The organism is Nitrospirillum pindoramense, from assembly GCF_007827955.1.
Lineage (GTDB): Bacteria > Pseudomonadota > Alphaproteobacteria > Azospirillales > Azospirillaceae > Nitrospirillum > Nitrospirillum amazonense_B.
On the sequence record NZ_VITR01000005.1, the window covers coordinates 1 to 115,343 of the forward strand.

The following is a 115,343-nucleotide window of genomic DNA, read 5'->3' on the forward strand; positions in this document are numbered from 1 at the left end:
CGCCTACAGCGTCTACCGCCCCGACTGGGCGGACCAGAAGCTGTCGGTCGAGGGCCAAGTGGGCTTCGGCTACAACCACTTCGACCAGCGCCGCGTCATCCAGTTCCTGGGCGCCCGCGCCAACGCCAACTACGGCGGCGAGCAGTACCTGGGCAAGGTCACCGTCGGGTATGAACTACCCAAGCAGGGCGCCTTCACCCTGACGCCGCAGTACAGCCTGCGGGCCGTGCGCCTGGTCAACCATGGCTATGAGGAGCGGGACGCCGGGGCGGCCAACCTGAAGGTGGACACCCTGGGCACCAACGCCCTGACGCAGGAAGTGGGGGTGAAGGTGGACACGGCGTGGGAAACGGGCATCGGCACGCTGCTGCCCGACCTGCGGGTGGCCTGGGTGCACGACTTCAAGGACGCCCCCATCCCGACCACCGGCGTGCTGGCCGGCGTCGCCTTCGCCAGCACCACCGGCCGGGTCAACACCGACGGCCTGGCCGTCAACCTGGGCACCACCCTGCAGCGGAGCGACAGCTTCAGCCTGCGCCTGGAATACAACGGCGAATACCGCCGCGACTACCAGAGCCACGGTGGCGTCCTGCGCGCCAGCTGGAACTTCTGAGCCCGGTCATCCTGATCGGAACCAAGCCCCGCCGGATCGCTCCGGCGGGGCTTTTTTCTGTGACTTCCAGAGATTTCGCAGCCCCCAGGGACCCCCGCGCCCCCCTCGGGTGTTCCTCCCCCGCCACAGCAGCAGGAGGAGGCAATGAGCGCAACCGTCGCCGACATCATCGTCGAAACCCTGGCCGCCGCCGGCGCCCGGCGTTGCTATGGCGTACCGGGTGACACCCTGAACCACGTCACCGACGCCATCCGCCGCAGCGACATGCGCTGGATCCATGTGCGGCATGAGGAGGCGGGCGCCATGGCGGCCGGGGCCGACGCCCTGCTGACGGGCCAGTTGGCCTTGTGCGCCGGGTCCTGCGGGCCCGGCGGCCTGCATTTCATCAACGGACTGTACGAAAGCCACCGCAACCGCGCCCCCGTGGTGCTGATCGCCAGCCAGATCACCCGCGACGAGCTAGGTTTCGACTTCCCGCAGGAGGTGGACTTCAAGGCCGTGTACAGCGTGGCCAGCGTCTTTTGCGAGGAAATCCGCACCCCCACCCAGGCGCGGCGCATGACGGCGATGGCGGCGCAGGCTGCGCTGACCAAGCGCGGCGTCGCCGTGCTGATCGTACCGGTGGACGTCTCCAGCGCCGACGCGCCCGATGAACCTGCCTTCGCCGCCCATCACCCCCGGCCCGTGGTCCGCCCCAGCGACGCCGAACTGGATCGCATGGCTGAGCTTCTAAACGCCGGCGGCAAGATCGCCATCTATGGCGGTGTTGGGTGTGAGGTCGCGCACGACCAGGTCGTTGCGTTGGCGGAACGGTTACGGGCACCGGTGGCACGCACCTCCCGCGCCAAGGATTTCCTGGAGCCGGCCAACCCTTATGACGTGGGCATGACCGGAATCTTCGGCACGGCCGGCGGCTATCAGGCGCTGATGGACTGCGACACCCTGTTGCTGCTGGGCTGCGACTTCGCCTGGCGGCAATACTATCCGCACAAGGCCACCATCATCCAGGTGGACATCGACGGAACCCATCTGGGCCGCCGCCACCCGGTGGACCTGGGTGTGGTGGGTGACGTGGCGCCGACGCTGGAGGCCCTGCTGCCGCGCCTGACCCCACGGGAGGACAGCACCTTCCTGAACAGGGCGCTGGAGCATGCCGCCAGGGCCGATGCCAAGCTGGAAAAGCGTGCCGTGGCCGGCGAGGGCGACACCATCCACCCGCAATACCTGACGGAGACGGTGGCCCGCCACGCCGCCACAGACGCCGTCTACACCGCCGATGGCGGGTCGCCCATGGTGTGGTGCCTGCGCCATGTGCCGGCCACGGGCCAAAACCGCACCGTCGTCAGCCTCAGCCACGGCACCATGGCCAACGCCATGCCTCAAGCCCTGGGCGTCCAGGCCGCCTTCCCCGGCCGGCAGGTCATCTCACTGTCCGGCGACGGCGGCCTGTCCATGCTGATGGGCGACCTGCTGACCACGGTGCAGGAGAACCTGCCCGTCAAGGTGGTGGTCTACAACAACGGCTCGCTCGGGTTCGTGGAGCTGGAACAGAAGGTGGAGGGTCTGCTGGACACCTACACCGACCTGAAGAATCCCGACTTCGCCCGGGTGGCGGAAGCCATGGGCCTCTGGGGCCGGCGCGTGGAGCGGTCCCAGGATCTGGACGACGCCGTGCGCGATTGGCTGGCGACCCCCGGCCCCGCCCTGCTGGATGTGAAGGTCGACCGCTATGAACTGGTGATGCCGCCCAAGGTGGAAATGACCCAGGTGGTGGGCACCGCCCTTTATTCCGCCAAGGGCATCCTGGCCGGCCGGGGAAGCGAGGTCTTCGAACTGCTGGAGGGGGCGGTGCGTCCCTGATCTCGGACCACATCCAGAGGTTGATTGTCACCGGTTGGTCACAGGCCGGCCGGTGGCGTCCCGCCTACAATCGCAGGCAGGGAGCCACGCCGTAAAAAGGCCACCGCCGCCAGCCACGCCCCCCCCGCGCCTACTTTGAAAAGCGAGCCGATTTCCGACCACGCTGGTTCTGGTGTCCTCATGCGCCGCGTGGGCGCGGTACATCCTGACCAGGGCGTCCATGGCGCGCGCCATCGGTTCGCGGTCGGCTGTCCCGACCATCCCATGGACGGTCGCGCCCAGGATGTAGTCCGTGATCTCCCGGCCCCGCTCATGCTGGGCCGTCAGCACGTCTGGATAGACCGCCGCCGGCCCCGGCAGCGTGCGCACCACCGGAAAGATGTGCGCCTCCTCCAGCGCGCGCTCGTGATAATCCTCGCCAAAGGTGCGGAACAACATTGCCGCGCGATGAAGCGCCCCGGCATCCACCGGCGCCGTGTCGCCCCGTAGCCGCAGGACGGCCTCGGTATAAGCGAACAGGGCGCGGCGCAGGATGCCATGCTCCCGCATCAAATCCTCGACAGCGCCAACATCCTTATCGCCCGCGCATCCGGCCAAGGCCTGGCCCGTGGCGGCGGCCATGCCGGCGGAACCGAGGTGCAGGAACGTGCGGCGGCTTTGACGGGAGGGGCCCATGGCACTTTTCCTTTGCTGGAAGCACGGCACCCATAGCGCCATCCGATTTGCCGCGTTGCATTCTGATCACGCGCGGCTTACCTCTAACGCCATGCCGCGCCGCCCGTTCCCCTCTTCGCGGAAAACGCCCACCCTCCCGGCCCTCGGCTTGGAAGGTGCGGCTTGTCTGCGCGGCCTGCTAACCATTCTTTTCCTGCTGTCCTTCCTGGGTGCCGCCACGGTTCAGGCCATGCCTCTGGATATACCGACGGCCGCCGCTACCATGCCGGACGATTGCCCCATGGCCCATGCCATGAGCATCCCGGCCAAGGACGCGCCGTGCCACGGCCTGAATGCCGCCTGCCTCAAGCAGATGGGCTGCCTGGGCGTCTCGCTGCTCCCGGAGCGATCGGGCCAGCCGGGCGCGCCCACCGTCTTCGGCATGGTGGCGTTCTGGCGCCCATCGGCCTTGGAAACCGGCCTCTCCATCGCACCGGAGCCTTTCCCTCCCATCGTCGGATGACGCGCACGCCTTGAAGCGTGCAGGCCGCCGGGACCAGCACCGTCCCGGCGCCGTTCCGTGCTGCCGGTATGATCCGCCGGCCCGACACCCTTTCGGTAGGGAACCCCCATGACCCGATTCCATTTTGCGCGCACGGCAACCGCCGTGTCGGCGCTATCCCTGTTGCTCGCCGTCAACGCCGGGGCGGCCGACCTGCCGGCCCCGGATACGCCCTCGCCCAACGCATCCTCGCCCAACGCATCCTCGATGGGGGCCACCCTCGACGGTCTGCTGGACGCCGGCCGGCGCCTTAACCCGTCCGTGCAGGCCGCCGCGCTGCAGACGGCGGCAGCGGACGCCGAGGCCTCCGTCGCCGACGCGCTGGACGACCCCACCCTCCGCATCAACTCTGACGAAGTGGACCGCACCAGCGGTCCCCGCATCAACAAGACCTACATCATGGTGGAGCAGGACTTCCCCCTGTGGGGCAAGCGCGAGCTGCGCCGGCGCGCCGCCCAGGCGGCGATCGATGGCGCCCGGGGCCGGGAACGGGCCACGGGCCTGGAGCTGGAGGAGCGCCTCAAGAACGCCTACGCCCAGTACGTGGCCGCATCGACGGCCCTGGCCATCAATGGCGACGTCCAGCGACTGGACCGCCAGATGGCCAAAAACGCCGCCGATCGCTACGCGCAGGGGCTGGGCAGCCAGGGCGACGCCCTGCTGGCCGCGGCCGATGCAGCGCGCACGGAGGTGGAGGCCACCCGCCTGACCGCCGACCGCACCGCCGCCATGGCCCGGCTGAACGTCCTGCTGGCGCGGCCCGCCGACACCCCCCTGGCTCCACCCGCCGGCGCCCGCCCCCTGCCTAAGGCCACACCATCGCTGACAGTGCTGGTCGATCGGGCCCAGGCGGACAATCCGCTGCTGGCCGCCGGCGCCGCCGAGGTGCGGGGTGCGGAGCAGGAACGGCACCTGGCCGCCAGGGCCTGGTACCCCGACCTGACGCTGAGTGTCGGCGCCATCCAGCGGGACAACGGCCCCACCGGCTACACCGCCACCATTGGCTTCAAGATCCCCCTGCAGGCCGAACCCAAGCGGGCCAAGGAGCGTGAGGCCGTGGCCAAGGCCAATGCCAGCCGGCAGAGCCTGGCCGCGACCGCGGCCGACATCGAGGGCGACCTGGCCCAATCCTTGGCGGACCTGACCGCCATCCGCCAGCAGCTCGGCATCTACCGGGCGCAGTTGCTACCGGACCTGGGCACGGCTCACGAGGCCGCCCTGGCCGCCTATGGCCGTGGTCAAGGCAGCCTGGCCGCCGTGCTGGAGGCGGAACACCGCCTGCATCAGGCGCGGCTGGACCTGCTGCGCATCGAGGTCCAGGGGCAAAGAGCCCTGGCCGCACTGGAACGCCTGGTGGGAGGACCGCTATGAAACGCACTCGTCTCGCGCTGGGCGTCAGCTTGGCACTTCTCCTCATGCCCGTGGCCATCCCTTCCGCCCAGGGCCAGGCGGCATCCAGGCCAAAGCCCCCCGATGGGAAGGACAAGATCCTCTATTACCGCAACCCCATGGGGCTGCCCGACACCTCGCCCGTCCCCAAGAAGGACGGCATGGGAATGGACTATTTGCCGGTCTATGCCGATGAGGCCGAGCCGCCGGGCACGGTGAGGGTGGCGGCCGGCAAATTGCAGACCCTGGGCGTGCGCACGGCCCTGGTGGAGGAAACCCCCACCCTGGCCAGCACTGTCCACGCCACCGGCACCATCGCCTTGGATGAGCGACGCCAGGTGGTGGTGACCACCCGCGCCGAAGGCTGGGTGGAGACACTGACCGTGGCCGCCACCGGCGACACCGTGCACCGGGGGCAAGTGATGGCCCGGTTGTATTCGCCCGACCTCCTGACGGCAGAGAAGGAATATCTCCTGGCCCGGTCGCTGGCGTCGGACCGCCATGCCGACATGGGCCACGGCCAGCCCGCCGATCTGGTGGCGGCCGCCCTGTCGCGCCTGCGGGCCCTGGACGTGCCGGCGGAGGAGATCGCGCGCCTGCAGCGCGGCGGGGATGCCGCCCGCCAGATCCCCGTCATCGCCCCGGCCGATGGCGTGGTCATCGACAAGCCGGTGGTGCAGGGCATGCGCGTGGCGGCCGAAGAGCCGCTGTACCGTCTGGCCGACCTGTCCAACGTCTGGCTGGTGGCCGAAGTGGCGGAGCGGGAGGTGGGGCTGGTCCGGCCGGGCCAGGCCGCCCATGCCACCCTGGCGGCCTATCCCGGCCGCCGGTTCGACGGGGTGGTGGACTTCATCTATCCCACCCTGTCGCGGGAGACGCGGACGGCCCGGGTGCGCATCGTCCTGCCCAACCGCGACCGCGCCCTGCTGGCCGACATGTTTGCCAGCGTGACCATCGACACGCCGCCCTTCCGCGGCGACGGTGGGCCCCCGCCGTTGGTGATCCCGGAGTCCGCCGTCCTGGACGGTGGTGCCCGGCAGACGGTGCTGCTGGATCTGGGCGACGGCCGCTTCCAGCCGCGCGCCGTCCATCTGGGCGCAAGGGGCGATGGCAAGGTCGAGGTGCGCGACGGCCTGCGCAAAGGTGATCGCGTGGTGGTCGGCGCCAATTTCCTGATCGACGCGGAAAGCAACCTGAAGGCGGCCCTGGAGGCCTTCACGACCGGCCCAAGCCCCACCCCGAAAAATGGCATGTCCAACGGGGGCATGTCCAACGGGGGGGCCAAGCCATGATCGCCCGCCTCATCGACTGGTCGGCCGCCAACAAGGTGCTGGTGCTGGCGGCCACTCTGTCCATCGCCGCGCTGGGCGCCTGGTCCTTGCGGCACACGCCGCTGGACGCCCTGCCCGACCTGTCCGACACCCAGGTCATCGTCTACACCGATTATCCCGGCCAGGCGCCGCAGGTGGTGGAGGATCAGGTGACCTATCCCCTGTCCACCGCCCTGCTGGCGGTGCCCCGCTCCAAGGTGGTGCGCGGCTTTTCCAACTTCGGCGTCTCCTTCGTCTATGTGGTGTTCGAGGAGGGGACCGATCTCTACTGGGCGCGCTCCCGCGTGCTGGAGTATCTGAACGTCGCGCAAAAGCGGCTACCGGCCGGCGCCACACCCTCGCTGGGGCCGGACGCCACCGGCGTGGGCTGGGTCTATCAGTACGTGGTCCAGGGTGCGGACCGCACGCTGGCCGAATTGCGCAGCATCCAGGATTGGCTGGTCCGCTACCAACTGGCCAAGGCCGATGGCGTGGCGGAGGTGGCCGCCCTGGGCGGGTTCGAGCGCCAGTACCAGGTGGTGGTCGATCCCCGCAAGCTGCAGGCCTACGGCATCCCCCTGTCAACGGTGTCGGACGCCGTTCGCGCCTCCAACCGGGATGTCGGCGGCCGCACGCTGGAAATGGCGGAAACCGAGTACATGGTGCGCGGGCGCGGCTATCTCCGCGACGCCGGCGACCTGGAACGGGTGGTGCTGAAGGCGGACGCCGCCGGGGCCGCCCCGGTGCTGTTGCGCGACGTGGCCCGAGTGGAACTGGGACCCGATGAGCGGCGCGGCATCGGCGAGCTGGACGGCCAGGGTGAGGCCGTGGGCGGCATCGTGATCAAGCGGGACGGCGCCGACGCGCTGACCACCATCGCCAGCGTCAAGCAGCGGCTGGCGGAGCTGTTGCCGGCACTGCCCGAGGGCGTGACCCTCAAGGCGGTTTACGACCGTTCCGACCTCATCAACCGGGCCATCGAGACGCTTAAGCATACCCTGCTGGAGGAAAGCCTGATCGTGGCGGCGGTCTGCGTCGTCTTCCTGTTCCATGTGCGCAGCGCCCTGGTGGCCATCATCACCCTGCCCGTCGGCATCCTGGCGGCCTTCGCGATCATGCGACCGCTGGGCATCGGCGCCAACATCATGAGCCTGGGCGGCATCGCCATCGCCCTGGGCGCCATGGTGGACGCCGCCATCGTCATGATCGAGAACGCGCATAAGCATGTGGAACGGCTGGCCCCGGGCGAGCCCCGGGGCCCCGCCCTGCTGGCGGCGGCGCGGGAAGTGGGGCCGTCGCTGTTCTTCAGCCTGCTGGTCATCGTCGCGTCCTTCCTGCCGGTGTTCGCGCTGGAGGCGCAGGAGGGGCGGCTGTTCAAGCCCCTGGCCTATACCAAGACCTTCGCCATGGCCGGCGGCGCCCTGCTGTCCGTCACCCTGGTGCCGGTGCTGATGCTGTTCTTCGTGCGCGGCCGCATCGTGCCGGAGGCGCGCAATCCCCTGAACCGGGCCCTGATCGCGGCCTATCGTCCACTGATCACGCTGGTGCTGCGCTGGCCCAAGGCGACGGTGGTGGTGGCCGTCCTGGCCCTGGCGGTGACGGCCTGGCCGGTGTCGCGCCTGGGCTCGGAGTTCATGCCGGACTTGAACGAGGGCACGCTGCTGTTCATGCCGGTCACCCTGCCCGGCATCTCGGTCACCAAGGCGGCGGAACTGCTGCAGACGCAGGACCGCATCCTGAAGTCGTTCCCCGAGGTCGCGTCGGTCTATGGCAAGGCGGGACGAGCGGCCACCGCCACCGATCCCGCCCCGCTGGAGATGAGCGAGACGGTGGTGACCCTGAAGCCGCGGGCCGACTGGCGGCCCGGCCTGACCCTGGACGGCCTGGTGCGGGAAATGGACCAGGCCCTGCAATTGCCCGGGGTCAGCAACGCCTGGACCATGCCCATCAAGGCCCGTATCGACATGCTGTCCACCGGCATCCGCACGCCGGTGGGCGTCAAGGTCTTCGGTCCCGACCTGACGATGTTGGAACGGCTGACAACGGCGGTGGAGACGGCCGTGCGCGGCGTGCCCGGCACCACCAGCGCCTATGCCGAGCGCCTGGGTGGCGGTCACTACCTGGAGATCACGCCGGACCGCGACCGCATCGCCCGCTATGGGCTGACCAGCGACGCCGTGCAGCAGGTGGTTGCCACGGCCCTGGGCGGGGAGACGGTGACCACGACGGTGGAAGGGCGGGAGCGCTATGGCGTCATCATCCGCTACCCCCGCGACCTGCGGGACAATCCGCAGACCATCGCCACCCAGCTGCTGGTGCCCGTGCCCAGTGGCGCCATGGTGCCGTTGGGCGATCTGGCCAGCGTGGCCATCACCCAAGGCCCCCCCTCCATCCGCACCGAGAACGCGCAGCTGGTCGGCTACGTCTATGTCGACATGCATGGCCGCGACGTGGGCGGCTATGTGGCGGAGGCGGCGCGGGCCGTGGCGGCCCAGGTCACCCTGCCCCCGGGCTATCGCCTGGAATGGAGCGGGCAGTTCGAATATCTGCAGCGGGCCAAGGCCAAGCTGGCCCTGGTCATCCCGGCCACGCTGGGCGTCATCTTCATGCTGCTGTACCTGAACTTCGGACGCCTGGCGGAAACCCTGATCGTCATGCTGTCGGTGCCCTTCGCCCTGGTGGGGGGCGCCTGGCTGGTGTGGGGGCTGGGCTACAACCTCAGCGTCGCCGTCGCCGTGGGCTTCATAGCACTGGCCGGCGTGGCAGCGGAGACCGGCGTGGTGATGCTGATCTACCTGGACCACGCGTGGGCGGCCACCCTGGACCGGCGGGCGCGGGAGGGCGCCCCGGCGTCCCCGGCCGACCTGCGCGCCGCCATCCTGGAGGGGGCGGTGGAGCGGGTGCGGCCCAAGATGATGACGGTGGTGGCCATCATGGCCGGCCTGCTGCCCATCCTGTGGAGTAGCGGCACGGGCTCCGAGGTCATGCGCCGCATCGCCGTACCCATGGTGGGGGGCATGGTTTCCTCCACCGTCCTGACCCTGCTGGTGATCCCCGCGCTGTATGCCCTGGTGAAGCGGCGCGTGGCCCGGTGATGGCGTCACGGGCGCGCGGGAGATCCGCGCGCCCGGATCGCTACCTGGAGGGTGGACTTTCCCCTCGAAAACTGGCCATCACCTTAAGCGATCGCGCAATATTTAAGGACGCGCGCGCCTGCATGCGGAATGAAAGGGGGCGAGGCTTTCGTTGTTACGGGGCGGGATTCCACATGATGGGCATCAGTCGATAACCATCGTCTTCGCGCGTCAGATGCCCCAGCGAGGGGAAAGGAAAATGGAAGCCGTGCACCAGGATCCGTTCCGCCACAATCCGATCATACAGCATGCGCCGTGACTGTTCCGCCATGACCGGGTCCACGTCCGTGAATCCATGCCAGTCAGGATGGCGGATGAACAAGGCGGGATGCGTGGTCACATCCCCCTGAATGATCACCTTGTCGCTACCGGACGTGACGATGAAGGACGTATGGCCTGGCGTATGCCCGTGAGTAGCTATCGACGTGACACCGGGAGCGACCTCCATTTCAGGAGCGAACTTCTTCACGCTGTCACCGAGAATTCCGAATATGCGGCGGGCGCGTTCGAAATTCGCCACCATGGCCTCCGATGCGTCCGGTGCCATATTCCCGCTGTTCATCCAGAAAGCATATTCGGCGGCCGGTACCCAAATCTCGGATTTCGGAAAGGCTGGCTTGCCATCCGCGGTCACCAAACCGCCGATATGATCGGCATGGAAATGCGTGATGAGGACCCGATCCACAGAACCCGCATCGTAGCCGGCAACCGCCAGATTGGAATGAAACTGACCCCCGATCCCATTGCTCTGCTTGAACGCCGCTTCCCCAAGTCCCGTATCGATCACGATCAGCTTTCCGCTGCTTTTAAGGACAACGGGCGTGAAGGTGAGCGTGATCGGATCGGTCGGGAAAAAAGCCTGCTGCAAGGCCTGGGCGACATCCTCCGGGGATCTGTTCGTAACGAAATCCTGACGGCGTGGAAAGCTGGTCGCACCATCGGTGATCGACAGTAATTCGATCTCGCCAATATTCTGACGGTAGATGCTGGTCCGGGTTCTTCTTGCTCCGGAAGGCGATCCATCGCTTGCCCCCGCATAACTCGTTGTCCCCGATGCGACGGCTGCGGCAGTGGCGGTTCCAGCGAGGAACGTGCGGCGTGAGAAATCGCTCATGTGGTTAGGTCCGTCTGTTGTGCGCTCCGGACCATGGGTCCAGAGCATCGCGCTTCATTCGGCATCTGCCGAGAAACGGATTTTGCAGACTTCTTTTTGTAAGAATTAGATATAAAAAGCATAAAACAATTATATCTATATATTATGAATAAGGGGGTGTGGCCGGTGAATCGCGATGACCTGACCGATCTGAACGCCTTCGTCGCGGTTGCGGAGGAAAAAAGCTTCACGCGGGCCGCAACGCGGCTCGGCACGTCACAGCCAGCGTTGAGCAACACGGTGCGACGACTTGAAGCGAGATTGGGCGTTCGTCTACTGACCCGCACCACGCGAAGTGTCACCCTGACCCCGGCGGGTGAAGAGTTCCTAAAGGGATTGAAGCCCGCGTTCGAAGCGATCAATCTCAGCCTTGAGACCATCGGGTCCTTGCGGGAAAGCCCAAAAGGCAAGATCAGGATCACCGCCCCCCGGCACGCCGCCATCAGCCTGCTATGGCCGATGCTCGGCAGTTTCGTGAAGGATTACCCGGACATCGAAGTGGACGTTAACATCGACGCGGCGGCGCGCGATTTGACAGGCGACAGGTTCGATGCCGGCATCAGGTTGGGCGAGTTGGTTGCCCAAAATATGGTTGCGGTAAGAATTGGCCCAGATCTGCGCTTGGCGATCGTGGCATCCCCTGGCTACGTCGCCCAACGTGGTGTCCCCATTACGCCCCATGATCTGCTGCAGCATACCTGCATCAACTTTCGTCTGCCCGCGTCTGGCGAATTATACGCATGGCAATTTAAAAGGGCAGAGCAAGAGGTAAAGATTCGCGTACCAGGACAATTGTCCTTTAATGATCCTGACATGACGCTTGCCGCAGCACTGGGTGGACACGGCATCGCCTGTCTCATCGAAGATCATGCGCACGCCATGATACGCGATGGCCGCCTGGTCCGCTTTCTGGAGGACTGGTGCCCATTATTTCCTGGTTACCATATTTACTACCCAACACAAAAAAACAACTCGGCCGCTTTTCGGATTCTCATCGATCGATTGCGTTTTCGCAGCCGATAGATCGAGAGGAAACCGCATCGATCAGGGTCGTCTGCAGATGAAACGCCCTCGTCCCGTCCGCGCCCTGTGAATCGACTTGGACGTAGGCGGCAGTCCGTCGGCACCAAGAGCGGAACCGTCCAACGCATCACCGCCCCTGTCGCCGAACCATGAAGCCACCCTGCGGTTTTCGTGCAACAGATTTTGATAATTACTCTCAACCGCCGTTGACAGGCCCCTGATCAGCAAATAAGAGTCGCTCGCAATCTTAACGAACGATATAACCGCGGGGCCCCGAAACGGGTGCCGCGCGGGAGCCAATCATAAGCGTGGCATAAGGTGGGGACCGTAATGTCGAGCAAGCGTACCATCATCATCGCCAGCCGGGCCAAGGCGCCCCGCACGCTGGCGCGCACCGCCCTGGGCCTGGCCAGCGTCGGCCTGGCGGGCGGCACCCTTCTTTCGCTGGACGCGCAGGCGCAGACCGCCGCCGCCACCCAGGCGTCCCAGGCCACCCCGGCGCAACAGCAGCAGGGCGGCACCGTCCAGTTGCCCACCCTGTCGGTGCAGGACCAGGACGCCGCCGCGGCGCCGGATTACCGCACGGAACGGTCGGCCAACGTGAAGCTGACGGAAAAGCTGCTGGATACCCCGCAGTCGGTCAGCGTCATCTCCAGCCAGGAGATGAAGGACCAGGGCGTCACCACCCTGCGCGACGCCCTGCGCAACGTCGCCGGCATCAGCCTGGCGGCCGGTGAAGGCGGCGCCCAGGGCGACAGCCTAACCCTGCGCGGCTTCAGCGCCCGGTCCGACATCTTCCTGGACGGCCTGCGCGATTTCGGCAGCTATTACCGCGACAGCTTCAACTACCAGTCGGCCGAGGTGCTGAAGGGCCCGGACAGCGCCATGTTCGGCCGCGGTTCCACCGGCGGCACCATCAACCAGGTGAGCAAGACGCCCACGCTGGAGGCCATCACCGCCGGCACCGCCACCCTGGGCACCGACGGCATGAAGCGCCTGACGGCCGACGTGGACCGGGCGCTGGACGCCACCACGGCCGTGCGCATGAACGCCATGGGCACCAGCAGCTTCGTCACCGGCCGCGACGGCGCCAAGAACGAGCGCTATGGCTTCGCCCCCTCCGTCGCCTTCGGCATCGGCACGCCCACCCGGGTGACCATCAGCTATCTGCACCAGTCCGAGAACGACCGGCCGGACTATGGCATCCCCTTCCTGCTGGGCAAGCCGGCGCCGGTGGACTATCGCACCTATTACGGTTTCCAGAGCGATTACCTGAAGACCGACGCCAATGTCGTGACCGCCGACGTGCAGCACGACCTGACGTCCGGCATCACTCTGGAAAACCAGTTCCGCTACGGCAATTACTACCGCAACGTCCGCATCACCGAGCCGCAGCTGGTGAACGCCAACGTGACGCCGGCAACGGTCGGCCCGCTGTCGGGCGTGGCCATCAAGCGCAACGCCATCACGGCGCGCAGCGTGGAAACCACCCTCGACGACCAGGCCACGGCCTCGGCCCGGTTCAGCACCGGCTTCCTGGAGCACCACCTGGTGGCGGGCGTCGAGCTGTCGCGCGAGACGTCGGACCCGACGCGCACCGCGTGGAGCGGCGTGCCCACCACCACCCTGCTGAACCCGAACGAGTACCAGGCCTTCGCCGGCACGGGCGCCATCTCGTCCCGGGTCAGCACCACGGTGGACACGGTGGCGGTGTTCGCCGTCGACACCATGAAGTTCAACGAGCAATGGTCCCTGGTCGGCGGCATCCGCTACGACCACCTGGACACGGACTACAAGCAGACCGTGGCCCCGGCCGCCGCCTTCTCCCGCACCGACAGCCTGCCGTCCGGCCGCGCCGCCCTGGTGTTCAAGCCCACGCCGGAAAGCAGCGTCTACGCCAGCTTCGGCACCTCGTTCAACCCGTCGGCCGAGCAGCTGTCGCTGTCCGCCGCCACGGCCAACCTGGACCCGGAAAGCAACAAGACCTATGAGGTCGGCGGCAAGGTCGACCTGCTGCATGACGCGCTGAGCGTCCGCGCCGCCCTGTTCCAGACGGAAAAGGACAACGCCCGCGTCACCGCCCCCAACAACTCCACCCTGAACGTGCTGGGCGGCGACCAGAAGGTGAAGGGTGCCGAGATCGAGGTGACCGGCCGCATCACCGACGCCTGGCAGATCAGCAGCAGCTACGCCTACATGGACGGCCGGGTCATCAAGTCGACCACGTACAGCCAGGTGGGCCGCGCCCTGGCCAACGTGCCGCACCACACCTTCAACCTGTGGACCACCTACCAGCTGACCCATGACCTGCAGATCGGCGGCGGCGCCAACGCCGTGTCGCAGCGCGTCGGCAGCTCCAGCCCGGTGGCGGCCACCAACCTGATCAACACCGTGCCCGGCTATTGGACCTTCAGCGCCATGGCCAAGTACGACATCACGGAAAAGATCAGCATCCAGGCCAACATCACCAACCTGCTGGACCGGGACTACATCGACCAGATCCACCCCGCCCACCTGATCCCGGGCGAGGGCCGGACGGCGCAGTTCACCCTGAACGTCGCTTTCTGATCAACCTCTTAGCTCAAGAACCCTTCAAGGCGGCACCATGCTTCTTCATATCCCCGGCGTCCTGACTGTGGAGCAAGTGGCCTGGTGCCGCCGGCAGATGGAAACCGCCGACTGGGTGGACGGCCGCGTGACGGCCGGCCACCAGTCGGCCATGACCAAGAACAACGCCCAGATCCCGGCCGAGCATCCGGCGGCCCGGGCCATGGGCGACATGATCCTGGCGGCGCTGGAAAAGAACGCCCTGTTCCTGTCGGCGGCCCTGCCGCTGAAGGTGTTCCCGCCGCTGTTCAACCGCTATGCCGGCGGCCAGTCCTTCGGCATCCATGTGGACAACGCCATCCGCCAAATCCCCGGCACGCCGCACCGCGTGCGCACCGACCTGTCCGCCACCCTGTTCCTGGCCGATCCCGAGGAGTACGACGGCGGGGAGCTGCTGGTGGAGGACACCTATGGTGAGCATGAGGTGAAGCTGCCCGCCGGGGACATGGTGCTGTACCCATCCACCAGCCTGCACCGGGTCGCCCCGGTGACACGGGGCGCCCGCATCGCCTCGTTCTTCTGGATGCAGAGCATGGTGCGCGACGATGGCGAACGCACCCTGCTGTTCGACCTGGACACGACCATCCAGGATCTGAACCGCGACGCCGCCGGCCAGCCGGCGGTGGTGCGCCTGACCGGCATCTATCACAACCTGCTGCGCCGCTGGGCGGAGGCCTGACGCCATGATGAGGACGCTGCGTTTCCTGCACCTGTGGGTGGGCCTGATCCTGGGCCTGCCCCTTTTGGCTTTGGGGCTATCGGGCACCGTGCTGGTGCTGGAGCCTGAATTGCGCGGCCTGTTCACCCCGTCGCCGACGGCCGCCGCCGACACCGGCGCCGCCGCGCACAGCGTGGCCGAGGTGGTCGCCGCCGCAACGGCCGCGGCCCCGCCGGGCGCCAAGCCGGCCAACTACGCCGCCCCCACCGAACCGGGCGGCACTGCCACCGTGCGCTTCCAGGCCCCCCGCCGCGCGCCCCCGGGCGACGCCGGCGCGCGGCCCGCCGGTGAGGCGCGCGGCCCCTCCCCGGGCGGTCCCGGCGGTGCACAGCGGGGACCGCAAGGCCCCGGCGGCGGCATGCCGGGCATCAGCGTCCACATCGACCCCGTCACCCTGGCCGTGGTGCGCACCCCCGGCCTGGACGCCACCATCGGCTGGTTCCACCGCCTGCACGGCAACCTGCTGATCCAGGACCGCAGCGGCCGCGACCTGGTGGGCTATCTGGGCATCGTCATGTCGGCGCTGGGCATCACCGGCCTGGTGCTGTGGTGGCCCCGGCCGGGCCAGTGGCGCCAGGCCTTCATCGTGCGCAAGGCGGCCAAGGGCGCCCGCTTCCACCGCGAGTTGCACGGCGCCGCGGGCATCTGGGGGCTGGTGGTCTTCCTGGTGGTCAGCGTCACCGGCGTGGCCATCGCCTTCCCCCAGACCATCGCCGCCGGCGTGGGATCGGCGCTGCCCATGGCGGCGCAGACCCAGGGCTTCGCCGTGCCCAAGGTCACGCCGCTGGAGGGTGGGGAGCCCGCCGGCGTGGATGAGGCCGTGGCCATCGCCCTGGCGGCTTCTCCCCGCCCCGGCCTGGCGCTGCGCGCCGCCAGCCTGCCGCAAAGCCCGGACCAGGCCATCCGCGTGGTGCTGGCCCCACACGGCGGCGCCATGACCAGCGCCATCACCCTGATGGTCGACCCCTGGGCCCGTCAGGTGGTGGAGGTGCGCGACCCGTCCGCTCAGCCCGCCGGCAACAAGGTCACCGGCTGGATGCGCCCCCTGCACGAGGGGGAGGGGCTGGGCCCGGTCTACCGCGTCCTGGTGGCGCTGAGCGGGCTGCTGCCCCTGCTGTTCGCCATCACCGGCACCTCCATGTGGTGGATCAAGCGGCAGAACCGCAAGGCCGGCGCGGCCCGGGCCGCCGCCATCCTGCAGTCCGCCGCGGAATGAGCATGACCAACCGACACGCGACACGCGCGGCCAGGGGCGCCGCGTCATTGACAAGGGGCACGATCATCATGGCAAACACCTTGCTGAAGCGGATGGCCGCCGGGCTGAAGCGGACGGCCGCCGGCCTGACAGCGGGCCTAGGCATCCTCGGCGGCGCCACGGGCGCCAGCGCACAGGACGGGGCCGCCCGCGTGGCGGCGGCGGTGCCGCATGACCTGTCGGCCATGGGCATGTTCATGAACGCCGACGGCGTGGTGAAGGCCGTCATCCTGGGCCTACTGGCCGCGTCCGTCGTCACCTGGACCATCCTGCTGGCCAAGGGCCTGGAGCTGCGCGCCGCGCGCGGCCGCCTGCAAGGCTCGCTGGACAAGCTAGACGATGCCGTCAGCCTGGACGTGGCGGCCAGCCAGTTGACCGGCGCCGGCGACACCCTGGCCCTAGCCTTCGCCCGCGCGGCGACGGCGGAGCGCGCGCTGTCCGACGGCCTGCCGGCCGAAGGCGTGAAGGAGCGCGTGATCCTGCGGATGGAACGGCTGGAGGCCAAGGCCCGCCGCGCCATCGTGCGCGGCACCGGCATCCTGGCCACCATCGGCGCCACCGCGCCCTTCGTGGGCCTGTTCGGCACGGTGTGGGGCATCATGAACAGCTTCATCGGCATTTCGAAGACCCAGACCACCAGCCTGGCGGTGGTGGCCCCCGGCATCGCCGAGGCGCTGCTGGCCACGGCCACCGGCCTGGTGGCGGCCATCCCGGCGGTGGTGGTCTACAACGTCTTCGCCCGCAAGGTGGATGGGTACCGCGTGCTGCTGGCCGACGTGTCGGCGGGCGTGCTGCGCCTGGTCAGCCGCGATCTGGACCGGGAACAGGCCGGCGTCCAGAACGCCCTGCCCCGCGTCCGCAGCCGCGCGGCGGAGTGAGCCATGGCCGCCCGTCTGTCCCACGGCGGCGATGAGCTGGCCGAAACCCACGAGATCAACGTCACGCCCTTCATCGACGTGATGCTGGTGCTGCTGATCATCTTCATGGTGGCCGCCCCGCTGGCCACGGTGGACGTGCCGGTGGACCTGCCCTCCTCCAACGCGCCGCCCCGGCCGCATCCGGAAAAGCCGGTGACCCTGACCATCCGCGCCGACCTGACCCTGGCGCTGGATGGCGGCGACGTCACGCGCGAGGCCCTGGGCGCCGCCCTGGACCAGGCCACCGGCGGCGACAAGGAGGAGCGCATCACCCTCAGCGCCGACCGCGCCGTATCCTATGGCGACCTGACGGCGGTGATGAACAGCCTGCGCAGCGCCGGATACCTGAAGGTGTCGCTGGTCGGCCTGGATGGCGGCGGGGCGCCCTGAGCCATGGCGATGGCGCCCCCCTATCCCGACAAAGTGGCCCCCGAACCCCTGGCCCCCCATGACCCAGTGGAGACGGACCGGGCGGTGACGGACCCGGCCAGCGGCAACCGCCGCCTGGTCTGGGGCGGCAGCCTGGCCGTGGTGCTGGCCGCCCACGCCCTGGCCCTGCCCTGGCTGATGGCCCGGTCGACGCAGGAGGTGCCGCCCCCGCCGCCGGCGATGCAGATCGACCTGCCGCCGCCGCCGGCCCCGCCCCCACCGGAACCGCCCAAGCCAGAACCGCCCAAGCCCGAGCCGCCGAAGCCGGCGCCCCCCAAGCCGACACCGCCCAAGCCGGTGGCGGTGAAGCCCATCGCCCTGCCGCCGACGCCGCCCCAGCCCCAGCCCGCTGAGGTTGCGACGCCGCAACCCGAGCCGCCGCCCAGCACGGCGGTGCAGACCGCCGCGCCGCCGGCCCCGCCGGCGCCCCCCGCACCGCCCTCCAAAGGGCCGGATACGTATGAGGGCCGGGTGATGGCGCAGCTCTACCGCTTCAGGCGCTATCCGGCGCAGGCGCGCCAGCGCCACCAGACGGGCACCGCCCTGCTGCGCTTCACCATCGACCGCTCCGGCCACGTGCTGGCCGCGTCGCTGGAGCGCAGCGCCGGCGCCCCCCTGCTGGATGAGGAGACGCTGGCCCTGGTGCGCCGCGCCGATCCCCTGCCCCCCATGCCTGACGACCGCCCGGGGGCCACCCTGGAACTGGTGGTGCCGGTGGAGTTCTCGCTGAACTGACGCGCACGGCGCCGGCGTTCCGCCGCCGGACGGACTCCCCATAAAACACAAGCGGTTGAATCGGCACGGCCGCCCCGCCCCAACCAGGGGCGGCGGCGGCGTCATTTCCGTTGCGCGCCGCCGGGGCGCTGGTCAATTATTTTGACCGGAGAGCCCGCCGCCGGCCGGCGGGCGCCGGAGGACCATGGCGGACGGGGCCATGGCAGATGGGACCAGGCATACGGGACATGAAAGACAGCATCCGCCCAGCCAAGCTGGCCGACACCATCGCCGAGCATCTGGAACAGTTGATCGTGGAGGGCAGCCTGCGCCCCGGTGAGAAGCTGCTGCCCGAGCGGGAACTGGCCGTGCGCTTCAACGTCTCCCGCCCCTCCCTGCGCGAGGCGCTGGAGAAACTGGAACAGCGCGGGCTGCTGCAAAGCGGCCGGGGCGGCGCCACCTTCGTCGCCCCCCTGCTGGGCCCCACCTTCACCGAGCCGCTGCACGCCGTGCTGGCCGCCCGGCCCGAAACCACCCTGGATTACCTGGAGTTCCGCACGGAGGTGGAGGGGGCCGCCGCCTACTACGCCGCCCTGCGCGCCACCGACGTGGACCGCGCCCAGATCCAGAGCCGCTTCGAGGCCATGGAGGCCGCCCACGGCCAGGATGTCGCGAAGGAGGAGGCGGACGCCGACGCCGATTTCCACCTGGCGGTCTACGAGGCCACCCACAACGTCGTCATCCTGCACATTATGCGCGCCCTGTCCGAGATGCTGCGCCAGGACGTCTTCTTCAACCGCGCCAAGCTGTACCAGCGCACAGGCGTGCGCCAACTGCTGCTGAGCCAGCACCGCGCCCTCTATGAGGCCATCATGAAGGGCGACCCGGCCTCGGCCCGCGCGGCGGCGGAGGCGCACATCAACTTTATCCGTGACGCATTGGTTGAAATTTCTCGGGCGGATGCTAGGCTGGAAGCGTCGCTGAGGAGAATTGCGGGGGGAGACATTGTGTCGGAGAAGTAAATCCAGCGTAAAATTATTGCTATTGGTAAATAATAGCATAAATAATATTTATACACCAAAGGCACTGCCATTTATGGAGTTTATTAACAAAAATGATTAGAGAAAACGCGCAGAGCGCCTTTTTTAAAAGTCATGCTGACCAGCAAAAATTGGCGAACTCATTAGATGAAGGATTCGATATTACCTTTGGCGCTCCTCATGGAGATAAATATTTTTGGATTGCCGAGCCGAAGGAACATATGAATCAGAGATTTGGTCTTCAGCAGGAAGTTCTCATCTTATATTCCCCGCAGAATAAGTCAGATGCTAGAATATTGACGGCGATAGAGCAAATTTCACGCTCTCCTGACTTTAAACACAGAATTGATAAAGTTCTCTTTCTTCTTATTCATAATGGAGACCAGAATGACACCAATACGCTCACTGAGTCTGATTCAGATAGGGTGATTATTAACTTAACACCCCATGAAATTCTTGATCCTCATCGTGGGAGCTTTTTTTTAAGATCAAAAATATCGACTCGTTTTGGGAAAATAGACCTGTTCGGAATGTCTTCTCCGATTGGGAATGATCAATATTTTTTCGGAAGAGATACATTAGTTCAGGATATAATTCAGAATTGCACAGTGAAAAATCAAAGTGCTGGATTATTCGGCCTAAGAAAAACCGGAAAAACTTCCGTTCTTCAGGCTATATTGAGAAGATTAGAAGCTCAGGGCATATTGTGCGATTACATCGACTGCCAAAGCCCCGGAATACATGCAGCTCGGTGGTGGCAAGCATTACAAAATATTGTTGAAAGACTCAATTCGAAGCTCAGTGAACGCCACAAGAGATCAGCAAAATTAAATCTTGACTATAACCAGGCAAATTGCGGTACACGGTTTTCCTCGGATATTTCTATTATTCTCAAACAGAATCCCGGAACCATCGTATTACTTTTAGACGAAATAGAATGGATAACGCCACTTCTCAGTGGAAGACTAGGAAAACATTGGGACGAAGATTTTATTCCTTTCTGGCAGACGATACGCGCCGCACACCAAGAGCTGTCTGGGAGACTTACATTCGCTGTCGCAGGAGTGAATCCAGCGGCAGTTGAAAGTCCGTCTTTCCAAGGCATGCCTAACCCAATCTTTCAATTAGCGCAACCTAGATATTTAGCCCCATTTTCGACAGAAGATGTTAGAAAAATGCTTAGATTCTTTGGAAGATACTCGGGTGTTTCCTTCGACGAAAGTGCAATAAATTATTTAACCACGCAATTTGGCGGCCACCCTTTTTTGATCCGCTTGGCAGCAAGTGAAATATGGAGGAGAAATTATAAAAATGACCCACAAATGTTGACGAAGCTCCATAAAGAAAATTTCTCATCCCTTATTTCTGAAATTAATGACAGAATACACCAGCCAATTAAGGATATTTTACTGTCACTTGTTTGGTGGTACCCAGAGGAATACCAACTTCTTCAGATGATTGCCTCGGGAGAGGCGGAATTTGTAAAAGACTACTTGCAATATGAGCCTCAAAGCTTGGTGCGGTTTGCCAATTATGGGTTATTGCGCCCTGGCAGTAGTGACTTTGCAATTGACAACGTTAGACACTTCCTTCGGGTAGAAGGGGAGAAATATAAAAACGAAATTTCTCCATTTTCTCGTTCCGAAGTTTCTCCAGAACTTCTCCCAGAAGTTCCTGATTTGGAAGCGCTTGGGAAATTATTCGAAAAGCGCTGCGACCTAGAAATCTCACTGCGCCGAGCAATTATATTGTATTTAGGAATACACAATAAGTGGAATGAAATAAATATTTCAAAAGATATCTCAAGGGCACTTAAGCGACGCACTGATCGACCTGAACCTGATGCACTTTTTGTCGGGAGAAATGCCAAGGATGTCATGCAGGATTTATATACTTTAGATCTTAAGAATATCGTCATTGAGAACTGGAAGGTGATGGGCGCCCTTTTTGATGGGAACCGGCAAAGATTCGAAATGAATATGGATACTATTAATGTGGCCAGAAGACATGATGGACATACAAAGCCGGTGAAGACAGGAGAAATGGAGGATTTTATGAATAGCTATGAGTGGCTAATGCGGCATTTGGAAAAAGTTCCATGAAATACGGGCAATATCTTTTGCTCGATCATCTTTAAATATTTTTTGGGCGCTTGTAGGCATTCTCCAGCGAAGAGAGCACCATGAGCAAACTGACCCTCTACTTCATCCGCCACGCTGAAAAGCCCGAGGGCGAGTGGCCCGGTCCTGGCCTTACCCTGGACGGCAAGAAGGACAAGGAGTCCCTGGTCATCCGCGGGTGGCAGCGGGCGGGGGCCTGGGCGGCGCTGTTCGGGGCGGGGCTGGATGCGGGGGACTACGCCACGCCGCAGGCGGTCTATGCCGCCACGCCCGGTACGGTTGCGAACAAGGGGCCGAGCAAGCGGCCGTTCGAGACGGCCACCCCCCTGGCGGCGCGGCTGGGGCTGGCGGGGCCCAACACCACCTATGGCAAGGGGCAGGAGGCCGAGCTGGTCCAGGAGCTGCTGACCCTGTCCGGCGTGGTGCTGGTGTGCTGGGAGCATGAGGCCATCGTGCAGAGCATCATCCCGCTGCTGCCCCTGCGCCGGGGCAAGCCGCCCACTGTCTGGCCGGAGGACCGCTTCGACGTCGTGCTGCGCTTCAAGCGCAAGGAGGGCGGCAAGAGTGACGGCTTCGCCTTCAAGGAGATGTACCCCCGCCTGCTGGCCGGCGACAGCGACACGCCGCTGTGACGGCGGGCGCCCTTTGTGACAGGCGCCCTTTGGCCCGCGCCCGCCGGGGACAGGGCGGGTAGGCCCGGGGCGTCTTTCCCGCCCCGGGCCACCAGGGCCGATCAGCCGATCGCCTTGAAACCGATGAAGCCGTTCTGGGCGTCGAACAGATAGCTCCAGGCGTTCAGGGGGCAGCGCCCGACATTGACGCGGGGGAAGTTGTTGTTCTGCAACGGCTGCGCGGTGGCGGCGTGGTGCTCCGGCGCCGGCTTGGCGCCGGGGGGCAGCAACTCGGGCGAAAGGTTCCCGGAAAGCGGCGGCAGCTTGGTCGGCCCCTGGGGTTGCTGGATGGTGGAGGTGTAGGTCGGCGGGCCCATGTATAGGGTCGGCCCGGTGGGTCCCGCCTCCCCCGCCGTCGGCGCCACGCCCACCGTCCAGCTATAGCTGATACCATCGTCCGACGTGGCCCCCGGGGGGAAGGTGACCGTCAGCGTGGTCTTGGGCGCGAAAAACCATTGGCCGGCGCCGGCGTTGTATTGGCCCAGGGCGGTCGGCGGCAGCGGGTTGCCGGTCGTGTCGGCGAAGTCATAGGGCATGGCGATCAACACCTGGTTGATGCCGGTGTCCAACTCGAAACACAGCGGATAGGAGGGGGCGGGCGTGTCCTGCCCCGGCGCGGTGATCTGCAGGGTGACGGGCGGCACCGTCCAGCACGCCGTGTCCTGCGGCTGCCCATCCTTGCTGGCAGGGTTGGAGGGGAAGGGCGGGGTGAACTTCACATCGTTGGTCTGCGTCGGCAACGGGGGCGGCGACACCATGGTCAGGGAGGAGCCGACATACCCCTTCATGTTGGAAGTCGTCGTCCCCAGCAGCACGCGTTCGCGGAAAAGCGTATAGCCCGGGTCCAGGGGAACCGTCTCACAGTATGGGGCCGACATCGACGCCTGGAGGAACACGTTGAAGGCCGGGTTCTCCCCCTTGGCGGAAACCCCCATCATGCCGACCGACCCAGGGCACACCAGCACCATGGCATGGGACTGGATGGTGACGGCGATCGGCGGGTTTGAGGAATCCGTGCCGGCGAAGCACACGGGCATATAATACCATTTGCCCGTATGGGAAATGGTGCTGGGATAATAATGCATCGTATAAACGCCGAAGCACGGATACTTCTTATCCAGCTCCTCATAGCCGATCAGGCCGAAGTTCTCCAGTCCAGCCACAATACCGGATGACCCGGTGTCCACCTGGAAATTCGTGTTATTGCAGATGGTGTCCCCGTCACCGATGGTCGGCGTCACATGGATGCCGCTTTTGTTAAAATCGTCCATCTTGACTATATTGTGGATGACGGCGGGTGTTTTAAGCGGGCTTTTCATTTCGATTCCCCTTTCCCTGATAAGTGGCATGACAACGGGTTGCGGCGTCACGGGGACGGCGCGCTGAAAACCGGATGCAGGGGGCCGGGCCAACGGCCCGATCCTGTTGAATGGCAATGGCGATGGTGCCGGCGCAAACCGGTCCGGGCGTTCCGGAGGCGTCGCGATAATGGGTGGTTATATACACCCTTCACGGGATAAAGTATTTAGCATTTGCTATTTATCACAATAGATCAGAATAGGGCGCCGCCGGTGGGGAACCGGCAAAAACAAATGAAATCTGCGATTTTGGAAATGGCGAGGGGACGCCCCGGGGCCAGGATCGCCCCTCCCCATGCTGGCGCCGGTACCGCATAAGAAAGGCCCCGGCGCGCACCCGCCGGGGCCTTTCAAACCGTGAACCGCTGACGGCGATGCCGTCGCGGCTTACTGCGGGATCATGCCGGTGAAGACATAGGCCTGCAGCAGGGTGATGATGCCGACGATGCAGACGAAGAAGATGCTGTGCTTCAGGGTGAAGCGCAGCAGGTTGGCCTCCCGCCCCACCAGGCCCACGGCGGCGCAGGCCACCGCGATGCTTTGCGGGGAGATCATCTTGCCGGTGACGCCGCCGCTGCTGTTGGCGGCAACCAGCAGCAGGTCGGACACGCCGATCTGCTGCGCTGTCGTGGCCTGCAGGGCGCCGAACAGGGCGTTGCTCGACGTGTCGGACCCGGTGAGGAACACGCCCAGCCAGCCCAGGATGGGGGAGAAGAAGGGGAAGCCCTTGCCCGCCTCCGCCAGCAGGAGCGCCAGGGTGGCGGACAGGCCGGAATAGTTGGCGATGTAGGCGAAGGCCAGGACGGAGCCGATGGTGTACATGGGCCATTTCAGCTCCACCACCGTTTCGCCGAAGGTGGCCAGCGCCCGGCCGGGGCCGTAGCGCAGCACGATCATGCTGAGCAGGGCGGAAACCAGGATGGCGGTGCCGGTGGCGGCCACCAGGTCCAGCTTGTACTGCGCGGCGTAGGGGGTGGCCTTGGCGACGATGGGCGCCACCTTGGTCACCATGTTGTGCAGGCTGGGCACGTCCAGCAGAAACACCGTGTCCACCAGGGCGCCGCCCTTGGCGAACAGGGCCTTGAACGGCTTCAGGCTCCAGACCGTCACGACGGCGGTGAGGATGAGGAAGGGCGACCAGGCCTTGACCACCTGGCCGGCGGTGTAGGCGTGGGCGCCCCGCTCCACTGCCGTTTCCTGGTCCTTGAAGCGGAACACGGTCTTGGGCTTCCAGAACTTCAGGAACACGGTCAGGCAGACCAGGCTGATGAGGGCGGAGATGATGTCCGGCAGTTCCGCCCCGATGTGGTTGGAGGTGAAGTACTGCCCCACGGCGAAGCTGACGCCCGTCACCAGGATGGCGGGCCAGGTTTCCTTCACGCCCTTGAACCCGTCCATGATGAAGACCAGCCAGAAGGGCACGAACACCGACAGGGCCGGCAACTGCCGCCCGGTCATGGCCGCCACCTTGTAGACGTCCAGGCCGGACACCTGGGCGCCGACGATGATGGGCGTGCCCATGGCGCCGAAGGCCACGGGGGCGGTGTTGGCGATGAGGCAGAGGCCGGCGGCGTACAGCGGGTTGAAGCCCAGCCCGGCCAGGATGGCGGCGGTGATGGCCACCGGGGCGCCAAAGCCGGCCGCCCCCTCCAGGAAGGCACCGAAGGCGAAGCCCACCATCAGCATCTGCAGGCGCTGGTCCTCGGTGATGGAGATGACGCTGGCGCGGATGACGTCGAACTGCCCCGTCTTCACCGTGATCTTGTACAGGAAGACGGCGGCCACGATGATCCAGGCGATGGGCCACAGGCCGTAGAAAAAGCCGTAGACCACGGCGGCGATGGCCGATGAGGCCGGCATGCCATAGGCCGCGATGGCGATCACCAGGGCGATCAGCACGGTCAGCGTGCCGGCGACATAGCCCTTCAGCCGCAGCACCGCCAGCGCCACCAAGAAGAAAACGATGGGCAGCACCGCGACCAGCGCGGACACCACCATGTTCCCGAACGGGTCATAGACCTGGACCCAAGGCTGCATAGCCTTCCCCCCTGTTGTTTGTCTAAGCGGCCGGCCGCCCGGGTGGGGCGGCGCGCCGCATGGGCACGACCGGGCGGGCATGGGGCGGACCGTCAGGGCCGGGGGTGGCATCATCCCGTGCCGGTACGTCCCCGCCCCGCTCATGGACGGTGATGGCCCGGCACGGGCGCCCCGGCGCCCAGGATCGCAAGCCGCCGGCGCCCGCCGGCTTCCTCACATCTTCCTCAGGCGCTCTTGTCTTCAGGCGTGCCCTGCATCGGGCGGGTTCACCCGGACCGATGCCTCCGTGGTCAAATTACTGTACCATGGATGTCATGATGGATAACCCGTGCGGCGGGCGCCGCGCAAACGGAAAAGTGGTGGGCGCCCGCGCCTCGCCAAATGCGCGAAATCGACCCAGGAAATGAGGCGCTTGAATGGTTTGGCCCACCACGCATGAGGGCGCACGGGGCACCGGCGGGCGGCCTGACGGGGCCAGCGGGAATGCGCCGCCCTGCTGGTAAAATGATTTGACCAAACATGACGCCTGGTAAAATATGACGCCGACAATTTCCCCGGCACCCGGCCCGCACACCGGAACGCGCCAGGGGCGAAACCCCGGGAGGGATGGCCTTTTGACCGCCGCCACGCCACCGACCGTCACAGCGCCGGCCAAGCCGGACACGGTCTATTTCTTCGGCACCTGCCTGGTGGACATGCTGTATCCGGAGGCCGGGCTGGCCGGCATGGATCTGCTGCGCCATGCCGGCGTGCGCGTCATCTTCCCCGAGGGGCAGAGCTGCTGCGGCCAGCCGGCGCGCAACTCCGGCTATATGGAGGAGGCACGCGCGGTGGCGCGGGCGCAGCTGGACGCCTTCCCCGGCGACATCCCCATCGTCGTGCCCTCCGGCTCCTGCGCCGGCATGATGAAGACCCACTACCCCCATCTGTTCGAGGGCGACCCCGACCAGCCGCGCGCCATCGCCTTCGCCGCCCGCGTGCATGAGCTGACCGCCTTCCTGGTCAACGTCCTGGGTGTGACGCTGGAGGACAAGGGCGCGCCGGTCACCGTCACCTGGCACCCCTCCTGCCACTCCCTGCGTGAGATGGGCGTGGTGGAGGAGCCCAAGGCCCTGCTGCGCCAGTTGGCCAACGTCACCCTGGTGGAAAACAAGAGGGAGCGGGAGTGCTGCGGCTTCGGCGGCACCTTCGCCGTACGCCAGGCGGCCGTGTCCACCGCCATGGTGTCGGACAAGCTGGCCAGCGTGCGCGAGACGGGCGCCGGCACCCTGCTGTCGGGCGACTGCGGCTGCCTGATGAACATCGGCGGCCATGCCGAGAAGGTGGGCGACGGCACCCGCTGCCGCCACATCGCCGAATTCCTGATGGAGCGCTGTCATGGCGGCTGATGGCGGACACCACCCGGAACACGCCCCTCGGTTCGCTGAGCGCGCGCCGGACGCGCTGAACAACCCGCAACTGCGCCGCAACTTCCGCCGGGCCATGGACGGCCTGATGGCCAAGCGCGCCGCCCAGTTCCCCGACCCCGCCTATTGGGCGGAGCTGCGGGCGCGCGGGGCGGCGGTGAAGGCCCGCGCCCTGGCCAAGCTGCCGGACCTGCTGGAACGCCTCGAAACCAACCTGACCGCCAACGGCGTCCAGGTGCATTGGGCGGAGACGACGGAGGAGGCCAACGCCATCGTCCTGGGCATCCTGCAGCAGGCGGGCGCCCGCACCGTCATCAAGGGCAAGTCCATGGTGTCGGAGGAGATGCACCTGAACGCCCATCTGGAGCGGCACGGCATCACGGCGGTGGAATCCGACCTGGGCGAATACATCATCCAACTGGCGGGGGAGACGCCGTCCCACATCGTCATGCCCTGCATCCACAAGAACAAGGCCGAGATTTCGGACCTGTTCGCGGAGAAGATCCCGGACCAGCCGCGCACCGACGACGTGGATGAGCTCACCGCCGCCGCCCGCCGTGTGCTGCGTGAGCGTTTCGCCAACGCCGACGCCGGCATTTCCGGCGTCAATTTCGCGGTGGCGGAGACGGGCACCCTGGTGCTGATCGAGAATGAGGGCAACGGCCGCCTGTCCACCACCCTGCCGCCGCTGCACATCGCCGTGACCGGCATCGAGAAGGTGGTGGAGTTCCTGGACGACGTCCCGCCCCTGCTGGCCCTGCTGACCCGATCCGCCACCGGCCAGCCCATCACCACCTATGTCAACATGATCAGCGGCCCCCGGAAAGCCGGGGAGAAGGACGGCCCCACCGCCGTGCATCTGGTGCTGCTGGATGCCGGGCGCAGCCGCGTCTACCAGGATGTGGAGCTGGCGGACACGCTGCGCTGCATCCGCTGTGCGGCCTGCATGAACCATTGCCCGGTCTACACCCGCGTCGGCGGCCACACCTACAACGCCATCTACCCCGGCCCCATCGGCAAGATCCTGACGCCGCAGCTGCAGGGCCTGGACGCCGCCGGCGACCAGCCCCACGCCTCCACCCTGTGCAACGCCTGCGCCGAGGTCTGCCCGGTCAAGATCCCCATCCCCGACCTGCTGGTGCGCCTGCGCCGGGAGGCGGTGCGGCCGACCGAGACGCCAGCCACGCACCTTCCCGTGGTGAAAGATGGCGGGGCGGAGCGGTCGTGGAAGGAAAGCCTGGTCTGGGCCGGCTGGCGCCTGGTCTATACCCGGCCGCTGCTGTACCGCATGGTGACCCGCGCCCTGGCCTGGGGCGGCAACTGGGTGCCGGCCAGCGCCCCATTGATGCGCGACTGGACCAAGGCGCGGGCGAGGCCCCGCTTCAAGCCCCGCACCCTGCACGACCTGGCGCGGGAGCGCGGCTACCTGAACGAGGTGCCGAAATGAGCACCGCCTCAAACACGGCAAGGGCCAATATCCTGGGCCGCCTGAAGGCTGCCCCCGGCCGGCCGGGCCCCGACCTGCCGCCCTGGACGCCGCCCACCTACGCGGACAAGCTGGCCCGCTTCCGCCAGATGGCGGAGGCCAACCACGCCGAGATCCATGATGTCACCGCGTCCAACTGGCCGCAGCGGCTGGCCACCCTCCTGAACAACCGCGGCCTGCGCAATCTCATGATCGCGCCCGGCACGCCCCGGGGCGACGCGCTGGTGCAGGCGGCGGCCCAGGGCGTACCGCTGCCGCCGCTGGTGCCCTATGACCAGTCGGTGGAGGCGCTGAAGGACGCGCTGGTGCACCAGGTGGATGCCGGCCTGACCGGCACGCGCGGCGCCATCGCCGAGACGGGCACCCTGATCCTGTGGCCCACGGCGCAGGAGCCGCGCCTGCTGTCGCTGCTGCCGCCCCTGCACATCGCCGTGCTGGAGGAGGACACGCTGCACGACACGCTGGCGGCGGCGGTGCGGGACCAGGGCTGGGCGGCGGCGGGCATGCCCACCAATGCCCTGTTGATTTCCGGGCCGTCCAAGACCTCCGATATTGAGCAGACGCTGGCCTACGGGGTCCATGGCCCCAAGGAACTGATCATCCTGTTGGTGAAAAAAGGGGAGTGAGCGGCCATGCCAGACAGCATCGTGAACCCAGCCGTCATGCCTGATTACGACGCCCTGCGGGCCGAGCTGGCGGGCGTGGTGCCGGCGGACCGGCTGATCACCGACCCGCTGCGCCGCCTGGCCTATGGCACGGACGCCAGCTTCTACCGCCTGGTCCCTAAGCTGGTGGTGCGGGTGGACAGCGAGGGGGAGGTGAGCCAGGTGCTGGCCGCCTGCCGCCGGCACAACACCCCCGTCACCTTCCGCGCCGCCGGCACCTCCCTCTCCGGCCAGGCCATCACCGACAGCCTGCTGATGGTGCTGGGCGACGGCTGGCACCGCTCCGTCATCAACGACGACGGCAGCGTCATCAAGGTGCAGCCCGGCATCATCGGGGCGGAGGTCAACCGCCGCCTGGCGCCCTATGGCCGCAAGATCGGGCCGGACCCCGCCTCCATCGAGAGCTGCAAGATCGGCGGCATCGCCGCCAACAACTCCTCGGGCATGTGCTGCGGCACGCACGAGAACACCTACAAGACCATGCTGTCGCTGCGCTTCATGCTGGCGGACGGCACCCTGGTCGACACCGGCGATCCGGCCAGCGTGGCGTCCTTCCGCGTCAGCCATGCCGACCTCTTGGCCACGCTGGACGCCATGGGCCAGAGGGTGCGGGGGGATGAGGCGCTGGCCAACCGCATCCGGCGCAAGTTCGCCATCAAGAACACCACCGGCTACAGTCTGAACGCCCTGGTGGATTACCAGGACCCGGTCGACATCCTGGCCCACCTGCTGATCGGGTCGGAGGGGACGCTGGGCTTCATCGCGGAGGTCACCTACCGCACCGTGCCGGAACTGGCGGACAAGGCCAGCGCCCTGCTGCTGTTCCCCGACATCGTCGAGGCCGGGCGCGCCGCCTGCCTGCTGAACGGCGGGCCGGTGGCGGCGGTGGAGCTGATGGACCGCGCCAGCCTGCGCAGCGCCAAGGGCCAGCCGGGATTGCCGCCCGAGATCGACGGCATGGGGGAGGACGTCGCCTCCCTGCTGGTGGAAACCCGCGCCGTCAGCCCAGAGGCCTTGCAGGAGAACATCGCCGCCATCGGGCGGTTGCTGGGCGGTGTCACCCTGCTGCAGCCGCCGGCCTTCACCACCGACCCGGCGGAATACGCCAAGCTGTGGAAGATCCGGAAGGGCCTGATCCCCACCATCGGCGCCATGCGCCAGACCGGCACCAGCGTCATCATCGAGGACGTGGCCTTCCGCATCGAGGACCTGGCCGACGCCTGCCGCGACATGCGGGTGCTGTTCGACAAGCACGGCTATCCCGACGCCATCCTCATGGGCCACGCCCTGGCCGGCAATTTGCACTTCGTCTTCGCCCAGGATTTCAGCACCGACGCGGAGATCGAGCGGCACGCCCGCTTCATGGATGAGTTGGTCCATATCGTGGTGGAGAAGTACGACGGCTCGCTGAAGGCGGAACACGGCACCGGCCGCAACATGGCCCCCTTCGTCGAGCTGGAATGGGGCCAGGCGGCCACGGCGCTGATGTGGGAGATCAAGCGCCTGCTGGACCCGGGCAACCTGCTGAACCCCGGCGTGCTGCTGAACACCAACCCGCGCCTGCACCTGGAGAACCTGAAGCCCCTGCCCCCGGCGCACACCATCGTCGACACCTGCATGGAATGCGGCTTTTGTGAGAAGATGTGCCCGTCCCACGGCATGACGCTAAGCCCGCGCCAGCGCATCACCGGCCTGCGGGAGATCGCGCGCCTCACGGCCCTGGGGGACCCGGCGACGGAGCTGCGGGATCTCTACGACCATCACGCCATCGACACCTGTGCCGCCTGCGGCCTGTGCGCCACCGCCTGCCCCGTGGGCATCGAGACCGGGCAGTTGACCAAGGCCCTGCGCGCCCGCCGCCACGGGAAAACCGCCCGCACCGTGGCCGGGGTGATGGCCCGCCATTTCGGCATGGTGCTGGCCGGCATGCGCGGCGCCCTGAACCTGGCGGCCTTCGCCGGACAAGCGGTGGGGCCGAGGAAGGTGGCCAGCCTGGCCGCCCATGCCCGCAAGCTGTCGGGCGACCGCCTGCCCCATGTCGGCCCCAACCTGCCGGAGGGGGCCAGCACGGCCTGGCTGAAGGACGTGCCGCCCTCCACCGCTGTGGGCGAGCCGGTGGTCTACCTCGCCGCCTGCGCCGGCCGCACCTTTGGCCCGGCGGTGGAGGATGGGGAGAGCGACCCCTTGCCCGCCGTCACCCTGCGCGTGCTGGAGCGCGCGGGCTTCCGCGCCATCGTGCCGGACAACCTGCCCAACCTGTGCTGCGGCCTGGCCTTCGAGTCCGAAGGCATGACCGAGGCGGCGGACGCCAAGGCGGCGGAGATGGAGGCGGCGCTGAAGGCCGCCAGCGACAATGGCCGCATCCCCATCGTCATGGACGCCAGCGCCTGCACCCAGCGCATGAAGACCTGGCTGGCCGGCCGCCTTCCAGTGAAGGATCTGGTGGAGTTCCTGGCGCAGGACGCCCTGCCCCGCCTGACGCCCACGCCACAGGCGGAGCCGGTGCTGCTGCACCTCAACTGTGCGGCCCGCAAGATGGGCATAGACCCGCAGGCGGCGGCCGTGGCCAAGGCCTGCGCCACCCAGGTGGTGGTGCCGGAGCGGGTGGGCTGCTGCGGTTTCGCCGGCGACAAGGGCTTTCATGAGCCGGAGCTGAACGACCACGCCCTGCGCTTCCTGGCACCCCAGGTGCCGACGGGCTGCGTCGCCGGCTATTCCAGCAACCGAACCTGTGAGATCGGCCTGGCCGACCATGCCGGCGTGCCCTATCGCCATCTGGTCTACCTGGTCGACCGGGCCACGCGCTGACGGGCCTATTCCCGACCAGACCTTACAGGCCCCATACGCGCCGTTGACGGCGCCCGCCGCTGCCCCTACCCATATCGGGCGTCGGCAACACAGTGCGTCACAAATCCACGCGCGGGCCGGTCAACGGCCGCGCATGATACGAGAGAACTCAGGGGAGATTGACCATGACGGCACGGGTTACGGCCGGGCATCTTCAGGTGGCGCAGGAACTGTTCGACTTTGTGGAGAACGAGGTCCTGCCCGGCACCGGATTGTCGGTGGAAACGTTCTGGCAGGGGGTGGACACCCTGGCGCATGAGCTGACGCCGGTGAACCGCGACCTGCTGGCCAAGCGCGACGCGATCCAGCAGCAGATCGATGAGTGGCATCGCGGCCAGAAGGGCCGGCCCTTCGACGGCGCCGCCTACCGCGCCTTCCTGTCGGCCATCGGCTATATCCAGCCCGAGGGGCCGGACTTCAGCGTCAGCACCGCCAATGTGGATGCGGAGATCGCCACCATCGCCGGCCCGCAGCTGGTGGTGCCGGTGATGAACGCCCGCTATGCCCTGAACGCCGCCAACGCCCGCTGGGGCAGCCTGTACGATGCCCTCTACGGCACCGACGCCCTGCCCGAGGAGGATGGGGCGGAGCGTGGCCGCGGCTACAACCCCATCCGCGGCGCCAAGGTCATCGCCTTCGGCCGCACCTTCCTGGACCAGTCCTTCCCCCTGGCCCAGGGTTCCCACCGCGACGCCACCGGCTACGCCATCGTGGACGGCGCCCTGGCCGTGACGCTGGAGGGCGGGGCCACCACCGGCCTGGCCGACCCCAGCCGCCTGTCCGGCTGGCAGGGCGACGCCGCCGCCCCGGTTGTGATCCTGCTGTGCCGCCACGGCCTGCATGCCGAGATCCACATCGACGCCGGCCACCGCATCGGGCGCGAGGACAAGGCCCACGTGGCCGACATCGTGCTGGAATCCGCCATCACCGCCATCATGGATTGCGAGGATTCGGTGGCCGCCGTGGACGCCGCCGACAAGGTGCTGGCCTACCGCAACTGGCTGGGCCTGATGAACGGCACCCTGACCGCCCAGTTCGAGAAGGGCGGCCAGACGGTGGACCGCCACCTGAACCCGGACCGCGTCTACACCGCCCCGGGGGGCAAGACCCTGACCCTGCCGGGCCGCAGCCTGATGCTGGTGCGTAACGTCGGCCACCTGATGACCTCGGACGCCGTGCTGCTGGCCGACGGCAGCAACATCCCCGAGGGCATCCTGGATGCCATCATGACCAGCACCATCGCCCTGCATGACCTGCGGCGCGACGGCGTGGGCGACACCCCGGCCGTGCGCAACAGCCGCGCCGGCAGCGTCTATATCGTGAAGCCCAAGATGCACGGGCCGGAGGAGGTGGCGTTCGCCAACCGCCTGTTCGGCGCGGTGGAGCAGATGCTGGGCCTGGCGCCCAACACCCTGAAGATGGGCATCATGGATGAGGAGCGGCGCACCACCGTCAACCTCAAGGAATGCATCCGCGCCGCCCAGCACCGGGTGGTGTTCATCAACACCGGCTTCCTGGACCGCACCGGCGACGAGATCCACACCTCGATGGAAGCCGGCCCCATGGTGCGCAAGAACGACATCAAGGGCACGGCCTGGATCAAGGCGTATGAGGACTGGAACGTCGACACCGGCCTGGCCTGCGGCCTGAAGGGCCGGGCGCAAATCGGCAAGGGCATGTGGGCCATGCCCGACCGGATGGCGGACATGCTGGCCACCAAGATCGCCCACCCCCAGGCCGGCGCCAACACCGCCTGGGTGCCCTCCCCCACCGCCGCCACCCTGCACGCCCTGCACTACCACACCGTGGACGTGGCCGCCCGCCAGGCCGTGCTGGCCGGCCACCGCCGCGCCAAGCTGGAGGACATCCTCACCCCCCCGCTGGCGAACGGCGCCAATTGGTCGGAGGAGGAAATCCAGCAGGAACTGGACAACAACGCCCAGGGCATCCTGGGCTATGTCGTCCGCTGGGTGGACCAGGGTGTCGGCTGCTCCAAGGTGCCGGACATCAACAACATCGGCCTGATGGAAGACCGCGCCACCCTGCGCATCAGCAGCCAGCACATCGCCAACTGGCTGCACCACGGCATCTGCACCAAGGAACAGGTGCGGGCGACCCTGGAGCGCATGGCCGCCGTGGTCGACCAGCAGAACGCCGGCGACCCCGCCTACACCCCCATGGCCCCGCACTTCGGCCACAGCATCGCCTTCCAGGCCGCCTGCGACCTGGTGTTCGACGGGGTGCGCCAGCCCAACGGCTACACCGAACCGGTGCTGCACCGCCGCCGGGCGGAGGCCAAGGCGCGGCAGGCGGGGGCGTAGGCGCGGGGGCTGGGTTTGGAGTGAGGGTTGAGAAGGGGCGGGACCGTGGGGGCGCCCCTTCTCCTATTTTATTCAGGGCGCGAGCAAACAGAAATTACGTAACAGAAGGCGCCTCAATTCCCAAACGCATCCGAATTGCGTTCACTTTTGGACGAAGTATGTCCGAGTTTTTTTCAACATAAATCGATATTAATCCCCTTCTCATAATAATCTCGGAAATGAATCCAAGTTTTTCGCCAAGCTTAGAAAAATATAAATGAGGATCAGTTGTGTCAATTTTGACAGCTTTAATTGTCGAGATAATTATATCTTGCTTCACTGAGGGGCATTGGCATCGCTGCTGCACAAGCGCAGACATTTCTTCCGCATTGTCATGGACAAATCCAAATACAATCGAATCTGGTGTTCCATCGGGCAATTCAATTACCCCGTCATTTGGCTCCGCAAGAGGCGGATTGTCGCCGTCAATGACAGCAACCGCTGGCGCTTTAACGGTGGGATTTGCTTTATGATGCTTGAGGACTTCAATAACAAACGGATATCCACCCGCCTTATGCACCTGTACTTGGTCAAAAATGTCGCGTGCATACTGCCTTAACATTTCCTCTACGAGGTCTTTAGCGAAATCATCCTCTACAAAGATAACCGCATTTTTTGATACCGTGCCCGTAAGGGCACGAAGGCTTTCAATGGTCAACTTAACCTGATAAGCAGTCCCATCGATACACGCCCAGATAGCCTTTTGCGGCAGAACCTCTAACGCATATTCCGAGTGAGTCGTAAAAACAATTTGAGCCCTTTTACGCTTCGCAACATCTAATAAATATTCTACCATTTTGTGTGTTGCCAGAGGATGTAATCCATTTTCAATTTCCTCAACTAGTATGAGAGAATTATCGATTGCGTCTTCAATACGTGACACCATCTCTATAATAGACGCCTCACCTGCACCAAAATGAAATTGAGAGTAATCATTTTTCTGATGCATGCCTACGAGAATACTCTTAGATGGATCAGATTTAAGAGATACACGCTCATAATGTTTTGCGTCTTTCCCTAAAATTCGACTAACACATTGAATTATTGCCTCAGGAATGGGCGTCTTAACAATTTCTTTGTTTTGATTAATTCCGATGAACTGCTTGAATTTTGTCTGTTCGTTAGCTGGAACCGTGCGCTGAATCGGAATCACAACCACATTGCGCTCGGCAACCGTGTCCCGTCTCCACTTCGCCGCAACGAAACGCGCATTCCGCTGTATCGGCCCAGTTTTACTAGCTTTTCGATCGACAATTTCATATTCGATGCGCCAGTTCGCCATACTGGTGTCACCAATATTCGACTTTGGGAAGAAGTCACCAGGCCTTACGTCTTTGTAAGCAAGGGCAACCGCACCAAGTATAGTGGATTTTCCGCCACCGTTAGTACCTATTATTGCAGTTACTGGAAAATCAAAATTAATCTTTTGGTTCGTAAAGCTTCTAACGTTTACAAGCCTCAAGCTATGTAAATATTTATCATAAGAAAGCTTCTTTACTTTCTCTTCCAAGCTCTCAATATCACTATGCCGCACGTCCATTTTATGATTAACCTTCATGAGGAGGAAAAAATTGGCAAGTTTTCAACAACTTGCTGCGCAATTTGGACATCTAATAGTTAAATTATTTCATGGTTATGATCCAAGAGAGTTTGATCACTGCAGTTTGAATTATCGATCGTCGATAAATGTGACCTAGATTCGCGCTTAATTCAACTCCTGATAAAATCTATCAAAAGCACACAACTCCCCCAAACCTTGTCCCCCAGACAATCCCGCCCTTGCCCTGCCCGCCCGCCGCTCGTATCGAACCAGGAGCCCCTTGCCTGCGGAGAGCGCCCATGGCCGAGATCGACACCCGCCCCATGACCGTCAGCCCCATCACCCTGACGGGGGCCGTGGTGCGGTTGGAGCCGTTGAGCCAGGATCATCTGCCGGGGCTGATCGCCGTGGGGCTGGACCCGGTGCTGTGGCGCTGGGTGCCGACGCAGGTGACGACGCCCGATGAGATGCGGGCCTATGTCCACACGGCGCTGGAGGAGCGGGACCGGCATGTCAGCCTGCCCTTCGCCATCGTGCACAAGGCCAGCGGGCTGGTCATCGGCAGCACGCGCTATGGCAACATCGACCGCGCCAACCGGCGGGTGGAGATCGGGTGGACCTGGGTGGCGCGGTCGCACCAGCGCACCGGCGCCAACACCGATGCCAAGCGCCTGCTGCTGACCCACGCCTTCGAGGTCTTGGGCGCCCACCGGGTGGAGTTGAAGACCGACGCGCTGAACCAGCAGTCCCGCGCCGCCATCGCCCGCATCGGCGCCACGCAGGAAGGCATCTTCCGGTCCCACGTCGTGGTGCCGGCCCGCGTGGGGCCGGGGGGCGAGGCCATCCCCGCCCGGCTGCGCGACAGCGTCTATTTCTCCATCATCGCCGCCGAGTGGCCGGCGGTGAAGGAGCGGCTGGCGCACCTGGCCCGGCCCTGAGCCTTCCCCCCTTGGGCGGCCCTGCCCGGCGCCAACACCCCACCAACACCGCCGCGCGCCCTTGACAGGGAAGGCCGCCGGGACGCCGCGCGCCATCGCACCCGTCGCAATAGTCGGGCGCCGCCTGTTCGCGGCCTGTATGACTCGCGATCGTCCAGGGCGGCGCGCGCGACAGAGAAATGCATGGTAAATATTTCCCGGACTTGCGCGTATTAAGCGAGATGCGAATACAGCATTTCCCTTCCCTACGCGAGTATACCATTAACCAATGATGAACAGCGCGAATTAATAGGCCGTGCGGCCTTTGCTGGCCAAGACAACCGACCGGCGCCCGGCCAATACCAAACGCTGGAAACAACCGCCGGCCAGGGACTTAGCGGGCCGGCCCCCGAAATTACTCATGCACGCGGCCGTGAGATTGTGATAAATTCTGATGTCATCGCCGAAACTTTTTCATATTTCGGCGCGGTGTTCTCATAAAGTAAATAATCCACGGTCTTGGCAGACGGATAATGACAGGGTAAGCGAACCCGGTAGCAGCGACGCAGCGTGACGTACCCTTACCCCCTTGGCTTATCCTGGCGCCACTGGTGCCGCGGAACGACGACCCGACGATGACCGACCTGCTCTCGCTCATTCTCATCCTGACCATGCTGAACGGGGTCGCGTCCGCCCTGATCTGGAACGCCTACCGCCATCTGGCGGGGGTGCGCACCATCGCGTCCAGCTTCATGATGGGCGGGTGCGCGGCGGTGCTGGGGCTGTTCTATCATCCGGGGCCCGGTTTCCTGAACGGCATGACCGGCTATGTCCCCAACACGCTGGTGTTCACGTCGCTGGGCCTGTGCCTGAACGGCGTCATGATCTTCCTGGGGGAACGGCCGCGCAAATGGCTGTTGGGGTTCTGCCTCGGCTTCCCCCTGCTGTACTGGCCGCTGTCCCTGTACCTGTGGCCGGACTCGGGCGCCCCCCGGTCCGCCATCAACGCCTTCACCACCCTGATCGCCTTCGCCTCGGTGATGCCGGCGCTGTGGCGCGCGCGCGGGGATTGCGCCTGGCTGCGCTGGACGCTGCTGCCCGTGCTGGTCCTGCATGTGGTGATCCAGGGGGGCTGGTCCATCCACCGCCTGGATCAATGGCTGTCGGGCACCGCCGACCCCATCATGTTCTATCCCTGGACGGTGGTGGAGACCGCCGTCGCCCACCATCTGTGGTTCGTCTGCTTCCTGATCATGCTGGGCGCACGGCTGCAGAGCAACGTGACGCAGCGCAACCGGGAACTGGCGCACGAGGTCGACACCCGCCGCCACCTGGAGCAGCAGTTGGCGGCGACGCTGGCGGCGGAGCGCCAGATCCATGCCGAGCACCGGCAGTTGCTGGACGTAGTGGTGCATGAGATCCGCACCCCCCTGGCCGGCATCGACCGCGCGGCGGAAATGCTGCAGGTCCTGCCCGGCAGCGTGCCGGAACCGGCGCGCCGGCGGCTGGGCGCCATCCGCGACGGCGTGCGCCGCGTGACCGGCCTGGTGGAACGCATCATGGCCAGCGAGCGCGAGGGCCACATGGCGGCCCAGCCGCAGCCCATAGAATGGATGCACAGCGTGCAGACCGTGATCCAGGGCCTGAGCCACCTGAACGCCGGGCGGGTGACGGTGGTGGCACCGGACAGCCCTATCCTGTTCATGGCCGATCCCGGCATGCTGATCGCCGTGCTGCGCAACCTGATCGAAAACGCCCTGAAATATTCGCCGGAGGGGGCGCCCGTGACGGTGGCGGCCAGCGAGGACACGGCCCATGTGGTCATCCGCGTCACCGACCAGGGCATCGGCATCCCGGAAATGGAGCGCCAGTCCATCGGCCGCCGCTTCTACCGGGCGTCCAACGCCAACAACCACCCCGGCAATGGCCTGGGGCTGTTCATCGTCCGCCGCTTCCTGACGGAGATGGGCGGAACCTTGAGCCACAGCGGCGGCCCCAACGGCGTCGGCACCGTGGCGACGGTCGTGCTGCCCCTGCGGCCGGCCCAATGGGAAGACCCGGATTACGGGCGGGAGAAGCATCATGCATAGCGTTCTGGTCATCGAGGATGATGAGGGCCCGCGCACCGACCTGGTCGATTACCTGGCGCTGAAGGATTTCCAGGTCACGGGCGCCGGCACCACCGCTGCGGCCTGGGCCGTGCTGGACCAGGCCGAACGGGACGGCGCCCTGCCCGCGGTCATCGTGCTGGACCTGAGCCTGCCGGACGGCCACGGCTTCGACTTCGCGCGGGAGGTGCGGCGGCGCCACGGGCTGGCCTGCGGCATCATCATGCTGACCGGATTCAGCAGCGTGGACGATAAGGTGGAGGGGCTGGCCAGCGGCGCGGACATCTATCTGGTCAAGCATGCCAGCCTGCGCGAGATCGAGGCCAACATCCGCAGCCTGCTGCGCCGCGTCGATGAGTCCGCCCCCGGCGGCGTCCCCGCCGCCGTTCCCCCACCCCCGCCGCCCGCCCCCGACTGGCACCTGGACACCACGACCTGGCGCCTGACCAGCCCGCAGGGTGCCACGACGCTGCTGACTGCGACGGAATACGCCTGCGTGGCCAAGCTGATGGGCAACCGTGGCGCGGTGACGTCCCGCGCCGACCTGATCGCCGCCCTGGACCGGCCGTCCATGCGCTATAACGACCGCAACCTGGACGGGCTGATCAGCCGCCTGCGGCGCAAGGTCGTGCAATCCCTGGGGGAGGAGTTGCCGGTCAGCGTCATCTACGGCGTCGGCTACACCTTCCGGCCGGCCACGGGCGCCGCCGCGGGGGCCCCCACGGGCACCGCCACTGGGGACGCAACGGCGGCGCCCTGAAAGGCGTGCGCAAGTCCATCGCACCCCCATCCACAACCAAGGTGATGCTTGCGCTGACGCGCCGTCGCGCCTAAGGGTGTCGGGGTGTGAGCACATGCAGCATGACAGCCATGCGTCGCCATTGCGGCGGTCGCGCGGCCGCCGGCAATTTACGCGATTGACCGGAGCGTTATTCCCCTTGTTTACTGCTGTTACAGTGTTGTTAATAAAATAACACACCGAAATAACGTGTAATTCGGCATCCCGAAAAGAGCCCACAAGGGCCGCGCCGGAAATAATGGGGGAGTTGCGAAGGATGAAGGCTTCGTTCGTCCGCGCCGTCATCGGGCGCATCATGACCGGCGGCATCATGATCGGTGGCGCGCTGCCGGGAGGCATGGCCCTGGCCGAGGGGCAGGAGGGCGGCGCCGGCGGCATTCCCGAGATCATCGTCACCGCCCAGCGCCGCGAACAGTCGGTGCAGGATGTGGGCCTGTCCGTGTCCGTGCTGTCGGCGGCGGACCTGGCCGCCCACCATGTCACCTCGGTCAACGATCTGCAGAATGTGACACCGGGGCTGGAGGTCACCAACGCCTTCGGCGGCGGCCAGCCGCAATTCCGCATCCGGGGCGTCGGCTTCAACGACTATGCCTCCAACAACACCCCCACCGTGGGCGTCTATGTCGATGAGGTCGCCTATCCCCTGCCCATCATGACCCAGGGCCTGGTCTATGACGTGGACCGGGTGGAGGTGCTGCGCGGGCCGCAGGGCGTGCTGTACGGCCGCAACACCACGGGCGGCGCCATCAACATCCTGACCGCCAACCCCACGGACACGGCCAGTGCCGGCATCACCGGCGACTATGGCAGCTACGGCGCCGCCAAGGTCGAGGCCTATGTCTCCGGCCCCGTCAGCGACACGGTGAAGGTGCGCCTGTCGGCCATGACACAGCAGGGCGGCGCCTGGCAGACCAACCGCGTGACGGGCCAGGACCTGGGCAATGCCAACCGCACCGCCGCGCGGGCCAAGATCGCCTGGGCGGCCACGCCGGACACGGATGCGACGCTGAACCTGCATTACGGCCGCGACCTGTCGGATGGCAGCGGCGGCTATCTCTTCAACCCCGTCGTCCAGCCGGGCGTGGGCACGCTGCCGGCCGACACCGACCCGTCGAAGACGGGGTGGAGCCTGTCGCCCGCCTTCGCCAAGCTCATCGGCGCCGACCCCACCGCCAAGCCCTTCCGCAACAACACCAGCGGCGGCGCCGACCTGACGGTGACGCATCGCTTCGAGGATGTGACGCTGACCAGCATCACGGCGTGGGAGGCGTTGAACCGCAAGGAGTTCAACGATTGGGACGCCACCGCCTACCGCGACGCGGATGAGTATTTCAACAGCCGCGCCCAGGACGTGTCGCAGGAGGTGCGCCTGGCCTCCAGCGGGCCGGGCCGGCTGCAATGGGTGGGCGGCCTCTATTACGCCCACGAAACGCTACGCGAGGCCTTCCTGTCCGACTTCACGGACGTCTATGGTTTCATCGCCAACACCCGCTATGCCCAGACGGCGGAATCCATCAGCGGCTTCGGCCAGGCCGACTATGCCGTCACCGACCGGCTGAAGCTGATCCTGGGCCTGCGGGAGGAGCATGAGGACCGCACCTTGCGGACCTTCAGCACCAGCACCATCCCGGACACCGGCATCGGCGTGTCGACGGACAAGGTGCCCACCGGCTTCACCCAGACCACGGGCAAGGCGGGGGTGGAATTCAAGCTGGACGACGCGGCGCTGCTCTATGCCAATGTCAGCCGGGGGGTGAAGTCCGGCGGCTTCACCGCCTACAACACCCTGGCGCTCAGCGGCCTGGCCCCCTTCCGGCCCGAGGTGCTGTGGGCCTATGAGGCGGGCGTGAAGTCCGACCTGGCCGACCACACCCTGCGCCTGAACGCGTCGGCCTATTACTACGACTATCATAACCAGCAGGTGCAGTCGGTCATCATCGACCCCACCTTCGGCGCCATCGGCAAGATCGTGAACGCCCCCCGGTCGGAGATTTACGGCGCGGAGTTGGAGGTGCAATGGGCCCCCGCCCATACCGGCCTGCGCGTCACCCAGGCGCTGGGCCTGTCGCATGGCGAGTTCACGGAATTCAACGCGGTGAACACGGCGGCCTCGCTGGCCACCTGCTATCCCTGCCGCGCCATCTACACCGACCAGGCGGGCGGGGATTTGGGCTTCCCCCGCATCACCTATAACGGTGGCGCCAGTTATGACTGGGCCTTGTCGGGCTATACAGTGAAGGCCGAGGCGGATTACAGCTATCGCAGCAGCGAACGCTCGCTGCTGGGCAGCCGGTACAACGTCGCGGGCTATTGGCTGGTGAACGCCGCCGTCACCCTGGCGCCGGAGCGGGGGCCGTGGACGGCCACCGTTTACGGCCAGAACATCCTGGACCGCCGCTATGACCTGCTGCGCAACTTCTTCACCAACGCCGACATCGCCATTCCCGGCCGCCCGGCCACCTGGGGCGTCCGCCTGAGCTACCAGTACTGAACCGCCCCCCAGCCGGGACCGAGGCCGCCATGGACGAAGATTTCCTGGGCAACCCCATGACGACGGACGGCGCACACAGCGCCGGCCTGATCGACGATTTCGTCGGCGGCCTGCTGTCCTATGAGATGCGGGCCGTGAACCTGCTGGCCGTGGCGGATGAGGCGGTGGACCTGCCCCTGGTGCAGACCTATGCCGGCATGCTGTGGATGTTCCTGGAATCCATCGATGGCCCCGGCCGCGCCGCCCCCTATGTCGGCCGCGCCCTGGCCGCCGCCCGCCACGGCACGCGGCGGGAGCGGCTGAACGCGGCCATGCTGGAGGCCTGGTGGCGGGACGACATCCCCAGCGCCCTGGCGCTGGGCGACCAGATCGCGGAGGAGTTTCCCCGCGACCTGGCGGCGGTGAAGGTCCACCAATACCTGAACTTCAACCGCGGCCAGTCGCCGGACATGGTGCGCATCGGGTTGAAGGTCCTGCCCCGCGCCGGCGACGTCGCCTATCTGCATGGCATGCTGGCGTTTGGCTATGAGCAATGCCACCTGCTGGATGAGGCGGAGGCGGCGGCCCGCCGGGCCATCACCCTGAAGCGCAAGGAGCCCTGGGCCCACCACGCCCTGGCCCATGTGATGCTGACGCGGGGTGAGATCGACCAGGGGGCGGCCTTCCTGCGCGGCGTCCACGACAGCTGGACCGACCTCAACTCCTTCATGTCCACGCACCTGTGGTGGCACTACGCCCTGTTCCTGCTGAGCCAGGGGCGGGAGGCGGAGGCGCTGGCCACCTATGACACCCGGGTCTGGGGCGTCGACAAGGGCTATTCCCAGGACCAGGCGGGGGCGGTGCAACTGCTGAGCCGGCTGGAACTGGCCGGCGTGGACGTGGGCGGCCGCTGGAGCGACCTGGCCGATCACCTAGCCGCCCGCGCCACCGACACGGCCCAGCCCTTCCTGGCGCTGTTGTACCTGATGGGCCTGGCGCGGGCCGGGCGGGCGGAGGCCGACACCCTGCTGGCCGCCATCCGCGTCCAGGCCGACAGCGCCCCCGATCACAGCCGCGAGACCTGGGCGGACGTCGCCGTTCCCGCCGCCGAAGGGCTGATGGCCTATTACCGGGGTGATGGGCGCACGACGGTGCGGCGCCTGGGTCCCGTGCTGCCCCGCCTGGTGGAGATCGGTGGCAGCCACGCCCAGCGCGACCTGTTCGAGCAGGTGGTGCTGGACGCCTACCTCAAGGACCGCCGCTGGACGCCGGTGCAGCAGATGCTGGAACTGCGCCGGGGCCATGACCCCGACGGCGTGCCCCTGAACCGCGCCCTGGCCCAGGTCTATGACGCGCTGGGCTTGCCCAGCCTGGCGCAGCAGGCGGCGGCACGGGCGCGCGGGACGGCCGACGCGCACCGCCACGACACCCCTCTCTTTTCCGCGTAATACAATGGCTTGGCCGACCATCCTCAAGCATCTGATCAGGTCCGTGGTGATGCTGGCCGCCCTGGCCGGGGCGCCCCTGGCCGCCGCGCGCGACAGCGTGACCCTGGGCCTGCAGCTGGAGCCGCCGGGCCTGGACCCAACGGCGGAGGCGTCCGCCGCCATTCCCGCCGTGGTCTTCCCCACCGTGTTCGAGGGCCTGGTGCACCTGGGCGTGGGCGGCACGGTGGCGCCGCTGCTGGCCACCGACTGGACGGTGGCGCCGGACGGCCTGACCTACACCTTCCACCTGCGTGCCGGCGTGCGCTTCCAGGACGGGGCTGATTTCGATGCCGAAACGGTCAAGTTCTCGCTGGAGCGCGCCATCACCCCCGCCAGCACCAACCCGCAAAAGGTGGCGCTGTCGCACATCGACCATGTGGAGGTGGTCGATGCGCTGACCGCCGCCATCCACCTGAAGGCGCCGTACAGCAACCTGTTGCAGGTGCTGGGCTGGCCGGCCGCCGTCATGGTCTCCCCCGCCAGCGCCGCCGGCAACGTCACCCACCCGGTGGGCACCGGCCCCTATGCCGTGGCGGCGTGGCAGCGGGGCAATGCCGTCACGCTGGCGCGCAATCCCGCCTACTGGGGGCCGGCGCCCCATCTGGCCAGCATCACCTATCGCTTCATCGCCGACCCGGCGGCGGCTACGGCGGCGCTGAAGGCCGGCGACATCCAGGGCTTCCCCGCCTTCCCCGCGCCGGAAGCCATCACCGCGCTGAAGGCCGATCCCCGCTTCACCGTCGATGTCGCCCCGTCGGAGGGGGAGACGCTGCTGGCGCTGAACAACAAGCGCCCGCCTTTCGACAATGTGCTGGTGCGCCGCGCCCTGTCGCACGCCATCGACCGGCAGGCCGTCATCCAGGGCGCCATGTTCGGCTATGGCGCCGCCATCGGCAGCCATTACCCGCCGCAGAACCCCGGCTATGTCGACCTGACGGGCCTTTACCCCCACGACGTGGCCAAAGCCAAGGCCCTGCTGGCGGAGGCGGGCTACCCCCACGGCTTCACCACCACCCTGCGCGTCCTGCCCCTGCCCTACGCCAAGCGCGCGGCGGAGATCATCGCCGCCCAACTGGCGGAGGCGGGGGTGACGGTGGTGCTGGAGGATGTGGAATGGGCCACCTGGATTTCCCAAGTCTATGGCCGCCACGACTATGACATGACCATCGTCGCCCATGTCGAGCCCATGGATTACGACATCTACGGCCGCGACGATTACTATTTCGGCTATTCCAATCCCGCCTACAAGGCGCTGCTGGCCACGCTGGACGCCACGGTGGATGAGACGCGGCGCCTGGCCGTGCTGGGCGACATCCAGCGCACCCTGGCCCGGGACGCGGTGAACGTCTTCCTGTTCGAATACCCCTATTTCGGGGTGTGGGACGCCCGCCTGCGGGACATCTGGCTGCCCACCCCGGTGCAGTTGGTGGACCTGGCGACGGCGCGGTTCGACCAGGCCGGACCGGGGGCCGCCACCGCCGGCGGCCTGTCCGGCGCGGGCGGCGTGGCCTGGCTGCTGGGCCTGGCGGTAGCGGGCGCAGCCGCCCTGGCCGCCGTCAAGGCGGGGCCGCGCTATGTCGCCGGTCGCCTGGCCGTGCTGCTGCTGACGGTGCTGGCCGCCAGCCTGACCATCTTCCTGGTGCTGCAGGTCATCCCCGGCGATCCCGCCCGGGTGATGATGGGCATGAGCGCCGACCCCGCGGCCCTGGCAGCATTGCGCCATCAGATGGGGTTGGACCTGCCGGCGCCGCAACGCTACCTGGCCTGGCTGGCCGGCCTGGCGCGGGGCGACTTCGGCCTCAGCTACACCTACCGGGTCGATGTCGGCACGCTGATGGCGGAGCGCCTGGCCGTGACCCTGCCCCTGACGCTGTACGCCGTGACGCTGTCCACCGGGCTGGCCGTCGTCCTGGGTGTGACGGCGGCCTTGGGCGCCGTGCGGGGGCGGACGGGCCGCATGGTGGACAGCCTGCTGAACGGCATCGCGCAATTGCTGATCGCCGTGCCCAACTTCTGGGCCGGCACGGTGCTGGCCCTGGTGTTCGCCGCCGGCCTGCACTGGTTCGCCGCCGGGGGCTTCCCCGGCTGGGACATCGGGTTCTGGCCGGCGCTGAAGGCCCTGACCCTGCCGGCGGTGGCCCTGGCCGCGCCCCAGGCCGGCATCCTGGCCCGGGTGCTGCGGGGCGAGCTGGTGGACCAGATGGGCCAGGACTACATCCGCACCGCCCGCGCCAAGGGCCTGAGCCTGCGCCAGGCCCTGCTGCGCCATGCCCTGCCCAACGCCCTGGTACCGGCGCTGACCATCCTGGGCATGCAGTTCTCCTTCCTGCTGGCGGGGGGCGTGATCATCGAGAATGTCTTCTTTCTGCCGGGCCTGGGCCGTCTGGTGTTCCAGGCGGTGGCCCAGCGCGACCTGATCGTGGTGCAGGGCGTCACCGTCAGCCTGGTGTTCGCCGTCGTCATCGTCACCTTCCTGGTCGATCTCGCCAATGCCGCAGTGGACCCGCGCCTGACCGGGGGGCGCCGCCCATGACCGTCATGATCACGGTTGAGGCCGCGACCGACGGCCGCCGGCATAGCGCGGCGCTGGTCGCCGGCCTGGTACTGAGCGGCCTGGTGGTGGGCGCCGCCCTGCTGTCCCTGGCCTGGACGCCCTACGATCCCACGGCGATCAATGTCGCCGGCCGGCTGGCGGCGCCAACGGGCGCGCACTGGTTCGGCACCGACGCCTATGGCCGCGACGTCTTCTCCCAGGTGCTGGCCGGCGCGCAGAGCGCCCTGGCGGTCGCCCTGGCCGCCGTCGGTGTTGGCCTGGGGTGCGGCGTGCCGCTGGGCCTGCTGGCGGCCGGGCGCCGGGGATGGGTGGAAGAGGTGGCGATGCGCGGCAGCGACATCGTCTTCGCCTTCCCCGCCCTGATCACCGCCGTGCTGATCGCCGCCCTGTGCGGCCCGGGGGCGATCGACGCCATCGCCGCCATCGGCCTGTTCAACATTCCCATCTTCGCCAAGGTCACCCGGGCGGCGGCGCTGAGCGTCTGGGCACGCGACTACACCCTGGCCGCACGCCTGGCCGGGAAGGGTGCCGGCCGCATCTCGCTGGATCATGTGCTGCCCAACATCGCCGGGCTGCTGCTGGTGCAGGCGACCATCCAGTTGTCGCTGGGCATCATCGCCGATGCCGGACTGTCCTTCGTCGGGCTGGGCACCCAGGCGCCCCGGCCCAGTTGGGGGCGCATGCTGGCGGACAGCCAGACCCTGGCGGACCTGGCCCCCTGGCTGGTGCTGTTTCCCGGCCTGGGCGTGGTGGCCGCCGTCCTGGGCTTCAACCTGCTGGGCGAAGGCCTGCGGGCCCACCTCAATCCCAGGCGGGGGGCCTGAGCCATGCCCCTGCTGGATATCCGCGATTTCAGCCTGTCGGTCGATGGCCGCGCCCTCCTGAATGCCGTGTCGCTGACGGTGGACCCGGGCCAGATCGTGGCCCTGGTGGGGGGGTCGGGCTCCGGCAAGTCCATGACCGCCCTGTCGGTCCTGGGCCTGACGCCACCCGGCGCCCGCGCCCAGGGCAGCATCCGCCTGGACGGGCAGGAACTGACGGCGCTGACCGACCGGGGGATGGACGCCGTGCGCGGCCGCGACGTCGGCCTGGTGTTCCAGGAGCCCATGACGGCGCTGAACCCCGTCCTGTCCATCGGCGCCCAGGTGGCGGAAACGGTACGGGTGCACGGCATGGCCCGCCGGGCGGAGGCCGCGCGCGTCGCCGACGCCATGTTGGCCCGCGTGGGCCTGCCCGCCGACCGCTTTCCCCGTAGCCGGCGCCCCCATGAACTGTCCGGCGGGCAGCGTCAGCGCGTCGCCATCGCCGCCGCCCTGGCAGCCAAGCCCAAGCTGTTGATCGCCGATGAACCCACCACCGCCCTGGACGTGACCACCCAGGCCCGCATCCTGGACCTGCTGGTCGATCTGGTCCGTCAGGATGGCCTGGGCCTGCTGCTGATCAGCCACGATCTGGCCCTAGTGTCCGGCGTGGCGGATCGGGTGGTGGTCCTGCAAGAGGGCGCGGTGGTGGAATCGGGCCCGCCCGCCATCGTCCTGCAGTCGCCGGAGCATCCCTACACCCGCCGCCTGCTGGCGGGGGCAGTGCCGCCACGGCAACGGCCAGACACGCCTCCCGCCCCGGTTCAGCCGCCCTTGCTCGCCGCCCAGGAGATCGTCCGCGACTACGCCCTGCCCCGCCCCACCCTGTGGGCCAAGCCGGGCACGCTGCGCGCGGTCGACCGGGTCAGCCTGGCCGTGCACCGGGGCGAAAGCGTCGGCATCGTGGGCGAGTCCGGATCCGGCAAGTCCACACTGCTGCGCACCCTGCTGGCCGCCGACCGGCCCCAGGCTGGTACGGTGCGCCTACTGGACCAGGATTGGTCGGCTGTCAGCGAGGGGGCCCGCCGCCGCCTGCGCCGCCATGTGCAGATGGTTTTCCAAGACCCGGTGGGCAGCTTCGACCCGCGCTGGCGGGTGGAACGGCTGGTGGCCGAGCCCTTGGCCCTGCTGGACGCGCCTCTGTCGCCCGCCCTGCGGCGGCGGCGCGTGGAGGAACTGTTGGGCCAAGTGGGGTTGGCGCCGGAAGATGCCGACCGTTTTCCCCATGAATTCTCCGGGGGCCAGCGCCAGCGCATCGCCATCGCCCGCGCCCTGGCGGTACAGCCCGACCTGATCGCCCTGGATGAGGCGACGTCAGCCCTGGACATGCTGACCCGGGCCCAGATCCTGGATCTGCTGGCCGACCTGTCGCGGCGTCTGGGCCTGGCCTATCTGGTGGTGTCCCACGACCTGGCGGTGGTGGAGGCCCTGACCGACCGCCTGCTGGTCATGCAGGACGGCCACGTCGTCGAGGAAGGGCCCACCGTCCAAGTCCTGAGCCAGCCGCGCCACCCCTATACCGCCAGCCTGGTGGCGGCCACGCCCACCCTGCCGGTTCAGGGCGCCTGATGGCCGTCCTCACCCGTTTGACCATCCCCGGCCCTGTTACCATCCCCGGCATGGAACACCGCGCGGGCGATGGCGCGGGCCAGGCAGTCGGCGGCGGCGGAGCCGATGCGCGCCACCTGGGCCCAGCGGCTGCCCGCGTCGGTCGACAAGGCGGGCCCCCGCGCCACGGCGAACACGGTGTCGCCGTCGAAGGGGGTATGGGCAGGACGCGCGGCACGGGCGATGCCGTCCTGCGCCATCATCGCCACCCGCTTGCACTCCGCCGTGCCGAGGTCGGCGGAGGCGGCCACCACGGCGATGGTGGTGTTGGCGCCGGCCGTGGGCTGGCGATGCACCCCCAGGCGCGACAGGTCCGGCACCGGATCGCTGGCGTCCATCGGGGCCTGGGGCGTCCGCCCGCCGAACTCGCCATCGATCTCGAAAGGCCAGGCCCAGTAGGTGCGGCCATCGGGCATGAAGACCGAGCCCAGGGGGTTGGCCGCCACCAGGGCCCCCACCACCAAGCCATCGCCCAAGTCGATGGAGGCGGTGCCGATGCCGCCGGGGATCAGCCCTGCCATGGCGCCCCGCCCAGCACCGACCGGCCCCTGGGCCACATCCAGACCCGCGGCCGCCACCGCGTGCATCCCCAGGTCGCGGTAGGGTGGGGTCAGGCCCCAGTCCTTGTCGCCGCCATTGGCCAGGTCATAGAGCACGGCGGCGGGCACCAGGGGCACCGCGGGCGTGCCGGGCCGCAAGGTCAGGCCCATCCCGCGCCGCGACAGCACGGCCGCCACCCCGTCCGCCGCCGCCAAGCCGAAGACGGATCCGCCGGTCAGCACCACGGCATGGGCGCGCCCCACCAGGTTCTCCGCCGCCAACATCTCGGTCTCGCGGGTGCCGGGGCCGCCGCCGCGCACGTCCACGCCGCCGGCCCAGCCAGCCGCCCCCTTGGCCCCGCCGCACAGCAGGACGGTGACGCCGCTGCGCACCCGTTCATCCGTGGCGTGGCCGACCGTCAGGCCAGGGACATCGGTGATGGCGTTGCGCAAACCGGGGCGCGGTCCAGGGGCGGGCATGGTACGGTTTTCCAGCACATCGTTAACGCGGTCGCGGATAGTCCCCCTTCGCCCCTGCGCCTTCAACGGTAAACGCCACAAGGGGTAGTCCCCAAAGGAAAGCACCATGCCCGACGCCCCTGGTCTGCCGCTCGCCACCACCCGCCTGGTGGTCACGCCCGACACGGTGGCGGTGCGCGATGGCCGCCCGCCCCTGAGTCTGCTGGTGCATGAGGGCGGGGCCCGTGCCGACACCACCGTGTTCCTATGTCATGGCAGCGGCGGCAACAAGAACCAGTGGCGCCACCAATGGGCCGCCCTGGTGGCAGAGGGCGTGCGCATCGTCGCCTGGGATTTCGTCGGCCATGGGCAGAGCCCACAGCCGCGCGACTGGGCGGCGTACGACGGCAACCACCTGGTATCCGACTATCGTCAGATCCTGGACACATACGGCCCGCCGCCCGGCCAGGGCCGCGTCATCCTGGCGGGCCATTCCTACGGCTGCCGTCTGAGCTTGAGCCTGCTGCAGGGCCTCGCGGCGGAGGGGAGGTTGGACCGCGTGGCGGCGGCCCTGCTGCTGGGCCCGCCCAGCCCGGTCGCCCAGCTGGGAGCCAACCCGCTGGGTTGGCTGCCGCCCTTCATCCTGGAATGGATCCGCCCCATCATCTCCGCCAAGTTCCGCTCGCTCGCCTGGCATCCGGACACCGACGCCGCCCTGATCGCGTTCGAGGAGCAGGCGACCAAGGGCAACAGCCTGTTCATGATGAAGGCGCTGATGAGCCAGGCGGCCCACCCCGATCCGGCGGCGTTGTCCGCCCTGACCCTGCCCATCACCGTGGTGGCCGGGGCCAATGACGGCCTGACGCCCCCGGCCGGTGCCCGAGACCTGGCCCGCCGCCTGCCCACCGCCACCTATGTCGAGCTGGAGCGCTGCGGCCACCAGATCATGCTGGAGCGGCCGGCCGAGACCAACGCCCTGCTACTGGACCTGGTAAGGGGCTGACGGGCTCCCAGGGCGCGCCGTCACTCGTACCGCAGCGCCCCCACGGGCGGAGCGCTGGCCACGCGGATGACGTGGACGGCCACGGTGGCCAGCGCCACGGCCAAGGCCAGGGCACCGGCCGCCATGAAGGTCAGCGGCGCCTGGTCCACCCGCACCGTGAACTGCATCAGCCACTGGTGCAGGCCCCACCATGTCACCGGCCAAGCCACCAGATTGGCCAGCAGGACAGGCCGGGTGAACTGCCAGGCCAGCAAACGCAGGATGTCGCCCACGCGGGCGCCGACGACGCGGCGCATGCCGATTTCCTTGGTGCGCCGCGCAGCGGTCAAAGCGGTCAGGCCGAACAGGCCCAGGTTGGCCAACACGATGGCCAGGCCGCCGAAGGCCGCGAACACCCAGGCCTGGCGCTCTTCCGATTGGTAGAGGCTCTCGATCCGCTCATCCACAAAGGCGCGGCGCAGATACTCGGCATCGGGATAGAGCCGATCGACCACGGCGTTCAGCGCCTTGACCGTGGCGCGTTGATCGCCAGCGGCCAGGCGCACCGTCAGGTGCCGGCCGCTGGGCTTGATCAGGAACATCAGCGGACGGTCGGATTCCCGGGCGGAGCTGAAGCGCATGTCCGCCACCACGCCCGCGACCTCGGTGGGGGTCTCACCGTTCACCAGCAGGCGTTCGCCCACGGCATCCTCGGGCTTTTTGTAGCCCATGCGCCGCGCCGCCGTCTCCGTCAGGATGGCATAGCGCGGCGCCTTCTGGTCGCCTTCGGCCGGCTTCCAGCCCTGGGGCAGGCCTTTGCCCGCCACCAGCTGGGCGCCATAGGTGGCGAAAAAATCCTCATCCGCGGCGAAGGAGTGGATGCCTTCCGCCCGGCGCAAGGTGCTGCGGGTGTCCGCCGGCAAATCAAAGACGGATATGCTGCCTGAGGGATCGGCCGGCACCAGGGTGGACAGGCTGGCGGCCACGACCCCGCGCAGGTGCGCCACCTCCGCCTTCAAGGTGGCGGCCCTGGCGGTGTCGGTCGGCAGGTTGCTGAACAGATAAAGGTTCGCGGGCTGATAGCCCAGGCCGACCGCCTGCACATGCGCCACCTGACGCTGCACGGTCAGGGTCGCCACCATCAACGCGATGGACACGGCGAACTGCGCCACCACCAGCACCGCCCGCACCCGCCCAGCACCGGGCGCCTGCGCCCTGCCCTTCAATATCTCTCCCGGACGGTACCCTGACAGCACCAGCGCGGGATAAAAGCCCCCCAGGACACCCACGACCAGCGGCGTGGCCAGCAGCAGGGGCAGCAGGTTTCCGTGGGTAAGGAGCGCCAGTGACAATTCCCGCCCCACCAGGTTCTGAAACGCCGGCAAGGCCAATTCCATAAGGGCCACCGCCGCCAGGGTGGCGAGGGTGGCCAACAGCACCGCCTCCCCCGTGAACAGCAGGACCAGTTGCCGGCGCCGGGCGCCCACCAGCTTGCGGATACCAACCTCCCGCGCCCGGCTGATGGCCTGGGCCGTGGCCATGTTGGTGTAGTTGGCGATGGCGACGCCCAGGATCAGGAGCGCGACGCCGGCCAGAATCCGCAATGTGTCCACATCGCCACCGGGTCCGTTACTGCCAATCGCCTTGGTCCCCATATAAATGTCCCTCACCGCATCCAGCCTCAGGCTGAGGACAATTTCGTTGCCGCCGCCTTCGTTGGTTTTGGGCGCGGTGTGGCGCTTCACATAGGCGGGCAGGCCAGCGGCGACCGTGGCGGCGGATACCCCCGGGGCTAGGCGAACATAGGTGAGAACGCCCTCTACATCGTTCCAAGGCCGCGCCTTGGCCTTTGACCAGGATTGGTCGCCCCGCGCCGCGTCAGCGGCGATGGCCGCGAACACCAGGTGGCTACGCGGGATGGGCGCCAGCACGCCGGTGACGGTCAGCACCGGCCCATGGCGTACCTGTATGGTGCGCCCGATAGGATCAGCGTCGCCAAACAGGGTGCGGGCCAAGGACCTCGTCACCACCACCGCGTCCGGCCGCGCCAGCGCCGTCGCGGCATCCCCCCGCTCCAGCGGATAATCCAGCACTTGCAGGAAATTCGGATCGGCCCACAACAGGTGCTGTTCAAAAAAACGGCTGCCCTCCCCCAGCATCACCCGGTCGGGTTCCTCCCGGGTGACGGCCTCGACCTCCGGCAGTTCCTGCCTGACCGTCAACGCCAAATCCGTGGGGCCCGAATCCATGACGATCGACTGTCCGCCGATGTCGAAGGCGCCGCCCAGGCGATAAAGCCGATCGGCATGGGTGAACCCCCGGTCCACGCCCACTTCCTCCGCGACATAAAGGCTGACCAGCAGAAAGGCGGCGATGCCCAAGGCCAAGCCCACCCCGTTCAGCAGGGTGGTCAGGGCCTGGCGGCGCAGGACGTGGAACAAGGCGAACATGGGCATCGATTACCCCCCTTATTCGTACCGCAGCGCGCCGGCCGGGGGCGCCAAGGTCAGGCGGAGAACATGGACGGCGACCGTGGCCGCAGCGATAGCCAGCGCCAGGGCGCCGGCGGCCAGGAAGGTCCCCGGCCCCTGGTCCACCCGCACGGCGAATTGTGCCAGCCAGCGGTGCAGCCCCCACCAGGCCAGAGGCCACGCCAGCAGGTTGGCAACCAGTACCGGCCGCGCGAACTGCCAGGTCATCAGCCAGGCGATGTCCCAGGCCCGGGCACCCGCCACCCGGCGGATGCCGATTTCCTTGGTGCGCCGGGCCGCCGTCAGTGCCGTCAGGCCGAACAGGCCCAGGTTGGCCAACACGATGGCCAGCGCGCTGAACAGGGCAAAGACCTTGGCCTGCCGCTCCTCCCCCGCGTAGAGCGCCGCGATCTGGTCCTGGGCGAAGCCGCGCCGCCAATGCTCGACCTCCGGATACAGGCGCCGCACCACGGCATCGATGGCGGCCACGGCGCCCCCCTGGTCGCCGGGTGTCAGCCGGGCGCTCAGGAACGACGCCTCCCCACCCACGGTGAACAGCAGCGCCTCCGGCCGTTCGCGGGCGGAGCGGAAGCGCATATCCGCCAGCACCCCCACGATGCGCGTCGGCGGATCGCTGTCCAGGAAGCGGAAGCTGCGGCCCACCGCGTCCTGTGGGTGCGCGTAACCCATGCGCCGGGTGGCCTCCACGGTGGCCAGGGCGTACTCGGTGGCACCATCGGGACGGGCCGCTTCCGGCTTCCATCCCGTCGGCGTGCCCGACCCCGCCATCAGGGTGGCGCCATAGGTGGTGATGAAATCCTCATCCACCATGAACCAGGCCAGCGGCACCCGCTGGTCCCCGCCCGCCCCGGCTGCTCCTTCCGGCGGCCGGATGGAAAGGGTGGCGCGCGATTGGTTGGCCGGGACCAGGCTGGTCAGGCTGACGGACCGGACGCCGGGGATGCGCGCCACCTCCGCCTTCAGCGTCGCCGCCCGCGCGTCACCCAGGGGCAGGCGGCCCAGGGTGTAGAGTTCACCGGCGCGATATCCCAAATCCGCCGCCCGGGCGTGCTCCACCTGGCGATGCACCGTCAGGGTGACGATCATCAGGGCGATGGATACGGCGAATTGGGTCACCACCAGCACGGCGCGCATACGGCCGGCGCCGGGTGGCTGGGCCCTACCCTTCAGCACCTCCCCCGGGCGGTAACCTGAAAGCACGAGGGCGGGATAGAAGCCACCCAGGCCGCCCACGACCACGGGGGTCAGCGCGACCAAGAGGGGCAGCGGTGCCTGGCGCAATACATCCGGGGGCAAGGGCCGGCCCAGCAGATCCTGAAAGAAGGGTAACGCCAGCTCCACCAAGGCCAACGCCAAGAGCGTCGCCACCGACGACAGCAGCATCGCCTCGCCCATGAACAGCGCCACCAACTGGCGGCGGCGCGCCCCCACCAGCTTGCGCACGCCCACCTCGCGCGCCCGGTTGATGGCCTGGGCCGTGGCCAGATTGGTGTAGTTGGCGACGGCCACGCCCAGGATCATCAGCGCCACGCCGGCCAGGATGCGCAGCATGGCCATGTCACCGCCCGGCTTGTGGTCGCCCAGCGCCGACACGTGCAGATGAATGTCACCCACCGGGTCCAGGCGCAGGGCCAGCTTGACCAACCGGGGTGACAAGGTGTTGTGACGGTCGAGGAAGTCCGGCAGGCGCGCCCGCACGGCATCGACCGACACGCCTGGGCGCAGCCGGACGTAGGTGTTGATCGTCGGCTGGCTCCAATCCTCCACCGTCTGGCGCGCCCAGGATTTCGGCCCCCGCGCGGCGTCCGCGGCGATGGCGGTGAAATCCAGGTGGGTTTCCGCCATAGGCGCCAGCACCCCCGTCACCGTGAGCGGGGTGCCATCGCGGGTCTGCACGACGCGCCCCATGGCATCGGCATCCCCGAACAGGCGCCGGGCGAGCTCCGGACTGACGACCAGGCCGTCGGGGCGGGACAGAGCCGTGGCGGCGTCACCCCGCGCCAGGGGATAGTCCAGCACCTGAAGCAGGTTGGCGTCGGCCCACAGCAGCGGCACCTCGAAGGGTCTGTCCCCTACCTTCAACACCACTTGGTCCTGGTGAATGCGGGTCGCGGCCTCCACCTCTGGGAACTCGGCCATCAAGGGAGCCGCCATCTGCGGGGCGGAGCCCGCCGCCAGCATGGCGCCTTGCCCAGGCACGGTCAGCGTGGTGGCGATCCTGTATAGCCGGTCGGCGGCGGTGAACCCCCGATCGACCCGCAGTTCGGCGACCACATACGCCAGCATGAGGAGGACAGCGGCGATGCCCACGGCCAGGCCGGCGATGTTGAGCAGGGTGATCAGCGCATGGCGGCGCAGGAAGGCTGGCAGAAGGTGATGCACGTGGGCCTCCTTACTCATACCGCAGCGCACCGGCGGGCGGCGTTTGGGTCACGCGGACGACGTGCAGGGTGATGGTGGCCAGCGCCACGGCCAGCGCGATGGCACCGGCGGCCAGAAAGGTTCCCGGTCCCTGGTCCACCCGCACGGCGAACTGGGCCAGCCAGCGGTGCAAGCCCCACCACGCCAGGGGCCAGGCGATGGCATTGGCGATCAGCACTGGCCGCGCGAACTGCCAGGCCAGCAGCCAGGCGATGTCCAGCACCCGGGCGCCCACCACCCGGCGCAAGCCGATTTCCTTGGTGCGGCGGGCCGCCGCCAGCGCCGTCAGGCCAAACAGGCCCAGGTTGGCCAGCACGATGGCCAGCGCGCTGAACAAGGCGAAGACCTTGGCCTGCCGCTCCTCCGTCCGGTACTGGGACTCCAGCTTTTCATCGGCGAAGCCGCGCGGCGCGCGGCGCACTTCGGGATACAGGGTGTCCACCAGGGCGTTGACGGCCGCCAGGGCGGGCCGGGGATCGCCAGCCGCCAGGCGCACGGTCAGCGTGCCGCCGGTGGCGCCGATGCCGAACATCAGCGCCTCATCCGCGTCGCGGGCGGTGCGGAAACGGACATCGCCCAGGATGCCCGCGACCTCCACCGTCCTGTTTTCCTCATCGGTGTAGCGGTCGCCCACCGCGTCGGCGGGATGGCCGTAGCCCAGGCGGCGGGCCCCCGCCTCCGTCAGCCAGACATAGCGCCGCCCCCCCTCCGCTGGGGGGCGCCAACCGGGTGGCAGGGCGGCACCGGCCTTCAGCTCCAACCCATAGGTGGCGATGAAATCCGGGTCGGCCGAAAATTCGGCGATATAGGTCTGGCCCGGCGTGGCCCCATGGGCGTCGGCGGGCACGGTCATCAGGGACATGCTCTGGTCGATGGACCCGGGGGCCAAGCCGCTGAAAGTGGCGCCCAGGATGCCGGGCAGCTTGGCCAGCTCCGCCTTCATCGTGGCCGCGCGGTGGACGTCACCCGGCAGCTCGCTGACCATGTAGAGGTTCTCAGGCAGGAAGCCCAGCTTGGCGGTACGGGCATGGTCCACCTGGCGCAGCACCGTCGCCGTGGCGATGATGAGGGCGATGGAGATGGCGAACTGCGCCACCACCAGCACGCCGCGCAGCCGGCCGGCCGCGGGTGCCACGCTTCCCTTCAGCACCTCCGCCGGGCGATAGCCCGACAGGACCAGGGCAGGATAAAGCCCGCCCAACCCGCCAACCGCCAGGGGCGTGCCCAGCACCACGGCCAACAGGCCGCCATGGAGCAAGGGGGCGATGCCGAAGGACCGGTCCACCAGCGCCTGAAAGGCGGGTAGCGACACCTCCACCATCGCCAGGGCGGCCAGCGTCGCGGCCATGGCCAGCCCCACGGACTCCCCCGTGAACAACGCCACCAGTTGCCAGCGCCGGGCACCCGCCAGCTTGCGGATGCCGACCTCACGGGCGCGATTGATGGCCTGCGCCGTCGCCAGGTTGGTGTAGTTGGCGATGGCGACGCCCAGGATCAGCAGGGCGGCCACCGACAGGATGCCCAGGGTGCCCACGTCGCCACCCATCTTGCGCTGGTTGAAGGTCTTGACGTGCAGGTGAATGGCCGGCACCGGGTCCAGGCGCAAGGTCAGGAAGCCGGCCCGCACATCCTCCGGCAACTGCGTCAGGACGGCGCGCCGGCGCACGAAATCCGCCAGCCGCGCCTCCACCGCCGATGCCGAAGCGCCGGGGCGCAAGCGCGCATACACGGCGGTTTCACCCACATGGGACCATTGTTCCCCCACCATGTGGGCCCAGTTCTTCTCCCCCCGGCCGCTGTCCGCGGCGATGCCGGTGAATTTCAGGTGGGTTTCAGCCAGGGGCTTCAGCACGCCGGTGATCGTCAGGATCTGACCGCCCGCCACCGACACGGCGCGCCCCATGGGATCGGCGTCACCGAACAGGGTGCGGGCCAGTTCCGGCGTCACCACCAGCCCATCGGGACGGGACAGCGCCGTCGTGGCATCCCCCCGCGCCAGGGGATAGTCCAGCACCTGAAGCAGGTTGGCGTCCGCCCAAAGCAGGGGCACGGTCAGCGTCCGATCCCCCTCCCGCAGGTCGATGTCCTCCTCCGAGGCCCGGGTGACCGCCTCCACCTCCGGAAAGTCCTGGGCCAGCGGTTCCGCCAACAGCGGGGTGGACGCCCCCAGCACCACCGTGTTGCCTCCCAGGGACAGGGTGCTGGCCACCCGGTAAAGCCGGTCGGCACCGGTGAACCCCCGATCGACCATCAACTCCCCCGCCACATACAGGCTGACCACCAGGAAGCCGGCGATCCCCACCGCCAGGCCGAAAAGATTGAGCAGGGTGACCAGCGCATGACGGCGGAAGAAGGGTGGCAAGACGGTCATTCAGCATTTCCCCCGTGGCAGAATGAAGCCTATCGCCAAAGCAAAAGGCGTGCCCCGAGGGGAACGGCCTTCAACTTATTGTTTTTATTACAGAGTGTGCTGGGCCGGCGCTGTCCGCCCACGAACAGTGTCCGCAGGCGGACACCTGGAGCGTACCCGTTGCCGGACACCTGCTGTGTGCATCACAAGCCCAAAGCCGCTTTGGTCACCGCCGTGACCGCTCAGAGCGTGTCGCCGTTGTCTCCAGCCCGGATTATCTGCTTTTCACATACGTCGTCTCGAGCAACGCATCGGCCAGATCGCCGAGTTTCTGATAGTCCCAACTGGCGTTGTTGAGTGTTACGACCGTATGCTCATCCGCCAGCACCCGGCGCGCGACCATCCGAAAGCCGCCATTGCTGCCATCTTCCCATGCGAGTTCGCGCATCGCGCCACCGACTTGGGCGGACCGGATCCGACCGCCCAAAGCATAATGCTGGTCGGGCATTTGAATCGTCGTCAGTTCGCTGCGACTTCGCGCGGTGAGAAGGTCTCCGCTCAGCACCGCGTTCATCAGGGTCAGCAGATCGGGGGCGCTGGTATAGAAGCCGCCCGTCATGGCCATATAGCCGGGGATGGGATTGGGTTTCGGCTGCGGCGAGGGCGTCAGCGCCGCATAGCCGACCGCCATGCCGTCCGTCTTTGCGGAATCGCCGGAATAGATGCCACTGTCCTTGAGCCCCAGAGGGCGCACCAGCAGCCGGTCGACAAGTGCTGGGTAGGTCATGCCGCCGATACGCTCGACAATGGCCTGGACGAGGATCCAGTTGGACTGCGAATAGTCCCACTGCGTCCCCGGTGTGAACGCCAGGTCGCCGCTCGCGTAGCGACGCACCGCCTCAGGCATCGGCAGTTCGACGCCGCGGCTCGCGGGATCCGCCTGACGCGCTTTCAGCACGTCGTTGGGCAGACCGCTGGAATGGCACATCAGCCGCCGCAGCGTCAGCCGAGCGCCATTATCGGCGCGATAGTCGGGCAAGTACCGCCCGATCGGCGCATCAAGATCGAGCATGCCCTGATCTACCAGCTTCAGCACGACGACTGACGCAACCCATTTTGACATCGAGCCGATCTCGAACCGCGTGCGGGTGGTTACAGGGACGCCATTGGCAGCGTCGGCGATACCGATCGCAGCGATGCCATCGATGGTCCCACCGTGACCGACCAGCGCGACGCCGTTGAACCCGTCGTCCCGCGCCTTATCGATGAGCTCCCGCCAGCTTTGCGCCGACGCGGACGGCCAGGTGGTGTCTGCGGACGCCGGCATGGATGGGATCCGGCTGTGCGAGGATGGCGTGACACCGGGCAATGGCTCCACCGCACAGTCCACGGTGGTCAGACAGACGACGAGCGCGGCCACAGACGATATACGGCGGTATGGCAAGACCAACCGCGGCGATGGTGCCCGCAGGCTCATTTCCAACCCCTTTCCACGGATCAGGCTCCGGCCACGCGGCTTGGCCGCCACGTCCTTCATCCACCACGGTCGCAGTACAATGAACAAGGGGTGCCGGGCGTCAATCCCCGTAGGCATCCGGCCCGAAGGAGGGCGGCCCCGGTTTGGCCACCACGGTCGGCGGCATCTGGTCCGTGTCAGGCACCACCCGGACCAGGGTGCAAGGGTGGCCTTGGGCGTCGGCCGCCAGCAACGGCGGCGGACGGCGCATCAACAGGACGATGAGGGTAAGCATCAGCAACGCCAGCAGCGCGCGGGAAAACACGGCGCCGACGCCGCCGTGAGGGCGGCCGGTCATGACGACAGTCCTTGGTCGTGGGTCTGGTTCCAGGGTGCGGCCCTGGCGGAGAAGCGCCCGCTTGGCGGGATCGCTCCGTCATCCGCGAAGTATCGGTCGCCGAACCCTTGGCAACAATGCGTATTACGCGCAGTCTGCCTTCGCTAATGGCGAAGGCAGTTCTGGGAGCGAACCATAATGCAATTCGACCTGACCGACCTGGCCCTGTTCCGCGACGTGGTGGAGGCGGGCAGCATCACCTGGGGCGCCGAACGGGCCCACTTGGCGTTGGCCGCGGCCAGCACGCGCATCCGCAACATGGAAGTGTCGCTGGGCGCGACCCTGCTGGACCGTGGCCGGCACGGCGTGACCCCGACTGCGGCCGGCCGCGCCCTGCTGGCGCATGCCCGCACCATCCTGGGCCAGGCGGACCGACTGCGGGAGGATTTGAGCGTTTATGCCGGCGGGGCGGCGGGCAATGTCCGCATCCTGTCCAACACCAACGCGCTGACCGAGTTCCTGCCCGAATTGCTGGGCAGCTTCCTCACCGCCCACCCGCTGGTGACCGTGGATGTGGAGGAGCGCTTAAGCGATGAAATCGTGGCCGCCATCGCCGATGGCACCGGCGACATCGGCATCGTCGCCGGCACCGTGGAAACGGGCGACCTGGAAACCTTCCCCTTTCGTCAGGACCGCTTCGTGCTGGTGGCGTCCCCCACCCATCCCCTGGGTGCGCGCGACAGCGTGACCTTCGCCGAGGTGTTGGACCACGACTTGGTGGGCCTGGACCGGGCGGCGGCCCTGCAGCGCTTCCTGTCCGACCGGGCCGCCCGGGCCGGCCGCCGCCTGCGCCTGCGTGTGCAGTTGCGCAGCTTCGACGCCATCTGCCGCCTGGTGGAGGGAAACGTCGGCATCGGCATCGTGCCGGAAACGACGGCCCGCCGCGCCGCCCGCACGGCCGACATCCACTGCATCGCGCTGAGCGATGCCTGGGCGGTGCGGGACCTGAAGGTTTGCACCCGTGGCCGCTCACGCCTGCCCCGCTTCGCCAAGCTGCTGGCTGATCACCTGCTGGCCCAACACCCGTTAGGCGGAACGCCCGCGGTGTCGATCGACGATAGCGACCCGACGCCGGGGGCATGACGGAAGACGCCCGGCAGCGACGGCGGGGGCAACCGACGGTTTCACAACATCGCCGAACCCGGCTGCCGCCCGCCGTCGATCCAGCATCGAATGCGGCTGCGGCCCCACCGCCTTTCGCACCGCCCGACCCCAGCCAAAAGGCATATGGCAAGCCTGCCAAACGTTGGTTCTAAAGGATAGGTTACAGATGCGTTACTAACAGCTTGTTAGGTTTATAACTTCATGGCCGGTTTCGACAAATCACCGCAATAAGTTGATTAGTTTATGCAATATCCAGACAACAAATGAGTCTCACGCCATGCCGTCGGGCGTTAACCTTAACCCCCCGGCCAGATGCGACAACACGTCACGGAATATGCCTTAGGCAATAAGATTTCAAATTTTGACGCATTTGCATTTCTGCTGTTAGCAAAAATGTGACAAAATTCGCACACTATCCGGTTGATACAGATCGTTACAAAATCGGCCGTTTACTCAATCGCGCTTCTGCAAAAGAAATTGGTCGCAATCCTGCCCCGAGATGGGCGCGGGGCTGGCCGGGAGCCCCGAGATGGGACCGGCCAACGATCAAGATAGAAGAGAGATTGAGGAGAGGCATGAGGGAGATTTCCGTCGCCGCCCGCCGCAAGGTGTGGCGCCATGGCATCGCAGCGGGCGCCCTGATGGCGCTGGCCGCGACCACCGCCCAGGCCCAGCAGCAGGCCGCTGCCGATGATTCCCTGGAGGAGATCGTCGTCACCGGATCGCGCATCGCGCGTCCCAACCTGACGCAGCCCACCCCCGTCCAGGTCATCAACGCCGAGGCCATCCAGGCGTCCGGCCTGACCTCGACCGTCGACGTGCTGAGCCAGCTGCCCCAGACCCAGAACGACATGGGTCCGTCGAACAACGCCCGTTTCATCAATGGCGCCGGCGTGAACTTCGCCAACCTGCGCGGCCTGGGCGAATACCGTACCCTGACCCTGGTGGACGGCAAGCGCCACGTCGGGTCGCTGTCCGGCCGTAACGGTTCCGGCGGCACCTCGCTGGTCGATCTGAACAGCATCCCGCCAGCGCTGATCGAGCGCATGGAGATCGTCACCGGCGGCACCTCGGCCGTGTACGGCGCCGACGCCGTGGCCGGTGTGGTCAACGTCATCCTGAAGAAGAATTACGAAGGCGCCGAAGCGACCATCCAGCACAACTGGTCGCAGGGTGACGGCTTCCAGTCCACCGACGTCAGCGCCATCATCGGCCACAACTTCGACGGCGGTAAGGGCAACATCACCTTCGCCTTCGACTACAACCATGACCTGGGCCTGTACGGCCGCGACCGGCCGGAAGCGCTGTACAACTACTCCCTGGTGGCCAACCCGGCCAGCAAGGGCGCCAGCGACGGCATTCCCGACCGCATCACCATCTCCCCGACCCTGTCGTCGGTGCTGGCGGCCAGCGGCGCGCCCGTCATCCGCACCTGGCTGGATGCGGCGCACCCGCAGTACAGCTACACCTTCAAGCCCGATGGCTCGGGCCTGATCCCGTTCAACCGTGGCACGCTGATCAACGGCATTCCGGCCGGCAACAAGACCAGCGCCGGTGACACGGTGTCCATCGGCGGCGACGGCTACAACTCGTCCAAGTACCTGACGCTGCGCACGCCCAACCTGCGCCAGGTGGCCGATACCCTCGTCAACTATCGCCTGGCCCAGGACCTGGGCCCGATCGACACGCTGAACTTCTTCAGCGACCTGAAGTATTCCAACAGCCGTGGCACCAGCCGGTCCACGCCGATGGCCAATGGCACGGGCACGCCCTCCACGGGGTCGAACGGCGTTTCCGCCACCGGCGCGATCACCATCCAGGCCGACAACGCCTACCTGCCGTCCGACCTGAAGAGCCTGCTGGCGACCGACAAGATCTCCAGCTTCACCATGACCCGTCTGAACGACGACTGGTACGGCCCGCGCGAGTATTCTTATGAATACGAGGTGATGCGCGGCGTGTTCGGCCTGAACGGCGACCTGACCAACGGGTGGCACTACGAGGCCTATTACGACTACGGCCGCAACCGCACCACCTTCGTGAACACGGACCGGGTCACCAGCCTGTTCAACCAGCAGCTGGACGCCGTGAACGTGGGCGGCAAGATCGTCTGCCGCGATGCCACCGCCCAGGCCAACGGCTGCCTGCCCATCAACCCGTTCGTCGTCGGCCCGCTGAGCGACGCGCAGAAGGCCTACGCCTACACCTACACCAAGGAAATGGCGACGCTGCAGCAGCACGACGCCGCCTTCAACCTGAACGGCGACCTGTTCAAGTTCCCGGCGCTGTTCAGCGGCACCATGGCCCCGGTCAGCTTCGCCGCCGGCTTCGAGTACCGCAAGGAAGAGTCGGTGGACAAGACCGACTTCCTGCAGAACCAGCCCACCGGCACCATCTACGGCAACCAGAACGGTTCCGTGGCCGGCAGCTACGATACCAAGGAATGGTATGGTGAGCTGAGCATCCCCGTCCTGCGCGACATCCCGTTCGCCAAGGCCGTGGACCTGGACCTGGCCTACCGCTATTCCGACTACAGCCTGGCCGGTCCCGCCAGCACCTGGAACATCCAGGCCGGTTGGGCCGTCAACGACGACGTGAAGCTGCGCGGCGGCATCGCCCGCGCGGTGCGCGCGCCCAACATCGACGACCTGTTCACCCCGGCCGGCGACAACTTCCTGGGCGTCAGCGATCCCTGCACCATCCAGAACATCAACGCCAACGCCACCCGCGCCGCCAACTGCGCCAAGGTCGTGCCGGCGGGCTACAACTCCAACGACTTCAGCAACCCGTCCACCCGTACGGGCGGCAACATCAACCTGAAGCCGGAAATCGGCCGCACCCTGACGGCCGGCGCCGTGTTCACCCCGACCTTCGTGCCGGGCCTGAACGTGACCGCCGACTACTGGCTGGTGAAGATCACCCAGGGCCAGGCGGCGCTGACCTCCAACTCCATCCTGACCAACTGCTACGATCTGAGCGCCACCGCCCAGTGCAACCTGATCACCCGCCGTACGGACGGTTCCATCGCCACCATCTACGGCAACACCGTCAACATCGGTAAGGAAGTGGTGCGCGGTCTGGACTTCCAGGTCGACTACGCGTTCGAGCTGGACAAGGTGGGCCTGCAGAACATGGGCGGCCTGAACCTGGGCTTCACCGGCACCTGGATGCCGGAAAGCATCATCATCCAGGACCCGGCCCACGCCGAGAACAAGTTGTACCGCGCCGGGACCATCGGTTATCCGCACCTGAAGGGCCGTTTCACCGGCACCTGGGATTGGAACAACCTGACGGTCACCTGGTCCAGCCGCTTCATCGGCGAGTCCGAGACCTTCCCGAACTCCACGGCCGAAATCGCGGATTTCAACAAGATCCCGACCTACTGGTACCACGACATCTCCGCCCGCTACCGCTGGAAGAACATCACGGTGTTCGGCGGTATCAACAACCTGGCGGACAAGATGCCTCCGGCCGTGCCCTACCTGTACCAGGGCTCGTACCAGGGTGGTTCGTACGCCACGTTCCCGGTCACCACGGGTGGCGGCGGTTCGTACGACATCGTCGGTCGTACCTTCTTCGTCGGCACGACGGTGAAGTTCTGATGAGGTTGGGGGCCAGGCGGCAACGCCGGGCCCCCGTTCTCAAAGCGTCCGGGCCGCGATCGGGAAACCGGTCCGGCCCTTTTTCGCGTTAAGCCCTGCGCCCGATCACGGCCGCCGAGCCCTTGGGAGAGATGGATGAGGCCCGCCCACAGCACCGCCCCCCTCGCAGCCGCCTTCCTGGCCCTAACCCTGGCCCTGCCGGCGCATGCCGCCGTACCGAGTGCCGCCGGCGACGTGGTGGGCTGCAAGAAGATCGCCGACCGGGACCAGCGCCTGGCCTGCTTCGACAAGAGCAGCGACGAACTGGAGACGGAATTGAGGAAGGCGGTGGAAGCCACCTTCGGCGGATCGGCCGCCGGCAAGTCCGACCAGACCGAGGCCACGTTTGGCAAGCATGAGCCGCCCCCGCCCCCCGTGGCGGCGGAACTGGACAACATCAAGTCACGCATCGTGTCGGTGCGCCCCGACCCCGCCGGCCGCCCCATCTTCGTCCTGGAGAACGGCCAGGTCTGGCGGTCCCAGGAAAGCGCCCGCCTTCATCTGAAGGGCGATGAGATCGCCACCGTGTCCCATTCCATGCTGGGCATGGGCTATGAGCTGCAGGTGAGCGACATGTCCTATAGCCTGAGCGTCGTGCGCGACCGGTGAAAATGGCGGCGGCTTGAAAAATGGGCGGGAAAACAATCCCCGCCCACGCCTTTTCAGATTTCACGCCTCAGTTCTGCGCCGGGCTGCCGGCGACGATGAACTTGCGGATGTCCTGGGTCATCTTCTCGATGGCCTGGGGCTGCACGTACATCATGTGGCCGCCGGGGTAGTAGTTGAACGACACCCGGTTGGTGGGCACGCCCGCGTCGTTGAAGCTGTTCTCCGTATGGAAGAACGGTGTCGCCAAGTCGTAATAGCCCATGGCGACGAAGGCCCGCATGCCCTTGTTCTGGCGCATGGCGTCGCCGACAAAGGGGCCGACGTCGGTGCCGCGATAGGGCTCGCCGCCGCCGCCATCCACCTGGGCGTAGTTCCAGCGACGGTAGAGGGAGCCCAGCACCTTGTACTCCCGCCCGCCCATGTCCAGGCCCAGGTCGTTGCGGAAGTAGGTGTTCACCACGGCGCTGAACGCCCCGCTCATGCCGTTCAGGGAGGGGTCGTTGTCCGGCCGGTCGCCGGAGGCGTCGTAGTCGTCGCCCAGGTAACGGCCGTCGATGCGGCCGATGCTCTTGCCCTGGTCGCGCAGCAGTTCCTTCATGAAGCGGTGGTCCTGGATCTTCAGGTGCGATTGCTCGATGAAGGCCGGGGACAACCCTGTGAAGTGGGCCAGCTTGGCCACCACCGCCTTGTGCTGGTCCGGCGGCAACCGATTGCCCAGGATGAGGGCGGAGGCATACTCCGTCGCCGCGAACTGGCGGGCATCGGCCAGGAACCTGTCGAAGCCCATGGAGGTGTCGGCCACCTTCTTGTGATACCAGGCCGTGGCGGCATAGCTGGGCAGGAAGGACCAGTACGGCACCAGATTGCCCCGCGCGAAGGTCAGCGAGGTGTAGTCCATGGCTGGCGAGATCAGGATGATGCCGTTCAGGGAAACGGTGGAGGTGGTGCCGCTCAGTTCCGGCAGCATGGCGCCGGTGCGGATGCCGCCATAGCTTTCGCCACCCAGGAACTTGGGGCTGTTCCAGCGCTTGTTGTCGCCCAGCCAGACGCGCACGAACTGGGCGATGGATTTCGCGTCCTCCCGCACGCCCAGGAAGTCCTTCTCCTCCCCCTTGCCGATGGCGCGGCTGTAGCCGGTGGCGACCGGATCGATGAACACCAGGTCGGTCACATCCAGGATGGAATAGGCATTGTCCACCAATGGGAAGGGCGGCGGTCCGGGGTTCTCGGCATCCGCCGGGATCTGCACGCGCTTGGGCCCGAACACCCCCATGTGCAGCCATAGGCTGGCGGAGCCGGGACCGCCGTTATAGAGGAAGGTCACCGGCCGCGTGGCGGGGTTGGTGCCCTTCTTGGTGTAGGCGACGGCGAAGATGCTGGCGACGGGTTCGCCCTTGTCATCGCGCAAGTAGGTCTCACCGGCGGAAACGGTGTAGTCGATGCGCTTGCCGTTGAAGGTGCCCGAGCGGTCGACCGTCACGCGCCTGGGCGCGTCGGGCTTGGCGGCATCGGGGCCCGCCTTCGGGGCGCCGTCCTTGTGATCCTGCCTGTCGTCCTTCTTCTCCTGCGCGACACCCATCACGGCAGGAGCCATGACCGCCGGCACCGTCACGGCCAACACGGCAGCCACCAGCAGTCCCCAACGCCTGTTCTTCACTGGAACCCCCATTCTTCATTATGGCGGCCAGCGTAACAAAAGCCGCGGCAAAAAGGGGCCCGGATAAAAGTTTTAAGCGGGAGCATAGAGGGCACTGGGCGATCGCCCGGCGTGCATCACCCGCGGGGGTTCTCTCAGCAAGGGAACCTTTGGGCCGGCCGGGCGTTTTCGGCGGTGGCGCCTTGCGCGCTTCCCCGGTCCCAAAACACCCTCTCCCCTGGAGGCAAAAACAAATCATGGATAATCCCGGCGCCCCAACCCTGCGGCGGCCCGTCCGCCGCCCCGCGCTGACCGGTCTGCTCCTCAGCCTGGCGCTTTGCCTGTTCTGCCTGCTGCCCGGCAAAGCCAGGGCGCAAACACCGTCCCCCCTCAGTGAATGGCAATATTCCGCCGGCGTCCTGCTGCGGTCCAAGTTCGAGAACCCGCTGCCCACCTGGGATGTCAGTGTCGGCGCCGCGACGTCGTTGCAGCCGCGCTATGTCGGCTCTTCCGAGTACCATGTGCAGCCCGGCATCAACCTGGATGTGCGCTACAAGGACATCGCCTTCTTCTCCATGGGGGAAGGGATCGGCGTCAACCTGCTGCGCGGGGAGAATTTTCGCGCCGGCGTCGCCCTGGGCTTCGATGTCGGCCGCGACCAGGACGACAGTTCCCAGCTGCGCGGCCTGGGTGACATCTCCCCCGCGCCCGAGGCCAAGGTGTTCGCGGAGTACACCCTCTTCCCCGTGGTGCTGCGCACCGCCGTGCGGCGTGGCTTCGGCGGCAACAACGGCTGGGTCGGAGATATCAGCGCCTATCTGCCCGTCGCCGGGTCGGAACGCTTTTTCGTCTTTGTCGGCCCGACCGCGACCTATGCCGACTCCTCCTACATGCGGCGCTATTTCGGCATCAATCCCAACCAATCCATCCGCAGCGGATACCGGCAATTCACGCCCGGCAGCGGCTTCAGCAGCGCCGGCTTCGGCTCCAGCGCCGTGTGGTTCTGGACGGAGCATTGGTTCATGACGGCGGACGGCGCCTATCAACGCCTGCTGGGGGACGCCGCCGACAGCCCCATCACCCGCGCCCATTCCCAGTTCACCCTGAACTTGAGCATCGCCTACCGCTTCTGAAAGCCACCGCCTGAGCCGACCTCCAACCCCGTTGGCGGCGCCGTTCATCCACCTTAAGATGGCGCCGCCACGGGAAATACAGCCATGACGGCAGGCGGCAGGGGCCGCCCGCCCGGGTTGGGGGGATACTGGCATGCCACGCGTGATCAAGGTTTTCGATGCGACGGCGCAGGCGCTCGCGGCCCTGCCCGGCGTCCGCCTGCTGCAAAGCTATCCGGCCTTCCGCATCGTGGAGGCCGATGACGACACGGCCGCGGCCACCGTGCTGGCCACCGGCCTGACGGAGGACATCAGCGCGCTCTATACCCTGGCCATGCCGCATGGCGGCGCGGGAACCATCCACACCCATATCCCGCGCGTCGCCGCCGATGGCAGCCATGGGCCCCATCCCGCTTATGACAGCCAGGATGCCCTGCCACCGGGCACCCACCATTATATCGTCCAGTTCGTGGGGCCCATCCAGGATGCTTGGCTGGCGGCCGTCGCCACGACCGGGGCGGCGGTGGTGGAGCCGTTCCAGCATTTCGCCGTCATCGTCCGCGCCACGGCCGACCAGGCCGGCGCCGTCAGCGGGCTGGATGCCGTCCGCTGGGTCGGCCACCTGCCCTATGCGGCCCGCCTGGCCCATGAGATCGATGAATTGGCGGCCCCCCCGGCACCGGGCGACCATCATGGCCATGCCCTGGCGGACGCCTACACCGTGGAGTTCTTCCAGGCCACCCAGGCAAGCCAGGGGGCGGGGGACATCACCACGGCCGGCTTTACCGTGGTGGAGGAGGCACCGGGCAGCGCCCTGGTGGTGGTGCAGACGACGACGCCCGGCGAAGGCGACCTGCGCGACAAGCTGCGGGCGCTGGCGCAGGTGCACGGGGTGAAGCGCATCGGCCGCCAGGTGCTGCCCCTGCTGTCGACGGACCAAGCCACCCGCATCATCGCGCCCGCCAGCGCGCTGGGCGGGGTGCCGGGGCTGGACCTGTCGGGCGCGGGGGAGGTGGTGGCCCTATGCGACACCGGGCTGGACACGGGCGACCCGTCCACCATCCACCCCGATTTCGCGGGCCGCGTCCTGGCGCTGAAAAGTTATCCCATCAGCCCCAGCTATGCCGCGCGCGTCAACAATCCTGGCGCCGACGACGGCCCCGCCGACGTCAACCGGGGACACGGCACCCACACGGCCGGGGCGCTGCTGGGGGATGGAAGCGCCAGCGCCGACCTGCCCAACCGGGGGGGGCCGGTGCGCGGGCTGGCCCATCGCGCGCAGGTGATCATGCAGGCGGTGGAGCAGTTCCTGGATTGGAAGCCCGACCAAAAGACGCCGACCAGCCCCGCCTATGGCTTGGCCGGCCTGCCCAGCGACCTGAAGGTGCTGTACGGGTGGGCCTATGAGCAGGGTGCGCGCATCCATTCCAATTCCTGGGGCGGCGGCACGAAGCAGGCCTATAACTCCTACTGCACCGACATCGACACCTTCGTCTGGAACAATCCCGACTTCTGCATCGTCTTTTCCGCCGGCAACGACGGGGTCGACAATGACGGGGACGGCAAGATCGATCCCGGCAGCGTCACCCCGCCGGGCACCGCCAAGAACTGCATCACCGTCGGCGCCTGCGCCAACAGCCGCCAGGACATCGCCATCACCAACGGCAAGAAATGGGGCGCCAAGGCGGCCCCCGTCGACGCCCTGGTGGCCGGCGGCCCGGACCAGATGGCGCCGTTCAGCAGCCGGGGTCCCACCCAGGACGGACGGGTGAAACCCGACGTGGTGGCACCCGGTACCTTCATCCTGTCGACACGGTCCCAGCGGCTGACCAGCTACAACGGCCAAACGCCTTATTACGACCCCGCCACGCAATTCTACATGTATGAAAGCGGCACCAGCACGGCGGCCCCCCTGGTGGCCGGGGCGGTCACCCTGATCCGTGAATACCTGCGGACCCGCGTCGGCCTGCCCTCGCCCTCGGCCGCCCTGTTGAAGGCGGCGCTGGTCGCCGGCGCGGTGCCGTTGAGCGGTACCGAAGGCCCGCTTCCGGACATCAACCAGGGCTTCGGCCGTGTCCACCTGGACACCCTGCTGGCCCCGGCCGCCCCGGCGCGCGTCACCTTCCTGGACGGGAACAGCGCTGGGACGGGCGATCTTTACGAGTACCGCCTGGACGTCACCACCGACGGGCTGCCCCTGCGGGCAGTGCTGGCCTATAGCGACTATCCCGGCGCCAACCTGGTCAACAACCTGAACCTGGTGGTACGCGGGCCCGACGGGGCCGCCCGCACCGGCAACACCGGTCCAGATGGCCAGACACCGGATGGCAAGACCATGGACAGCGCCAACAACGTCGAGGCCATCACCGTCCCGGCGGCGGTGACCGGCACCTGGACCATCCAGGTGATCGGCGCCAATGTGCCGCAAGGGCCGCAACCCTTCGCCCTGGTCCTGCTGGCGGCAAGTTGAGCGAGAAAAAGGGCGGCGAGCCCCCCGGCTGCCGCCCTTCCCCCATCATTCACAAAACCAAAGTACCGTCTGGACAAAAGCATCCGATCCCTTTCCCCGGGGTCTGATCGCGGGGAAAGGAACATCGGGCGCCGATTGGGAACCCGGTTAACGGGTACCCGTTTGGCCGCGGCCTTACAGCGCGTCGGCGTCTGTCTCGCCCGTACGGATGCGGACGGCTTGCGCCAGTTCCAGCACGAAGATCTTGCCATCGCCGATCTTGCCGGTGTTGGCGGCGGCCTGGATGGCCTCCACCACCTTGTCGGCGAGATCATCGGGCACCGCCACTTCGATCTTCATCTTGGGCAGGAAGCTGACGGCGTATTCGGCGCCCCGGTAGATCTCGGTCTGGCCCTTTTGCCGGCCATAGCCCTTGACCTCGGTGACGGTCAGGCCCTGCACCCCCAGGCCGGTCAGGGCATCGCGCACCTCATCCAGCTTGAAGGGTTTGATCACCGCGATAATGAACTTCATCAGACCACTCCCTGATTGGATATTCGTGATCGCCGTGAGGCGGGCCGGCCGGATCGGGCTTTCCCCTTGCCGGCCGGCCCTGGACCCCACGGATCCGCTTAGACTTCAGTCCCTTGGGGATAGCTTACGGCATCCCCGGGGCACGCGCCCAACGCTTAGTGGCCAGGGCTCGGTGGCCAAGGGCTCAGTGGATGGACTCGCCGTGCAGGGCGATGTCCAGGCCGTCGCGCTCGACTTCCTCATCGACGCGCAGGCCGATCACCAGGTCGATGATCTTCAGCAGCACGAAGGTGATGACGCCGCACCACACGATGGTGAAGGCAACGCCCTCCAACTGGGTGATGACCTGGGCGGCGTTGCCCTCGATCAGGCCCAGCTTGGTGTCCGGCGCGTCCTTCAGGGCGGCGGCGAAGGCGCCCTCGCTGTTGCCGATGGATATCTTGGCGAACACGCCGGTCAGGATGGCGCCGACGATGCCGCCGATGCCGTGCACGCCGAAGGCGTCCAGACTGTCGTCATAGCCCAGGGCCTTCTTCAGCGAGGTGGCGGAGAAGAAGCAGATGATGCCGACGGCGATGCCGATGGCGAAGGCGCCAACGGTGTCGACGAAACCGGCGGCCGGGGTGATGGCCACCAGGCCGGCCACGGCGCCCGAGATGATGCCCAGGACCGAGGGCTTGCCCTTCACGGCCCATTCCACGAACACCCAGGCCAGGGCGGCGGCGGCGGTGGCCACCTGCGTGACCGTCATGGCCATGCCGGCGCGGGGGCCGGCGGTCAGGGCGGAGCCGGCGTTGAAGCCGAACCAGCCCACCCACAGGAGGGAGGCGCCGATGAGGCTCAGCACCAGGTTATGGGGGCTGAAGTCGGCGTTGGGGTAGCCCTTGCGCTTGCCGATGACCAGGCAGGCCACCAGGCCGGCGATGCCGGCGTTGATGTGCACCACCGTGCCGCCGGCGAAGTCCAGCACGCCCAGCTTGGCCAGGTAGCCGTTCGGGTGCCAAACCGTATGGGCGATGGGGGCGTAGACGACCAGCGACCACAGGGTGATGAACACCAGCATGGCCGAGAACTTCATGCGATCGGCGAAGGCGCCGGTGATCAGGGCCGGCGTGATGATCGCGAAGGTCATCTGGTACATCATGAACACCGGCTCCGGGATCGTCGGGGCCAGGGCGTGGGTGCCGGTGGGGTCCATGCCCGCCAGCAGCACGCGGCTGAAGCCGCCGATGAATTCCTTGGCGTCGGCGGCGTCGCTGGCCGCGGAGAAGGCCAGGCTGTATTCAACCAGCGCCCACAGCACGGTGACGAGGCAGGTGATGGCGAAGCTTTGCATCACCATGGCCAGCACGTTGAACTTCCGAACCATGCCGCCGTAGAACAGCGCCAGGCCGGGGATGGTCATCATCAGCACCAAGGCCGTGGACGTCAGCATCCACGCCGTATCACCACCGCTGATGGTGGGTGCGGCGGGTGCGGCCGCCGCCGCGGCCGGCGCCGCGGCGTCCTGAGCGAAGGCCAGCGCCGGCGCCATGCCGGCCAGCACCATCACCGCCAATCCAAGTAAACGGTTCCCAAGCAAACGGTTCATCTGGCTCCCCATTCCCGTTCGTTTAAGCCGGTTCCGGCACCCCCGGGTCTGCCCCCAGGAACCGGTCCGGCCATCAGCCAACCTTTTCCTCCTTTCAAAGTCCGTGCCGCAGCCCCAACAGGCATACGAACGGCGGGAATACTGGCTCCCCGCCGGGCGGATTTGTTGCCAAAAGGTTAAAAAAACCGCACGGATTCGGGACTGATGAGGCGACCAGAGCGGCGATTGCCCACTTTTTGGGCACAACCCTTCCCGCCACACGCTGCGGTTTCAGCTTATTTTTGAAGCTGTTTCAAGCGGCTGGTCGTTAAGGTTGATCATCTGCGGTCAACGACGAACGAATGATTTCGCTGAAAGCACAAAAGATGTGCATATTTTTCAAAATCGGCCACCGCGCCACAACTTATGGAAACCAGTTTCACGCCGCCGGCGGCATCTTACAACCCAACGGCGTAAAAAGGCCTTCTTCCAGCTCGGCCCCCGGCAAATCAACCTTTTGTGGCCGCCCTGCCCACCCTGCGGCCAAACGTCCCGGCCCGAACACGCCGAGGCGTTGCCCGGTTTATGGGCATCGGCTTGGAACTGGCATCGATCTTGCTGCGTCGCAATACGCAGTCATCGCTACATAACAACAAGCCTCACGGAGAATAACCAATGGCCTCAGTTCGGGAGATTGAAGTCGGCTGTCCGATTGCCAACCGCGCGCCGGCCCCGCGCGGACGCACCACCAAGGCTTTCCTGCTGTCGGCCACGGCCGCCGCCGCGGTCGGCCTGATGGTGGGCCTGTCCGCCATCGCCACGCCGGCCCTGGCGGACGAGGCGGCCCCCACCGAGCCACCGGGCATCAAATGGTCCGCCTATGCTGAAGCCGGCGCCACCTTCAACAGCAACGGCCCCACGGGCGGCACCAACTACGGCCACCTGTTCACCGACAAGACCAACCAATTGGTCCTGAACCAGTTGTCCGGCACCATTTCCAAGGATCTGGACCCGAAGGCCGAAGGTTTTGACTGGGGCTTCAAGGTCCAGGCCTTCTACGGCACCGACGCGCGCTACACCCATTTCCTGGGCATCCTCGACACGGGCATCAAGGAACGCACCCAGCTCGACCTGGTGGAAGCCAACGTCCTGCTGCACTTCCCCAGCCCCGGCGCTGGCGGCCTGGACCTGAAGGTCGGCGCCTTCTCCACCCCCTTGGGCGCGGAAGTCATCGCCGCCCCGTCGAACCTGTTCTACAGTCACAGCTACATCTTCAACTTCGGCTTGCCGCTGAAGCACACGGGCGCCTTGGCCACCCTGCACCTGACGCCGGACATCGACCTGTATGGCGGCGTTGACAGCGGCGTGAACACGACCCTGAGCGACGGCGACAACAACGGCGCCGCCGCCGGCATCTTCGGCATCGGCCTCAACAACCTGCTGGACGGCAAGCTGACCGTCCTGGCCCTGACGCACGTGGGCCCGGAAAACCCCAGCCTGAAGGCGCCGCTGGGCTACGCCGACGCCAATAATGAGAACCGCTGGATCAGCGACATCACCGCCACCTTCAAGGCGACGGATGAACTGACGCTGATCACCGAACTGAACTACATCAAGGATGATCTGTTCAACGTCGACGGCGGCGGCATCGCCCAATATGTCAGCTACACCCTGACGCCGGAGCTGACGGCCAACCTGCGCCTGGAATACTGGCGGGATGGCCATGGCTTCTTCGTGGCCGCCTTCCCCGGCAACCGCGACTTCGTCTACCTGGAAAAGGGCGAGCCGCTGGAAAAGGGCGCCATCGGCACCGGCGTGGGCACCAGCTATGGCGAGCTGACCGTGGGCCTGACCTGGAAGCCGGCGGACCTGGGCGTGCTGGATGGCCTGACCCTGCGGCCGGAAGTGCGCTACGACAAGGCCAACCACAACGCCTACGACAACCTGACCAAGGATGACCAGTTCACGTTCGGTGTTGATTTGATCCTGCCTTTTGGCGGCTGATCCGTTACCATGGTTTGGGCGGGCGGTTCCTGGAGCCGCCCGCCCTTATAATTCCAGGATGAACAGGATGCGGCGCGGGCCTGGGCCGGCGCCGGTTTCATTTGGTGCGTTTGGACTTGCCCGCGGATGCCCCTTCGCGACCGGGGCCAGGCAGTCCGGATCCTATTCTTTCCCATGGCGGCGAGAGCCCTTGCGGAGGCGTGGTTTGTTGACAGGTTCGCCGGTTTCCTCGCGCATCGAGCCCCCATCGGCCATGACCGTTCCCAGCCCGGTTCCCCTGGACACGCTGCCCGCGCGGCCGCCGGCCGAGCCCGCGTTCGCCGCGGGTGATGAGACCCATTCCGGCGACCGGTATCGCCGCCTGTTCGAGCAGGCACCCTGGGGCCTGTTCCAAACCACGATCGACGGCCGCTACCTGGATGCCAATCCCGCCCTGGCCCGGCTGTATGGCTATGACAGCCGCGAGGACATGCTGGGCGCGCTGACCGACATCGGAGCGCAGTTGTACGTCGACCCCGGCCGCCGCGAGGCCTTCGTGACGGAAATGCGGGCACGAGGCGTCATCCAGGGCTTCGAATCCCGCATCCGGCGGCGCGACGGCACCATCATCTGGATCGCCGAAACCTGCCGGGAGGTGCGCGACGCCAACGGCCAGCCCCTGTATTACGAGGGCACCGTCGAGGAGATCACCATCCGCAAGGAGGCGGAGCAGGCCCTGCGCGCCGCGAATGAGAAGGCGCAGCGCGCCAATGAGGCCAAGGAGCGCTTCCTGGCCCTGGTGACCCATGAGTTGCGCACCCCCCTGCACGCCATCCTGGGCTTCGGCGACCTGATCGCCCAGCTGGACCAGGACGAGGTGGCGGAGCGGGACGATTACCTGCGGGAGATCACCGGCGCGGGCAACCGGCTGCTGCGCACCATCAACCGCCTGCTGGACTACACCCGCCTGGCATCCGGCGCCGCGACCAGCGAGTTGCAGCTGATCGAAGTGGAGCCTTTCATCGCCCGCCTGATCCGTCAAATGGGCGGCGGGCAGATGGGGGGCGGGCGGGAGAAGCGCGTGCGCATCCAGCACGAGGCGGAAACGACGGCGCCTTGCGTGCTGGAGGTTGACGGCAACCTGCTGAACCGGGCCCTGACAGAACTGCTGACCAACGCCCTGGCCTATTCCCCGCCCGAGCAGGTGGTGGTGGTGGAAATCGGCCAGCGGCGGGAGGGCGTGACCTTGCGCGTCATCGACCAGGGCCGCGGCATGTCGGCGGAGGAATTGCAGGCCGCCGCCGTCCCCTTCGGCAGCGTCATCCTGCAGGCGCGCTCGCGCCAGCAGGGCTTGGGCCTGGGCTTGCCCATCGTGCAAAGCATCGCGGCGATGCTGGGCGGACATCTGGACCTGACCAGTTCGCTGCTGAACGGTACCGTCGCCACCCTGTACCTGCCGACGCAGCCGGCCCTAAGCCCCTGACGCGGCGGCGGCGCACAGCGCCTCCACCTTCCCGGCCAGGCGCTCCACCACCACCGGCTTCAGGAAAAAGGCGTCGGCGCCAGCGGCCAGCACCGCCTTCTCATCCGACCGTTCGCTATAGCCGGTGTAGAGCACGCAGGGCAGATCGGGCCGCCGGGTCTTCAACAGCGCGATGAGGGCAAGGCCGGTCATGCCGGGCATGGTCTGGTCGCTGACCACCGCGTCGAAGGCGTGCGGGTTTTCCTCGAACACCTCCAGCGCCTCGGCCGGGGTTTCGCAGATGGCGACCTCGTGCCCCCGCCGCGACAATCCCTCCAGCAGCATGTCGCCCATCTCCGCCGCATCGTCCACCACCAGGATGCGCAGCCGGCGGCGGGGCGCCACCTTGACGATGGGCGCCGCCGCCAGGAGGGGCGCGACGGTACCCGGCCCGCCGATCGGCAGCAGGATGCGCAGCAGGGCGCCCTCGCCCTCCGCCGACATCACCGTCATGCCGCCGCCATGGGCGCGGACGATGCCGTAGACCACGGGCATGCCCAGGCCGGTGCCCCGCCCTTTGCCCTTGGTGGTGAAGAAGGGCTCGAACAGGCGGGTCATGACCTCCATGGTCATGCCATGGCCCTCGTCCTCCACCTCCAGCACGACATGCGGGCGGCCCTTGTCGAAGGGCAGCGCCTCATGCTCGGCCCACCGCCCCTCCCGTACGCGGACGTCCACCGGCGCCGGGCCAGGAAACAGGCGGATGAGGATGCGCCCCCCTTCCCCCCGCCGGGCATCGTGGGCGTTCAGCACCAGGTTCATCAGCACCTGGACCAACTGCGCGGGATTGGCGCGCACATTGGGTACGGTCCCGGCGATCTGGAAGATCATCTCCGTGGTCGCCGGCACGGCGGAGCGCAGGATGCCCCGCGCGTCTTCCAGCACCGCCACCGGCGACACCGCCTGCAACTCCCCCTTGTCGGAGCGGGCGAAGGTCAGGATTTGGCCCACCAGCTCCTTGGCCCGCTTGCCCACGGCGCTGATGCGGGCGACGTAGCTGTGGGCCTTGTCGTTGGGGTCCAGGTCGTCCAGCAGGAATTCGACATAGCCCAGCATGGCGCCCAGCAGGTTGTTGAAATCGTGCGCGACACCGCCGGCCAGCCGGCCAATGGCCTCCATCTTGTCCTGCTGCAGGACCTGGCGCTGCAACTCCTCCCGCTCGCGGGCCGCCCTGCGGGTGGCGGTGACATCGCGCAGCACCATGACGATGTCGCCGTTGGGCCGCAGGCTCAGCGTCGTCTCATACGCCTCCATGGCGCGACCCCAGACGCTTTGCCAGCTTTCGCCGATCCAATGGGCGTAGCCGGTGGACATCAGGCCGTCACGCTGGCGCCGCTGGTCCTCCTCCACCGCGCCCCGGGTTTCCGGTGTCAGCAATGCGGCCCAGCGGTGCCCCACCACCGCCGCCTCGTCGGGCGCGCCCAACAGGGATATCGCGGCGGGGTTGGCATAGATCACGGTGTAATCCGGATCGAACAGCACGATGGCGTCCTTGGCGGCGCCGACGCCGGCCAGCATGCGTTCCAGCGCCGTGGTCCGCTCCTCCACCTGGGCGCGCAGGCGGTCGCGTTCGGCCAGCGTCCCGCGAAAGCGGACCAGCGCGCGGGCGATACCGCCGATCTGGTCCTGCCGGTCCGTGTCCGGCATGGACGCCGTCTCATCCCGCTCCAGCGTGTCGATGGCCCGCGCCATGCGCGCCAGCGGCACGCCGATGATGGCCCGTACGGCCGCCACCAGCACCAGGCTGACCAGCAGGCCCGACACCAGGGCCGCCACCATGATGGCGGTGCCGATGCCGGCGAAGGGCGCGCTCAAACCTTCCACCGGCACGTCCAGCAGCAGCAGACGGCGGTTGTCGCCCTGGAAGAAGGTCATGGGCACGGCATAGCGGCGCACACGATGGCCGGCGGTGTCCACCCGCTCCACCTCATAAGGCTGGACCTTCAGCACCCGGTCCAGTTCATCCGGGCTCAGTTGGAATTGTGGCCCATCCCCCACCGTGGCCTTGGTGGCCAGCAGGGCGTGGTCGGGATGGTAGGTCCAATTGCCCTCGCGATTGATCATATAGATACTGCCGCCCAAGGGCCGGCGGGCGTCCAACTCCCGCGCCCGCTGTTCCAGCGACAGGTCCGTGCCGGCCACGCCGATCAGCCGCCCGTCCACGATGACGGGGATGGTGTAGGAAATCATCCAGGTGGGCCGGCCCAGCACCGGATAGAGATAGGGGGGGACCGCCTGGCGCTTCCGGCTCTGGGCGGGAAGGGCGTAATAGTCGTCGCGGTAGAAATCCGGCCGGACCTCGCCCAGCTTAACGTCGGACGGGCCGTCGGGCACATAATAGACGGCGAAGCGTCCGCTCTCAGGCAGGCCCAGGGCCGGGTCGCCGTTCCTGAAGGCCTGGTCCGGCCCCATGAAGTCCGGTTCCGCCAGGAACCAGAAGCCGACCATGTTGGGGTGGGCCAGGGCGGTGCGCGCGATATAGGTGGCCACCACGCGCCGGTCGCTGGCCCCGGTGGCGACCATGCTTTCCACCTGGCGGGCGAGGCCCTCGACGAACGCGATCTTTTCCCGGGTGATGGCGGCGATCTCGCCCGCCTGCTTGTTGGCCAAATCCTGGCCGTAATCGAGCGCGAACCGCTGCACCACGGCGCGGCTGCTGCGCACCGCGACGAAGGCGGTGCCGGCCGCCGCCAGCAGGACCAGCGGCACCAGGATGAACAGCAGGCGGGTGGTGATGCTGCCCCGGATCAGGGAAACCCGTGCGGGGGCGTCAGGCGGCCGGGTCACAGGCCTCCTTCCCTGGCTGGGCCAGGAACTGAGCCAGCGCGTCGCCCAAACCACCACCGCTCTTTTCCGCGATGGCGGCGCCATAGATCAGCTGCGCCGCGCGCAGGCAGGGTCCGGTGATGACCTCCGGCCCGTCGCTGAGGATCAGCAGCGGCATGGCGGGGTGCATCGCGCGAACCTCACGGGCCATTTCCAATCCATCCATCTCCGGCATCAGCAGATCCGAAACGACGGCACGCACCGGCTGGGTCGCCAGCAGAAGAAGCCCCTCCCGGGCCGAGGCGGCCATGATGGGGACTTCACCCAAACGCCGCACCGCCTCGCACAGATAGTCGCGGAAATAGGGGTTGTCGTCGACGATCAGGATGGCGCTCATTGGGATAGGCTTTCGGGCGATGAACTGGAACGGGCGGCGCGGGGTCGCGGCCCCGCATAAAACCGCAACCGTTCGCCGGCGGCATCTGTCGTTAAGGCTATCGGTCTGGGGATTTGGGATAGTGGGGGGATAGCGCGCCGCTATCCCACGATCCGGCATGGGCGCCATGCGGGGCCGGGGTCACGCGCCCCCGATCAGGCCCAGATCGCGGGCCCGCGTCACCGCCTCCACCCGGTTCTTGGCGCCCAGCTTGCGCAGGATGCGGCGGGTGTGCAGCTTGATGGTCACCTCCTGCAAATCCAGGATGCGGCCGATCTCCTTGTTGGTGGCGCCGCTGGCCAGGTGGGCCAGCACCTGGCACTCCCGTTCCGTCAACAGGCCCCCACCATCGGGCGCGGCACCGTGGGAGACGGCGCCGTGCGGCACCGGCGCCAGGGCGCCCGCCATGCGCAGGGCCACGTCCACCGGCACCACGCTGCCCCCGGCGGCCACCACCTTCAGCATCTGCACCAGGGCGGCGCTGGGCAACGTCTTGGGCAGGAAGGCGCAGGCGCCCCGGGTCAGCGCCTCCCGCGCCACGGCGGCATCGTCATGGCCGGTCACCACGGCGACGGGCGCGTCGATGCCGGCGACGTCCAGCCGGTCCAGCCCCGCGCCGCCCTCGCCCCCCGGCAACTGCCAATCCATGACCACCAGGTCGAAATCCTGGTCCTCCGGCCGTTGCGCCAGGGCGTCCAGTTCCTCCAGCGAGCCGACGGAGGTCAGGCTGACCTCCGGCCAGTCGCGCATGAGGTAAAGCTCCAGCGCGTCGCGGTACATGGGATGGTCATCGGCGACCAGCACCCGCAGCGGTCTTTTCGCGGCATGTTCCACGGCATCCCCCCGTCAGCCCCACACACCAACCGGTGGCGTCCGTTGGCCGGCGCCCTTCTTGGCCGCCATCATCCGCCGATGGTCCCATCAAGACAACAGTTTCAAAACAGTACGTTGGCATAGGGTGCCCCGCCGCGCCGGCCGCCGGGGCCAAGCCATGGCGCCGCCGTTTACAGCCCTCGGCCGCATCGGATACGGTGCGGCGCAGCTTGGGTCTAAACCAGCGGCGCCGGCCTCAACGGCGCGCCGCCTTGGGAGGTCGATATGGGAATGGTGGGGCGCGCCAGCCGTGGCGGCGCGGGTATGGGGCTTTGGCGCCGGGCATTGGCCGGCACAATCCTGGCAGGCAGCTTGATGGCGATGCCGGCACTGGCCGCCGACGGCACGGGCGCCAGCCAGGGTCCGGCGGGCCCGGCCCTGACGGTGGAGCGCATGCTGGGCAGCCCCTCGCTGACCGGCCCCCGCGCGCGAGGCGTCAAGTTCTCCCCCGACGGCACCCTGGTCACCTACCTGAAGGCCAAGGCCGACGACGCCAACAAGACCGACCTGTGGGCCTATGACCTCAAGGCCGGCACCGACCGCCTGCTGGTCGACAGCAACCAGTTCAGCGCCAAGGAGAGCGAGGAGGAGCGCGGCCGTCGCGAACGCCAGCGCATCCGCGACACCGGCATCGTCGACTATGGCTGGGACGATGAGGGGCGCACCCTGCTGTTCCCCATGGCGGGCGATGTCTTCGTCATGCCCCTGGGCGGCAGCCCGAAGCGCATCACCGACAGCGCCACCACCAAGGACGCCGCCATCGACGCCCGCTTCGCCCCCGGCGGCACGCTGGTCAGCTACGTGCGCGGCAACAACCTCTATGCCTATGACCTGGCCAAGGGGCAGGAACGCGCCCTGACCCAGGATGGCGCCGGCACCCTGTCCTATGGCACGGCGGAGTTCGTGGCGCAGGAGGAGCTGAAGCGCAACACCGGCTATTGGTGGTCGCCCGGCGCCCGCTACGTCGCCTTTACCCGCGTGGACGAGTCCAACGTGCCGTTGGTCAGCCGCTATGATTACGGGGCGGAGGGCGTGACGGTGGTGCCGCAGCGCTATCCCTTCGCCGGCGGCCCCAACGCCAAGGTGACCCTGCAGGTCATGGACATGGCGACGGGCGCCGTGGCCAAGGTCAACCTGGGCGACCCCGCCGGCTATTACCTGGCGCGCGTGGACTGGCGCCGCGACAGCTCGGAGGTGCTGGTCCAGCGCCTGAGCCGGGATCAGAAGCGCCTGGACCTGCTGGCCGTGAACCCGGCCACGGGGGCCGTGCGCACCCTGCTGACCGAGCAGAGCAAGACCTTCCTGAACCTGCACGAGGATTTGCGCGTCCTGGCCAACGGCAAGATCCTGTGGGCCTCGGAGCGCACCGGGTTCAAGCACCTGTACCTGTGCGACCATGAAGCCGCCAACTGCCGCGCCCTGACCAAGGGCGACTGGATGGTGGACGCCGTCGTCGGCGTGGACGAGGCCGGCGGCCGCGTGTTCTTCACCGGCTTCCGCGAGGGGCCCCTGGACCACCATGTCTATTCCGTGGGCCTGGCCAAAGGCGACGTGAAGGCCCTGACCACCGAAGACGGCTGGCACGGCGCCGTCATGGCGGCCAAGGGCGGCAACTGGCTGCACAGCTATTCCGGCCCGCACCAGCCGCCGCAGCTGTCGGTGGAGGACGCCAAGGGCAACCGCGTGACCTGGCTGATCGAGAACAAGCTGGATGAGGCCCACCCCTTCGCCCCCTATCTGGCCGGGGAGATCGAACCGGAATTCGGCGTGCTGAAGGCCGATGACGGCAGCGACCTGCATTACATGATGCTGGTGCCGCCGGGCGCGCGGGAGGCGGCCAAGACCAGCGGCAAGAAGTACCCCGCCATCGTCAACGCCTATGGCGGCCCGGCGGCGGCGCTGGTCAGCCACGCCTGGGGCGACGCCCAGTCCGGCTTCGCCCAGGTGCTGGCCCGCAACGGCTATGTCGTCATGGTGCTGGACAACCGGGGCACGCCGCACCGGGGCCAGGCCTTCCTGTCGGCCACCTACCACCATTTCGGCTCGGTGGAGGTGGCGGACCAGGTGAAGGGCGCCAATTTCCTGAAGTCCCTGCCCTTCGTGGATGGCCAGCACCTGGGCTTCTACGGCCACAGCCACGGCGGCTTCATGACCATCATCATGCTGACCCGCGCGCCGGGCGTGTTCGCCGCCGGGGCCGCCGGCGCGCCGGTGACCGACTGGCGCCTGTACGACACCGCCTACACCGAACGCTATCTGGGCGACCCCAAGGACGGCACGGCCTATGAGGACTCCAGCGTCTTCAAGGATTTGAAGAACATCCAGGGCCGCCTGCTGGTGATCCACGGCATGGCCGACGACAACGTCTTCTTCGACAACACCACCAAGCTGCTGCGCGCCCTGCAGCAGCAGGGGACGCGGTTCGACCTGATGACCTATCCGGGCCAGCGCCACGGCTTCTACGACACCTACGCCAACATCCACCGCTACAACACCATGCTGGACTTCTTCGACCGCACCCTGCGGCCGGCCGGCAGCGCCAGCGCGGTCACGGCGGGTGGCGCCCCGCAGGCCGGGACGCCGTAAGGGCGCCATCCGGGCGAGCGCCCCCCGCCCGGAAACGACCCCCGACATGACAAAGCCACCGATCCCGCCGGGTCGGTGGCTTTTCTTATGGGCTGTGGTCAATAAAAATGCGGCAGGGAAGGCGCCGAAGGCCGGGCCCGCTTATTCCGCCGCGCGCAGCACCGGCTCGGAGGAGTTGGCCGCCTGCCCCTCCTGGATCATCTCACGCATGGTGTCGAAGCACTTGCCGCAGCGGGGCGAACATCCCTGGGCCTTGAACACCGCCCCAACACTCTGCGCCCCCGCCCCGATATGGGTGCGGACGGTACGACAGTTGATGGCGTTACAGACGCAGACATACATGGCGCGAGCACCCACCCAGAGGCTGATCTAGGGCCTAAGATAGTGAGAGGCGTTCGCATTGGCAAGGATGATTCTGCGAGGCATTCGCGGAATGCTGTGCGTTTTTAGACACCTTGTCGAGGGAATCGCATTTTTCAAACGCCTAAATTCCACGCCCAATGATAGAATATGATAGATCGATACCCCATATTGGTCTAGTTTTAGACATATTATCAAAACCGCAAACAATCACAATCCCCCAAGAGACGGTGTCAAAATATGGAAAAATTTCTCGCCCGCAGAATATCTGCATGCCTAAAGGAAATTAATGATGCAAGTCATGGTTTTTTAGGAAATAAAGATTGGACATCTTCCATTAATGAGCACCTACGAAATATTGGACAAAATGAGTTTAAATACGCCGTGGCTCACCCAGGTCACTATGGCTGGATGTTTGATGTTGCATGGCTTGATTATGAAAATTTTGAAGAAAGAATTCTCTCGAGATTGGTATTGGCTGTGGAATCGGAGTGGCAAACCGATGTCAAAAATCTCCGAATTGATCTAAATAAGCTACTCGTCTCCAAGGCATTCCTTTCTGTTTTGATTTTTCAAAGTCGCGCAACCGCAGATGTTGATCATTATTTAGAATTATTCGAAAAGTCAATTAAAAGTATCAATCCTCCTTATAATGGATCAATTCTGTTCGCCGCGTACAATTATACAAGCAAAGAATTTGATTTCCATTTCTGGGATGGAAGGCAAATTAGTGAGCTCAGCCATCAACCAGCCTAACAGAAATCACTTGACCAATATGTTTACAACATCCCTTCATCAGGCCGCCTGCCCACCCCCGTCACCGTGCCGCGCACAGCGGCAGGGGGCGGGGCGGCGGCGGGGGGTGGTCGCGGCGGTATTGGGCGATCAGGGGCGCCAGCGCCGCTTGGGGCCAGTAGACCGGGGAGCCGATGGTGTGCAGGCAGGCGGCGTTCCAGTAGGCGCCCGCCTCGCCATGGGCGACGGCGGCGATGTCGGCGGCCTCGGGATAGATGTAGAGCGTGGTGGGCGCGTCCTTCACCGCGGCGCCGATGACGGCGGCGTCGGCCGGTGACCAGCTGGTGCAGCCGTTGCTGCGGCCGCCGGTATAGTCCACCAGCGTGCCCTGGATGACATAGCCGTCCGCGTCGGCGTAGGGGCTGCGCCGGTCCGGGCGCCGGCAGAGGCCCTTGAGCGTCACGGCGGCGTGGCCGCCGATGGCGCGCTGCCGGGCGTTCGCCGTCTCCCCCTCGCCCTCGAACTGCACGAAGGGGCGCAGCAGGGGAACGTCCTGCCCCGGGGCGGCCTGGTAATAGCCCTTGAAGGACGCCTTCGTCTCCGCCGTCACGTAAGCGCCGCCGGCTGTCAGTTCAGAGTCCTGGGCGTTGCCAAAGTGGCGCGCGCACTCCCGCCCATTGGCGAAATCGGCCAGCCCCTCCAGCCGGCGTCCGGCGCCGTGCCCGGCCGGCATGGCCTGGAAGGTGCGCGCGGCCTCGCAAATCATGTAGAAGCGGCGGCCGGGCTCCCCATCCTCCTCGGTGTTGGGGCGGGTGGCGTCCATGGCGAAGTAGCATGGATTGTGCGCCACGCCCTCCGCCACCTTGCGCCGGTACAGCGCCCGCGCGCGGGCCAGCACCGGCGGGGCGATCTGGCCCGCCCCCTCGCCGATGTGGGGGGCCAGCCAGTCGGGGGCCTGCCCCACGGGGGTATCCTCCGCCCTGGCCGGCGGCATCGCCAGCGCGCCCAACAGGCCCAGCGCCGCGCCCATCCTTGCCCGTCGCACCCTTCGCCTCCCGCCGTCGCCCTCATCCAGGGGGGAGTATAGCGGCATCGCGCCAAAGGGGCCTATGGGCCTACAGCCGCACGCTGGTGCGCAGGCCCAGCACCAGGCCATCGCCCACGGGCACGGTGCGGCCGGGGGCCAGGACGTTGCCGCCGGGGTGGATGACGTACTGCACGTTGGGCTGCACCGTGGCCCAGCCCGCCACCACCGCCTGGTAGCTAAGTTCCAGCAGCACCTCATGATCACGCACCGGATAGAACGGCCGGCCATAGGCGCGATAGTCCTGGTCCAGCCCGGCGGCGGCGGAGCCGATCTGGGCGAAGGCCCCGGCCAGGCCGGCGGTATCCTCCGGCCGGCCGGGCAGGATGCCCTTCCAGGTCAGGCCGCCATCGGCATAGAAGGTGATGAGGTTGCGGTCCGCCGGCGCGCCGGCCAAGCGCAGGAAGGCGGACGGGCCAGCGTCCGGCCTGTCCCCGTCGCGCCACAGGGGCACGTCCGCCACACCGTAAAGGCCCCAGTCGTTGCGCCGCCGGGCGGGCACCCCACTGGATCGGGGGTCGGCCAGGGTCAGGCCATCGCTGGCGTGGTGCTCATCATTGAAAGTGCCGCCGTGGAACCACGCGCCCAGCTTGAACACCGGCGCCATGCCACCCCCACCCCACAGGCCGGCCCGGTCGGCCACCGGCTGATACTGGGCCTCCACGATGGTGAAGACGCCGCCGGAAAAGCTGAAGGTGGTGCCGCTGGTATCCTGCGCCTGGGCATCACCCCCGGCGCCGCCGGCCGGGTCGCCGGAGAAGACCGCGCCCAGGAAGGACAGTTCCGGGGTGGCGGACACCTGAAGGCGAGCGCCGGGCGTGGCCAGGGGATAGGCGGGGCCGCCGCCGGGCAGGTCGGCGCCGGTGATGGCCTGCCAGCCGAAGGTGCCGTTGACGAACAGGGCCGCCCCCCGGCTGGTGACGAACTCGTCATCCGCCGCCAATTGGCCCAGGCGGATGGACACCCGGCCGTCCCACAGCGATTGCTGCGCCCACAGGGTGAACAGGCGCGGGCCGGGCAACGCCTCGATATTGCTGACGGTGGCGATGTTCTGCAGGCAGCAGCGGCTGAGCCCATGGCCATGGATGCCATAGGCGGTGGCGTGGAACAGCAGGCCATGCCAGTCGAACGCCGCCTGGGCGTCCAACTCCACCGTCGCCTCCAGCCGGCCCTCCCCCACCGTGTCGCGCTTCACGCCGCCCTGGGCCAGGTCGAACGCCTCCCCCACATAGACCAGGGTCAGCACCAGGCCGTCATCCTGCAAGCGGGTGCGCGCACCACCCCAGTCACCCGTCAGGGCGTCGCGGTCCCAGAAGCCGGGCGTGTCGGTAGCGACGGCCTCGTCCTGCGCCGAGGCTGGCCGGGCCGGGGCAGCGAGCAAGGCCAGGAGAAGGGGCGTGGGCGACAGCCTGGCGCGCATGGTCTTCCCGTCGCCCATCACTGCGCCGCCGCGTCCAGTAGACGACGGGTCATGTCGCTGACGAAGGTCTGCAGCTCGGCATCCCGGCGGCCGCCCTGCACCTCCGCCTGGCCGAAGACCTCCGTCTGATAGCGGCCGTCGCGGTAAAGCCGCAGCTCCACCGACAGCACGCGGTGCACACCGAACAGCCGGCTGGCGGCGGAGCGGGGCGGCCCCACGGTGCGGGACGCGCCGCCGGCGTACGGGTTGGGCCGGAAGGTCCATTCCACGCGGTCGGGCGCCGCGCCATCCGCGGCGAAGAAGGCTTGTCCGCCCCCCGGCGTATTCTTGCCGGCGGTGTTCATGACGATGGCCAGAAAGGGCGCCGCCGCCTGCGGCTGGAAGCCCGGCAGGTCGCCAATGACCGTCACGGCCAACGCCCGGTCCTGTGCCCACCCCTCAACGGCCCATCCCGGCACGACGCCCAGCGCCAGCGCGCCCACCCCAAGCAGCAGGCCCCGGCGGGAGGGCAGGTGACAGGATTGCGGGCGGCAGGCCATGGCGACATCTCGAAAACCCGGACATGCCGATGCATAGCAGAGCCGGCGACAGGGCGCCGCCACAACCTGTCATTGTCATAAAATGGCAACGAAGCCGACCACCCACGCCAAGAAAAAGGCCGGACGCGTCGGGCGGCCGGCCTTTCCTTCAGGGGCTGGACGGAATGGGGGGCTTACGACTCCGCGCCCATCTGCTCCTGCTGATAGTTCTGCAGGCCCACGCGCTGGATCAGATCCTGCTGGGTTTCCAACCAGTCGATATGCTCCTCGGTGTCCTCCAGGATTTCCCGCAGAATCTCCCTGCTCTGGAAATCGCGCACGGATTCGGCATAGGTCATGGCGTCCTGCAGGCTGGTGCGGTTATGCCGCTCGATGGACAGGTCGCCCTCGAACATCTCCGGCACGTCCTCACCGATCTTCAGCTTCAGCAGGTCCTGCAGGTTGGGCAGGCCCTCCAGGAACAGGATGCGCTCGATCAGCTTGTCGGCGTGCTTCATCTCGCCGATCGATTCCTCATAGACCTTCTTGGCCAGGCGCAGCAGGCCCCAGTTCTTCAGCATGCGGGCATGCAGGAAGTACTGGTTGATGGCGGTCAGTTCGTTGGTGAGGATCGTGTTCAGGTGAACGATGACCTGCGGATCGCCCTTCATAATATTGTCTCCTTAGGCGCGCGGCGGAGGGTGCACGCGACCGATTAAACTTCGACTTGGGTGCCCAATTCCACCACGCGATTGGGCGGAATGTCGAAAAATGTGGTTGCGGACAGGGCGGTGGCGGACAGGGCGATGAACACCTGCTCCTGCCACCGGGTGAGATCGGAGCGGGAGGACGGCACCAGAGTCTCGCGTCCCAGGAAGAACGAGGTTTCCGCCAGGTCGATGGCCAGGCCCAGCGGCCGGCATTCGGCCAGCGCGCGCGGCACGTTGGGCTGTTCCATGAAGCCGAAATGGGCGGTGACCGAGAAGAAGCCCTTGCCCAGCTTTTCCATGGAGACGCGGCGCTCCCGTGTCACCCAAGGCACCTCTTCCGTCAGCACCCGCATCAGCACCACGCGCTCATGCAGCACCTTGTTGTGCTTCAGGTTGTGCAGCAGGGCGTGGGGCACCTTGTCGACGCTGCCGGTCATGAACACGGCGGTGCCGGCCACGCGCACGGGCGTGCGGTCCGCCCGTTCCAGGAACAGCGACATGGGCAGGGCGTCGCGATAGATGCGGTCGTACAGCACCTTGCGGCCCAAGCGCCAGGTGGAGACCAGCACGAACACCGCCAGGCCCACCGTCAGGGGCAGCCAGCCGCCCTGGGGGATCTTCAGGCAGTTGGCGGTCAGGAAGCTGAAGTCGATGAACAGGAAGAAGCCGAAGACGACGGCGGCACGCGGCCGGCTCCACCCCCACACGTCGCGGGCGGTGAACAGCGCCATGATGGTGGTGATGGCCATGCTGCCCGTCACCGCCAGGCCGTAGGCGTCGGTCAGCTTGGCCGAACTGCCGAACATGATGACCAGCGCCACCACGGCAACCAGCAGGGCCCAGTTGATGCGCGGCACATAGACCTGGCCGATCTCGCTTTCCGAGGTGTGGCGGATTTCCATGCGGGGCATGTAGCCCAGTTGCACCGCCTGTCGGGTCAGGGAGAACACGCCGGAAATGACCGCCTGGCTGGCGATGATGGTCGCCGCCGTGGACAGCACCACCAGGGGCAGCAGCAGGAATTCCGGCACCAACAGGAAGAACGGGTTGTCGATGGCCTCGGGCTTGCTGAGCAGCAGGGCGCCCTGGCCGAAATAGTTCAGCACCAGCGCCGGGAAGACCACGGCCACCCAGGCGTGGCGGATGGGCTGGCGGCCGAAATGGCCCATGTCGGCATACAGCGCCTCGCCACCCGTGAAGGACAGGACGGCGGCGCCCAGGATGTAGAACACCGACCAGCCGTGATTGAACGCCAAATCCAGGGCGTAGCGGGGGTCCAGCGCCTTCAGGACGTGGGGGACCTGAAGGATGTGGACGACGCCCATGGCGCCCAGACAGGCGAACCAGAAGCACATGACTGGCCCGAACAGGCGGCCCACGGTGTTGGTGCCGCCGCTTTGGATCAGGAACAGGCCCACCAGGATGACCACGGTGATGGGCACCACCCAGTGCTGCACGTCGGGGGCAGAAATCTCCAGCCCCTCCACCGCCGACAGCACCGACACGGCGGGGGTGATCATGCCGTCGCCGTAGAACAGCGCCAGGCCCAGCATGGCCAGCACGGTCATCAGCCGGCGTTGCGAGCGGGAGCGGTCCTTGCCGCTGAGCGCCAGGGTGGAGAGGGACAGGATACCGCCCTCACCCTTGTTGTCGGCGCGCAGGATGAGGACGACGTATTTCAGCGTCACCACCAGCACCAGCGACCACACCACCATCGACAGGAAGCCGAAGATGTTGGCCTCGTTCAACGGCATGCCCGTGATGGCCGGGTCGAACGCCGTGTGCATGGTGTACAGCGGGCTGGTGCCGATGTCGCCGTAGACGACGCCCAAAGCCCCGAGGGTCAGGGCCCAGTGGCGGCGCCCAGCGTTGTGCTGGTCGCTAGAGTGGCTGGATTGCATCTGTGCGGAGGGGATCGGCGTGGACTGCGTTAGGATGGCGTGTTCGGGATTCGGTCGGGCGGTATGGCTAAAAGAGATAGAGGTCCAATAGCAACGAAACGACGGTTGAAACACGACATCGGTGGCAAAGCGGCCGGATCGACCACACCTCCACCCTGGGACGGATTGCGGCGTCAGTCAACAACGTCATCGCAGGTGCAACATGCGGGGCCCCTTCCCCGGGTCGGGAAGGGACCGGAAAAAACGACATTTCTCCTGGCTTCGGCTATGGTGCCGAAAGACTGCCAACGCCAACTGAACCAACGGTTTTTCGCCCGTGCCGCCCCATAAACGACTGGCCCGCCTGCACCAACGCCGCATCACCGTCGACGGCCGCCCCTTCGCCACGCTGAAGGGGGTTCCGGCCCTGCGCTGGCAGGACCCCTACCACTTCCTGCTCAGCATCTCATGGGGGGGATTCTTCGGTTTGGCGCTGGCGGTGTACCTGGTCGCCAACCTGGTCTTCGCCGGGCTGTACCTGGCCGATCCCGGGGGCGTGACCAACGCCCGCGTCGGGTCCTTCGCCGACGCCTTTTTCTTCAGCGTGCAGACCTTGGGCACCATGGGCTATGGCGTCATGGCGCCCAAGACCGTCTACGCCAACAGCGTGGCTGCGGCCGAATCCTTCACCGGCATGCTGGGCGTGGCCCAGATCACGGGCCTGATCTTCGCCCGCTTCTCCCGCCCCCGCGCGATGATCCTGTTCAGCCGCAACATCCTGTTCACCCAGCATGACGGCTATCCCGTGCTGATGCTGCGGGCGGGCAACACCCGCGGCAATCAGATCCTGGAGGCCCGGGCCAGCGTCTCGGTGAGCACCATGCGGATCACGGAAGAAGGGGCGCTGATGCGCGGGTTCGAGGAACTGACGCTGATGCGCGCCAAGTCGCCGCTGTTCGCGCTGTCCTGGACCATCGTCCACCGCATCGACGAAACCAGCCCGCTGTATGGCCAGACCGAATGGACGCTGCGGCAGGGCCAGGCCAACTTCATCGTGCTGCTGAGCGGCACGGACGACAGCTATTCGCAGACGGTCTATGGCCGCAAGATCTACGACATGGACGATGCCCTGTGGGGCCGCCGCTTCGTCGATATCATCAACACGCGCGACGACGGCTATCGCCTGCTGGACTTCGACCGTTTCCATGAGACGGAACCGCAGCGCCTGCCCGCGAAGACTCCGGCTGATGCCACCCTGGCCGACAAGCCCGGGTCGGGGCCCGATGGGGCCGCGCCGACGGCCTGAACCGGCGGCGCGGCCATACTCATACCGTCACTGGGCCGTGGCGGCGCAGGTGTCACCGGCCCCGCCATTCAGGTCCAGGCAGCGGCCATCGACCTCGCCGGGGGCCAGCTTGAACCCCAGCTGGGACGCCAGGGTGGGCATGATGTCCACCGTCTCGACGGACAGCGGCTGCTCAAAGCCCGTCAGGCCCTTGCGCCAGAACAGAATGGGCACGCGGCGGTCATAGTCCCAGGGGCTGCCGTGGGTGGCGATATAGGTCGCCGGCTTGGACGGGATGGCGGTGATGCGCGGCTTGAGGAACACGACCATGTCACCGGAGCGGTCGGGGTCGAACGACGCCCGCGCGCGGTCCAGCAGGCTCCACGCGTCCGGCGCGCCGGTGGGCACCGGCGCCGCCGCCACCTCGGCGGCGGTGTAGACGGCGGCCACCTGCGGATCGGCGCGGTACAGGGCCAGCGTCTCGTTCACGACCTTGGTCCGCCAGGAGCCCGCGACCGTGGGGCCCACCCAGACATCGCCGTTGCCGCCGCCGAACAGCAGTTCCGCCCCATCCACGCCCAGGGGCGCCACCTTCTTGCCCAGGTTCTCGGACACCAGGCCATCGTCCACGCGCGCCGCCATAGGCATGCCGCGCAGGCGCTCGCGCTCCGGAATGTCGTTGCCACCGTGGTCGGCCGACAGGGCCAGGACATAGTCCACGCCGGTGGCGTCCAGGGCGGCGACCAGCTTGCCCAGCGTGCGGTCCAGATTGGCCACCTGAATGCACATCTCGGACCCTTCGGTGCCGTAGCTGTGGCCGATGTAATCGGTCGCGGAGGCACCGACCGTCAGGACGTCGACGGACTTGCCATGGCCCAGCTTCATGTCCTTGATCAGGCGGACGGCGAGGTCGACGATGGCGGCGTCGAAGGCGGGGGATGCCCGCCACTGCGCTTCCGCCTTGGGCCCGGGCTGGCGGGCGAAGCGGCCATCGCCCACCGTGAGGACGTCGTCCCTCCGCTCCACCGCGACCGGCATGTCGATGGCCTTGCACCACTCCGGCTCGGCATATTCCTTGGCGGGCTTGGCGATCTCGGCCAGGGCGGCCTCGTTCACCGCCTTAACGGCCGCCGGCGCGGTCCGGCCTTCATAGGAGATGAAGCCCTGGCCATCCTTCCAGAACCACAGCTCATCCACCGCGTGACCGCCCATCATGATAGCCGCCCGGTCCTTGCCGGCGACGGAGACGGTGCGGACGTCCGGGTCGGCCGCCTTCAGCCGTTCACCAAGGGTCGGCACCTTCAGGTGGACGTCGGAGGGGACGTAGCTCTTGTAGCTGCCCTTGCTCTCATCCTCGGCACAGTAGATCTTGCCCGGCCGGGGGCCGCGGAAACTGTACCAGTCGTTGGCGATGATGCCGGTGCGGGCGGGACGGTCGCCGGTCATCAGCGTGGAATGGCCGGGGCAGGTTTCCGTCGCCGCATGGCTCTGATAGCCGTTGGGGAACACCACCCCCTCCGTCAACCGGCGCAGGCCGCCGGTGAAATGGCTGCGGTACTGCTGGAACAGGTCGGTGGAAAACTGGTCGACCGACACCAGCACCACCAGCTTGGGCGCGGGCGTCGACGGGCCGGCGTCGGCGGCGGCGGCGGCGCCCGGCAGGACGCCGAACATTGCGGCGGCGGCACATAGGGCCGTCATCTTGGAATACCAACGCGTCACAGTTTTCCTCCTGCTCTTCCGCCTTGACGGACGTGCCCGCCAGAAGCAGGGCCGTTGTTTGCCATCTATTGCGCAATCGCAAGATGTGTTTAGCGATGCCATTGAAATGTCATATGGATCTTCTGCGACAGCGCATCGCTTGCCGCCACCCTGCCCCTGACTTAAGGTGGAGAGATGGGGAAGATGCCAGCCAGCGCCACGCTGGGCGGGGCAACGGGGGACTGGCAGCGGGGGGCTGAATGACGGCGTTGGAAGTGCGCGGGCTGGCCAAGGCGTTCGACCGGCCGGCGGTGCGAAACCTGGACCTGACCATCGCGCCGGGTGAATTCTATGGCCTTCTGGGGCCAAATGGCGCGGGAAAGACCACCACGCTGCGCATGATCGTCGGCCTGCTGAAACCCGATGCCGGTAGTGTGCGCGTGTTCGGCGTCGACGCCCTGGCCGATCCCATCGCCGCCAAGCGGCAAGTGGCCTGGCTGCCGGACGAGCCGCTGATTTATGACAAGCTGACGCCACTGGAGTTCCTGGAATTCGTGGCCGGCCTCTGGGGCGTGCCCGCCGCCGCCGCCAGCGCGCAGGCGGAGGAGCTGCTGCACCGCCTTGAGTTGTGGGACCACAGGGCCGAGCGGTGCGAGGGCTTTTCCCGCGGCATGAAGCAGAAGGCGGCGCTGGCCGGCGCCCTGATCCATGATCCCCAACTGCTGATCCTGGACGAGCCGCTGACCGGGCTGGACGCCGCCATCGCCCGTGAGGTGAAGGACATCCTGGCGGAACGGGTGCGGGCGGGCGCCACCATCATCCTGACCACCCACATCCTGGACGTGGCGGAACGGCTGGTCAGCCGCATCGGCATCATCCAAGGCGGTCGGCTGCTGGCGGAGGGCACCCTGGCGGAACTGCGCGGCCGCGTGGGCCGCAGCGACAGCACCCTGGAAGAGGTGTTCCTGGACCTGGTCGCCACCCCCGCCGGCCAGGCCGTGGCCGAACAGGCGCCGGCATGACCGCCGGCACCCTGCGTCCCGTCGCCGCGCGCGCAGCCCTCCTGCGCCCCGGCACCTTGGCCTGGCTGCTGCGGCATGAGCTGCGCCTCGCCGCGCGCAACATCAAGCTGTCCTCGCCCGGCGTCTGGGGCACGCTGCTGCTGCTGGTCATCCTGTTCCATGTCCTGGGCGCCTTCATGGCCCTGGGCGCCGAACAGAGCGAGGCTGCCGGCAAGGGGGGCGCCACCACGCTGCCGGCCATCGGCGCCATGGTGGCGGCGCTGGCCTGCTGCTTCATGGCCGGTACGGCCATCTATCGCGCCATGGACACCATCTACGCGCGGGGCGATTACGACCTGCTGCTGTCGTCGCCCCTGTCGCCCTCGGTCATCCTGCCGGCGCGCGCCCTGGCGGTGGTGGCCAGCGCGCTGGTGTTCCCGGCCGCCATGATCCTGCCCATCGCCAACATGGGCGCCATTTTCGGCCACCCCAACTGGCTGGCGGCCTATCTGGTCCTGCCCGCCCTGGCGCTGTTGGTGACGAGCCTCGCGCTGCTGGTGGCGCTGTTGCTGGTGCGCTGGATCGGGGTGCGCCGCGCCCGCGGCGTTGGCCAGATGGTTGCCGCGTTCAGCGGCATGCTGATGGCCCTGGCGGGACAAATCCCCCGCCTGCTGGGCCAGCACATGGACTGGATGGCGCAAGGCCAGAACCTGGCGCACGGGGCCCTCGCGTCCGTCCTGCTGCTGCCGGGCCGCGCCATGGTGGGCGAACCCCTGCCCTTGCTGATCCTGGTCGCCGTGTGCGCCGCTGTCTTCGCCGGGGTCACGACGCGCTGGGGCGCGACCTTCATCGCCGCGGCCACGGCGGCGGCGGGCACCACCACGTCGCGCGCCAAAGCCCCGGTGAAGGCCCACCGCTTCCACGACACGCTGGGGCCGGCGCTGCGGCGCAAGGAATGGCGCCTGATGCGCCGCCACCCGCAGTTGCCGCTGCTGCTGTTCCAGCAGATGAGCGGCGCCATCATCCTGACCATCTCCATGCAGGCGCAGTGGCGGGAAGAGCCCTTGCTGCTGGCCGCCCTGGTGGTGCCCATGGCGGCATTCGCCGCCGGCATGCTGGCCAAGCTGGCACTCGCCGACGGGGTCGCCGATCTGATCAACGCCGCCCCCGTGCCGGCCAAGCGCCTGCGCCAAGCCAAGGTGGAGGCCGCCAGCGTACCGCCCCTGGCGGTGGTGGTCCTGGCCGCCGCCGCCGTCGGCAGCGTCAGCCTGTGGGGCAGCTTGACCCTGCTCAGCTGCGGCGTCGCAGCCATTTTCTGCGCCGTGGTGGCCAGCCTGTGGGTGCAGCCCGTGACGGGGGCCACGATGATCAATCAGTTGGTAAAGCCGGCCAAGGGCACGCGGGGCAAGGTGGTGGGGCGCACCGTGCTGGAAATGCTGATGGGCTATGGCTGGATGGCCGCCACCGTCATGATGCTGCACCACAACCCCTTCGCCCTGCTGGTGGCGGGCGGCCTGCTGGGGCTGGTGGCCATTCTGCGGGCGCCCCTGTGAAGACGCCTTAGACAGCCGGCGCCCAGCCCCCGCCGCGGCGCCGGTTGATGAACAGCACCAGGATGGCGGTCAGCACACAGGCCACGCCGGCAACCTGAAACGCCGGGAAGTAGCTGCCCCATTCGGTGCGGATGAGGCCCGTGCCATAGGCGGCCAAGGCCGCGCCCATCTGGTGTCCCGCCCCCACCCAGCCGAAGACCACGGGCGCGTCGCGCCGGCCGAAACGGTCGGTGACCAAACGCACCGTCGGCGGTACCGTCGCGATCCAGTCAAGACCGTAGAATGCCGCAAAGACGGACAGGCCATAGAGGCTGAACCCCGACAGGGGCAGGTAGAACAGCGACAGGCCGCGCAAGCCATAGTACCAGAACAGCAGCTTGCGGCTGTCCACCCGGTCGGACAGCCAACCGGACCCGGTGGTGCCCACCAGGTCGAACAGGCCCATGAGCGCCAGCAGGCTGGCGGCCATCACCTCGGGAATGCCCTGGTCAAAACAGGCGGAAATGAGGTGGGTGCCGATCAGGCCGTTGGTCGACAGCCCGCAGACGAAGAAACTGCCGAACAGCAGCCAGAAATCCACCGATTTCGAAGCCCGGGCAAGCGTGGTGAAGGCGATGATGATGGGGTTGCCGCTGCCCCCGTGCGCACCAAATGGCGGCAGTTCATCCTCCAGCGTGCCGCCCAAGGGCGCCAGGCCCACGGCCCGTGGGCTGTCGGGCAGCAGCAGGGCCACCAGGGGCGCCAGCAAAAGGGCGGCGGCGCCAACGGTCAGGCCCACCGCCTGCCAGCCGAAATGGGTTGCCAGGGCGGCCATGCCCGGCAGGAACACCAGTTGGCCGGTGGCCGAGCTGGCGGTCAGCAGGCCCATGACCAGGCCGCGCTGCTTGATGAACCATCGGTTCACCACCGTGGCCGCCAAGGTCATGGAGGTGAGGCCGGTGCCTAGGCCCACCAGCAGCCCCCAGGACACCATCATCTGCCAGGGTTGGGTCATCAGGGTGCTGGTGATGGTCGTCACGGCCAGCAGGCCCAGCCCTGTCAGGATGGTGCGCCGGACACCGACCGCCTGCATCAGGGCGGCCGCGAACGGGCCCATGAAGCCATAGAGGAAGATGTTCAGCGACACCGCGGCCGCGATGGTGGCGCGGTCCCAACCCAGCGCCTGTTCCAACGGCACGAACAGCACGCCCGGCGCCGCCCGCACCCCCGCCCCCACCAGCAGCGTGGTGAAGGCCAAGGCCGCCGCCACCCAGCCATAGTGCAGGCGCCCATCCACCCGCCGGGCCAGGCGCCGCGCCAGAGAGGGGGCGGATCCATAGGAACTGTTTGAGGCGGTTGCGTCGGCCATGGCGCACTTATCCGATCGGGGTACGAGGACGCTTCATAATACGGGCAATTGCCCATATTGCAAGGACCCTTGAAACATCGCGCCTTTCGGGTGTCATATGGCTGTCATCGACCCGTCATAGCCGGCCGCACAATGGCTTGGCGCGCCCCTGCCCTTCGTCTAGCACTATCCAATTTTGTTGAAGACTTCGGCCTATGAGGGGCGTAAGCTTTTGAAACGCGGCATGACCGCTTCAAGGCGACGATCGTCGCCCAGTGACGGATGCGTCAATAAAAGCAAATATATGTCCGCGCCAACTTTGTTGCGCCGACAACAAGCGGGATGGAACCACTGCCAGAACCGGACCATCGTCTAAGGCACTCAAGGCACCGTCGCCTTTATCCCTTGAACAGATAGCTGGAGGGAACTATGGCCACTGACAATTTCGTCGAAAGCCTGCGCCAAAAGCATGCCAGTCTGGAAGACCGCATTCACAGCGAACTGGCACGCCCCTATCATGACAGCGCCCTGGTGCAGCGCATGAAGTTTGAAAAGCTCAGGCTGAAAGAAAAGATCGACGAACACACGCGGCACTAAGCGCCGCGGGCCATCACCCCCCAGGCAGCGCCCCGTCGAAGACGGGCGCCGGCCCTGGAAAATGAGACGACCGGATGGGTCCCCCCATCCGGTCTTTTTTATTACTTGCGGTACAGGTCCTGGTATTCCTGGCGCAGCAGGTTCTTCTGCACTTTGCCCATGGTATTGCGCGGCAGGTCGTCCACGAACAGCACGCGCTTGGGCTGCTTGAACTTGGCCAAGCGTCCGTCCAGGGCGGCCAACACGGCGGCCTCGTCCACCGCCGCATCCTTCTTGCGCACCACCACGGCGGTCACGCCCTCACCAAAGTCCGGGTGGGGAACGCCGATCACAGCGCTTTCCACCACGCCGGCCAGGCCGTCGATCTCCGTCTCGATCTCCTTGGGATAGACGTTGTAGCCGCCGGAAATGACCAGGTCCTTGCCCCGGCCGACGATGTGGACATAGCCGCGACCATCGATCTTGCCCAGATCGCCGGTGATGAAGAAGCCATCGGGCCGGAACTCGGCCGCCGTCTTCTCCGGCATCTGCCAATAGCCCTTGAAGACGTTGGGGCCGCGCACCTCGATCATGCCGATCTCGCCCTGGGGTATGGCGGCCCCCGTCTCCGGGTCCACGATCCGCAGGGCCACGCCCGGCAGGGGGAAGCCCACGGTGCCCGCCACGCGGTCGCCGTCATAGGGGTTGGAGGTGTTCATATTGGTTTCGGTCATGCCGTACCGTTCCAGGATGGCCAGACCGGTACGGGCCCGCCAACTGTCATGGGTTTCGGCCAGCAAGGGGGCGGAGCCGGAGATGAACAGCCGCATATGGGCCGTCGCCTCGCGCGTCAGGCCGGGATGCTGCAGCAGGCGGACATAGAAGGTGGGCACGCCCATCATGGTGGTGGCGCGGGGCAGCAGCCGCAGCACCTCATCCGCATCGAAGCGGGCCAAGAAGATCATGGTGCCGCCGGCCAGCAGCAGGGTGTTGGTGGCCACGAACAGCCCATGGGTATGGAAGATGGGCAGGGCGTGCAGCAGCACGTCGCCCTCGGTGAAGCGCCAGTAATCCACCAGGGTCAGGGCGTTGGAGGCCAGGTTGTCATGGCTCAGCATAGCGCCCTTGGACCGGCCCGTGGTGCCGGAGGTGTAGAGGATGGCGGCGAGGTCATCAGCCCCCCGGGCGACATCGGCGAAGGTGCTGGACTGTTCCAGCGCCGCCGCCAGCAGGGTTCCGGCGTCCGCCGCGCCCTGCCCGCCCAACGTTTCCACGGCGGCGACACCCTTGGCCTGGGCCAACTCCGTCATGGCGGCCGCCTTGGCGGGATCGCACACCACCAGGTGGGGCGTGGCGTCCCCGATGAAATAATCCAGCTCCGCCAGCGTATAGCCGGTGTTCAGCGGCAGGTAGATGGCGCCCGCCCGCACGCAGGCGAGGTAAAGCACGATGGCCTCGGCGCTCTTTTCCACCTGGACCGCCACCCGGTCACCCGGCTTCACCCCCCGGGCCACCAGAAGGTTGGCCATGCGCGCCGACAGGTCCACCATGTCGCCATAGCTCAGGGTCCGCTCAGGCTGGCCCTTGGTTTCCGGAAGGATGATGAACGGCTTCTCCCGCGCCGGCATGCGGCCCAGGATCAGGGAAAAGAGATGGTTGGCCATGACAGTCACACTCCGGATTCTTCTTGGGCGTTTTTTATCGTTGCTGGTGAACGGTGGCAATCAAACGGCTGTTGGCCAAGCGGGGCTTGAGGCGTCGGCCGCGGCGGGGCTGGGCCGCTTGGCGACCGCGTCCGGCCGGCCGGGCTTGGACCCATCGCCCTTGGGCGGCTTGGGATCGTCGGGGGCGGCGTCTGCCCTCAGATGACGGCGGACGGCGGCCGCGGCAACCACCTCCCCCTTGTCGGCATACCGCTCGTGGTTGGTTTCGATATCATCCAGCTTATAGAGATAATTGACCATCAGGCCATGGGATTGGGCCAGGCCCTTGGACGACAGGTCGCCCAGGAAGTTCATGCGCTCCAACCGGGCGCCATTGCCCAGGTGGAAACGGGCGACCGGGTCCACCGGCTTGTTGCCCCGGGCCTTGGCCTTCAGGAAATAGTGCGCCGCCGCCTGCATGAGAACGGGCGAGACGGTGGCGGCCACCGCCGGATCCTGGTGCCAACCCGGGCGGTCCAGCGCCGCCAGGATATCCTTGTCGGCCGGCGCCAGCAGCGTGGACGCCGGGTCGGCGCGCTGCTGCCCCAGCCACTTGGCGAAGGCCGGCACGGGCGACAGGGTGACGAAAGTGCGCAGGTTGGGCAACTCGGCCCGCAAATCCTCCACCACCTGCTTGATCAGGAAGTTACCGAAGGAGACGCCGCGCAACCCCTCCTGGCAATTGGAGATAGAGTAGAAGACGGCGGTGGTCGCCGCCTCCGCCGCCATGGGCGCGCGTCCTTCGGCCAGCAGCACGTCGATGCTGGCCGGAATGTCGGGCGCCAGCGCCACCTCCACGAAGATCAGCGGATCGTCCAGCAGCTGGGGATGGAAGAAGGCGAAGCAGCGGCGGTCGGCCGGGGCCAGCCGGCGGCGCAGATCGTCCCAATCGCGGATGGTGTGCACCGCCTCGTACCGGATGATCTTTTCCAGGATGTTGGCCGGCGTGGTCCAGTCGATGTGGCGCAGCACCAGGAAGCCGCGGTTGAACCACGACGCCAGCAGGTGACTGAAGTCCGCGTCCACCGCCTCCAGCGCCGTCTTCTCCACCCCCTGGGCATCGGCCATGACCCGGAACAGCACCTCACGCATGCGCACAACGGCCTCGGTCCCGCCCGGCGCCAGATTCAGGCGGCGGAACAGCTCCTGCCGCCGCGCCTCGGCGGCGTTGTGCAGGGCCAGCGCCGTCCCGGCCCCCGGCGCCGCGCGGTAGGCGTCGATGGCCTTGTCCAGCTTGATCGGATCGGGACCGAAACGATAAGCCAGGTCCAGGAGGAAGGCCCGTTGGCCGGCGGCGTCCAGGGCCGCCCACTGGTCCAAGATTTGCTCTGCCAACGCCACGCCCGAGGCTTCGCCCCGGCCGGACAGCAAGGTGTCGCACAGGCTGGGCAGATCACGGCGCGGCGGCGCCTTGCCTGACAGCGGCATCAGCTTGGCCGCGTCCTCCAGCAAATCCTCCACCGTCGGGCCATGGCGGCGCAGCAGGGCGCGGCCACGGTCGGCGATGGTGGTCAACATGGACCGGAAGAAGGTGCTGCTGCTCATGGGCTGGGCCTCGCGGATTGCGAACCAGGGGAATGGGCCAGGGGAACGGGCCAGGAGGGAACGGATCGCGCCGTACCGTCAGCGGGCCATGGTAGGCCGGCCCAGCGCGCCCGCCAAGGCCGCCTGAGGGGGGGTCTGAGGGGCCGCCTGCGGCGTCGACATATTGGACACGAAGTCGGACAGGCTGTCGCCCTGGATGCCGATGTGACGCCGCATCAGGGTTTCCGCCCGGTCCGGATCGCCTTCCAGCAGGGCGCGCACGACGTCGTCATGCTCCTGTACTGATTTGGCGACGCGGCCCAGCTGATGCAACTGGTTGCGGCGATAGGGTGACAGGCGGTTGCGCACGCGCCGCGTCTCCTCCTCCAGCTGACGGTTGTGGCTGCCGGCGTAGATGACCTCGTGGAACCGGGTGTTCATGGCGTAGTAGACATCGGGATCGCCCGCGACGGCCAAGCGCTGGCATTCGGCGTGAACCGCCAGAAGATCGGCCCGTTCCGCCGGCGTCATGCGGCGGGCGGCCAGCCGGGCGCAGAGGCCCTCCAACACGGCCATGATCTCGAACAGCTCCAGCACCTGGCGCACGTCCAGGCCCACCACCACCGCGCCCTGGCGCGGCCGGATCTCCACGAATCCCTGTGCCGCCAGCATCTTGAGCGCCTCGCGCACCGGGGTGCGGGACGTGCCGAAGCGTTGGGCCAGCACCTGCTCGTCCAGGCGCATGCCCGGCAGGGCGCGGCCGGCGCAGATATCGTCCTCAAGCGCGCGGGCAAGTTGCTCGGATCGGGTTTCGGGCAGGGCCATGATCATCCTTATCCGGGACGGGCCGGCATCTCACGGGCCGGCGGGGTCCCACGCAATCTCCCCACCGGTTACGCATACACCAGTGAACTCCATGCATGCAAGAAGCGCCATCTTGCGTTTCAGAGATTGACGCCCATAGGTTGCTCTGACATGCTTCAGGCATCCAAGCATCTGCAAATAAAAACTTTTTCGCAATTGCAGCATTCACTGAACGATTGCGGAAGCGGGAGGATGAGCGCGCCTGATCTTCAACGGCCTTGTGCTTGATGGGCCCGCCGCGCCCGGCTCTTTCTTTAATGTTTCCTTATTGAAACCGACACTTCAGGCCAACCCCAACGCCGGACCCGAAGAAGACCGGCGCTTGCCCACGGTGAGGAACACGCCCCCATGTCGACCGATCAGACGTCCACCATCGCCTTGTCGCGCCGCACCCTGCTGGGGGGCATGGCGGCCAGCCCCGTGGCCCTGACATTGGGCGGCACGGCGCTGGCTTCGGGTAGCCTGCTCCCCACCCTGGCCCAGGCCCAGAGCACGCTGAAGATTTCCCATCAGTTCCCGGGCGGCACGCTGACGGAGGGCGACTTCCGCGACCGGCTGTGTCGCAAGTTCGCAGCCCAGGTGGAAGCGGAGACCAAGGGCGCCCTGAAGTTCGAGATCTATCCCGCCTCCTCCCTCATGAAGACGGTGGCGCAGTTGCAGGCCCTACGGAAGGGCGCGCTGGATCTCACGCTCTACCCCATGCCCTATGGCGGGGGTGAGGTCCCGGAAATGAACCTGGGCCTCATGCCCTGCCTGGTGACGACGTACGAGCAGGGCCTGGCCTGGAAGAAGAAGCCGATTGGCGAGGCGCTGACCAAGGCGCTGGAGGCCAAGGGCGTGAAAATCCTGACCTGGGTGTGGCAGGCGGGCGGCGTCGCGGCCCGTGGCACCCCGGTGCTGCACCCCGCCGACGTGAAGGGCATCAAGATCCGCGGCGGATCGCGTGAGATGGACATGATGTTCAAGGCCGCCGGCGCCGCCGTGTCGTCCATCCCGTCCAACGAGATTTATGCGGGCATGCAGACCGGCGCGCTGGATGCCGCCGTCACCAGTTCCACCAGCCTGATCTCCTTCAAGCTGGAGGAGCAGAGCAAGAGCCTGACCGCCGCCCGGCAGAAGAGCTTCTGGTACATGCTGGAACCCCTGATGATGTCCAAGATCGTGTTCGACGCCCTGCCCGCCGCGCAGCAGAAGGCGCTGCTGACGGTGGGTGAATCGCTGGAACCGTTCGGGCTGGAGGAAGCCAAGAAGGACGACCAGCGCGTGGCCGAAATCTATGCCAAGGCCGGCGTGAAGGTCGTGGACATGGACGACAAGGTGATGGACGAATGGCGCGCCATCGCCCGCGACACCGCCTGGAAGGACTTCGCCGAGCGCTTCCCCGAGGGCGCCAACCTGCTGAAGCTGGCCGAGGACGTGGCATGAGGGCTGCGGAACCGGCATTGCCCGGCCCCCTGCGCTGGGCGGGCGCGCTTTTAGCCTGGACCAACCGCGTCATCGCCACCGTGGCGGCAGTGGCGGTGGTCGCCGCCGGCATCGTCATGACGGAAGAAGCCATGGTGCGCTATTTCCTGCGCCAGGCCGCCGACTGGCAGGATGAGACCGCCATCTTCCTGCTGGTGGGAGCCACCTTCCTCTCGGCCGCCTATGTCCAGTCCCGCAGGGGCCATGTCGCCATCGAAGCCGTCGGCGGCCTGTTGCCACCGGGTGTCGAGCGGATACGGCGCCGGGTGGCGGACCTGATCTCCTTCCTGTTCTGCGGCTTCTTTTCCTGGAAATCCTGGGTGCTGTGCCACGAGGCCTGGGTGGAGGGCTATGCCACCTTTTCCTCCTGGGCGCCGCCCTTATGGATTCCCTACCTCGCCATGTCGGTGGGCATGACCCTGCTGACCCTGCAGATCGCCCTGCAACTGCTGGCCCCCCAGCCGGCGGACGCACCTATGGAAGGACGCGCCCATGGGCACGGTTGAAATCGGCCTGCTGTATGGCGGCGCCACCCTGGTGGCTCTGTTCGCCGGCCTGCCCATCGCCTTCGCGCTGGGCGCCGTCGCCGTGGTCTTCATGTACTTCTTTATGCCGGCGGCCTCGCTGGATACCGTCACCCAGAATGTCTATGAGGAGATGGCCAGCATCACCATGCTGACCATTCCCCTGTTCATCCTGAAGGGGGCCGCCATCGGCCGGTCGCGCGCCGGTTCGGACCTCTATTCCGCGTTGCATGTGTGGATGGGCCGGGTGCCGGGCGGCCTGGGCGTGGCCAACGTCTTCGCCTGCGCCCTGTTCGCCGCCATGGCCGGCAGCAGCCCCGCCACCTGTTCCGCCATCGGCAGCGCCGGTATCCCCGAGATGCGGCGCCGCGGCTATTCCCCCGGCTTCGCCGCCGGCATCATCGCGGCCGGCGGCACACTGGGCATCCTGCTGCCCCCCTCCATCACCCTGATCCTGTATGCCGTGGCGGCGGAACAGTCGCTGGGCCGCCTGTTCCTGGCCGGCATCGGCCCGGGCGTGCTGATGGTCGTCCTGTTCGCGATCTACGCCGTCGTCCGCTATCGCCAGGAAAAGGCGGCGGCGACGGCGGCCTACGCGCAAGGCGGGACGTGGTCAGAGCTTCTGCGCACCGACACCTTCACGGCGCGGGAACGTTTCGCCGCCATCCCGCGCGTGCTGCCCTTCGTCATCCTGCTGATCGGCGTCATGTTCGCCCTCTACGGCGGCATTGCCACCCCGTCGGAAACGGCCGGTTTGGGCGCGGTGCTGGCGCTGCTGATGGTGGCCGGCATCTATCGAGTCTGGCGGCCGGCGCAGGTGGGTCCGATCCTGATGTCCACCCTGCGCGAATCCACCATGCTGATGATGATCATCGGCATGTCGCTGCTCTATTCCTACGTGATGAGCTACCTGCACATCAGCCAGGGCGCGGCCGAGTGGATCGTGGGCATGCACCTTTCGAAATGGGTGCTGCTGACCGCCATCCTGCTGCTGGTGGTGGTGCTGGGCTTTTTCCTGCCGCCCGTCAGCATCATCCTGATGACCGCCCCCATCATCCTGCCGCCGCTGAAGGCCGCCGGGTTCGACCTGATCTGGTTCGGCATCATCATGTCCATCGTCATGGAGATGGGCCTGATCCATCCGCCGGTCGGCCTGAACATTTTCGTCATCAAGAACATCGCCCCGGACATCCCCCTGCGCGACGTGGTGATGGGGGTGTTGCCCTTTGTGGCCCTGATGCTGGTGTCCATCCTGGCGCTGTGCCTGATCCCCGGCCTGGCCACCTGGCTGCCCACCGCAGTCTACGCCGGGTGAGCTTATCGCCAGCCGCAGCGGCAGGTGATTCGTCCTGCCGCTGCTGAGAGTCTGGCCGTCCGCCCGAACAGCGCCGGATCAAGCCGCGTCGGTGCGGATCTGCTTCACCACGCCATCGACCACGGTCTGCAGCTTCTGCACCCGGCCAGACAGCAGCTTGGACAGGTCGGCGATGCCGTCGGCGGAGCCGTTGGTGTCGGTCCAGGCCGACAGCGTCTCCTCACACCCCCGGGCGGCGGCGCCGGCGCTCTGCACCGCCTCGGCAGCGCTGCGGGCGATTTCCTTGGTGGCGGCGTCCTGTTCCTCCACCGCCGCCGCGATGGCGGAGGTGGCGGCATCAACGTCGAAGATGACGGTGGCGATGGACTCGATGGCCTCCGCCGCCTCGTGCGTGCTGTCCCGGATGGCCGCCACCTTCTGCGCCACCTCGGACGTCGCCAGGCCCGTCTGGCCAGCCAGGTTCTTGACCTCCGACGCCACCACGGCGAAGCCCTTGCCCGCCACACCGGCGCGCGCCGCCTCGATGGTGGCGTTCAGCGCCAGCAGGTTGGTGCGTTCCGCGATCTCGCTGATGGTGGCCAGCACGCTGCCGATGCTGGACGCGGCATCCGACAGGCCGCTGATGATGGCCTGGGCCGACCGCGCCCGCTCCGCCGCCTGACGCGTCACACCGGAGGAGCGCGTGACCTGGCTGCTGATCTCGGCGATGGCTTCGGACAGTTGCGAGGCGGCGTCGGCCACCTGCGAGGCGCTGTCCAGGGCATCGCCGCCGGAGGCCGCGATGGCGCCGGCATTGTCGGAACCGCGGCGGACCAGCGCCCGCAGGTCGTCGGCGCAGCCACGGGCATCGGTGGCGGCCCCCGCCACCTCACCCGCCAAGCCGCCGACATCGCTTTCCAGACGCTGAGCCAGGGCGATCATGAGACGGCTGCGGTCCTCCCGCGCCTGGGCGGCGACGGATTCGCGGGCGGCGGTGGCCTGGGCCAACTCCTCATGGGCCAGGCGGGCATCGGCCAGGGCCTCGTCCGACCGCTGGAAGGATCGGGCCATGGTCTGGGCCAGCCAGGCGAGCAAGGCCCCCTCGAACACCACCAGCCACACGTACATGAGGATGCGCAGATACTCCCCGCCGTGCACACCCGCCGCCTCAGGCACCGCCAGGCCGCCGACGACGAAGAACAGGGCCACGGCGGCGGCCGACGCCGCCAGCGTGCGCGCGTCACAGAAGCCGGCGGAGACGGCGACCAGGATATAAACGTAGATCTGCATGCCGGTCTGCCAGGGGTTGCCGGCGAACGCCCAGATGGACAAGGCGCCCGCCAAAGGCAGGCAGGCCGCGAGCACCAGGCGGCTGGCGGTGGCCGGCAACATCACCCAGGCGCCCGCCGCCACGATCACGACCAGCAGCGTCGCCACCGGCTGCCGCCAATCGAACCCGCCCAGAACCACCAATTGGGCGGCGACCAGGACGAAAACCTGCGCCACCAGCAGCGTCAGGACCAATAGGGTAGTGGTACGGCGCACGCGCTCCAACGGGGACTGTTGGACATCGATTTGAGGGGTGGAGGCGATGGATGCGGCAGGCATTGGGCCAATCTCCCGGAAAAAGTTTTCCCAGATAATCGTTCCAAGGTACGCCCTGCCTTGACCTGGATCACTAATGCACAATGAATAGGTTCGCGAATTCACGCACCCGGGCGCCCCGGAAACCAAGGGGTGGAAAGAGGCCGGGGCCGCTCAGAAAAACGCCTGGCTCAGGTTCGGCTGCGGCGCCTGGACCGGGGTCGCCAAGGTTTCAACGGACGCCAGCCACTGGAAATAGCTGACGACCACCACGCGCACGGCGCTGGACAGGCTGGTCTCGGCATCGCGGGAGCGGTCGATCACGTCCAGCAATTCCGAGATCTGGCACCCCTCCTGGCGCGCCAGCAGATCAAGACCGGTCCAAAACTGCGGCTCCAGCCGCATGGAGGTGCGGCGGGTGCCCACGCGGACACTGCGCGGCACCAGGGACCGCGGCGCCGTCGCCTGATGGACGGCAGCCATAACCGGAAACGGAAGGCGATGGCTGGTCAGAACGGTCATGTCCGTACTCCGTGACAAGTCCCCCGGTCGCGCCCACGCACGTCGTTGGGGAAATGTGATGGCAATCCTTATCAAAGCGGGCAAAACGTAGTTACATAACCTGTAGACTCATACAGGGTTGGACGCCTTTCAGGAAAACCTGGCGCCGCGACCCGCCAACCTATGCAGCCCCCGCGCCCCTCGGACGTTCCTCATGATCCTGGACGAAGCCCTCCACCGGTTGAGCCAGCCCGATAATCCGGACGATTTATTCGATACTTTCAGCGCCTTGGCCAGTGACCTCGGGTATGCAGCCGTCAGTTATATCGACGGCCGGCCCGGGCCGGCCCCGGGGGAACCGGAGCTTTTCGTGCGCACGACGGTGCGTGAGGACTTCCTCAACACCTATCTGTCCGAAGGGTATATCAACCATGACCCGCTGATCGCGATGGCGAAGCGCCAGGCGGCCCCCCTGACCTGGGCCGACGTCCCGGAATACCACGCCAGCCAGTTGGCGACCCGACAGGCGGTGTCAAAACTGGAGTCGACCACCCGGGGGCGAAGCAAGCAGGACGCGCAACGCGCCATCGCCGTCATGACGGCAGCGGCCGATCATGGCTACACGCAAGGGTACGTCATCCCGACGCACACCGTGGATCCGCTGGGCCGACTGGCCTCAGCCGTGGTCAGCCTGTTCTGGACGCAAAAGCCGGAGGGCCTGGCCACCTCGGACTCGGCCCCTTCCTGGCTGCGCCTCAGCGCCCTTTACATGCATGAGCGTGTGGTCAGCATGCGACTGACACCGGTAACCCAACTGCCGACGCTGACCCAGCGCGAGCAGGAGGCCCTGGTATGGGCAAGCCGAGGCAAGACGGTGGAGGAAACCGGTGAGATTATCGGCGTTTCCGGCCGCACCGTGACCTTTCACCTGCAAAACGTGCTGGAGAAACTGGGCTGCTATTCCAAGATCCACGCGGTGGCCAAGGCCATCCAGATGGGCCTGATCCATCCCTGAGCCCCGCCTCGCGCGGTTCTGGCCACACCAATCCGGCCTTGAACGGCAAAGGGCCCCCGGGACTCGGGGGCCCTTTCCATTTGGTGGCAGGCACGGCCGCGCGAAAAGGGCCCGGGTAGGACGCTCCGTCAGACCTGGGCCGCGCGACGGCGGCTGACCAAGCGTTGCAGATACTGGCCATACGGGCTGTTCTTGTAGGCCTTGGCCTGAGCCAGCACAGCCTCTTCATTCACGAAGCCCAATTCCAAGGCGATTTCCTCGGGGCAACCGATCTTCAGGCCCTGACGGTGCTCAATGGTCCGCACGAATTCCGCCGCCTCCAGCAGCGAATCGTGGGTGCCGGTGTCCAGCCAGGCCGTGCCCCGGCCCAGGCGTTCCACGAGCAGGTCGCCCCGCTGCAGGTAGACATTGTTGACGTCGGTGATTTCCAGTTCGCCCCGGGGGGACGGCTTGATCTCCCGGGCGATATCCACGACCTGGTTGTCATAGAAGTACAGGCCCGTCACCGCCCAGTTGGACTTTGGGTCCTTGGGCTTCTCGACGATGCTGATGGCACGGCCCCGCTCATCGAACTCCACCACGCCATAGCGGTGCGGATCCTCCACCCAGTAGGCGAAGACGGTTGCGCCCTTTTCCACGCGGGTGGCCTGCTGCGCCTGGGCGCTGAGCCCGTGACCATAGAAGATGTTGTCGCCCAGGACGAGGGCGCAAGGGTCGTTGCCGATGAAGTCCTTGCCGATGATGAAGGCTTCGGCCAGGCCGTTGGGTGCCGCCTGTTCGGCGTAAGACAGGTTGATGCCCCACGGCGCGCCGTCACCCAGCAGATCCTGGAACAGCGGCAGGTGGTGCGGCGTGCTGATCACCAGGATGTCGCGGATACCGGCCAGCATCAGGACCGACAGCGGATAGTAGACCATCGGCTTGTCATAGATGGGCAGCAACTGCTTGCTGACGCTTTTGGTCAGGGGATGCAGCCGGGTGCCGGAGCCGCCGGCAAGGATGATGCCCTTCATATCAATAGCCTTATATCTTATATGGTTAAGGGAAAATCTTAAGGTCCAGCGTCAGATCAGGCCGGCAGCAGCACATCCAGGCTGCGGGCCAAGCTGTCGGCCCAGGCCGGCGCGCGCCAACCGAAGACCTGTTCCAGCAGTGCACAGTCCAGCACCGAATTGGCCGGCCGCTTGGCCGGGGTCGGGTAGTCCGCCGTGCCGATCGCCACCAGGCGCGGCACCTTGGCGCCCCGCGACTGCGCCTGGGCGAAGATTTCCGCGGCGAAGCCATGCCAGGTGGTGGCACCGGTGCCACACAGATGATAGGTGCCGAAGCCGTCGCGCTGGCCGTCTAGGACGCGGGTGCCGACCGCCACCAAAGCGTCGGCGATGTCCGCCGCCGCGGTGGGACAGCCGTGCTGGTCCGCCACCACACGCAGCTCTTCCCGCTCCGCCCCCAGGCGCAGCATGGTCTTGAGGAAATTGGCGCGGTCGGGACCATAAACCCAGGCCGTCCGCAGGATGACGTGGGCGGGCAGCGCCGCCCGCACCGCCTGCTCCCCCGCCTCTTTCGAGGCGCCGTAGACGCTGACGGGGCCGACCGGATCGGTTTCCACGTAGGGACCAACCTTGGTGCCGTCGAAAACGTAATCGGTCGACAGGTGCAGCAAGGGCGTGTCGCGTACGGCACAGGCGCGGGCCAGCGCCGCCGGGCCATCGCGGTTGGCGGCATAGGCCGCGTCAACCTCGCTCTCGGCTTTGTCCACTGCCGTGTAGGCGGCGCAATTGACCACCAAGTCGACCGCCGACACCGCGGCCTGGACAGCGGTGGCATCGGCGATGTCCAGCGCCTCACGGCCTGGTGCCGTCACCTGCCAGTCGGCCGGCGCTAGCCGCTGGAAGGCAAGGCCCACCTGGCCAGCACCGCCCAGCAACAAGACGCGAACATCCTTCCCCGCACCGGTCATGCCCTGGTCCTCAGCCGACGGCGGCGGCGGTGGGGGCGGACACGCCCAGACGCTGGCCGGAATACTTGGCCTCACGGATGGGTTCCCACCACCAGCGATTCGCCAGATACCAGTCGACCGTGCGCCGGATGCCTTCCTCGAAGGTCACCGACGGTTCCCATCCGAGTTCCCGCTTGATCTTGGACGCATCGATGGCATAGCGCTGGTCGTGGCCAGGGCGGTCGGTCACGAACGTGATCAGGTCGCGGCGCTTGGTGCTGCTGGGCAAGCGCTCGTCCAGCAGATCGCAGATGGTTTCCACCACGTGCAGGTTGCGCTGTTCGGCATTGCCACCGACGTTGTAGCGCTCACCCGGCACACCCTTGCGCACGATCAGAACCAAGGCGCGCGCATGGTCCTCCACGAACAGCCAATCGCGAATGTTGTCACCCTTGCCATAGACCGGCAGCTTCTTGCCCTCCATCCCGTTCAGGATCATCAGGGGGATGAGCTTTTCCGGGAAATGGAAGGGCCCGTAGTTGTTGGAGCAGTTGCTGAGCAGCGTCGGCAGGCCATAGGTGTGGTACCAGGCGTTGACCAGGTGGTCGGACGCGGCCTTGCTGGCGGAATAGGGCGAGTTGGGGGAGTAGGCGGTATCCTCGCGGAACAGCCCGTCCTCACCCAGCGAGCCATAGACCTCATCGGTGGAGATGTGGTGGAAGCGGAAGGCGGCCTTGCGCTCTTCCGGCAGGGCCTGCCAGTACTCGCGCGCCGTTTCCAGCATCACATGGGTGCCGTTGATGTTGGTGCGGATGAAGACGCCGGAGCCCTCGATCGAGCGATCGACATGGCTTTCCGCAGCCAGGTGCATGACGGCGTCGGGCTGATGGCGCTTGAAGACGTCGCGCATGGCATCGACATCGGCAACGTCCACCTTCTCCAGCACGGCGCGGCCACCGGCCAACACCTCGCCGATGGACTCAAGGCTGGCCGCGTAGGTCAGCTTGTCCACGCACACCAGGTCGTCCTGACCTTCGGACGCCAGCAGGCGGCACACCGCGGACCCAATAAAACCGGCCGCACCCGTCACCATTATCTTCACGCGCCAAACTCCTTCAAGACCACGTCCTGCCATCCTGGGGCGGCAGATCTCTACATTGCGGCCGAAAATACAACTCAGTCCCAGGCAAATGCAAATCCGGCGACGCCATCCCCGGCAATCCCATCCCCGGGCATCCCGGGGGCGCATGCACCATACGTCCACCGGCAGAGATGCTCACCCCAACACAGGTCTTAGCCCCTACGCCGCGCATCATGGCGGATAGTAAATAAAAATGATCGGAAAGCCTAGACCAGTGGGCCAACGTTATAAATCACGAGGCCGTCACCCTCGATATTGACGTACGACAAAAGCACTCGTGACGGAAGCCCATAATCCGTCAATGATGATAGCGACAAATTGGCCCACGAATATAGGGCAACAGACACCAAGAGTGACTCGGAAGTGGAGAACGACATGGCTGGCAAAAGCGGACTATTGATCACCGGCGCTGTTATCGTGGGCCTGGGTGTGCTGGCGCTGGCCGTGCCGATGTTCACAACCAAGGACACCAAGGAGTTGGCCAAAATCGGCGACCTGAAGGTGACGGCGAAGGAGGAGAACACCCACGTCATTCCCACCTTCGTCGGTCCCGCCGCCCTGATCCTGGGCGTGGTGCTAATGGGCGCCGCGCTGGTGCGCCGCTGAATCAGGGAAGGTCCCGCCGCCGACAGTGTCACTTCCCCCCCGCGTTCATTTCGCACCGACACGGCGGCCGGTGAACGGATTCCAGCCGGTTTCCGCCAGGGCGGCCCAGGCCGTGGCCCCCAGGTGGGGCTGGTGGTAATAACGGAAATCATCGGTGGTGGAGGATGGCCCCACCGCCAGTCCGGTGCTGACCGTGCCGGCCGCGGTGGCATATAAAAGGCCGTCGGTCCCTCGGGCTGCCTGGACGACGGCCAGGGCAGCGGCGGCCTTCTGGTCTTGCCCCACCATCTTGTAAGTCAGCGCCGCCTGCGCCGTGCCCTCGATCCAGACGCCGTCGCGGTCGTCATTGAAGTCAAAGCCGCCAGCAACGGCGTGGTGCGCCTCCACCCAGGTCAGGGACCGGCGCCACTCCGCTGGCGCGTCCCCGATGCCCAGGTGCGCCCACAGTTGGATGTCAAGCGCCGCCCCTGGCGCCCAACTGCGGCCGTCCGGCTTGGTGCCGATGCGGAAGCGGCCCTCCGTCCCGTCCCAGGCCGCCGCCACAAAGCCGCGCGCCAGGGCGGCGTGGCGGGTCCAGGCAGCGTCACCCGTCAAGCGCGCCAGCCAAGCGAAGGCCGCCGCCGCATCGATGTTGTGTTCCGTGGCCTTGTAATTCAGGCGCCGTTGGGCGGGATCGAAACCGTCCAGCCCGCCGATGAACCCGCCCGGTTGGGCCGGGTCCGCCATCAGGTCCGCCACCCAGCGCATCAGGCTGATGGCCCGGTCGCGGTAGATCGTCTGGCCCGTCGCCTCGTGCAAGGTCAGCATCGCCAGCGCGGCCCAGATGACATTGCCCGTGGCGCTGCCGTCCTGATAGGCGTCCTCCGCCCACTGACCCGCCCTGTCATCCCACCATCCCGGAGGCAAGGGTGGCGTGGCGGCCATCCCAGTGCGATAGGCGTTGCGCACGCGGCCATCCTTGAAGGTGCGGTCACCAGCAGCCGCCCGTTCCAAGGCGTCGCCAACCAGGCGCGCGTCTTCGACATGGCCGCACGCCACCAGCGCGATCACCGCCAACGCATTGTCATAGGTGAAGGCGCTATGGGCCAAAGCCGGGTGGGCGTCACCGGGATAGCTGACCACGAAACGCGGCCCAGTCCCCGGCGCCGCCAAGCGCACCGCATGCTGCAACGCAGCGCAGGTTTGCGCCGCCGCCTGGCCATAAGCGCTTGCCAGGCAAAAATAAACCACCGCCAGGGCAATTTTCCTAAAATGCACGGCAATCTCCTAGAACAATCGGCAAATGTATTTCCCAATTGTTTCGATAGTGGGCAAGGACGGGAGGCGTAGACCAAATATATGGCACGTCCCCCTCAGAACCCCGCGCGCGACGCAGCCCAACAATGCACGCGCACCTTGTTTTCATCTTGGCAAGGTTTTGCTAATAAACCGCCCGTGAATAATTAGCCGCCGTCACAAGGGCAGCTTGAGGCCGTTGGTTCCACACCCCCTCGTGCTGCGCCGCACAGAATGGCGGACCACCGGGGCAGCAGAGAAGAGAGATTACGATGAACACCAAGTTCCTGGGCATTCTGGCCACCGTTTCCCTTTTTGTCGCCGGCCCCGCGCTGGCCGAGTGCAGCACGCACGCCAACCCGCCGGCCATCCCCGATGGCACCGGCGCCACCACCGAGCAGATGACCAGCGCCAGCGCCTCGGTGAAGGGCTACATGGCCGACATGCAGGACTTCCTGAAGTGCCTGGAGAACGACAAGGCCGGCGGTTCCGCCAAGTACAACGCCGCCGTCGACCAGATGCAGAGCATCGCCAACGAATTCAACAAGCAGCTGCGCGCCTTCAAGGCCAAGGGCTGATTGTCGGCGCATCAGCGCTGAAGTCCTGAAAAGGAAGGATGGGCCGTCCCATCCTTCCTTTTTTATTGTCCCTGTGCAGGGTCGATCCCTCAAGCCGGGGCGTTCCAGTCCAGCCGGTCGGCACGGCGCAGCGCCGGGAACAGCACGCACCACAGGGCCACGACGGCCACAGTGCCGATACCGCCCACCACCACGGCCAGCTCCGTGCCCAGCCAGGATGCGGTGAGGCCGGACTCGAACTCCCCCAACTGGTTGGACGCGCCGATGAACAGGCCGCTGACGGCGCTGACGCGGCCGCGCATCTCATCGGGCGTGCCCAGTTGCACCAGGGTCTGGCGCACGAAGACGCTGACCATGTCCACCGCCCCCATCACCAACAGGCTGAGCACGGCGATAGCGGGCGAGTGGGTCAGGCCGAAGACGATGGTGGCCAGGCCGAAGACACCGACACAGGACAGCATGATGGGGCCCACCCGGCGCTTCAGCGGCCAGGCGGCCAGGGCCAAGCCCACCAGGATGGCCCCCGCACCCGGCGCGCCGCGCATGACGCCCAGCAGCATGGGCCCGGTCAGGCCCAGCAGGCCGGCATCGGCGGAGAACTGGTCGCGCGCCAGCGCGGGCAGCAAGGCGGTGGCGCCGCCCAGCAGCACGGCGAACAGATCCAGCGAAATGGCGCCCAGCACGATGGACTGGTGACGGATGTAGCGGATACCGCCCAGGATGCCGTCCCAGCTGACGGGCGCACGGGTCACCGCCCGCGAGGGCGCGGAAATGCCAGCCACCACCAGGCCGGCCAGCACCAGGAAGCCGGCGCCCACCCCGAACACGCCGTTATGGAAGGCGGCGTAGAGCACGCCGCCCAGCGCCGGCCCCAGCACCCCCGCCACCTGCATGGCCGATGAACTGATGGCCACCGCGTTGGGGAAGTCGGCCTTGGGCACCAGGTTGGGCAGCAGCGCGGAAGAGGCCGGCCCCTCGAACGCGCGGGCGGCGCCGAACAGCATGACGGCGGCATAGACCAGTCCCACCGGCAAGCCGGGCGAAGCCAGCACCACCCCGGTCAGGGCCATGGCCACCGCCTCCACCATCACGCAGGTGGTGATGATCATACGGCGATCCAGCCGGTCGGCCACATGCCCCGTGACCAGCACCAGCCCGACGGAGGGCAGGAACTGAGCCAGTCCGATCAGGCCCAGGTTCATGGTGCTGCCGGTGCGGTCGTAAATGGCCCAGCCCGCCGCCACCGCCTGGATTTGCAGCGCGCCCATGGACAGGATGCGCGCCAGCCAATAACGCAGGAAGGCCGGATGGCGCAGGGCCCCGCCCCAGCCCTTGCGGGACGCCGCCGCCTCGGGCGACGGATCGGGGGCGGCGGCGTTGGAGGAATTGCTGCTCATTATTGCCTATCGGTCACGGGCCGGCGGGATCGGGCACGGCGATGAAGGACCCGGCGGGGCCGGGATAGACCACCGGGCTGGCATAGCCATCCTTGGAAACGGCGGAGACGCCGAAGAACCAGTCGTCGATGACGACGTTGGCCAGGGTCATGGTGCTGCTGTCACCGGCCCAGCGATCATGCTGCCAGGTGGGCGCCAGCGTATCGCGCCACCAGACGCGATAGCCCACGGCCCCAGGCACCTTGGCCCAACTGAGCGTGGTGTCATGCTTCACCGCGCCCTCGACCTTCACGTCACTGGGCGGGGCCGGCGCCCAGGCCAGGCTGGCCATGGTCAGCGCGTTCAGGCGCGTCACCTGGGCCAGGTAGGGGAAGTCCACACCGTCGATGGTGTCGCCGTAGCGCACCCCGCCCTCGGTGCGCAGATCCTGGTGCTGGCGGGTGTAGTTCTCATGCGCCTCGGTCACGCGCACGGCGGGGAAACCGGCCTCCAGGAACGGCACCTGGTCGCCGCCCCGGCCGAAGCGGTCGGTGCGGTAGACCATGCGCACGCTGAAATTATCCAGGTACCGGGTGGCGATGCCGTCCATGTAGCGCGCCAGATTGCGCGAGGGGCTGTCAACCTCGCCCCCGGAATAGCGGCGCTGGTTCGCCTGCTTCGCCGTCTCCACCGCCTTGGTCCCTTCGGAGAAGACGCGGACATGGGTGTTGTCCACCACCCCGTCCTCTCCCTGAATGTTGCCGACGATGTCGTTGTTCAGGTCGGCCTCCACCTGCCAGCCTTGTTCCTTGGCGTAGTCGGCCAGCACCTTGCCGCCCAGCAGGCCCTGTTCCTCGCCCGACAGGGCGGCGAACACCAGGGTGGCGCGGAACTTGTAGTGGGACAGCACACGGGCCGCCTCGATGGCCGCCGCCACGCCGGAGGCGTCGTCGTTGGCCCCGGGCGCGTCGGCGGTCGCGTTCATGACATCCGTCACACGGCTGTCCAGGTGGCCGGCAATGACGATGACCCGTTGCGGTTCCTCCGTGCCCTTCAGCACGGCCACCACGTCCATCACCTCCGTCGGGGTGGGCACACGCTTGCCGGTCACGGTCTGCGCCGGTGTCACCACGGTCAGGCAACCGCCGCAGTCCTTGGAGATGGCCTCGAACCGGCTTTTGACCCAGGCGCGGGCGGCACCGATGCCCCGGTCGGGG

General features: G+C 67.0%; 84 protein-coding genes and 1 pseudogene (1 of these 85 running past the window's edge). 49 read left to right on the forward strand and 36 right to left on the reverse strand.

Annotated elements, in window-relative coordinates; translation table 11 throughout:
- A partial coding sequence (locus FBZ90_RS09205) for an autotransporter outer membrane beta-barrel domain-containing protein (protein ID WP_145731301.1) occupies window positions 1-613 on the forward strand: 613 nt, incomplete at its 5' end.
- Window positions 614-757: 144 nt separating this feature from the next.
- The gene (locus FBZ90_RS09210; protein WP_145731303.1) at window positions 758-2,473 is read left to right on the forward strand and encodes a thiamine pyrophosphate-dependent enzyme; all 1,716 of its coding nucleotides are present in this window, start codon (window positions 758-760) and stop codon (window positions 2,471-2,473) included.
- A 27-nt stretch (window positions 2,474-2,500) separates the two neighbouring features.
- Here the strand turns inward: FBZ90_RS09210 and FBZ90_RS09215 are convergent, their stop codons facing one another.
- Complete coding sequence (locus FBZ90_RS09215; RefSeq protein ID WP_145731305.1) at window positions 2,501-3,148, reverse strand: hemerythrin domain-containing protein; 648 nt, start codon at window positions 3,146-3,148, stop codon at window positions 2,501-2,503.
- Here FBZ90_RS09215 and FBZ90_RS09220 point away from each other — a divergent pair.
- The 4 genes from FBZ90_RS09220 (at window position 3,147) to FBZ90_RS09235 (ending at window position 9,483) form a co-directional block, all read left to right on the forward strand.
- Window positions 3,147-3,650 carry a hypothetical protein gene (locus tag FBZ90_RS09220; RefSeq protein ID WP_145731307.1) on the forward strand — a complete coding sequence of 168 codons (504 nt, stop codon included), beginning with the start codon at window positions 3,147-3,149 and terminating at the stop codon, window positions 3,648-3,650. The two genes, FBZ90_RS09215 and FBZ90_RS09220, sit on opposite strands and share 2 nt — an antisense overlap.
- Before the next feature lie 108 nt (window positions 3,651-3,758).
- Window positions 3,759-5,060 carry a TolC family protein gene (locus tag FBZ90_RS09225; RefSeq protein WP_145731309.1) on the forward strand — a complete coding sequence of 434 codons (1,302 nt, stop codon included), beginning with the start codon at window positions 3,759-3,761 and terminating at the stop codon, window positions 5,058-5,060.
- Window positions 5,057-6,370: an efflux RND transporter periplasmic adaptor subunit gene (locus FBZ90_RS09230; RefSeq protein WP_145731311.1), complete on the forward strand. Its 1,314-nt coding sequence runs from the start codon at window positions 5,057-5,059 to the stop codon at window positions 6,368-6,370. Before FBZ90_RS09225 ends, FBZ90_RS09230 begins: the two co-directional genes overlap by 4 nt.
- A complete protein-coding gene (locus FBZ90_RS09235; RefSeq protein ID WP_145731313.1) occupies window positions 6,367-9,483 on the forward strand; it encodes an efflux RND transporter permease subunit in 3,117 nt (1,038 codons plus the stop codon). The genes FBZ90_RS09230 and FBZ90_RS09235 overlap by 4 nt, the downstream gene beginning before the upstream one ends.
- Before the next feature lie 154 nt (window positions 9,484-9,637).
- On the opposite strand, the gene FBZ90_RS09240 is transcribed toward FBZ90_RS09235, so the two are convergent.
- Window positions 9,638-10,636: an MBL fold metallo-hydrolase gene (locus FBZ90_RS09240; protein ID WP_145731315.1), complete on the reverse strand. Its 999-nt coding sequence runs from the start codon at window positions 10,634-10,636 to the stop codon at window positions 9,638-9,640.
- A 165-nt stretch (window positions 10,637-10,801) separates the two neighbouring features.
- On the opposite strand from FBZ90_RS09240, the gene FBZ90_RS09245 reads away from it, so the two are divergent.
- The 10 genes from FBZ90_RS09245 to FBZ90_RS09290 all read left to right on the forward strand — a co-directional run bounded on the left by FBZ90_RS09245 (window position 10,802) and on the right by FBZ90_RS09290 (window position 22,130).
- Window positions 10,802-11,698, forward strand: coding sequence for a LysR family transcriptional regulator (locus FBZ90_RS09245; protein WP_145731318.1), 897 nt, complete (start codon window positions 10,802-10,804; stop codon window positions 11,696-11,698).
- 330 nt (window positions 11,699-12,028) lie between these two features.
- The gene (locus tag FBZ90_RS09250; protein WP_246130243.1) at window positions 12,029-14,266 is read left to right on the forward strand and encodes a TonB-dependent receptor; all 2,238 of its coding nucleotides are present in this window, start codon (window positions 12,029-12,031) and stop codon (window positions 14,264-14,266) included.
- A gap of 37 nt (window positions 14,267-14,303) precedes the next feature.
- Window positions 14,304-14,984: a Fe2+-dependent dioxygenase gene (locus tag FBZ90_RS09255; RefSeq protein WP_145731320.1), complete on the forward strand. Its 681-nt coding sequence runs from the start codon at window positions 14,304-14,306 to the stop codon at window positions 14,982-14,984.
- A 4-nt stretch (window positions 14,985-14,988) separates the two neighbouring features.
- On the forward strand, window positions 14,989-16,239 hold the full coding sequence (locus tag FBZ90_RS09260; protein ID WP_145731322.1) for a PepSY-associated TM helix domain-containing protein: 1,251 nt from the start codon (window positions 14,989-14,991) through the stop codon (window positions 16,237-16,239).
- A 68-nt stretch (window positions 16,240-16,307) separates the two neighbouring features.
- Window positions 16,308-17,156, forward strand: coding sequence for a tonB-system energizer ExbB (gene exbB, locus FBZ90_RS09265; protein ID WP_246130244.1), 849 nt, complete (start codon window positions 16,308-16,310; stop codon window positions 17,154-17,156).
- 3 nt (window positions 17,157-17,159) lie between these two features.
- Window positions 17,160-17,585 carry a TonB system transport protein ExbD gene (gene exbD, locus FBZ90_RS09270; RefSeq protein WP_145731326.1) on the forward strand — a complete coding sequence of 142 codons (426 nt, stop codon included), beginning with the start codon at window positions 17,160-17,162 and terminating at the stop codon, window positions 17,583-17,585.
- 3 nt (window positions 17,586-17,588) lie between these two features.
- Window positions 17,589-18,359: an energy transducer TonB gene (locus FBZ90_RS28640; protein WP_145731328.1), complete on the forward strand. Its 771-nt coding sequence runs from the start codon at window positions 17,589-17,591 to the stop codon at window positions 18,357-18,359.
- Window positions 18,360-18,586: 227 nt separating this feature from the next.
- On the forward strand, window positions 18,587-19,360 hold the full coding sequence (locus FBZ90_RS09280) for an FCD domain-containing protein (protein ID WP_145731331.1): 774 nt from the start codon (window positions 18,587-18,589) through the stop codon (window positions 19,358-19,360).
- 92 nt (window positions 19,361-19,452) lie between these two features.
- Complete coding sequence (locus FBZ90_RS09285) at window positions 19,453-21,480, forward strand: AAA-like domain-containing protein (RefSeq protein WP_145731334.1); 2,028 nt, start codon at window positions 19,453-19,455, stop codon at window positions 21,478-21,480.
- 80 nt (window positions 21,481-21,560) lie between these two features.
- Window positions 21,561-22,130, forward strand: a complete 570-nt coding sequence (locus tag FBZ90_RS09290) for a histidine phosphatase family protein (protein WP_145731337.1) — start codon at window positions 21,561-21,563, stop codon at window positions 22,128-22,130.
- A 101-nt stretch (window positions 22,131-22,231) separates the two neighbouring features.
- Here the strand turns inward: FBZ90_RS09290 and FBZ90_RS09295 are convergent, their stop codons facing one another.
- Window positions 22,232-23,488: a hypothetical protein gene (locus tag FBZ90_RS09295; protein ID WP_145731340.1), complete on the reverse strand. Its 1,257-nt coding sequence runs from the start codon at window positions 23,486-23,488 to the stop codon at window positions 22,232-22,234.
- A 426-nt stretch (window positions 23,489-23,914) separates the two neighbouring features.
- Complete coding sequence (locus tag FBZ90_RS09300; RefSeq protein ID WP_145731344.1) at window positions 23,915-25,564, reverse strand: lactate permease LctP family transporter; 1,650 nt, start codon at window positions 25,562-25,564, stop codon at window positions 23,915-23,917.
- Between the two features lie 614 nt (window positions 25,565-26,178).
- On the opposite strand from FBZ90_RS09300, the gene FBZ90_RS09305 reads away from it, so the two are divergent.
- From FBZ90_RS09305 to FBZ90_RS09325, 5 genes are all read left to right on the forward strand, one after another.
- Window positions 26,179-26,952, forward strand: coding sequence for a (Fe-S)-binding protein (locus FBZ90_RS09305; protein WP_276509088.1), 774 nt, complete (start codon window positions 26,179-26,181; stop codon window positions 26,950-26,952).
- Window positions 26,942-28,417 (forward strand): LutB/LldF family L-lactate oxidation iron-sulfur protein, encoded by a 1,476-nt coding sequence (locus FBZ90_RS09310; protein ID WP_145731348.1) that lies wholly within the window; start codon window positions 26,942-26,944, stop codon window positions 28,415-28,417. The genes FBZ90_RS09305 and FBZ90_RS09310 overlap by 11 nt, the downstream gene beginning before the upstream one ends.
- Window positions 28,414-29,082, forward strand: coding sequence for a LutC/YkgG family protein (locus FBZ90_RS09315; RefSeq protein WP_145731351.1), 669 nt, complete (start codon window positions 28,414-28,416; stop codon window positions 29,080-29,082). Before FBZ90_RS09310 ends, FBZ90_RS09315 begins: the two co-directional genes overlap by 4 nt.
- 6 nt (window positions 29,083-29,088) lie before the next feature.
- Window positions 29,089-31,929 (forward strand): FAD-binding and (Fe-S)-binding domain-containing protein, encoded by a 2,841-nt coding sequence (locus FBZ90_RS09320; RefSeq protein ID WP_145731353.1) that lies wholly within the window; start codon window positions 29,089-29,091, stop codon window positions 31,927-31,929.
- Window positions 31,930-32,093: 164 nt separating this feature from the next.
- Window positions 32,094-34,289 (forward strand): malate synthase G, encoded by a 2,196-nt coding sequence (locus FBZ90_RS09325; protein WP_145731356.1) that lies wholly within the window; start codon window positions 32,094-32,096, stop codon window positions 34,287-34,289.
- 94 nt (window positions 34,290-34,383) lie between these two features.
- Here FBZ90_RS09325 and FBZ90_RS09330 read toward each other — a convergent pair whose 3' ends face one another.
- Complete coding sequence (locus tag FBZ90_RS09330) at window positions 34,384-35,868, reverse strand: ATP-dependent nuclease (RefSeq protein ID WP_186455689.1); 1,485 nt, start codon at window positions 35,866-35,868, stop codon at window positions 34,384-34,386.
- 299 nt (window positions 35,869-36,167) lie between these two features.
- Between FBZ90_RS09330 and FBZ90_RS09335 the strand changes: the two genes are divergently transcribed.
- From FBZ90_RS09335 to FBZ90_RS09370, 8 genes are all read left to right on the forward strand, one after another.
- On the forward strand, window positions 36,168-36,806 hold the full coding sequence (locus FBZ90_RS09335) for a GNAT family N-acetyltransferase (protein WP_246130245.1): 639 nt from the start codon (window positions 36,168-36,170) through the stop codon (window positions 36,804-36,806).
- A gap of 614 nt (window positions 36,807-37,420) precedes the next feature.
- Window positions 37,421-38,875 carry a sensor histidine kinase gene (locus FBZ90_RS09340; RefSeq protein WP_145731365.1) on the forward strand — a complete coding sequence of 485 codons (1,455 nt, stop codon included), beginning with the start codon at window positions 37,421-37,423 and terminating at the stop codon, window positions 38,873-38,875.
- Entirely contained in the window at window positions 38,868-39,653 is a 786-nt protein-coding gene (locus FBZ90_RS09345) for a response regulator transcription factor (RefSeq protein ID WP_145731368.1), read from the forward strand. Before FBZ90_RS09340 ends, FBZ90_RS09345 begins: the two co-directional genes overlap by 8 nt.
- 295 nt (window positions 39,654-39,948) lie before the next feature.
- The gene (locus FBZ90_RS09350; RefSeq protein ID WP_186455690.1) at window positions 39,949-42,183 is read left to right on the forward strand and encodes a TonB-dependent receptor; all 2,235 of its coding nucleotides are present in this window, start codon (window positions 39,949-39,951) and stop codon (window positions 42,181-42,183) included.
- 29 nt (window positions 42,184-42,212) lie between these two features.
- On the forward strand, window positions 42,213-43,610 hold the full coding sequence (locus FBZ90_RS09355; protein WP_145731374.1) for a tetratricopeptide repeat protein: 1,398 nt from the start codon (window positions 42,213-42,215) through the stop codon (window positions 43,608-43,610).
- Window positions 43,611-43,659: 49 nt separating this feature from the next.
- The gene (locus FBZ90_RS28340) at window positions 43,660-46,182 is read left to right on the forward strand and encodes an ABC transporter substrate-binding protein (RefSeq protein ID WP_246130246.1); all 2,523 of its coding nucleotides are present in this window, start codon (window positions 43,660-43,662) and stop codon (window positions 46,180-46,182) included.
- Complete coding sequence (locus tag FBZ90_RS09365; RefSeq protein WP_246130247.1) at window positions 46,179-47,027, forward strand: ABC transporter permease; 849 nt, start codon at window positions 46,179-46,181, stop codon at window positions 47,025-47,027. Before FBZ90_RS28340 ends, FBZ90_RS09365 begins: the two co-directional genes overlap by 4 nt.
- A 3-nt stretch (window positions 47,028-47,030) precedes the next feature.
- Entirely contained in the window at window positions 47,031-48,632 is a 1,602-nt protein-coding gene (locus tag FBZ90_RS09370) for a dipeptide ABC transporter ATP-binding protein (RefSeq protein WP_145731381.1), read from the forward strand.
- Here the strand turns inward: FBZ90_RS09370 and FBZ90_RS09375 are convergent.
- The gene (locus FBZ90_RS09375) at window positions 48,620-49,690 is read right to left on the reverse strand and encodes a P1 family peptidase (RefSeq protein ID WP_145731383.1); all 1,071 of its coding nucleotides are present in this window, start codon (window positions 49,688-49,690) and stop codon (window positions 48,620-48,622) included. The genes FBZ90_RS09370 and FBZ90_RS09375 overlap by 13 nt on opposite strands.
- Before the next feature lie 106 nt (window positions 49,691-49,796).
- Here FBZ90_RS09375 and FBZ90_RS09380 point away from each other — a divergent pair, with 106 nt between their 5' ends.
- Entirely contained in the window at window positions 49,797-50,672 is an 876-nt protein-coding gene (locus tag FBZ90_RS09380) for an alpha/beta fold hydrolase (RefSeq protein WP_145731386.1), read from the forward strand.
- Window positions 50,673-50,692: 20 nt separating this feature from the next.
- Here the strand turns inward: FBZ90_RS09380 and FBZ90_RS09385 are convergent, their stop codons facing one another.
- The 5 genes from FBZ90_RS09385 to FBZ90_RS09405 all read right to left on the reverse strand — a co-directional run bounded on the left by FBZ90_RS09385 (window position 50,693) and on the right by FBZ90_RS09405 (window position 59,728).
- On the reverse strand, window positions 50,693-53,107 hold the full coding sequence (locus tag FBZ90_RS09385) for an ABC transporter permease (RefSeq protein WP_145731389.1): 2,415 nt from the start codon (window positions 53,105-53,107) through the stop codon (window positions 50,693-50,695).
- A gap of 12 nt (window positions 53,108-53,119) precedes the next feature.
- Window positions 53,120-55,525 (reverse strand): ABC transporter permease, encoded by a 2,406-nt coding sequence (locus FBZ90_RS09390; RefSeq protein ID WP_186455691.1) that lies wholly within the window; start codon window positions 55,523-55,525, stop codon window positions 53,120-53,122.
- Between the two features lie 10 nt (window positions 55,526-55,535).
- Window positions 55,536-57,935, reverse strand: coding sequence for an ABC transporter permease (locus FBZ90_RS09395; protein ID WP_145731395.1), 2,400 nt, complete (start codon window positions 57,933-57,935; stop codon window positions 55,536-55,538).
- A 253-nt stretch (window positions 57,936-58,188) separates the two neighbouring features.
- A complete protein-coding gene (locus tag FBZ90_RS09400; protein ID WP_145731397.1) occupies window positions 58,189-59,241 on the reverse strand; it encodes a serine hydrolase domain-containing protein in 1,053 nt (350 codons plus the stop codon).
- Between the two features lie 250 nt (window positions 59,242-59,491).
- Window positions 59,492-59,728: a hypothetical protein gene (locus FBZ90_RS09405; protein ID WP_145731400.1), complete on the reverse strand. Its 237-nt coding sequence runs from the start codon at window positions 59,726-59,728 to the stop codon at window positions 59,492-59,494.
- Between the two features lie 177 nt (window positions 59,729-59,905).
- Between FBZ90_RS09405 and FBZ90_RS09410 the strand changes: the two genes are divergently transcribed.
- From FBZ90_RS09410 to FBZ90_RS09420, 3 genes are all read left to right on the forward strand, one after another.
- Window positions 59,906-60,850, forward strand: coding sequence for a LysR family transcriptional regulator (locus FBZ90_RS09410; RefSeq protein WP_145731403.1), 945 nt, complete (start codon window positions 59,906-59,908; stop codon window positions 60,848-60,850).
- Window positions 60,851-61,446: 596 nt separating this feature from the next.
- Window positions 61,447-64,473 carry a TonB-dependent receptor domain-containing protein gene (locus tag FBZ90_RS09415; protein ID WP_145731406.1) on the forward strand — a complete coding sequence of 1,009 codons (3,027 nt, stop codon included), beginning with the start codon at window positions 61,447-61,449 and terminating at the stop codon, window positions 64,471-64,473.
- Window positions 64,474-64,608: 135 nt separating this feature from the next.
- Entirely contained in the window at window positions 64,609-65,121 is a 513-nt protein-coding gene (locus FBZ90_RS09420) for a hypothetical protein (RefSeq protein ID WP_145731408.1), read from the forward strand.
- A 67-nt stretch (window positions 65,122-65,188) separates the two neighbouring features.
- On the opposite strand, the gene FBZ90_RS09425 is transcribed toward FBZ90_RS09420, so the two are convergent.
- Window positions 65,189-66,778, reverse strand: coding sequence for a S10 family peptidase (locus FBZ90_RS09425; protein ID WP_145731410.1), 1,590 nt, complete (start codon window positions 66,776-66,778; stop codon window positions 65,189-65,191).
- A 236-nt stretch (window positions 66,779-67,014) separates the two neighbouring features.
- On the opposite strand from FBZ90_RS09425, the gene FBZ90_RS09430 reads away from it, so the two are divergent.
- Complete coding sequence (locus tag FBZ90_RS09430) at window positions 67,015-67,890, forward strand: MipA/OmpV family protein (protein ID WP_145731412.1); 876 nt, start codon at window positions 67,015-67,017, stop codon at window positions 67,888-67,890.
- Window positions 67,891-68,023: 133 nt separating this feature from the next.
- Window positions 68,024-70,339, forward strand: coding sequence for a S8 family serine peptidase (locus FBZ90_RS09435; protein WP_145731414.1), 2,316 nt, complete (start codon window positions 68,024-68,026; stop codon window positions 70,337-70,339).
- Window positions 70,340-70,513: 174 nt separating this feature from the next.
- On the opposite strand, the gene FBZ90_RS09440 is transcribed toward FBZ90_RS09435, so the two are convergent.
- Together FBZ90_RS09440 and FBZ90_RS09445 are read right to left on the reverse strand one after the other, a co-directional pair.
- Complete coding sequence (locus FBZ90_RS09440; RefSeq protein WP_145731416.1) at window positions 70,514-70,852, reverse strand: P-II family nitrogen regulator; 339 nt, start codon at window positions 70,850-70,852, stop codon at window positions 70,514-70,516.
- Between the two features lie 184 nt (window positions 70,853-71,036).
- Entirely contained in the window at window positions 71,037-72,443 is a 1,407-nt protein-coding gene (locus tag FBZ90_RS09445; RefSeq protein WP_145731417.1) for an ammonium transporter, read from the reverse strand.
- Window positions 72,444-73,097: 654 nt separating this feature from the next.
- Between FBZ90_RS09445 and FBZ90_RS09450 the strand changes: the two genes are divergently transcribed.
- Complete coding sequence (locus FBZ90_RS09450; RefSeq protein ID WP_145731419.1) at window positions 73,098-74,426, forward strand: porin; 1,329 nt, start codon at window positions 73,098-73,100, stop codon at window positions 74,424-74,426.
- Between the two features lie 253 nt (window positions 74,427-74,679).
- The gene (locus tag FBZ90_RS09455) at window positions 74,680-75,888 is read left to right on the forward strand and encodes a PAS domain-containing sensor histidine kinase (protein ID WP_186455692.1); all 1,209 of its coding nucleotides are present in this window, start codon (window positions 74,680-74,682) and stop codon (window positions 75,886-75,888) included.
- Here the strand turns inward: FBZ90_RS09455 and FBZ90_RS09460 are convergent.
- The 3 genes from FBZ90_RS09460 to FBZ90_RS09470 all read right to left on the reverse strand — a co-directional run bounded on the left by FBZ90_RS09460 (window position 75,877) and on the right by FBZ90_RS09470 (window position 79,963).
- Window positions 75,877-78,714 (reverse strand): response regulator, encoded by a 2,838-nt coding sequence (locus FBZ90_RS09460; RefSeq protein WP_186455693.1) that lies wholly within the window; start codon window positions 78,712-78,714, stop codon window positions 75,877-75,879. The two genes, FBZ90_RS09455 and FBZ90_RS09460, sit on opposite strands and share 12 nt — an antisense overlap.
- Complete coding sequence (locus tag FBZ90_RS09465) at window positions 78,698-79,090, reverse strand: response regulator transcription factor (RefSeq protein ID WP_186455694.1); 393 nt, start codon at window positions 79,088-79,090, stop codon at window positions 78,698-78,700. The genes FBZ90_RS09460 and FBZ90_RS09465 overlap by 17 nt, the downstream gene beginning before the upstream one ends.
- Window positions 79,091-79,270: 180 nt before the next feature.
- Window positions 79,271-79,963 carry a LuxR C-terminal-related transcriptional regulator gene (locus FBZ90_RS09470; protein ID WP_246130248.1) on the reverse strand — a complete coding sequence of 231 codons (693 nt, stop codon included), beginning with the start codon at window positions 79,961-79,963 and terminating at the stop codon, window positions 79,271-79,273.
- Window positions 79,964-80,317: 354 nt separating this feature from the next.
- Here FBZ90_RS09470 and FBZ90_RS09475 point away from each other — a divergent pair, with 354 nt between their 5' ends.
- Complete coding sequence (locus tag FBZ90_RS09475) at window positions 80,318-82,588, forward strand: S9 family peptidase (RefSeq protein WP_186455695.1); 2,271 nt, start codon at window positions 80,318-80,320, stop codon at window positions 82,586-82,588.
- A gap of 141 nt (window positions 82,589-82,729) precedes the next feature.
- Here FBZ90_RS09475 and FBZ90_RS09480 read toward each other — a convergent pair whose 3' ends face one another.
- A complete protein-coding gene (locus FBZ90_RS09480; protein ID WP_145731429.1) occupies window positions 82,730-82,930 on the reverse strand; it encodes a (2Fe-2S)-binding protein in 201 nt (66 codons plus the stop codon).
- A gap of 258 nt (window positions 82,931-83,188) precedes the next feature.
- On the opposite strand from FBZ90_RS09480, the gene FBZ90_RS09485 reads away from it, so the two are divergent.
- A complete protein-coding gene (locus tag FBZ90_RS09485) occupies window positions 83,189-83,704 on the forward strand; it encodes a hypothetical protein (protein ID WP_145731431.1) in 516 nt (171 codons plus the stop codon).
- Between the two features lie 61 nt (window positions 83,705-83,765).
- Here FBZ90_RS09485 and FBZ90_RS09490 read toward each other — a convergent pair whose 3' ends face one another.
- The 5 genes from FBZ90_RS09490 to FBZ90_RS09505 form a co-directional block, all read right to left on the reverse strand.
- Window positions 83,766-84,713 (reverse strand): hypothetical protein, encoded by a 948-nt coding sequence (locus tag FBZ90_RS09490; RefSeq protein WP_211101966.1) that lies wholly within the window; start codon window positions 84,711-84,713, stop codon window positions 83,766-83,768.
- Between the two features lie 85 nt (window positions 84,714-84,798).
- Window positions 84,799-86,187: a carbohydrate porin gene (locus FBZ90_RS09495; RefSeq protein ID WP_186455696.1), complete on the reverse strand. Its 1,389-nt coding sequence runs from the start codon at window positions 86,185-86,187 to the stop codon at window positions 84,799-84,801.
- A 17-nt stretch (window positions 86,188-86,204) separates the two neighbouring features.
- A complete protein-coding gene (locus tag FBZ90_RS27790) occupies window positions 86,205-86,726 on the reverse strand; it encodes a hypothetical protein (protein ID WP_186455697.1) in 522 nt (173 codons plus the stop codon).
- A gap of 173 nt (window positions 86,727-86,899) precedes the next feature.
- Window positions 86,900-87,376: a bacterioferritin gene (gene bfr, locus FBZ90_RS09500; protein WP_145731436.1), complete on the reverse strand. Its 477-nt coding sequence runs from the start codon at window positions 87,374-87,376 to the stop codon at window positions 86,900-86,902.
- Between the two features lie 44 nt (window positions 87,377-87,420).
- On the reverse strand, window positions 87,421-89,316 hold the full coding sequence (locus tag FBZ90_RS09505) for a potassium transporter Kup (RefSeq protein WP_145731438.1): 1,896 nt from the start codon (window positions 89,314-89,316) through the stop codon (window positions 87,421-87,423).
- Between the two features lie 316 nt (window positions 89,317-89,632).
- Between FBZ90_RS09505 and FBZ90_RS09510 the strand changes: the two genes are divergently transcribed.
- On the forward strand, window positions 89,633-90,601 hold the full coding sequence (locus FBZ90_RS09510; protein ID WP_145731439.1) for an ion channel: 969 nt from the start codon (window positions 89,633-89,635) through the stop codon (window positions 90,599-90,601).
- 27 nt (window positions 90,602-90,628) lie between these two features.
- Here FBZ90_RS09510 and FBZ90_RS09515 read toward each other — a convergent pair whose 3' ends face one another.
- A complete protein-coding gene (locus tag FBZ90_RS09515; protein WP_211101967.1) occupies window positions 90,629-92,302 on the reverse strand; it encodes an alkaline phosphatase family protein in 1,674 nt (557 codons plus the stop codon).
- Between the two features lie 305 nt (window positions 92,303-92,607).
- On the opposite strand from FBZ90_RS09515, the pseudogene FBZ90_RS09520 reads away from it, so the two are divergent.
- Together FBZ90_RS09520 and FBZ90_RS09525 are read left to right on the forward strand one after the other, a co-directional pair.
- Window positions 92,608-93,303 (forward strand): annotated as a pseudogene (locus tag FBZ90_RS09520) (ABC transporter ATP-binding protein); the annotation flags it as partial.
- Window positions 93,300-94,835, forward strand: a complete 1,536-nt coding sequence (locus tag FBZ90_RS09525; protein WP_145731443.1) for a hypothetical protein — start codon at window positions 93,300-93,302, stop codon at window positions 94,833-94,835. The pseudogene FBZ90_RS09520 and the gene FBZ90_RS09525, both read left to right, overlap by 4 nt.
- Window positions 94,836-94,842: 7 nt before the next feature.
- Here the strand turns inward: FBZ90_RS09525 and FBZ90_RS09530 are convergent, their stop codons facing one another.
- Window positions 94,843-96,183: an MFS transporter gene (locus FBZ90_RS09530; RefSeq protein ID WP_145731445.1), complete on the reverse strand. Its 1,341-nt coding sequence runs from the start codon at window positions 96,181-96,183 to the stop codon at window positions 94,843-94,845.
- Window positions 96,184-96,591: 408 nt separating this feature from the next.
- Here FBZ90_RS09530 and FBZ90_RS09535 point away from each other — a divergent pair, with 408 nt between their 5' ends.
- Entirely contained in the window at window positions 96,592-96,759 is a 168-nt protein-coding gene (locus FBZ90_RS09535; RefSeq protein WP_081486311.1) for a YdcH family protein, read from the forward strand.
- Window positions 96,760-96,860: 101 nt separating this feature from the next.
- On the opposite strand, the gene FBZ90_RS09540 is transcribed toward FBZ90_RS09535, so the two are convergent.
- The 3 genes from FBZ90_RS09540 to FBZ90_RS09550 all read right to left on the reverse strand — a co-directional run bounded on the left by FBZ90_RS09540 (window position 96,861) and on the right by FBZ90_RS09550 (window position 100,790).
- Entirely contained in the window at window positions 96,861-98,402 is a 1,542-nt protein-coding gene (locus tag FBZ90_RS09540; protein WP_145731447.1) for a malonate--CoA ligase, read from the reverse strand.
- A 60-nt stretch (window positions 98,403-98,462) separates the two neighbouring features.
- Entirely contained in the window at window positions 98,463-99,986 is a 1,524-nt protein-coding gene (locus tag FBZ90_RS09545; RefSeq protein WP_276509089.1) for a malonyl-CoA decarboxylase, read from the reverse strand.
- Window positions 99,987-100,064: 78 nt separating this feature from the next.
- Window positions 100,065-100,790 carry a GntR family transcriptional regulator gene (locus FBZ90_RS09550; protein WP_145731449.1) on the reverse strand — a complete coding sequence of 242 codons (726 nt, stop codon included), beginning with the start codon at window positions 100,788-100,790 and terminating at the stop codon, window positions 100,065-100,067.
- A gap of 387 nt (window positions 100,791-101,177) precedes the next feature.
- Between FBZ90_RS09550 and dctP the strand changes: the two genes are divergently transcribed.
- Genes dctP through FBZ90_RS09565 form a run of 3 tightly spaced genes read left to right on the forward strand, consistent with a single transcriptional unit; the run spans window position 101,178 to window position 104,132 of the window.
- The gene (gene dctP / locus FBZ90_RS09555; RefSeq protein ID WP_246130249.1) at window positions 101,178-102,254 is read left to right on the forward strand and encodes a TRAP transporter substrate-binding protein DctP; all 1,077 of its coding nucleotides are present in this window, start codon (window positions 101,178-101,180) and stop codon (window positions 102,252-102,254) included.
- The gene (locus tag FBZ90_RS09560; protein WP_145731451.1) at window positions 102,251-102,799 is read left to right on the forward strand and encodes a TRAP transporter small permease; all 549 of its coding nucleotides are present in this window, start codon (window positions 102,251-102,253) and stop codon (window positions 102,797-102,799) included. Before dctP ends, FBZ90_RS09560 begins: the two co-directional genes overlap by 4 nt.
- Window positions 102,786-104,132: a TRAP transporter large permease gene (locus FBZ90_RS09565; RefSeq protein WP_145731454.1), complete on the forward strand. Its 1,347-nt coding sequence runs from the start codon at window positions 102,786-102,788 to the stop codon at window positions 104,130-104,132. Before FBZ90_RS09560 ends, FBZ90_RS09565 begins: the two co-directional genes overlap by 14 nt.
- Window positions 104,133-104,210: 78 nt before the next feature.
- On the opposite strand, the gene FBZ90_RS28345 is transcribed toward FBZ90_RS09565, so the two are convergent.
- Both FBZ90_RS28345 and FBZ90_RS09575 read right to left on the reverse strand, forming a co-directional pair.
- Window positions 104,211-105,719: a methyl-accepting chemotaxis protein gene (locus FBZ90_RS28345; protein ID WP_246130250.1), complete on the reverse strand. Its 1,509-nt coding sequence runs from the start codon at window positions 105,717-105,719 to the stop codon at window positions 104,211-104,213.
- 150 nt (window positions 105,720-105,869) lie between these two features.
- The gene (locus FBZ90_RS09575) at window positions 105,870-106,217 is read right to left on the reverse strand and encodes a ribbon-helix-helix domain-containing protein (protein WP_145731456.1); all 348 of its coding nucleotides are present in this window, start codon (window positions 106,215-106,217) and stop codon (window positions 105,870-105,872) included.
- Between the two features lie 193 nt (window positions 106,218-106,410).
- Between FBZ90_RS09575 and FBZ90_RS09580 the strand changes: the two genes are divergently transcribed.
- Window positions 106,411-107,211, forward strand: coding sequence for a helix-turn-helix transcriptional regulator (locus tag FBZ90_RS09580; RefSeq protein WP_145731458.1), 801 nt, complete (start codon window positions 106,411-106,413; stop codon window positions 107,209-107,211).
- Between the two features lie 128 nt (window positions 107,212-107,339).
- On the opposite strand, the gene rfbA is transcribed toward FBZ90_RS09580, so the two are convergent.
- The 3 genes from rfbA to rfbB are packed head-to-tail and all read right to left on the reverse strand — an operon-like array spanning window position 107,340 to window position 110,252.
- Window positions 107,340-108,224, reverse strand: a complete 885-nt coding sequence (gene rfbA, locus FBZ90_RS09585; protein ID WP_145731461.1) for a glucose-1-phosphate thymidylyltransferase RfbA — start codon at window positions 108,222-108,224, stop codon at window positions 107,340-107,342.
- A gap of 56 nt (window positions 108,225-108,280) precedes the next feature.
- Window positions 108,281-109,171, reverse strand: a complete 891-nt coding sequence (rfbD, locus tag FBZ90_RS09590; protein ID WP_145731463.1) for a dTDP-4-dehydrorhamnose reductase — start codon at window positions 109,169-109,171, stop codon at window positions 108,281-108,283.
- 10 nt (window positions 109,172-109,181) lie between these two features.
- Window positions 109,182-110,252 (reverse strand): dTDP-glucose 4,6-dehydratase, encoded by a 1,071-nt coding sequence (gene rfbB, locus FBZ90_RS09595; RefSeq protein WP_145731466.1) that lies wholly within the window; start codon window positions 110,250-110,252, stop codon window positions 109,182-109,184.
- 414 nt (window positions 110,253-110,666) lie between these two features.
- Here rfbB and FBZ90_RS09600 point away from each other — a divergent pair, with 414 nt between their 5' ends.
- Window positions 110,667-110,897: a hypothetical protein gene (locus FBZ90_RS09600; protein ID WP_145731469.1), complete on the forward strand. Its 231-nt coding sequence runs from the start codon at window positions 110,667-110,669 to the stop codon at window positions 110,895-110,897.
- 45 nt (window positions 110,898-110,942) lie between these two features.
- Here the strand turns inward: FBZ90_RS09600 and FBZ90_RS09605 are convergent, their stop codons facing one another.
- Entirely contained in the window at window positions 110,943-112,154 is a 1,212-nt protein-coding gene (locus FBZ90_RS09605; RefSeq protein ID WP_145731472.1) for a hypothetical protein, read from the reverse strand.
- 290 nt (window positions 112,155-112,444) lie between these two features.
- Here FBZ90_RS09605 and FBZ90_RS09610 point away from each other — a divergent pair, with 290 nt between their 5' ends.
- A complete protein-coding gene (locus tag FBZ90_RS09610) occupies window positions 112,445-112,750 on the forward strand; it encodes a hypothetical protein (protein WP_145731474.1) in 306 nt (101 codons plus the stop codon).
- An 89-nt stretch (window positions 112,751-112,839) separates the two neighbouring features.
- On the opposite strand, the gene FBZ90_RS09615 is transcribed toward FBZ90_RS09610, so the two are convergent.
- Together FBZ90_RS09615 and FBZ90_RS09620 are read right to left on the reverse strand one after the other, a co-directional pair.
- Complete coding sequence (locus tag FBZ90_RS09615) at window positions 112,840-114,147, reverse strand: MFS transporter (RefSeq protein WP_145731476.1); 1,308 nt, start codon at window positions 114,145-114,147, stop codon at window positions 112,840-112,842.
- A 13-nt stretch (window positions 114,148-114,160) separates the two neighbouring features.
- On the reverse strand, window positions 114,161-115,343 hold the 3' portion of the coding sequence (locus FBZ90_RS09620) for a M28 family metallopeptidase (RefSeq protein WP_145731478.1). Its footprint extends 260 nt past the window's final position; 1,183 of the gene's 1,443 nt are visible here — the last part of the coding sequence; its start codon lies off the right edge, out of view — the gene reads right to left on this strand; its stop codon occupies window positions 114,161-114,163.

Bases quoted from the DNA above. Each gene is read 5' to 3' on its own strand.
- FBZ90_RS09210 (WP_145731303.1), top strand. From the start codon at position 758: ATGAGCGCAACCGTCGCCGACATCATCGTCGAAACCCTGGCCGCCGCC.
- FBZ90_RS09220 (WP_145731307.1), top strand. From the start codon at position 3,147: ATGGCACTTTTCCTTTGCTGGAAGCACGGCACCCATAGCGCCATCCGA.
- FBZ90_RS09215 (WP_145731305.1), bottom strand. From the start codon at position 3,148: ATGGGCCCCTCCCGTCAAAGCCGCCGCACGTTCCTGCACCTCGGTTCC.
- FBZ90_RS09225 (WP_145731309.1), top strand. From the start codon at position 3,759: ATGACCCGATTCCATTTTGCGCGCACGGCAACCGCCGTGTCGGCGCTA.
- FBZ90_RS09230 (WP_145731311.1), top strand. From the start codon at position 5,057: ATGAAACGCACTCGTCTCGCGCTGGGCGTCAGCTTGGCACTTCTCCTC.
- FBZ90_RS09235 (WP_145731313.1), top strand. From the start codon at position 6,367: ATGATCGCCCGCCTCATCGACTGGTCGGCCGCCAACAAGGTGCTGGTG.
- FBZ90_RS09240 (WP_145731315.1), bottom strand. From the start codon at position 10,636: ATGAGCGATTTCTCACGCCGCACGTTCCTCGCTGGAACCGCCACTGCC.
- FBZ90_RS09250 (WP_246130243.1), top strand. From the start codon at position 12,029: ATGTCGAGCAAGCGTACCATCATCATCGCCAGCCGGGCCAAGGCGCCC.
- FBZ90_RS09255 (WP_145731320.1), top strand. From the start codon at position 14,304: ATGCTTCTTCATATCCCCGGCGTCCTGACTGTGGAGCAAGTGGCCTGG.
- FBZ90_RS09260 (WP_145731322.1), top strand. From the start codon at position 14,989: ATGATGAGGACGCTGCGTTTCCTGCACCTGTGGGTGGGCCTGATCCTG.
- exbB (WP_246130244.1), top strand. From the start codon at position 16,308: ATGGCAAACACCTTGCTGAAGCGGATGGCCGCCGGGCTGAAGCGGACG.
- exbD (WP_145731326.1), top strand. From the start codon at position 17,160: ATGGCCGCCCGTCTGTCCCACGGCGGCGATGAGCTGGCCGAAACCCAC.
- FBZ90_RS28640 (WP_145731328.1), top strand. From the start codon at position 17,589: ATGGCGATGGCGCCCCCCTATCCCGACAAAGTGGCCCCCGAACCCCTG.
- FBZ90_RS09280 (WP_145731331.1), top strand. From the start codon at position 18,587: ATGAAAGACAGCATCCGCCCAGCCAAGCTGGCCGACACCATCGCCGAG.
- FBZ90_RS09285 (WP_145731334.1), top strand. From the start codon at position 19,453: ATGATTAGAGAAAACGCGCAGAGCGCCTTTTTTAAAAGTCATGCTGAC.
- FBZ90_RS09290 (WP_145731337.1), top strand. From the start codon at position 21,561: ATGAGCAAACTGACCCTCTACTTCATCCGCCACGCTGAAAAGCCCGAG.
- FBZ90_RS09295 (WP_145731340.1), bottom strand. From the start codon at position 23,488: ATGAAAAGCCCGCTTAAAACACCCGCCGTCATCCACAATATAGTCAAG.
- FBZ90_RS09300 (WP_145731344.1), bottom strand. From the start codon at position 25,564: ATGCAGCCTTGGGTCCAGGTCTATGACCCGTTCGGGAACATGGTGGTG.
- FBZ90_RS09310 (WP_145731348.1), top strand. From the start codon at position 26,942: ATGGCGGCTGATGGCGGACACCACCCGGAACACGCCCCTCGGTTCGCT.
- FBZ90_RS09315 (WP_145731351.1), top strand. From the start codon at position 28,414: ATGAGCACCGCCTCAAACACGGCAAGGGCCAATATCCTGGGCCGCCTG.
- FBZ90_RS09320 (WP_145731353.1), top strand. From the start codon at position 29,089: ATGCCAGACAGCATCGTGAACCCAGCCGTCATGCCTGATTACGACGCC.
- FBZ90_RS09325 (WP_145731356.1), top strand. From the start codon at position 32,094: ATGACGGCACGGGTTACGGCCGGGCATCTTCAGGTGGCGCAGGAACTG.
- FBZ90_RS09330 (WP_186455689.1), bottom strand. From the start codon at position 35,868: ATGGACGTGCGGCATAGTGATATTGAGAGCTTGGAAGAGAAAGTAAAG.
- FBZ90_RS09335 (WP_246130245.1), top strand. From the start codon at position 36,168: ATGGCCGAGATCGACACCCGCCCCATGACCGTCAGCCCCATCACCCTG.
- FBZ90_RS09340 (WP_145731365.1), top strand. From the start codon at position 37,421: ATGACCGACCTGCTCTCGCTCATTCTCATCCTGACCATGCTGAACGGG.
- FBZ90_RS09345 (WP_145731368.1), top strand. From the start codon at position 38,868: ATGCATAGCGTTCTGGTCATCGAGGATGATGAGGGCCCGCGCACCGAC.
- FBZ90_RS09350 (WP_186455690.1), top strand. From the start codon at position 39,949: ATGAAGGCTTCGTTCGTCCGCGCCGTCATCGGGCGCATCATGACCGGC.
- FBZ90_RS09355 (WP_145731374.1), top strand. From the start codon at position 42,213: ATGGACGAAGATTTCCTGGGCAACCCCATGACGACGGACGGCGCACAC.
- FBZ90_RS28340 (WP_246130246.1), top strand. From the start codon at position 43,660: ATGCTGGCCGCCCTGGCCGGGGCGCCCCTGGCCGCCGCGCGCGACAGC.
- FBZ90_RS09365 (WP_246130247.1), top strand. From the start codon at position 46,179: ATGACCGTCATGATCACGGTTGAGGCCGCGACCGACGGCCGCCGGCAT.
- FBZ90_RS09370 (WP_145731381.1), top strand. From the start codon at position 47,031: ATGCCCCTGCTGGATATCCGCGATTTCAGCCTGTCGGTCGATGGCCGC.
- FBZ90_RS09375 (WP_145731383.1), bottom strand. From the start codon at position 49,690: ATGCCCGCCCCTGGACCGCGCCCCGGTTTGCGCAACGCCATCACCGAT.
- FBZ90_RS09380 (WP_145731386.1), top strand. From the start codon at position 49,797: ATGCCCGACGCCCCTGGTCTGCCGCTCGCCACCACCCGCCTGGTGGTC.
- FBZ90_RS09385 (WP_145731389.1), bottom strand. From the start codon at position 53,107: ATGCCCATGTTCGCCTTGTTCCACGTCCTGCGCCGCCAGGCCCTGACC.
- FBZ90_RS09395 (WP_145731395.1), bottom strand. From the start codon at position 57,935: ATGACCGTCTTGCCACCCTTCTTCCGCCGTCATGCGCTGGTCACCCTG.
- FBZ90_RS09400 (WP_145731397.1), bottom strand. From the start codon at position 59,241: ATGCCGGCGTCCGCAGACACCACCTGGCCGTCCGCGTCGGCGCAAAGC.
- FBZ90_RS09405 (WP_145731400.1), bottom strand. From the start codon at position 59,728: ATGACCGGCCGCCCTCACGGCGGCGTCGGCGCCGTGTTTTCCCGCGCG.
- FBZ90_RS09410 (WP_145731403.1), top strand. From the start codon at position 59,906: ATGCAATTCGACCTGACCGACCTGGCCCTGTTCCGCGACGTGGTGGAG.
- FBZ90_RS09415 (WP_145731406.1), top strand. From the start codon at position 61,447: ATGAGGGAGATTTCCGTCGCCGCCCGCCGCAAGGTGTGGCGCCATGGC.
- FBZ90_RS09420 (WP_145731408.1), top strand. From the start codon at position 64,609: ATGAGGCCCGCCCACAGCACCGCCCCCCTCGCAGCCGCCTTCCTGGCC.
- FBZ90_RS09430 (WP_145731412.1), top strand. From the start codon at position 67,015: ATGGATAATCCCGGCGCCCCAACCCTGCGGCGGCCCGTCCGCCGCCCC.
- FBZ90_RS09435 (WP_145731414.1), top strand. From the start codon at position 68,024: ATGCCACGCGTGATCAAGGTTTTCGATGCGACGGCGCAGGCGCTCGCG.
- FBZ90_RS09440 (WP_145731416.1), bottom strand. From the start codon at position 70,852: ATGAAGTTCATTATCGCGGTGATCAAACCCTTCAAGCTGGATGAGGTG.
- FBZ90_RS09445 (WP_145731417.1), bottom strand. From the start codon at position 72,443: ATGAACCGTTTGCTTGGGAACCGTTTACTTGGATTGGCGGTGATGGTG.
- FBZ90_RS09450 (WP_145731419.1), top strand. From the start codon at position 73,098: ATGGCCTCAGTTCGGGAGATTGAAGTCGGCTGTCCGATTGCCAACCGC.
- FBZ90_RS09455 (WP_186455692.1), top strand. From the start codon at position 74,680: ATGACCGTTCCCAGCCCGGTTCCCCTGGACACGCTGCCCGCGCGGCCG.
- FBZ90_RS09465 (WP_186455694.1), bottom strand. From the start codon at position 79,090: ATGAGCGCCATCCTGATCGTCGACGACAACCCCTATTTCCGCGACTAT.
- FBZ90_RS09475 (WP_186455695.1), top strand. From the start codon at position 80,318: ATGGCGATGCCGGCACTGGCCGCCGACGGCACGGGCGCCAGCCAGGGT.
- FBZ90_RS09480 (WP_145731429.1), bottom strand. From the start codon at position 82,930: ATGTATGTCTGCGTCTGTAACGCCATCAACTGTCGTACCGTCCGCACC.
- FBZ90_RS09485 (WP_145731431.1), top strand. From the start codon at position 83,189: ATGGAAAAATTTCTCGCCCGCAGAATATCTGCATGCCTAAAGGAAATT.
- FBZ90_RS09490 (WP_211101966.1), bottom strand. From the start codon at position 84,713: ATGGGCGCGGCGCTGGGCCTGTTGGGCGCGCTGGCGATGCCGCCGGCC.
- FBZ90_RS09495 (WP_186455696.1), bottom strand. From the start codon at position 86,187: ATGCGCGCCAGGCTGTCGCCCACGCCCCTTCTCCTGGCCTTGCTCGCT.
- FBZ90_RS27790 (WP_186455697.1), bottom strand. From the start codon at position 86,726: ATGGCCTGCCGCCCGCAATCCTGTCACCTGCCCTCCCGCCGGGGCCTG.
- bfr (WP_145731436.1), bottom strand. From the start codon at position 87,376: ATGAAGGGCGATCCGCAGGTCATCGTTCACCTGAACACGATCCTCACC.
- FBZ90_RS09505 (WP_145731438.1), bottom strand. From the start codon at position 89,316: ATGCAATCCAGCCACTCTAGCGACCAGCACAACGCTGGGCGCCGCCAC.
- FBZ90_RS09525 (WP_145731443.1), top strand. From the start codon at position 93,300: ATGACCGCCGGCACCCTGCGTCCCGTCGCCGCGCGCGCAGCCCTCCTG.
- FBZ90_RS09530 (WP_145731445.1), bottom strand. From the start codon at position 96,183: ATGGCCGACGCAACCGCCTCAAACAGTTCCTATGGATCCGCCCCCTCT.
- FBZ90_RS09535 (WP_081486311.1), top strand. From the start codon at position 96,592: ATGGCCACTGACAATTTCGTCGAAAGCCTGCGCCAAAAGCATGCCAGT.
- FBZ90_RS09540 (WP_145731447.1), bottom strand. From the start codon at position 98,402: ATGGCCAACCATCTCTTTTCCCTGATCCTGGGCCGCATGCCGGCGCGG.
- FBZ90_RS09545 (WP_276509089.1), bottom strand. From the start codon at position 99,986: ATGAGCAGCAGCACCTTCTTCCGGTCCATGTTGACCACCATCGCCGAC.
- FBZ90_RS09550 (WP_145731449.1), bottom strand. From the start codon at position 100,790: ATGGCCCTGCCCGAAACCCGATCCGAGCAACTTGCCCGCGCGCTTGAG.
- dctP (WP_246130249.1), top strand. From the start codon at position 101,178: ATGTCGACCGATCAGACGTCCACCATCGCCTTGTCGCGCCGCACCCTG.
- FBZ90_RS09560 (WP_145731451.1), top strand. From the start codon at position 102,251: ATGAGGGCTGCGGAACCGGCATTGCCCGGCCCCCTGCGCTGGGCGGGC.
- FBZ90_RS09565 (WP_145731454.1), top strand. From the start codon at position 102,786: ATGGGCACGGTTGAAATCGGCCTGCTGTATGGCGGCGCCACCCTGGTG.
- FBZ90_RS28345 (WP_246130250.1), bottom strand. From the start codon at position 105,719: ATGCCTGCCGCATCCATCGCCTCCACCCCTCAAATCGATGTCCAACAG.
- FBZ90_RS09575 (WP_145731456.1), bottom strand. From the start codon at position 106,217: ATGACCGTTCTGACCAGCCATCGCCTTCCGTTTCCGGTTATGGCTGCC.
- FBZ90_RS09580 (WP_145731458.1), top strand. From the start codon at position 106,411: ATGATCCTGGACGAAGCCCTCCACCGGTTGAGCCAGCCCGATAATCCG.
- rfbA (WP_145731461.1), bottom strand. From the start codon at position 108,224: ATGAAGGGCATCATCCTTGCCGGCGGCTCCGGCACCCGGCTGCATCCC.
- rfbD (WP_145731463.1), bottom strand. From the start codon at position 109,171: ATGACCGGTGCGGGGAAGGATGTTCGCGTCTTGTTGCTGGGCGGTGCT.
- FBZ90_RS09600 (WP_145731469.1), top strand. From the start codon at position 110,667: ATGGCTGGCAAAAGCGGACTATTGATCACCGGCGCTGTTATCGTGGGC.
- FBZ90_RS09610 (WP_145731474.1), top strand. From the start codon at position 112,445: ATGAACACCAAGTTCCTGGGCATTCTGGCCACCGTTTCCCTTTTTGTC.
- FBZ90_RS09615 (WP_145731476.1), bottom strand. From the start codon at position 114,147: ATGAGCAGCAATTCCTCCAACGCCGCCGCCCCCGATCCGTCGCCCGAG.